The following is a 109,464-nucleotide window of genomic DNA, read 5'->3' on the forward strand; positions in this document are numbered from 1 at the left end:
CGATCACGGGGTTCAATTGCACAGCCTTTGCACATGGTGGGACGTTCTGGCCGAGGCCAAGGCGCAGAAAACCTTTGACCAAGAAACACTTGACGGTGTCGAGGCCTTCCTGAATGACCCGCGCGGATGGCAGGAAGCCCATAAGTCGTGACCTCAAGCCTGTGGGCGAATTGGGGATAGTTGATATTCGAATCGTCCGAAATCGTGCCTATCTAGGCGAAAATTTCAGTTACGACACCAAATGTTGCGATAACCTCACTGCCGTGCAAAACTAGGCGGAAGTTATCCCCATTAAGGTGGGCAGTTATCCCGAGGCCGGGGGTGGTTATCCCAACTTACCCCCATTCATTTGCAGATAGCCTGAACCGGGGCTTCGCGTGTAGAACCTCGGAACGGGCAGCGGGGACAAAAATGAACGAGATTAGCAGCATCGAGCAGGCAGCGGCACAGATTCAGAACGCCGAAACCATGCCGCATTCAATTGAAGCCGAACAACAGCTTCTGGGTGCGATCCTGACCAATAACGACCTGTATGACCGGGTCGCCTCGATCATCGGGGCTGAACATTTCTACGATCCGGTCCATGCCCGGATTTACGAAGTGGCCGCGGCCCGTATCGCAAAGAATGCGCTCGCCTCGCCCGTAACGCTCAAATCGTTCATGGCCGAGGATGAGGGCCTGAAAGAACTGGGCGGTCCCGCCTACCTGGTCAAGCTGGCCGGTGCCTCGATCAGCGCATTCGCGGTGCACGACTATGCCCAGATGATCTATGACCTCGCCATCCGGCGCGAATTGATCCGGCTGGGCCGCGATATCTCGGACAAGGCGGCGCGGGTCGATATCGCCAGCGAGCCGAAAGAACAGATCGTCGAGGCCGAGCAGCTGCTTTATCAGCTGTCCGAGCAGGGCCAGACCGAGCAAGGCTTTCAATCCTTCCTCAAGGCTGTCACCGAAGCCGTCAACGTCACCAACGAGGCCTACCAGCGCGGTGGCGGCATGGCTGGGATTTCCACCGGTCTGGCCGATCTGGACAAGCAATTGGGCGGGTTGCACCCGTCCGACCTGATCATTCTGGCCGGGCGCCCATCCATGGGTAAAACCTCGCTGGCGACAAACATCGCCTTCAACGTTGCCAAGGCCTTCAAGCGCGGGACTAAGCCCGACGGCACCGAGGGTGCGATAGATGGCGGCGTGGTTGGCTTCTTCTCATTGGAGATGAGCGCGGAACAGCTTGCAGGCCGGGTTCTGGCCGAAGCCTCGGAGATCTCGAGCCACAAAATCCGTCAGGGTGACATGACCGAGGCCGAATTCCGCCGTTTCGTGGATGCGGCCAAGGAACTGGAAGCCTGCCCTTTGTTTATTGACGACACCCCGGCCCTGCCGATCTCGCAACTCGCCGCCCGTGCGCGACGGTTGAAGCGGACGCATGGGCTTGATCTGCTTGTCATCGACTACCTCCAGCTTTGCCGGGGCATGGCCGACAACCGCGTCAACGAAATCGCCGAGATTTCGATGGGCATGAAAGCCATCGCCAAGGAACTGAACATCCCGGTGGTCGCCCTGTCCCAGCTCTCCCGTCAGGTCGAAAATCGCGACGACAAGCGCCCGCAACTCAGCGACTTGCGGGAATCAGGATCGATCGAACAGGACGCTGATGTGGTTATGTTCGTGTTCCGCGAGGAATATTACAAGGAACGGGAAAAGCCCGGCGATCACGAACTGGAAAAGATGGAAGAATGGAAGCAGGCGATGGAACGTCTGCACGGCAAGGCCGAAGTCATCGTCGGCAAGCAGCGCCACGGCCCCATCGGTACGGTCGAGTTGTCGTTCGAGGCACAATTCACCCGCTTTGGCAATCTGGTCAAACCCTGGCAACAGGGCGGTGAGATCGAGGGCTATTGATCGCGGACTGAACGCCCGCCCAAGATGCTACACGCCAAGCACTTTTGTGTTTTCCCCGCCCGGTGTTAAAGTGACGGTGACGTTCAGCCAGAATGCACCGTTCCCGCCCGGAGACCAGCAGAATTGCCCGCGATTATTTCGGAAATAAGATATCGCAACGGCCCGAACTTTGCTCCGGACGGAGATTTCATTGAAATCCGTGTCCCCACCGGAACCGATGTCACCGGATTGCAGGTTGATGTTTACAACGCCAACGGCTCGGTACGCAGTTCGACAGATGTCGACACCGGAACGATGACCAGCGTGGGCGGGTTCGATTATTACGTGATCTCCGCCCGGATCAATCGATTGGGGGCAATTTCATTGTCAGACAATAGTTCGGTTCTCAGCTTTGTGTCCTTTGACGCTCAGGTTACTGCGACCCAGGGGCCAGCCAATGGCCAGACCTCGACCCAGATAGGCAGCAACGGGACTGACGATACCGCGTCCTTGTCGTCGAAGGATGGGGTTAACTTTGTAGAAGACCCCAATCCCAGCCCCGGAGCCCCCTGTTTCACCTCTGGCACCCTTATCCTGACGGATCGTGGGCAAATATCCGTTCAGGACATAAGGTCAGGCGACCGGGTCATGACAACCGGTGGCAATTCGGAAGTCGTTCGTCTGGTTCTATCCCGGTCCCTTCGCCAGTCGGACCTTTTGAAAACGCCCGAACTGCGCCCGGTCTGCATCATGGCCGGGGCTTTGGGACACGGATTGCCCCGTCGAGACCTGATGGTATCGCGACAACACAGAATACTGGTCCGATCAGACATAGCGCAGCGCATGTTCGACACGCGGGACGTTTTGGTCTCGGCCATCCGGCTGACTGATTTACCGGGCATTCATGTGAAATGTGACGCGACGCAGGTGACTTACCACCACCTTGTCTTTGACCGCCACGTGGTACTCTTTGCCGAAGGTGCGCCAAGCGAAAGCCTGTTCACCGGCCCCGAGACCCTCAAATCCCTTCCACCCGAAGCGTTGCACGAGCTCTTGCAGCTTTTTCCGGGGCTGAACCGCAATCGGCATATGGACCCTGCCTTCTATATCCCAAGTGGCAGACGTCAGAAAAAGCTGGTGGCCCGGCACATCCGGAACAGTAAGGCAATCCTGGATCAGGCCCAGTTCTAAGCGATGCCAAGATCGTCTTGGGTCCAAACCAGACAGCCTACCTCGTTTACCAGAGCGACGGATTATTTAGTGCGGAAACGCATCGCGACGGGCCTTTCAAAGGCTTCATTTCGTGACCATCCAACGCCTGACCCAACCAACCATGCGGTTGGCTGAGTTTCAGCGGCGGTTGGGCGGTGTCTTCCGAGATCTGCGCAAAACCTGTTTTGCAATAGTAGGCCGGATCGCCATAGGTCAGTGCCACATCCACACCTGACGCCCGCAAGCGATCCAGACCATAAGAAATCAGCGCCTGTCCAATACCTGTTTTTTGCAAGCCCGTTTGAACGGCCATCGGCGAGAGGATGAACACATTGCGCGTATCCTGCGAAAACGTCATCCTTGAAAAGATGGCACAGCCAAGCAGCTCGTGATCCTGATGCGCCGTGCACACCAGGATATCTTCGGGAGGCGTGCTGTTGATCAATTCACGCACGAATACACCAATTACCGCCCCCTCTTCCGACCCTTCCGACGCAGCAAAGACATCCGCAAAAAGACTTATGATATGTGATGGGTCTACGGCCAATCCGTTAGAAAAATCCATGGCTTCCTCATTGGTTGACTGTGCGCCCTCGCCTTCGCCGGGGCGGAACGATCCTGTTCCCAAGATCGCTTTAACTTTGATGTGAAAACAATCCCCGAACCGGGCAATTACAACGGAAGGTTGGCGAATCTTCTGATTTTTTGGTGTTTTCCGCCACAACAGACGAAACACCGTCAAAAACCGCCAGGTAAATGCGCCATTCCCTCTTGACCTTGGACGGCGCAATGTCATGAACAGTGCCATGAGTACTGCACGTTTGACGATCAATCTTCAGGCGCTCGCCAGCAATTGGCGGGCGCTCGACGCGAAAACCGGGGTCGAAACCGGTGCCGTGGTCAAGGCCGATGCCTACGGGCTGGGTGCCGGGCCTGTCAGCGACACGCTGGCCGAAGAAGGCGTTCGCAAGTTTTTTGTGGCTGCCGCAGAAGAAGGCGCTGTTGTCCGCCAGGCGGTTGGCCCCGGCCCGATGATCTGTGCCTTTTCAGGGCATATGGAAGGCGACACCCAATTGCTGCTCGCCAACGATCTGATGCCGTTGATCAATTCGCCAGAGCAGTTCCAACTCCACCAACAAGCCCTGCCCAACCATCCGTTCGGCATTCAACTGGACAGTGGCATGAACCGGCTGGGTCTGGAGCCCGCCGACTGGGCCGAATTGCGCCCAAAGGCTGAGGCGCTGTCACCTGTTGTCATCATGTCCCATCTGGCCTGCGCGGACGAGCCGGACCATCCGATGAACCAGCAGCAGCTTAGAACCTTCCGAGAGATGACCGAAGGTGTCACTGCGCCGCGTTCTCTGGCTGCAACCGGCGGCATGCTTTTGGGGCCAGAGTTCCATTTCGATTTCTGCCGCCCGGGCATTGGTCTGTACGGCGGCCTGCCCTTTGCGGATGCCAAACCCGTTGTCACGGTCGATCTGCCTGTCATTCAGGTGCGCAAGGTGGCCGTGGGCGAAACTGTTGGTTACGGCAACAGCTGGGTTGCGCGTCGACCGTCTCGTATCGCCACAGTCGCGGCGGGGTATGCAGACGGCCTGCATCGCGCCATCGGCGGCGGGATCGACACCTTCGCCGGCAACCAGCCCTGCCCGGTTGTCGGCCGCATCTCGATGGACCTGATCACGGTGGATGTCACCGACCTGCCCAAAGACCCGGAACGCCTGCGTATCCTGAATGGCCATCAAACCGTCGATGATCTGGCTGAAGCTGCCGGTACAATTGGCTATGAAATCCTCACATCAATGGGCAATCGCTATTCGCGGGGCTATGTGGAATGAACCCGATCACCGCGCTCGGAGGACTGGGCCGCACAGTTCTAAGCCTGCTTGCGGCCTTTGGCCGGGTGGCTCTGTTCGCGCTTGATGCGATCTCGCATATCCTGCGCCCCCCTTTCTATCCGCGCGAATTTGGTATGGCCCTGCTGAACATCGGCTGGCTGTCCCTGCCCGTCGTCGGCCTGACGGCGATTTTCACCGGCGGTGCGCTGGCGTTGCAGATCTACGCCGGCGGCGCGCGTTTCAACGCCGAAGCCGTGGTGCCCCAGATCGTCGCCATCGGCATGGTGCGAGAGCTTGGCCCGGTTCTGGTCGGGCTGATGATCGCAGCCCGCGTGACATCCTCGATCGCGGCCGAGATCGCCACGATGAAAGTGACCGAACAGATCGACGCGCTGGTCACACTGTCCACGCATCCGATGAAATACCTCACCGTCCCGCGGGTTCTGGCCGCGCTGATTACAGTGCCTGCTTTGGTAGCAGTGGGTGACATCATCGGAATTGCCGGCGGCTACACCGTGGCCACGCAAAACCTGGGCTTCAACCCGGCGACCTATCTGAAAAACACCGTGGATTTCCTGGAAACCCGCGACATCGTCTCGTCGCTGGTCAAAGGCGCGGCCTTTGGCCTGATCGCAGCCATCATGGGCTGTTACTACGGCATGAATTCCGGCCGTGGCGCACAGGGCGTGGGCCGCGCCACCAAGGGCTCGGTCGAAGCCGCCGCCGTGCTGATTCTGGCTGCAAACTTCGTTCTTACGGGGGTTTTCTTCTCGCTATGATCCGGATGGAGAACGTACATAAAGCCTTTGGCGACAACCACGTGCTGCAAGGCATGACCCTTGAAATCCCCAAGGGCACCTCGATGGTCATCATCGGCGGGTCAGGCACCGGCAAATCGGTCGCCCTGAAGTGCATTTTGGGCCTGATCAAGCCCGACAGCGGCATGATCTATGTCGACGGAAAAGACGCAAGTAAAGGTGACCGGGATGCGTTTCTGGCCCGGTTTGGCATGCTGTTTCAGGGCGCGGCCCTGTTTGACTCTCTGACCGTATGGCAAAACGTTGCCTTCCGCCTGCTGCGCGGTTCATTGAAGCGTCCAACCGAGGAAGCCCGCGAGATCGCCATAGAGAAACTGCGCCGCGTGGGACTTAAATCCGACGTGGCCGACCGCTTTCCGGCCGAGCTGTCAGGTGGCATGCAAAAACGCGTGGGCCTCGCCCGCGCCATCGCCGCCGAGCCCGAGATCATCTTTTTTGATGAGCCCACCACGGGGTTGGACCCCATCATGTCCGGCGTCATCAACGACCTGATCCGCGAAATCGTGACCGAGATGGGCGCCACCGCGATGACCATCACTCACGACATGAGCTCGGTCCGCGCGATTGCCGACAACGTGGCCATGCTGCACGGAGGCGTGATCCAGTGGACCGGGCCGGTCAGCCAGATGGACGCCTCGGGTGATCCGTATGTGGAGCAGTTCATCAGCGGCAGTGCCGAGGGGCCGATTGAGGCGGTGCGGTGAAACCTCCTGCGCTCGACGAAAAAACTCAAAACTCATCGACGGAACTCCCGAAGTCATACGTTACACCAATGTAACTCTTGTATTTTTTGGAGCTTCCCCATGCCCACTTCTTATTCGCGCACCCAAATCGCCCTTCATTGGGCCATTTTCTTTCTGATCGCGGTTCAGTTCCTCTTTCACGAGCCGATTTCTGAGGCATGGGATCAAATCGAACGCGGATTACCCGTCTATTTTCAAGCTCCAGTTGCTCTCCATGTATTCGGAGGCCTGCTTATCCTTGCACTTGCGATTTGGCGGATCGCATTGCGCCTGACCCGCGGCGCACCATCACTTCCGGAACAGGAAACCGCCGCGATGAAACTCGCTGCTCATGCAACCCATTTCTCGCTGTATGCCTTGATGTTGCTTTTACCGGCCTCTGGCGCCCTTGCATGGTTCGGAGGGATAGAAGCATCCGCTGAAGTGCATGAAGTCATGAAAACGCTGATGCTTGTTCTGGTTCTTCTGCATATTTTGGCCGCCCTGTTCCATCAGTTCGTCCTGAAAACCAATTTGATGGCCCGTATGAGGCGGGCAGAATAACCTTCTAAACAAGCATCCTTGCACAGACGATCCAACGACGTACTGTTAGGCGGTCAAACGAAACAGAACTGGCCGCCATGACCCTCCGCCTCGCCACCCTCTCGCTGCTGATCCTCTACCCCATCGCGTGGTTCGCTCCACTGATGCGCGCAGGGTTCTTGCCGATCTTCGGCCTCTCAGAGATCAGCGTCATCACCGGCCTCCAGTCCCTGTGGAAGTCCGACGTCTTCCTCGCGCTGATCGTAACGATCTTCGCCCTCTTTGCGCCTTACATCAAAACCATCGGCACCGCCCTGATCCAATGGAACCTGCTGGACCCACGCGTTCAGCCCGCGCTCAACATTCTCGGCAAGCTGGCCATGGCCGACATCTTCCTCATCGCGCTCTACATCACTTTGGCTAAGGGCATCTCTTATGCGACCATCGAAACTGCATGGGGTCTTTACCTGTTCACCGCCTGCATTCTGGCTTCGATCGCTTTGGGCCATATTACAGAGATGACATCCACTTCACGAAAAGCTCAGACCTAATTGATTGAAAACACAAATCTGAGTATCATCTTTGTATTTCGAGCAGCAGTGTTTTGTAGTTTTCGGGTCCGCAGCGGATCGCACTAAGTCGTTAGATTACCTTCCGCTTTGACCCGGTGTGTTCCGGTTTGAGAAGGAGTTCGACGATCATGGCCGCCCTCCACAGTATTACATTACAGTTTCAGAATGCCTTTTTAAGATTGACCTTTTTCCTTATCTGTATGGCTGCTTTACTGGCCGTTTCAGCCACGCTTTTGTCCGCTTTGGGTGTATTGCCGTGGCTCTCGATGCAGGCCGGATTTGGCGAGGCACCGGCAAAGGATGCCGGCATGTTCATCCAGATTGTCCTGACAGCGCTGATTCTCATGCTGGCGTTTTACCTGCCAGCCAATGCCCGAATGATGGCGCTGGAAAACAACCACCGCAAATTCGCGCTCAACATGCATGACATCGCAGAAGCGTATCACATGGCCCATACCGCTGACCGTGGCGGGCTGTTCATGATGTCCTCCGAGTTTGACGCCGTCAAAGAACGCATGGGTTTTCTGCGCCAGCACCCTGACCTGCAATCGCTTGAGCCAGAGATTCTGGAGCTGGCCGCTCAGATGAGCCAGATCAGTCAGGAACTGGCCCAGACCTATGGCGATGTCCGGGTCGAACGCGCGCGGATGTTCCTGCAACAGCGGCAGGAAGAGATCGAGCTGTTTCAGCGGCGTCTGGAAGAAGCGCAGATCATCCAGAACGAATTGCGCCAGTGGACGCGGGATGTGGAAATGGAAGAGACAATCGCCAAGTCGCAACTTACGCGCCTGCGGGATGAGCTGTTCGAGCTTCTCCCCGAACTGTCCACCCAACTACAGGCTCCACGCAATGAGAGTTCTTCCAAGGCGGCCAGCGTGATTGCAATGTCGCCCCTTCGACCGGCGGAATAGGCGCGACTGCGCCCGCTGCGGACGATGGCCCATCGGGGCCTGAGGCCGCAGCGCGCCATCGGCGGTGAGGAAAGCCTACAAGGGCTTGAAGAACCGTCCAACCTCGGGCACGAAGAGCGTCATGGTAAAGACGACATCCTTCTCCTGCTCGGCCTGCGGCGCGACGCATACACGATGGTCCGGGCGCTGCGATGGGTGTGGCGAATGGAACACCATAGTTCAGGACGCGCCCCTATCGGCTGGCCCGGCCAAAAAATCACTCGGTGGAAAACGCGGCCAGTCCATTGCACTCACGGACCTGTCGACCGAGGAAACGCCGCCGCCCCGTACACTCTGCGGGGTTGAGGAGCTGGACCGCGTTCTGGGCGGCGGGCTGGTCCCGGCTTCGGCCCTTTTGGTGGGCGGAGACCCCGGCATTGGGAAGTCCACCCTGCTGCTGCAAGCCGCGGCGCGATTCGCGCGTGCGGGCGTGAAAACCATCTATGTCTCGGGCGAAGAAGCCAGCGCGCAAGTTCGCATGCGGGCCCGCCGTCTGGGGCTTGAGGACGCCCCCGTTCAACTCGCCGCCGAAACCAATCTGCGCGACATCCTCACAACGCTTGAAGCGGAAAAGCCCGGTCTGGCCGTCATCGACTCGATTCAGACCATGTGGGCAGACAATGTCGACAGCGCACCCGGCTCGGTGTCACAAGTCCGGGCTGCGGCACATGAATTGACCACGTTTGCGAAACGGCACGGTGTTTCGATCATCATGGTTGGCCACGTCACCAAGGATGGCCAGATCGCCGGCCCTCGCGTGGTCGAGCATATGGTCGACACGGTGCTTTATTTCGAAGGCGAGCGCGGCCACCAGTTCCGCATACTGCGCGCAGTCAAGAACCGCTTTGGCCCGGCGGACGAAATCGGTGTATTCGAAATGACCGGCAAGGGGTTGGCACAAGTCACCAACCCATCGGCCCTGTTCCTGTCCGAACGTGGCAAACCAAGCCCCGGCTCTGCTGTTTTCGCCGGAATTGAAGGTACCCGCCCCGTGTTGGTCGAATTGCAGGCGCTCGTCGCACCCTCACCTCATTCGCAAGCGCGCCGAACCGTCGTAGGATGGGACAGCGGAAGGCTGGCAATGATCCTCGCAGTGCTCGAAGCGCGCTGCGGCATCCCCTTCGCGGGCCTTGATGTCTATCTGAACGTCGCCGGTGGATTAAAAATCAGCGAACCCGCTGCCGATCTGGCCGTTGCCGCTGCGTTACTGAGCGCACGCGAAGACACGGCCCTTCCCACGGATACGGTCGTTTTCGGAGAAATCTCGCTGTCTGGGGCACTTAGACCTGCCCCACAGACCGAAAACAGGTTGAAAGAAGCGCAAAAACTTGGTTTCACAGCGGCAATTGCTCCGGCAGGTGGCAAAACCGGCACTGTGGCAGGTCTGACACTCACCCGACCCTCTGATTTGGTGGGGTTTGTTGGCGAAACCTTCGGAGCAGGTTAAAGTCGCGCCTCGAGGGGCAGAAAAAGAACAGGCGAGGGCCATGGAAGGTTTTACAATAATTGACGGGGTGGTCGCGCTGATCATCGTGCTGTCGGGCTTGCTGGCCTACTCACGCGGTTTCATGCGCGAGGTTCTGGCCATTGCAGGCTGGGTCGCAGCGGCTGTTCTGGCATTCATCTTTGCCCCACAGGCCGTGCCGCTGGTCAAGGAAATACCGGTGGTCGGAGATTTCCTGCGCGACAGCTGTGAACTGTCGGTGATCACCGGTTTTGCAGCAGTCTTCGCCGTGGCGCTGATTGTGGTCAGCATCTTTACACCGCTGTTTTCATCGCTGGTCCAGCGCTCGGCTTTGGGCGGGCTGGATCAGGCGCTGGGGCTGTTCTTCGGCATCGCGCGCGGCATTCTGCTGGTTGCAATCGCCTTCTTTGTCTATGACACGGTCATGACCGGCCAGTCCTATACAATCGTGGACGAAAGCCGCTCGGCCAAAGTGTTCGAGCAGTTCAGCAGCCAGATTGAAGAACAAAACCCCGAAGCGGCTCTGGGGTGGGTGACTGCACAATATGAAGAGTTGGTCGCCAGCTGCACCGCAGGAAACGAACAACCCGCAACCACCGCGCCCGCTGACGGGTAATCTCAGGTTGCATTGAATGATGAAAGCCCGGCACTGTCCGGGCTTTCTCGATTCAAATATACCCTTCCCCTCCACAGACCGTGCAGCGGATCGTTTTCAGCCCGAAACACCCGTCACATCGGCTGGAGATCGGTTTGCCAAGAATATCCCGGCTTTTGACAACTTCGCCCGCGCCGTTACAGATCTGACAGGGCGCCCGACCCATTCCCCGGCACCTGTGGCACCGTTGCTTGATCCGCTCCTGCTTTTTCTGTTGAGGTTTATGTTGCCACATTCCGGCCCTTTGCGTGCTGCACCCATCCTGACTTGCACATATTAAATGGCATGACAGCACATATGATTGCACATGTCATCTTCTTCCTGACCCTGCCGCGATCCCTGAAATCCCGACCTGCGGCAATAGGTGAGAGTGATCCTTTGATGACAGCCACGCCATTAGGCATTATGTGGAGGCCAACCCGCCACGGAATCGGAGCCACCGATCTTGTTCTTTCTGTACGAATGCGCGCTGGTCGTAACAATGGTCGCCCAATTGGCGTCGTTTTCGCCTGCTACCAAATTGCCCGCACGCACCTTACAGAGGATCCAGCGCCGACCAGCGGTCAATCCTCAGATCATATCGTTATAGAAGTTGGAGCCCGTAAATGTGTGGGATTTTGGGAATCGCAAGTCGGACACATGATGTGTTTGCCGAAATCTATGACGGGTTGCTGATGCTGCAGCACCGGGGTCAGGATGCCTCAGGGATCGTGACCTACAACGGCGAGTTCTTCCGCGAAAAGAAGGCGAACGGCCTGGTCAAGGACGTGTTCAATGCCCAGGATGCGGAAACCCTTTTGGGCCATGTAGGCATGGGGCATGTGCGCTATCCGACGGCGGGATCTCTCAGCGCGGCCGAGGCGCAGCCCTTTTTTGTAAACGCCCCCTACGGCATCTATCTGGTTCACAACGGCAACATCACCAACACTGCTGAACAGCGCGAGAAGGTCACTGGCAAATACAGCCGCCACCTGCGCACCACGTCAGACTCTGAAATCCTGCTGAACGTGCTGGCCGACAAAGTGGCCGACGCGATCAAGGTGAATGGCAATCGCGAGCCCATCCGCAACCTCTTTGCCGGTGTGAAGATGACGATGGAACGCGTTCAGGGCGCCTATTCCGTGATCTGTCTGGTCGCCGGTGTCGGCATGCTGGCTTTCCGCGATCCGTTTGGCATTCGCCCGCTGTCAGTCGCCAAACGCGAAGTGGACGGAGACGGCGATGATTATGCCTTTGCCTCGGAAGACGTGGCCTTTGGCATCAACGGCTTTGAAAAGCTGCGTGATCTTCGCCCGGGTGAGGCAATTCTGATCGATCTGGACGGCAACATGCACGAGTTTCAGGCGGTCGAAGGCAAGCTGACGCCCTGTATATTCGAGTATGTCTACCTGGCCCGCCCGGACTCTTTGCTGGACGGTGTTTCGGTTTACAAAACTCAGATGCGCATGGGTCAGACGCTGGCCAAACAGATTCAGGACTCGGGCCTGGAAATCGACCGGATCATCCCGGTGCCTGACAGTGCCCGCCCTGTGGCTCTGGAAGCCGCGAAGATCACCGGTATCCCTTACCGTGAAGGCCTGGTCAAAAACCGCTATGTCGGGCGAACTTTCATCATGCCCGGTCAGGCAGAGCGGCAGAAATCCGTCCGCCGCAAACTGAATGCCGTCCCGTTGGAATTCGACGGCCACAGTGTCTTGCTGATCGACGATTCCATCGTGCGTGGCAACACCATCAAGAAGATTGTGCAAATGTGCCGCGACGCCGGGGCCAAGAAAGTCTATGTCGCCAGCGCCTCGCCGCCGGTGAAGTACCCCAATGTCTACGGCATAGACATGCCAACCAAGACCGAGCTGATTGCAAACGGCAAAGAGATCGAAGAGATCCGCGAAGAACTGGGCGCGGACGCACTGTTCTATCAGCATCTGGATGACCTGATCTGGGCCGCCAAGGAAGGCAATCCCGAGATCGAAGCCTTCGACTGTTCGTGCTTTGATGGCAACTACATCACAGGCAGCGTCAGCGAAGGTTATCTGGACAATCTGGAAAACAGCAGCCGTGTCAGCCAGAAACGCGCTGACATGCAGGTCCCGGGCGGGTCCTGGAATGCGGCAAAACTAGCCTCGGGTTGAGCGGACGATACGGAACTGACGCAATCGGTTTCCCATTCTGAACGGCGAATCAAAACGGTGGGTCATTCGGGCCCGACGAGGGCTGCCGGGCAGCCTGATTGCGGTCTTGTGTCGTGGATGAGTGGAAATTTGCCACAACCAATCGGCGAATTCCGCGCATTCACAAGGGCTTTTTTCAAGGGCACCAAATCGTGATGACACCTGTCCGCGCAGCGCTTTTGTTCACCTGAGCGTTTTGTTATCCGGCGGCGACCACTCACTCAACAAGGGGTTCCGGGCCATGCCCCGGACCACGGATCATGTCAAACGCCACAGTCAAAAGCGCGGCCACGCAGCGAGGTGCGCTGAAGAAGAATTCCGTCTCGGTTCTGGGAGTATTCGGGCCGAAAGCAGACATGCGCGCCCTGATGCGCCTGTCATCGGGCCGTGTAAAAGAGGTTAAACCCGGAAGCCGCGTTGCCTCCGGTACAGTGATCGCGATTGATGAGCATGGCATCATGCTGCGACAAAGCGGCCAGACCAAGCGTATCGCCATTCCCGGAGGCTGATCGCATCTTGACGCCCCGCGCCCGGGGGTTCAAACCGCAGGCATGACCGACAAGACCAAAATTGCCCTGATAACCGGGGCCTCTCGCGGGCTGGGCGCTGCCCTGGCCGAAGCACTGGCACCCGAATACCACATCGTCGCCGTCGCCCGGACCACCGGCGGGCTGGAAGAACTTGACGATCGCATCAAAGCCAAGGGTGGCTCGGCCACGCTGGCACCGATGGACATCACCGATCCGAACGCGATGGCAACCCTGTGCCGCGGAATCCATGACCGTTGGGGCAAGGTGGATCTGTGGCTGCACACGGCCATTCACACCTCGGCGCTGACACCGGTACATTTCGTCGACCCCAAGGAATGGACCAAGGCAGTCAACACGAACGCAAACGCAACCTCGGTTCTGATTCCGTACGTCACGCCCCTGCTGGGTGAAAACGGCCACGCGGTGTTTTTCGATGACCCGAAAGCCGGTGAGAAGTTCTATGGCATCTACGGTGCCACCAAAGCCGCGCAAATGGCTCTGGCCCGCAGTTGGGAGGCCGAAACCAAACGCACTGGTCCGAGGGTTTCGATTGTGGAACCAGCACCGATGCCGACCGCCGTGCGTGCACGATTCCATCCGGGTGAAAACCGCGATACGTTGACGAGCACGGCTGATGAGGCCGCCCGGATTCTGGCGCTGCTTTAGGAAATGGCCCTGACGGGCCATGCCTCCGGCGGGGATATTTTTAGCCAGATGAAGATGGCATCAGGCGATATGAACGCCGTTGCGCCCGGCGAGATCGACGAAGAACTGCCACGCGACACGACCCGAACGCGATCCGCGAGTGGCCTGCCATTCAATTGCCTCGGCGCGCAGGGTTTCGGCATCGACCGAAACGCCGTAGGCCGCGCAATAGCGGTCGATCATGGCAAGATATTCGTCCTGATCGCAGGGATGGAATCCCAGCCACAATCCGAAGCGGTCGGACAATGATACCTTTTCTTCGACCGCCTCTGACGGGTTGATGGCGCTGGAACGTTCGTTTTCAATCATGTCCCGCGGCATCAGGTGGCGGCGGTTCGAGGTCGCGTAGAATACCACGTTTTCCGGGCGACCTTCTATGCCGCCATCCAGAACGGCCTTGAGCGATTTGTAATGCTGGTCATCGTGACTGAACGAGAGGTCGTCGCAAAACAGGATGAACCGATAAGGTGCCGTGCGCAGGTGGTTCAGCAGGCGGGCGACCGAACCCATGTCTTCGCGCTGAAGTTCCACTAGTTTCAGTGCGGGGTGGTCCGCGCTCAGCGCGCCGTGAACGGCTTTCACGAGGCTGGATTTGCCCATCCCCCGCGCCCCCCATAGCAACGCATTGTTTGCCTTGTAACCAGCCGCGAACCGGCGCGTATTATCAAGCAACGTGTCACGCGACCGATTGATGCCGACCAACAGATCCAGATCGACGCGATTGACCTGTTCAACCGGTTCTAGCCGTTCCGGTTCCACATGCCAGACAAAGGCCGGGGCTGCGTTGAAATCCGGTGTGGCCAAAGGCACCGGCGCCATGCGCTCCAACGCGGCAGCAATACGGTTCAGGGCTTGGTCGTCCATCGGCTCCTCCGGTCAGGTCTGGATCGGTTCAAAGCATGTTCTGATTGGCGCAACAAGGCCAGCCAACGAAAAGGGCGCGCCCGTCGGGGCGCGCCTCAGTTGCTGTGTCAGCAGATTACTTGTCGTCTTCGAATTCCCGCATCAGGTCTTCGTCTGCTTCGGTTTCTTCATCATCGTAGTAACCTTCAGCCCGCAATTGCTCTTCCCGTTTCCTTTCGACCCGAGCCACCAGGAAGATCGAGATCTCGTAGAGGCCGTAGACCACAACAAAGAGAATGATCTGGGTGATCACGTCAGGGGGCGTCACGATCGCCGCCAGCACCAGAATGCCAACAACCGCGTATTTGCGCATTGCACCCAGACCCTCTGCGCTCACCAGTCCTGCCTTGCCCATGAGGGTTAGAAGAACCGGCAATTGGAAGCACAGCCCAAAGGCCACGATGAACTTGATCGTCAGGTTCAGGTATTCCTGCGCCGAGCCCTGAAACACCACGCTTAGCGGCGCTGTAGTTACTCCATCGGCCACGGCTTCACCTTCAGCCCCGAACTGCTGGAACCCAAGGAAGAAGTCATAGGCCAACGGCGTCACAACGTAGAAAGCAAAGCTTGCGCCCAGAAGGAACATGAAGGGCGAGGCCAGCATGAAAGGCAGAAACGCGTTCTTTTCCGACTTGTAGAGGCCCGGAGCCACAAAGCGCCACATCTGCATCCCGATATAGGGAAAGGCCAGAATGAACCCGCCGAGCAGCGAGACCTTGATCGCGACAAAGAACCCTTCCTGCGGCGATATGAAGATCAGGCCGCAATCCTGTCCACGCTCATTCAGAACCTCACATAGGGGATTGGTCAGAAAGTTGAAGAGCGGCGTGGCCACTGTAAAGCAGATGATCATCCCGACCAGAAAGGCCACGACGCAGTGGATCAACCGCGTACGCAGCTCGGCCAGATGCTCGATCAATGGGGCCGAGGTATCTTCGATCTCGTCGGTCTTGGTCATGTTTCGCCTTCAGTCTTCAGCGCCGCTTCGGCTTCTTCGGCCTTGGCCAGTGCCTCGGCAGCTTCCTTGGCTTTGCGCTCGGCGGCGGCGCGGGCAGTTGAGGCCTGAATTTTCTTGGCCTGCTCGGCCCGCTCTGCTGCCAGTTTACCGGTTTCGCTGTCAGGATCGAACTTAGTGGGATCGATGCTTTTCGCCATATCCTGCGCGGCTTGCTTTACGCCGTCCATGGCCGAGCCCACAGGGTTCGCGGCAGCGTTGAGGCCTTTCTTGATCTCGTTCACTCCGGCCTGATCGGCAGCCTCGTTCATGGCGCTGCTGAATTCACGCGCCATGCCACGGGCCTTGCCGACAAAACGCCCCACATTGCGAAACAACACCGGCAGGTCCTTCGGCCCGACAACGATCAGGGCGACAATGCCGATGACCAGAAGCTCGGTCCAGCCCAGATCAAACATCTGTGGTTACACCTTGTCTTTCTCGGTCTCGGGTGTGACATCCTTGGCCAGTTCCGACGCGTCCTGTTCCAGTTCTTCCGAACCGTCTTTGACGCCCTTCTTGAACGCAGTGATGCCTTTGCCGACTTCGCCCATCAGCGAGCTGATCTTGCCACGGCCAAACAGAACCAGAACCACAACGGCGATCAGCAGAAGACCGGGAAGGCCAATATTGTTGAGCATGTCTCTTCTCCTTTTTCATCGACGCATGTGCGCCGGGAATATGAACTGGGACCGTGTTTACGCCCGTATGCCCTGCCTCAAAAGGGATTAGGCGAAAATTGAGCACGAAAATTGAAGCAATCTGCAAAAAACTATGGGCTCGCATTTTCCAACTGACAGGTTTATGTCAGTTGGTATTGGCTAGAACGATGGTATCGAAACCTGGTCAACGGAGACTCACATGACCCAAGTTGCAGAATTTGTCACTTTCACCCTGGCCGAAGGCACAACGACCGAAGAGTTCTTAAAGCTCAGCCAGGCCACCGAAGCGTTTGTTCGCGCCGCTCCCGGCTTTGTTCATCGCAACCTCAGCATGGGCGATGACGGGGGGTGGACGGATTGTGTGGTCTGGCAGAACATGAATGCCGCGCAGGATGCCGCGGCCAAGTTTCCCCAGCAGGATTTTGCGCCCGCCCTGATGGCCGCCATCAAACCCGGCAGCGAAAAGATGCGCCATGAAAATGTGCTATGGAACATGACCGTTTAAAGGTGGTCTGGACGGCGTGTCATGCGCCGAACTGACCGCCTGTTCGATATCATCCAGATCCTGCGCGATGGCAAACTGCACCGCGCGCAGGACATCGCGGACCGGCTGGAAGTGTCGGTCCGCACCATCTATCGCGACATGGATACTCTGGTCGCATCGGGCGTCCCGGTCGAAGGTGAGCGCGGCGTGGGTTACATGGTGCGCGAGCAGATCACCCTGCCGCCGCTGAATCTGACCCCGGCCGAGCTTGAGGCACTGAACCTCGGTATGGCCATCGTTGCCGAGGCCGCGGATCCAGAGCTGAAAGCCGCTGCGAACTCTCTGGCCGACAAGATCGATGCCGTTCTGCCCACACAGGTTGTGGCCGAGGCCGATACCTGGAAATTCGCGGTCTATCCTTTCGCCGATGCAGCCCGTGGGCTTGCGCATATGGCACCGATCCGCGCGGCCATCAAATCGCGCCAGAAGCTTCGACTGTCCTACCGCCGCATTGACGGTGTTTTGACCGAGCGCACCATCCGTCCTTTACACATGGAATACTGGGGCCGCGTCTGGACCCTGACTGCTTGGTGCGAATTGCGAAACGGTTTCCGCGTCTTCCGCATCGACCTGATCGAATCCGTCTCGCCGCTGCCAGAGATCTTCGCAGACGAACCCGGAAAACGCCTGAGCGACTACGACCCCCACGCCTGACAGGCAGCCGTGTTCAGGATTGTCCCGGACAGAGTGCACAGCCCAAAACGGGCCATGTATCCTCACTTCAGGTAGGGATCCGGATCAACGGATTCAAAACCTTTGCGCACTTCGAAATGCACATAGGCATCGTCTCCGCCCCGCAACTGCGCCAGCTTTTGCCCACGGCGTATCCGATCACCTTTCTTGACGGTGATATCATCAACGTTGGCATAGACCGTCAGCAGATCGTTATTGTGTTTGACCACGATGATCGGCACCTGATCCGCGTCCGCCGTAATCGCCGCAACGGTTCCGGCCTCAGCCGCGGTGACTGCTGTGCCAGGGGCCGCAGCGATGTCGATACCTTCGTTCTTGCCCTTTTTATATCCACGGATGATTGTGCCGCTGACCGGCAGGGACAAGGCGGTAGACCGCGTGTTTGTAGGGGCTTCGGCAGTCACATCAGGGGCTTCGGCGAGCGGTTCAACCTTTTCATCGGGCAAGGGTTGCGTGGCACTTGGAGGCGTTGGCGTCGGCGATCCCTGCCCCGGTTCCGTTACCTCGGTGGCCGCAACAGGCGCCGCCGCAGCGGCGCTTTGACGTGGGGCGGGCTGGTTTTTGACAGGGATCAACAGAAACTGACCTTCACGTACGGTGAAGTCGGACCCAAGACCGTTCCATTCCGCAAGCGATTCGACCGGCACCTGATAGAGGCGCGAGATCGTGTACGCCGTTTCGCCGCGCTTGACCTTGTGGCGGACAGGTTCCGGCCCGCTTGCGACCAGCGCCGGGGCTGGTTTGGCAGGTTCCAGCGTTGTTGTCCGGACGCCCCCCGTTTCAGGGGCCTGATCAATTGCCGCCCCGGCAACCGACGCGATGTCCACGCCACTGCCCGCGCCCACTGAACGTGGCAGGGCCAGGACTTCGCCCTCTCGCAGGGTGTCGGTTGTCTGAAGGCCATTGAAACGCGACAGCTCACCCTCGGGCAGGCCAACGCGCGCGGCCACATCGCGCACCGTGTCGCCCCGTCTGGCCACGACAACCTGGTAGTTCGGATAGGTTATCACCCCCCGGCTATCGGGGGACGGGCGGGACGTTGTTGCCGACTGCACTGCATCAGTGGTCGAAAACCCGCCGATCTGCCCGCGCAGGTCATAATCCAGTGGCCCCTCACACCCGGCCAGAAAGGCCAGAGCGGCCACTCCGGTCGCGCAGCGACGCATAGCTGATTTGGATACTGCACTCATAATTCTGTCCTCAACGCCTGCCCCTGTTGTCCGGGGTTCCGGCGACCAATTTATAAAGCCTGCTACGCCTCGTCCTTGCCAAGCCCTTCAAGCAGGGGCACGAAACGGACCGACGTCAATTCGTCATAGTCCAGACCGTCCTCGGTGCGCGTCACTTTGATCAACTGCTGCACCGTGTCCGACTGACCCACGGGTAAAACCATAATACCCCCGATTTTCAGCTGCGCCAAGAGTGGTCCCGGAGGGTCTTCGGCCGCCGCCGTCACAATGATCCGATCAAACGGAGCCTGTTCCGGTAAACCAAAGGATCCATCCGACAACATGGACGTGATATTCGTAAGCCCCAGATCGGCAAAAAGCTTTCCTGTCTCGCTGACCAGCCGCCGGTGGCGTTCGACCGTATAGACGCGGCGCGCCAGTTTAGACAGGATCGCTGCCTGGTAACCCGACCCGGTTCCAATCTCAAGCACGGTATCGCGCGGCCGAACGTCCAGCGCCTGCGTCATGAGGCCGACGACCGATGGCTGACTGATCGTCTGACCGCAGGAAATCGGCAATGGCATGTCCTCGTAGGCACGGTCCGCGAACAGGCCGGTGACAAAGCGTCCCCGGTCAACCTGTTCCATCGCCGCCAGAACGCGCGCATCCGTAACCCCCCGTTTGCGCAGGGCAAACAGGAACTGCATCACGGTTTCTGGGTCCAATCCGCTCATTCGACCGCCTTCAATGCCTCCAGCATGTCATATGCGGTCAAGTCGGCGCGCATCGGTGTGACCGAGATATAGCCTTCCAGATTGACCGCAGCATCCGTTCCCGGCGCAGTCGGGTTATGCTGATAGCCACCCTTGATCCACAGGAAGCGCCGCCCCGAGGGCGAGCTGTGCGGCTCGACCGAAAAATGCGTGTCGCGCCGGAATCCCTGCGCTGCAACGCGCGTACCCAGTACCTCATCTGCCGGAACAGGTGGAAAATTCACGTTGTAAAACAAACGGTAATCACCCTGCTCCTCCGGATTTGCATCCAGAATGCGCCGGACCAGATCGGCCCCGTACCGAGCGGCAGCTTCGAACGGGTCGTCCAGCCCCAGATTTCGTGGGCCGAAATACTGTGACAAGGCAATAGCAGGAATACCTTGCAGGGCCGCTTCCATCGCGCCGCCAATAGTGCCCGAATAAAGCGTGTTTTCGGCTGAGTTGTTGCCCCGGTTCACGCCGGACAGGACCAGATCCGGTGCGCAGTCCGTCATCACATCATGCAGCCCCGCCAATACACAATCCGCAGGCGACCCTTCCGCCGCATAACGCCGTTCGCTCAGCTTGGCGATCATTGTGGGGTGGGTGTAACTGATACAATGCCCGACCCCGGATTGCTCAAAGGCAGGTGCAACAACCCAAACCTCGCCATCCGGCCCTGCCAGTTCAGCAGCGATCGCTTCCAGCGTGATCAAGCCCGGAGCGTTGATCCCGTCATCATTGGTCAGAAGAATACGCATGTGCCCGATCTACCCCCACGTTTGGCCCTTGATAGACCCGGCACTGCGCTGCGGCAAGCGACGTGGACCTGCAACCTGAGGCTTTCGCGCACCACTCGTACGGAAATCGAGAGGTCAACTCTGCATCTTGGGAAAAATGAAACACTTGTCACGACGAATGGTCAGCCACATGACACGGCCCGGATTGGGCACAAAGACATTCGGAACCGTCGCCCTGAGGACCGAGCCGTCGTAGTCCATGCGAAACTCGACCAGGCTTTCGTTTCCCAGAAAACGCGCACGTTCGACCACGCCCCGCGCTGCTACTCCATCAGTCGCGGTCGGCAATGGGCCTTTGCCGTTGCGATCAAAATCCAGTTTGACGTGCTGGGGGCGGAAGACGATCTCGACATCCGTTCCATCCGGGATACCCGGCGCCAGGAATTGACCAAAAGGCGTGTCGGCCAGCGCTCCGTTCACTTGCGCTTGCAGCACGTTAATATCACTGAAAAACGCCACGGCTGCCTTGTCTGCGGGTCGGGTGTAGACGTTGTACGGCGCGCCCTGCTGGACGATCTTTCCGCGCCGCATCAGCGCGATCTCATCCGCCATCCGCATTGCCTCTTCCGGCTCGTGTGTGACCAGCAGGACAGCCGCATCCTCTTCCTTGAGAATGGACAACGTCTCGTCGCGAATACCGTCGCGCAGACGGTTGTCGAGACCCGAGAACGGCTCGTCCATCAGCATGATCCTGGGGCGTGGCGCCAAAGCGCGGGCCAGGGCCACGCGTTGTTGCTCTCCGCCCGATAACTGATGTGGGAAACCGTCGATGAACCGCATCAGGTCCACTTTGCGCAGCAGTTCCTCGACCCGGGCACGTTTCTCGTCCTTGCTGCCCCTCAGGCCAAAGGCCACGTTGTTGGCCACGCTCAGATGAGGAAACAGCGCAAAGTCCTGAAACATCAACCCGATCTCGCGCCGCTCTGGCGGCACCCGAAACACGGTGTCACAGATCAGCTTGCCATCGACGTAGATCTCGCCCGAGTCCTGCATCTCAACCCCGGCAATCATGCGCAAGGTTGTGGATTTCCCGCAGCCAGACGGCCCCAACAAACACGTCACCTTGCCGGCCTGCACGGTCAACGACACGTCATCCACAACGACACGCCCTTCGAACCGGCAAATAATGTTGCGAATTTCCAGACGCGGAGGAGTTGCGTTACCTGTCACCGATGGACCCCATTGCCTGTCCCGATCAAATCCATCGGGCTTGGGCGGGGATAGCAACCCCGCCCCTCAGGTGCAAGCGATCAGCAACAACCACCGGGTGAAGCTGCTTCGCCTGTGGCCTCAAACGGGCTTTCGCCGCCGCAGCCCTCGAAAATACCGAAGTGGGTAGAAAAATCGCCGATAAAGTCGAAATGGCGGGCAAACCGCGTGTCCCGAAGCATCATCCAGGTATTGCCGCAGACCGGAAAGACCTTACCGGTTTCAATAACGTGGTGATCGTCCAGAACAAACGCATGCGGTGCGTTGGGAACAGTGCCTTTATAGACCACCGCCTGACCGTAATCCTCACAGGCCGGTTCCAGCGCAGGCAGCTTGAACAGACGATAGGTCGCCGAAAGGAATTTGAGCGGGGCAACACGTTCTTCCAACACCGGGTTCTCGATGGTCAGCGGGCGATGCGTCACCCGGCGCGGATCGCCGAAACCCGCCTTGCGCGCCATCGACAGGAAGTCGTTCCAGTACAATGCACCCGACAGGCACTCGCCATACAAAACCTCATCCTCGGTCATCGCCTGTGGGATACGGCGGTCGGCATAGACGTCCGAGAAGTACATTTCGCCGCCCTCTTTCAGCAACCGGTGCGCGCCCTTCAGAACAGCATCCTTGTCGGTCGCCAGGTTGATGACACAGTTCGAGACGATGATGTCAAACGATCCGGGCTCCAGATTCAGCTCATCCAGCTTTTCGATGTAACCGTGATGGAATTCCACATTGCTCTGGGCGTGGCCAAACGCGCTGGCATGATATTCCTGATGCGCACGGGCGACATCCAATTGCTCAGGCGTCATGTCGATCCCGACAACCCGGCCCTTTTCACCGACCATGGCGGACAAGGCATAGACGTCGCGTCCGGCCCCGCAGCCGAGATCGAGGATCGACATGCCTTCAAGATCCAGCGGCGCGATAAGACCGCAGCCATAGTAGCGCGTCAGCACATCGTCGTGAATCCTTGAGAGGATACGCTTGAGGTGTTCTGGCATGTCGTCAGGCGTGCAGCAGGCGTTGGTCTGCAAATCCGCACTGCTTTGCAGGACTTCACCATAATAATTCTGCACCGATTCATGCTTCATCGCGGTCTTCCCCTTGCAAGTGGCTGCATCGCAGCTAATGCACAGGTCCGCGGTTCGCAATCCGGGTAAGGCGCTTCTGACAAAAGTGTGAGCCTTCTGGTGGGGCTTTACGCCAGCAGCTCGAAATCCACATCGGCGCGGATATTGCCATTCACCTGAACTTCAAGCCGATGCGCTCCGGGGACCAGCTTGAAAGTCGTGGCATCGCCCTTCAGTTTGTGACGCTTGTCAAGATTAAGCTTGCCGCCTTTCAGGGTTGCCTGTTTCAGCTTATGCACCTTCGCTGAGGTTTTCCCTCCAGGGCGTTGAAAGTGAATGATATAATCCACCAGGACGAGCTGTTCACCTTCTCCGCTCAAACCGACTGAAAACTCCAATGCGCCGCCGATGCGGGCTTTGGACTTCAGGTCAATCGTTACTGCAACATCGGTATCCGGGTTAAATCCCAGCATTTTCATCGCCTCTGGGTGCCCCGCCTTGACCAGTCCGCGCAGCGCATGAGAAGTCATCCACTCCAGCTCTGCCGTGGTCTGTCGCCCCTCGGCGCGCCACTTGTCCAGACGGCCCAGCACCAGGCCAGGGTCCTTTTTGGTGATGTCATTCAGATGGTTGGCAACGGACCGCGTGACATACCGGGTCGGATCACCGTGCAATCGGTCCAACAGCGGCAACGGGTCCGTCAGACCCAGACCGATGCCCTGCCCCCATGGCAGACGGGGCCGCGTGCCTTCACTGACCAATCGGCGCACGTGATAGCTGTCATGGGTACACCAGTCCTGCATCCGCTCGAGCACCCTGTCCGGGGCATGATTCAGGAAAGGCCGAATGGCCCATTCCATCGAAAACCGCTGCGTCAGCTCTTCCAGCATGTCCAGTGATACACCAACGTGACCCATCCCGATACCAGCGACCCATTCACCCAGAGGCGCGAAAATGAAATCGCCGAAATCATCATCAGATCTGGAAGGGTCCAGCGCAGGCGGCAATGCCCGCAAAATCACCGGGGCGACTGTTGGCAAGTCACCCGGCAGGGCCTGTTGCAGACACTCAGCGATCCAGGCCATACGCTCTTTCAGTTCCAGTTCGGGCAGGCGCGACATGACCTGTGTCCGAAACGCAGGAGCATTGAACGCCGGTTCAGCTTCCACAAATAACTTACTGAGAAAGCTTACCTTATCAGCGTTGAACAGCTGATCCTTTAACGAAAACCCCTGCGCCATGGTCACATCGTCAGGTTGGTCGCACCGCCGTCCAGCAGGATGTTCTGGCCGACAATAAAGCCCGCATGTTGCGAACAGAGAAACGCACAGGTGGCACCAAATTCCTGCCGCGAACCATAGCGTCTGACCGGGATTGTCGCCGCACGGTTGGCGCGTGCTTCGTCGATCGAAATACCCTGTTGTTCCGCCACACCGCTGTCCAGAGAATCCGCCCGGTCCGTGGCATGAATACCCGGCAGCAGGTTGTTGATGGTCACCCCGTGTGGCGCTACCTGACGCGAAGTTCCGGCAACATAGCCAGTCAGACCGGTACGCGCCGCATTTGACAGGCCCAGAACCGCAATCGGCGCACGCACGGATTGCGAGGTTATGTTGACCACCCGGCCCCATCCCTTGTCCATCATTTCGGGAAGCAACGCTTTCATGAATGCAATCGGTGTCAGCATGTTGCTATCCAGCGCCTTGATGAAATCATCCCGCTCCCAGTCCGACCACGATCCGGGCGGCGGTCCACCGGCATTTGTCACAAGAATATCAACGCCCTGTGCAGCTTTGATCACCTGCGCTTGCCCGTCGGGCGTGGTCACGTCGCAGGCCACGGTCTGCACCTCAACGCCGTGCTCTGACCGCAGGCGCGCGGCCACAGCCTCCAACGCCTTGGAACCACGTGCGTTCATCACGAGGTTTACGCCAGCCGCAGCAAGCGCCTCGGCGCACCCAAGACCCAATCCCTTGCTGCTGGCACAGACCAGCGCGCGCTTTGCTTGAATTCCCAGATCCATCGGATCCTCCCTGTCAGTCATTGCCGCATGTCTAGCACCGGCCAGACAGGGAAGGCCAGAACGGCAGCGCCACCTCAGTAAAAGAACTCTTCCCGGACGATCTTGCCGTCAGCGACGTGATAGACACCCACTTCGCGCATATCGAACGCTTCGCCGGTTTCCTTCACCTTGCCCTGCACTTCGAAAATCACGGCAAAACGGTCTTCGCCATGGGGAAATGGGTCACTGACAGACGCACCAGAAACCTCATGGGCATTCTCCCACCACTCGTGTTTGCCACGGATGGCGTCGAGCCCTTTGGTCTCCCGACCCATTCCCTGAAAGTCCTGCCCTTCGACCGATACGGCGTCGGGGGCGTAAAGCTTGGATAGGTTTTCCTTGGCCCGGTCTTCCCGGCAACCAGCCACCAGTTCGTCGGCAATCTCTTTCAAATTCATTGAGCCACTCCATCATTTGTTCACTATATGTTCTTATTGCCACAAACGTATGATTCGAACCAGCCCCTTTGTCTTGCTTCGGCAGGATTCCCCGCATATACGCGCGCTCATGCTTGATACCTCGAACCAACCCACATTGCCGCCCGAGATCGCCCGGCGCCGGACATTCGCCATCATCTCGCACCCGGATGCGGGCAAGACGACGCTGACGGAAAAGTTCCTGCTGTACGGGGGTGCGATTCAGATGGCCGGTCAGGTCCGTGCCAAAGGCGAAGCCCGGCGAACCCGGTCGGACTTTATGCAAATGGAGAAGGATCGCGGTATTTCGGTTTCCGCATCCGCAATGTCATTTGACTATGACACCTTCAGGTTCAATCTGGTGGATACGCCGGGTCACTCGGACTTTTCCGAGGATACCTATCGTACGCTGACCGCTGTGGATGCTGCCGTGATGGTGATCGACGGAGCGAAAGGTGTGGAAAGCCAGACGCAGAAACTGTTCGAGGTCTGCCGCCTGCGCGATCTGCCGATCCTGACCTTCTGCAACAAGATGGACCGCGAAAGCCGCGATACGTTCGAGATCATCGACGAAATTCAGGAAATGCTGGCCATCGACGTCACCCCTGCGGCATGGCCCATCGGCGTGGGCCGCGATTTTATCGGCTGCTACGACATGCTGCGTGACCGGCTTGAACTGATGGATCGCGCGGACCGCAACAAGGTGGCCGAAAGCATCGAGATCAATGGGCTGGACGACCCGAAACTGGCGGAACACGTGCCCGAGCATCTGCTGGACAAGCTGCTGGAAGAGGTCGAGATGGCCCGCGAATTGCTGCCCGCGCTTGACCCGCAGGCTGTGCTGGAAGGCCATATGACACCGATCTGGTTCGGTTCGGCCATCAACTCGTTTGGCGTCAAGGAACTGATGGAAGGCATCGGTGCCTATGGCCCGCAGCCACAGGTTCAGTCTGCCGAACCGCGCCAGATATCCCCCGACGAAAAGAAGGTCGCAGGGTTTGTCTTCAAAGTGCAGGCCAACATGGACCCCAAGCACCGCGACCGGGTGGCGTTTGTCCGCATGGCCAGCGGCCACTTCAAGCGCGGTATGAAACTGACCCATGTACGGTCGAAAAAACCGATGGCGATTTCGAACCCTGTGATGTTCCTCGCCTCAGACCGAGAATTGGCGGAAGAGGCCTGGGCCGGAGATATCATCGGCATTCCCAACCACGGGCAGCTGCGCATCGGCGACACCCTAACCGAAGGCGAAGCGCTGCGCGTGACCGGCATCCCCTCTTTCGCGCCGGAACTGTTGCAAACAGTGCGGCCCGGAGACCCGATGAAGGCCAAGCATCTGGAAAAAGCCCTGATGCAGTTCGCCGAAGAAGGCGCCGCCAAAGTGTTCAAACCCTCGATCGGCTCGGGTTTTATCGTGGGGGTCGTTGGTGCATTGCAGTTCGAAGTGCTCGCCAGCCGAATCGAGATGGAATACGGCCTGCCCGTGCGCTTTGAAGCATCGCAGTTCACCTCGGCCCGATGGGTCAGTGGTGAAAAGACCGAGGTCGAAAAGTTCGTGAATGCCAACAAACAGCACATCGCCCATGACCATGACGGCGACATTGTCTATCTGACCCGCCTGCAATGGGATATCGACCGGGTCGTCCGCGATTATCCCGCGCTGAAACTGACCGCGACAAAGGAGATGATGACCTGAGGCAACTGGCTGATTGCGCAGCCGAACCCGGCTGTGCAATCCTGCGCGCATGAGTGACGACGAACTGACCTATCCCGGTGGCCTGCCCGACATGCTGGACAGCTATGAGAACCGGCGCAGCCCGTTTCAGTTCGGCACCCTGACCCTGCCCGTGCTTGACGTCGATCTGGAAGATCTGGCCAAACGAACCGTGCCCGACACAGCCACCGAATTGCCGCCCGGACGCAGTAGCACGTGGGACCGTAAGCGCGTCCAGATCGCGCGGGAATTTGTCGGGAATTCGGAGCTTGCCTTCCTCAACGCCCAACTGATCTCGAACCTAAGAAAGCGGTCATTCCCGCGTCAGGCCCCTGCGCTGTTCTGTCGGGTGTGGCAAGAGCAATCAGATCACCTTCTTTCCGTCCTCGACCTGCGATGGCTGGTGTCTTCTGTTCAGACCTTTGCCGATCATGGTCAGACCCCGACACAGCGCGAGGTCGGACATGCCTTGCGCGTATTCTTCGGCATGATGAAACTGTATGAGTTCGAGAGGCTCTTCTCGGGGCTGGCCCCGGAAACGTCGTTTCAGTTCAAGGACAGGAAACACGTGCCGCTGCCCTATCAGATGAAAGGCTTTTCCTTCGAAAAGGGCGGCCTGGATGTCAATCTCATCGCCCCGATCTGGACCAAAGCGATGAACGATCCCACCATTGCGCCACTCGTGGATCACCTGATGACCGAACTGAACAAGGACCCCGGCGGTGTCTTTCGGCGTCTGAAACTCATGCGCGACACCCGCGCGCCGCGCAAATGACCACCTGGGGCATTGTCTCGATGGTCCGGGGGCCAACCGAAGACGTCCTTCGGTTCGTGGCCCATCACCTCGAACTGGGGGCGGATTTCATGTATATCTACATGGACGAGCCCAACCGCCGCACGTTCAGAGCACTCAGAATGCACCCCAAGGTCCGGGTTCGCGTCTGTGATGATGCCTTTTGGGAAAAACGCGGACGCGCACGACCGGAAAAACATCAGGTGCGCCAGTCGGTTCACGCCACTTTTGCCTACCGAAACACTCAACTGGATTGGTTGACCCATATCGACGTGGATGAATTTCTGTGGTCCACAACCCCCATCGCAGATGTGTTGCGCGATGTTCCGAACGCGGTTCACGCCGCCCGTGTCCGCCCGTTAGAGGCGCTGGCCGGGGGCAAAGACCTGTACAAAGCACATATCCCGCATGGCCCGAACCGCGAGGCGTTGGTCGAGACCATCTATCCGAATTACGGCGCGTTTGTCATGGGTGGTTTCCTAAGCCACGTGCAGGGAAAGTTGTTCGTGCGCACCGGATTGAAAAACTTAAGCTTCCGCATCCACAACCTGTTTCAGAACAAAGTGCTTCTGCCCTGCAAACACGAACTCCCTCAGATCGATCTGTGCCATCGCCATGCCCCAGGTTGGGACCACTGGATTGCGCATTATCAGTTTCGCATGAATCGCGGCTCGTATCAGGCAGGCATGGCACCGAATGTCCCGCGTGACCAGGGTGGCCTGAGCAAGAATGAATTACTCCACTGGATCGAGGCCGAACAAGGCATGGACGGCCTGCGCGCGTTCTACAAAGAAATGAGCGGCACAGACTCAGGGGTGCGCGCCAACCTGGAACGCCACGGCCTGCTGCGCCACCGACCACTGAACCTGGACGAAAAGCTAGAGAAACACTTCCCCGGAAGTTGCTGAATTGTTGCTGAAATTCACGGAAAGCCAAGGGCCGGAACAGGTGAAATTCTCTTCATTTGACCCCGACCAACGTTTTTGTTATGTCCGCGTACAAGCCGAAATGTCGCATCACGCGTATGGCCATCCGGGCCCGGCACATCTTTGACGCGCGGGCCAGGTCAAGTGTCCGCAAAAACCGGACTTACATGACAAAATTTAACGAACTGAACCTGAACCCGAAGGTCCTCAAAGCCATTGAGGAAGCCGGATACGAAACCCCAACCCCTATTCAGGAAGGCGCGATTCCTCCCGCTCTGGAAGGCCGCGATGTCTTGGGAATCGCCCAGACCGGCACCGGGAAAACCGCCAGCTTCACACTGCCGATGATCACTCTGCTGGCGCGTGGACGTGCCCGCGCGCGGATGCCACGCTCTCTGGTTCTGTGCCCGACGCGGGAACTGGCGGCTCAGGTGGCCGAGAATTTCGACACCTACAGCAAGCACCTGAAACTGACCAAAGCGCTGTTGATCGGCGGCGTCAGTTTCAAAGAGCAAGAGGCGCTGATCGACCGCGGCGTCGATGTTCTGATCGCCACTCCGGGTCGTCTTCTGGATCATTTCGAACGTGGCAAGCTGCTGCTGAACGGCGTGCAGATCATGGTGGTGGACGAAGCCGACCGGATGCTGGATATGGGTTTTATTCCTGACATCGAGCGCATCTTCTCGCTGACGCCTTTCACACGGCAAACGCTGTTCTTCTCGGCGACCATGGCATCCGAGATCGAACGAATCACAGATACATTCCTGTCGGCCCCTGCACGGGTTGAAGTTGCCCGGCAAGCAACCGCATCCGAGACGATCGAACAGGGCGTTGTCATGTTCAAAGGCGGCCGCCGGGATCGTGAAGCAAGCCAGAAGCGCAACGTGCTGCGTGCTTTGATCGACGCAGAGGGTGAAAAGTGCACCAACGCAATCATCTTCTGCAATCGCAAGACAGATGTCGATATCTGTGCGAAATCGCTGAAGAAATATGGCTATGATGCGGCCGCCATCCATGGCGATCTGGATCAGTCACAGCGGATGAAGACACTGGACGGGTTCCGCGACGGATCATTGCGCCTGCTGGTGGCATCGGACGTCGCTGCGCGCGGTCTGGACGTTCCGGCCGTCAGCCACGTGTTCAATTTCGACGTCCCCGGCCACCCCGAGGATTATGTACACCGCATCGGCCGCACCGGTCGTGCAGGGCGCGAAGGCAAGGCAATTACGATCTGTTCAGGCCGAGATGAAAAGGCCCTCGCCGCGATCGAAAAGCTGATCCAGAAAGACATTCCACGCCTCGACAATCCGATCAAGGAAGACCCCAAGCCCGAAAAGCCGACGCCCGAGAAGAAAACCCGGGAGCCAGATGGCAAAAAAGACGTCAGGAAAGAACGAGAGCCAAAGGGCCGTGGCCGGGGACGCAAGGAAGACACCGGTCGGGCCGTTGTGGGCATGGGTGATCACCTGCCCAGCTTCATAGCCCTCAGTTTTGACGAGCGTCGAGCGGGCTAAATCGCCAGCATCAACGCCAGTATCGAAACACCCAACAGCAGCATCCCGGCGATTTCTCGCCGGGTGATCGTCTCGCGGAAAAACAGGATCGAGGCCATCAGGCTGAAGATTAGTTCCACCTGACCCAGCGCTTTGACATAAGCTGCGTTTTGCAAGGTGAAGGCCCAGAACCAACAAAACGACCCACCCAGACTGGTCAGGCCGACAAACACGCCGGTGGATCGCGTCTGCCAAACCGCACGCAGCTCGGCCCGGTCGCGCCACAACAGCCACAGCCCCATGCTGACAAACTGGAACGTCACGACAGCGGCCAGGGTGATCAGCGCCCGGAACCAAGCGTCGATATCGCCCAGTTGCAGCGACGCCCCGCGATAGCTGACGGCAGAAAAGGCAAATAAAACACCTGATCCAAGCCCCAATTGGGACGCACGGTTCGTAAGATGTCGCCACCAGGCACCGCCCCCACCGGGTGTTTTTGACAGCAAAAGCACCGCCATCAACCCCAACAGGATCGCAATCAACGCGCCGCCGGAAACGCTGTCACCCAAAACCAGAAAGCCGACAATCGCGGTCTGAATCACTTCGGTTTTCTTGAAGGTGATCCCAACCGCAAAATTTCGTTGCTTGAACAACGCGACCACGCAAATCGTTGCAAGGATTTGCGCGGTGCCCCCAATAACCGCATAAAGCCAGAATACTCCGCCAAGTGGTGGCAGGCTGGCCCCGGTTATATGCAACGCCACCCATAGCCCGGCAACGGCCAGCGGCATGGAGTAAGCAAACCGGGCAAAGGTCGCGCCTGCGGCAGACAGTTTCACGCTGCTCAGAGATTTTTGCAGCATGAATCGCACGGTCTGAAAACTGGCGGCGGCGATGGTGACAGGGATCCAGAGACTCATGTCACCCGTTGTGTCGGCAAATCAGCGCTTTGGCCAGAGCGGATGCGGAACCGGGTCCTTGGCACGTAGTAGATACTGCCGGAAAATCTGTGCATAGGAGCGGTATAAATAAGCCTCATTGCAGGCCAGGTATCTGTCTTTGCCATCACGATACAACGACGGCAGCCGATACCAAGGCGCGGCTGGGTTCATGTGATGCACAACATGCAAGTTGTTGTTCAAAAACAGAAATGACAACGGCCCGCTGTCTTCGATAATCACAGTCCGTGCGCGGGATTTCTCGTGCGCGCGGTGTTCCAAAAACGTGCGGATTTTCAGCAACGCCAGCCCGATATAAGCCGAAATCAGATAAACCCAGATCGGCATGGCTGACTGTGCAACGATCCACAGAACCGCCGCCGCGCCGGGTATGTGCAAAGCCCAGGCCAACAGGACAGCCTTGTCACCGCGCCACAGCCCCCGCCACTCGTCCCGCATAAACAGAACCTGCCCTATAGCCGGACCCAGCACCATCCGCCCCAGAAGCGTGTTGTTCAGCGCCAGCACCGTCTGCACGCCACGCGGCAGCGCCGACCAGATTTCGGGATCCAGGTAGTTGGATTCCGGATCGTCATATGGGTCAGTCAAAGTGGCATCCTGATGATGCGCCAAATGCAGATCACGAAAGCGGTTATACGGAATGGCCAGGGTCAGTGGCAGTGCCATCAGCGCCTCATTCAGCCACTTAGCGCGAAATGGGTGGCCATGCAGGACTTCGTGCGTCAAAGACGAATGCAGGGCTGCAACAAAGCCCAGAGCCGGAGCCGCCAACCACAGTGACGTGTTTGCCACCCAGAACAGCCCGGCAAGCCAGGCGGCATAGCACCCTACGATCAGGATAAACGTGCCCCATTCGGGTGATTTCGGTGTGGAAGGCTCAGCCATTACGCCCCCACGAGATTCCCGCCCATAGTCTTTCGTAGATCACGTACAGTGTCAGGCCGATAGCGGTGTTGATCAACGCCAAGGCCCCACCAACCGCGGTCGACCCGGTGGCGACCAGGCCCACCAGCGTCATGGTGGCCAACCCCATGGCATTCCACACGATTGCTTTCACGACAGATCTTCGCCGCGTTTCCATTCCGACCCCCATTCTTCTTGCTTTTACAAAGGGGTTACACTTCATTTCTCACGCTGAAAATTCTGAATATGATTAACAAAACTAATCATCTGTGATATTTTTCATCGCATGCAGGAAAACATCGACAAACGCGACCGCGCCGCTCAATTCCGCCTACGCCTTGCCCGCGCGATGGAGGACCGTCACGTCAGCCAAAGCGCGCTTGCGCGCCACATCGGCGTGGACCGTTCGACCGTTTCTCAGTTGTTGACCGGTCATGGCGCGCGTCTTCCCAACGCGCATGTTGTGGGTGGCTGTGCCGCGGCACTGGGTGTCTCGGCTGACTGGTTGCTGAGCCTGTCCGACAGACCGGAAAGCGCGGCAGAGATTTTGGCCAGTTCCCTCTCCTTTACGGAAGCCCCCCGCGCCCTTGTCGATGAGCGAATTTTCGAGTGGCACAAGGAAGCCGCCGGATACAAGATCCGCTATGTCCCGGCCACCCTGCCAGACATGCTCAAGACGCGCGCGGTACTGGAATGGGAATATGCGCCACATCTGGGTCGCACGGCAGATCAGGCCATCGGAGCGTCCGAGGATAGGCTGACCTGGATGCGCAGCGCTCAGTCGGATTACGAAATTGCCATGCCGTTGTACGAGATCGAGAGCTTTGCCAGCGCCACAGGGTATTACCATGGTCTCTGCCCGGATATTCGGCTGGAACAGATCGATCACCTGCTGGCCCTGTGTGAACAACTATATCCCCGGATGCGGATCTATCTGTTTGATGCCAAAAGGTTGTATTCCGCCCCGGTTACGATTTTCGGACCGCTTCTTTGCGTTTTTTATGCCGGAAGTCACTATTTGGCGTTTCGCGACCGGGATCGGATCGAGACATTTTCACGCCATTTCGACACGTTGGTGCGCGAGGCCGATGTCGCCGCCCGCGATTTCCCGAACCATTTGCGACGGCTCAGAACGGCGGCTTCCCGCAACAGTTGATGCAGCCAGGCGCAACCTGTGCTATCGTCCCTTGGCGCGAACCATCGGGCATTCCGACCACAAACGGAGGACCACAGGAATGGACGCAATTCAAACCGCTCAATACGCACGTGCCCTGTACGCTGCGCACGGAGACCGGGCCGAAGCAGAGGCCGCACAAAAGATGCGCGAATGCGAAGCTGCCGGAAACCAGAAAGAGGCACAGGATTGGCAGGCGGTCCGCCAGACCATCCGCCAGATCCGTGGCCCAAATCAGGGCTGAGTTACAGTTTCGGGTCGGGATTGACGGTGTGCCCATCCACCGCGATCACCTGCCCCGACACCAGCCGCGCCGCGTCTGAAGCAAGAAAAACGGCCATATTGGCGATATCCTGCGCTTCCACAAAGCGCCCCATTGAAGTGCCAGAGGCATAGCCCTGGTAAACCTCATCGCGGGTCATGCCCTTTGCGGCTGCCTCCCGGGCCAATACGCCTTCCATGCGCGGGCCTTCCACCGCACCCGGACAAATGGCGTTTGCGCGAATACCCAGCGGCCCCAGTTCCATCGCCAGCGTTTTCATCAACCCAATGATCGCCCATTTGGCCGACGCATAAGGCGCACGATACGGATAGCCGTACTGACCGGCGGTGGAGGAGGTCAGAATGATGCTGCCCGCCCGCGCCGACTTCATCATCGGCGCGGCGTACTTGGCGGCCAGAAAGGCCCCGTCCAGATTGACCGCGACACAGGCGCGCCATCCATCCAGATCGATATCCTCGATAGCGTTTGTCGGCCCGGCGATCCCGGCATTTGCGCACAGAACGTCCAACCCACCGGCCGCCCCGACAGCCTGAAACACAGCGCTCATGTCGGTCTCATTTGTTACATCAGCCCTGTGCGCCACCCAATGGTCGGGCAAGGCATCCAGAGCTGACGGGTCAATATCCGTCACCCAGACATCATAACCGGCGGCGTCAAACGCCGCGGCCATGGCCCGACCGACACCCGATGCCCCGGCTGTTACCAATACGCGCCGGGTCACGAGGGCTTCCGAATGGCGGCCCCCGCCCCTTCAGGGTAAGGCAAACCGGCCTGTGCCTTGGCAATCCGCGCCATCGCTGCTTCGATCTTGGGCGACGGCGGACTGGGGCGGCGGGTTTCAAGACTGACATGCAGCAGGAAACTCTCGCCCGTGGCCAACAGCTTGTTGCCTTCATACATGCTGTGAAAGACATGCAGCTTCTTGCCCTGCCCCAGCAGCATCTGCGTGCGCACGTCGATCTTTGCCCCTGCATGGACCTCGTCGATGTAACGGATGTGGTTTTCAGCGGTGAAATAACTGCCACCCGACGCGATATACTCCATATCGCAACCAATGATCTCCATGAAACGGTCCGTGGCGGCGGCAAAAGCTTCCAGATACTTGGCCTCGTTCATGTGGCCGTTGTAATCCGTCCAGTCCAGCGGAACGGCACGGGACAGGGTCAGGATCGGCTGGCTCAGATCCGCCTGATCCAGTGTAGGCAAGGCACCCGGCTTCAACAGCGCATCATGCTGGTTCAGCACCGCCCCCGCACCATAGTTCTGCGCCTTGAGGGCCCGCATCATGCCCACAAGGTTGTTGTCGCGAATGCGTTCCAGTTCTCGGATCGAATGCATCCCCGATTGCGCGTCTGACTGATCGGCGATCAGGTCGACCAGTTCATCGGTGAATTCCGGCACGTCCATCAGCTTGGTCCAGGGCCATTTCAAGGCTGGCCCGAACTGAGCCATGAAATGCCGCATCCCCGCTTCACCTCCGGCCACACGGTACGTTTCGAACAATCCCATCTGCGCCCAGCGGATGCCAAAGCCCATTCGGATCGCTTCGTCGATCTCTTCGGTGGTGGCGATGCCGTCCTTGACCAGCCACAACGCCTCGCGCCAGACGGCTTCCAGAAAGCGGTCGGCGATATGCGCGTCGATCTCTTTCTTGACATGCAGCGGGAAGAAACCAACCGAGGTCAGCAGTTTCCTGGCCTGTTCAACCATCTCCGGTGGGTTTCTGTCGGTCGGCACCAGCTCGATCAGCGGCAGCAGATAGACTGGGTTGAATGGGTGCGTCACGACGATCTGTTCCGGGCGCAAGGCACCGTGCTGAAGCTCGGATGGTTTGAACCCGCTGGTCGAGGATCCGATAATCGCAGCCGGGTCACAAGCCTCCTGCAAGCCCTTGTAAACCTTCAGCTTCAAGTCCAACCGCTCTGGCACGCTTTCTTGGATCCACGTCGCGCCCTGTACGGCGTCGGCCATGTCGTCATGAAAGCTCAGCGCGCCTTCGGGTGGCAACGGAACATCGCTCAACCCCGGTAAGGATCGGCGCGCATTGTCCAGCACTTCGCCTATTTTGCGTTTCGCTTCGGGGTCCGGGTCGAACACCCGAACGTTCCAGCCATTGAGCAGGAACCGCGCGGCCCATCCGCCGCCAATGACACCGCCCCCGATAATTGCTGCCGTCTTTGTCATGCTGTCCTCTAATCGATACAGATTACCCGCGCGCGCCCAGCCTCATCCAGATGCGGAATGCATCCGAATTGCGGTGTCACTGCGCTGCATTGTTTGGTTTCTGACAGGCAGAATCCTGCGCAGTCAGAGGCTTTTTCGCAAGAGCTTCCAGCGTCGGACAACGGTTCAAAGCAGATAAACTGCCGTATCCGACCGCCCATCTCATAGCTTCCCCCCTTGGCTTCGCATTCCTTGCGGGCCAATGGGTCTTCCGCAGTCTGTCCCACCCCAACCCGGGGCAGACATACGGCCAGAACCGTCGCGCAGATTACAACCGCCGATCGCATTGCTCTCTTCCTTTTGCTGGCACGCCTGCGCTTTCCGGTCATGGGCAACGGACGCAGGCAGTCAACCCTTTGGGGCCCGCTTCACCAGCCCTAGCTTCTCGCGGACTTCTTGCGGCCCGATCACCCGCGCGCCCATGTTTTCGATAATGGTTCCGGCACGTTCAACCAGTTGCCAGTTCTCGGCCAGAACGCCCTTCTCCAACCACAGGTTATCTTCCAGACCAACGCGCACGTTGCCGCCCGCCAGAACCGAAGCCGCAACAAACGGCATCTCATTCCGCCCCAGCGAAAACGCACTGAAGGTCCAGTCATCCGGCACATTGTTCACCATCGCCATAAAGGTGTTCAGATCATCCGGAGCGCCCCACGGGACCCCCATGCACAGCTGCACCAGGGCGTTGGGGTCCAGAATCCCTTCCTTAACCAGTTGCTTGGCAAACCACAGATGGCCGGTGTCAAACGCCTCGATCTCGGGCTTAACGCCGAGGTCTGTCATCATCTGTCCCATCGCGCGCAACGCGCCGGGCGTGTTGGTCATGACATAATCGGCCTCGGCAAAGTTCATAGTGCCGCAGTCCAGAGTGCAGATCTCGGGCAGGCACTCGGCGATATGGGCCACACGTTCGGTCGCACCAACCAGATCGGTTCCAGCCTCTGCCAATGGCAGCGGGTTTTCGATACCGCCGAACACCATATCTCCACCCATGCCAGCTGTCAGGTTCAGCACTGCATCCACCTCGGCATCCCGAATGCGATCGGTCACTTCACGATACAGCGCCAGATCGCGCGACGGCGCACCTGTTTCGGGGTCGCGCACATGGCAGTGCACAACAGCCGCGCCCGCCTTTGCGGCGGCAATCGCACTGTCGGCAATTTGCTTCGGCGAACGTGGCACATGAGGGCTGCGATCCTGCGTCCCGCCCGAGCCGGTCACGGCGCAGGTGATGAAGACTTCGCGGTTCATTTCCAGAGGCATGGCGTTTTCCCCAAGTTATACCCGGTTTTGCCTTGAGTTTTCCCCAGACTTCTCCCCGGATTCCGATTTGCGTTCTAACCCAACTCTGGCGCAGCTTTGGGAAAACCACTTGGCAAAATGCGAATCGAACTTGATGCAATCCGCAAAAAACATATTACAACCCGAACATCGGGCCCTGAAAACGGCTGTGCTGGTGCTGGATGAATGCAACACGCTCAGCTTCGCCTCGGCGGTCGATCCAATGCGCGCTGCCAACCGTCTGGCAGACAGGCCCGCCTTTGACTGGGACTATGTGACTTCGACATCGGAACCCGCGATGCTGACCAGCGCCCTGCAAGTACCCGGCATCCCGCTCGCCCGTCTGCAAGGCTGCGACCTTATGATCGTGGTCGCAGGTTTCCAACTGGCCCGTCACGCCACCCCAAGCCTGCTGGCCGGCCTGCGCCGCATTGCCGGTACCGGCGCGACCATGGCCGGGATTGACGGCGGCCCCTGGCTGCTGGCTGAGGCCGGGCTGCTGGACGGTCACTCTGCGACGACCCACTGGGAAGACCTGGAAAACTTCGCCACTCGTTTCCCCGACGTCGATGTGCGCCCCGACCGCTTTACTGTCTCGGACGGTCGCCTGACCTCGGGCGGCGCGATTCCCGCTGTCGAGATGATGCTGCACATCATCGCCGCCCGCCATGGCGCGGGTTTCGCATCCCGTGTTTCGGGCCTGTTCCTCTATGATGGCGCGCCGGACCCCGGCACACCGCAAAGCCGCACCGGCGTACCACACCGCCACACGGCGCTGACGGCCAAGGCAAACTCGCTGATGCAGGCGTCGCTGGATGACCCCCTGCCACTGGCCCATATCGCAGACCAGCTGGGCACCAGTCCACGCACTCTGCAACAACAGTTCCGCCTGCGCCTGAACACCACGCCCCAGGACCATTATCTGCAACTGCGTCTGGCCGAGGCCCGCCGTCTGGTCACCGACACCGACCTTCCACTGATGGATGTCGCGCTGGCTACCGGTTTTGCTTCACAATCCAGTTTCGCCCGCGCTTTCCGCACAGCGCACGGTCAATCTGCCCGCGACCTGAGGCAAGAGCGCGCGCACCCCACGCATCACTGACCGGATCCAACTTCATTTGGCCAGAAATATCCCGGGGGAGGCGCGCGCAGCGTGCCCGGGGCAGAGCCCCTGTCCCTCAGTACGGCATTGGATGCGCCCTATGGACTTGGTCCAGTTCGGCCAGAACCTCGTTTGACAAAGACAAATCCGCACCCGCCAGAACATGCGCCAACTGTTCCACCGTAGTTGCGCCAAAGATGGCCGACATCATGAACGGCCGCGAGCGGCACCAGGCCAGCGCCATATGGGTCGGATCTAGGCCATTTCGCGCGGCCACATCCAGATAAGCCGCTACCGCATCAAACACCCGATCAGACTTGCGCCCGCCCAATTCAGGCGAAAGCGACATACGCGAGCCGCCCGGTACAGCCCCGCCTTGGTATTTTCCGGTCAACAGTCCGGTACCCAGGGGTGAGAACGCCATCAGGCCGACATCCTCATGTACGCTCAGCTCGGCCATGTCGGTATCGAACAGGCGGCACAGTAACGAATATTCGTTTTGCACGGACGCCACACGCGGTGTGCCCGTCTGTTCGGCCAATCTCAACCACTGCGCCGTACCCCACGCGCTTTCATTCGACAGACCAAAGGCGCAGATATTGCCTTTGTCGACCTGAACCTGCAATGCCTCCAGACAGTCCTGCATATTGTCCAAAACGTCTGCAGTATCGTGTCCCGAAGGCGCATAATCCCAGTTTTGGCGGAACATATAGCTGCCGCGATTGGGCCAATGGAACTGGTAGAGATCGATGTAATCCGTCTGCAACCGCCGCAAAGATCCTTCGATGGCCTCGGGAATGGTCTTGGCTGTGATCGGCGCACCGTCACGAACATATGACAACCCCTCACCCGAATGCTTGGTCGCCAGTACGAAATCCGCCCGGCGCGACGAATTTGCAGCGTTCCAGTTTCCAAGAATTTCTTCGGTACGACCAATTGTCTCTTTGGCAACAGGATTCACCGGATACATCTCTGCGGCATCCACAAAGTTGATCCCCGCGTCCAGCGCCATGTCCATCTGCCGGTGCGCATCCGGTTCCGAGGTCTGCGACCCGAACGTCATCGTCCCGAGGCAAAGATCGCTCACGAAAATTCCGGTACGGCCCAAAGGCTTCATCTGCATCCTCAAATCTCCTGATAAATGGCACAGCCCGTCAGGCCTCGGCCTTCTTTTCCCACCGCCCGGATTCTTCCGACCAGTATTGCGCGGCGCATCCGGCGCCGGTCAGCGTCTTCCACTGCCCGCGTGCGTGCTGCACAGCCATGTCGTCATTGCCGTCGAACAGAATGCAGACCCGCTCCAGAGCCGACACCTCTTCGGGTTCAACCGGCGCGCCGTCCACGGCCATAACGCAATCCGCGTCGTTTTTGGCCTCGGCGCTGGTGGTCAGCAGAATCGGCTGCTCGGCGTCATGTGGGCCACCTTCGCGACCATGCGGCAGGAACCCGTCCTCGGGGCCCAACCACAGCTTTTCATCCAGCCAGTCCATCCGCGCGGGATCGGTGCCCCGCACGGCAATCTTCCACCCGGCCTGCCTTGCCTTATCCAGCAGCACAGGCAAGGTGTGCTCCAGTGGCTGGCGGGTCAGATGGTAGAAATAGACAGCACCCATTTGATTACTCGAAATTGTCCTGAACGAAGCGGCTCAGCGCGCGAACGCCCCAGCCCGTGGCACCTTTGGGTGCATAAGTCGTCTCGGACGCCACCGAGGCCACACCCGCAATATCCAGGTGAATCCAGGGTGTTTCCTCTTTCACGAAACGTTGCAGAAACTGTGCCGCCGTGATCGAGCCCGCCGGACGTCCACCGATGTTCTTCATGTCGGCGATGCGCGATTTGAGCAGCTTGTCATAGCCATCGCCCAACGGCAGCCGCCACGCGCCTTCGTCCTCGGCCTTCGCCGATTTCAAAAATGCATCGCAGAAGGTGTCATTGTTCGAGAACACACCAGCATTCTCATGCCCCAGCCCGATGATCACCGCACCGGTCAGCGTTGCCAGATCGATCATACCCACAGGTTTGAACCGCTCCTGCGCGTACCACATCACGTCACACAGAACCAAACGGCCTTCGGCATCGGTGTTTATGATCTCGACCGTATCGCCCTTCATCGACTTGACCACATCGCCCGGCCGGGTGGCATTGCCCGAAGGCATGTTTTCGACCAGACCGACAAGGCCCACCACATTGGCTTTGGCTTTACTCTTGGCCAGCGCGCGCATGGTGCCCGCGACAACGCCCGCGCCGCCCATATCCATGGTCATCTCTTCCATGCCACCCGAAGGCTTGAGCGAAATGCCACCTGTATCGAAAACCACGCCCTTACCGACCAAGGCCAAGGGCGCATCGTCCTTTTCGCCGCCCTTCCAGTGCATCACAACGACTTTGGAAGGGCTGACAGAGCCTTGCCCCACGCTCAGCAATGTACGCATGCCCAGCTCTGCCAGCTCGTCCTCTTCCAGAACTTCGACCTCAAGGCCCAGCTCCTGCATCTCGACAAGACGATCGGCAAATTCCGTGGTCGTCAGAACGTTTGCAGGTTCGTTGGTCAGATCGCGCGTCATCCGCACACCGTCGGCAATCGCATATAGCGGTGCAAACTCTGCTTCGGCTTCCGTGGGTTTCGCATGGCTGATCGTGATCGAACCGCTGCCTTCGCTGTCTTTGGTTTTATGCGCGTCGAAATCATAGCTGCGCAGCGCCATGCCTAGGGCCAGGTTTTCGCTCTGCGCCTGATTGCCGACCATCACCAGCATACCCGTGCGACCCGCGGACTTGGCCAAAGCCGCTCCGGCCTTGCGTGCCTCGTCGGCTTCAGGGCGCCGCGGCAATACGACAATGTCCAACGCCTCGGCCACCATCCCTGTGGGCCAGGCCAACGAGATCACATCGCCAGTCTTGGATTTCCCGAATTTTTCACTTTCAACAAGTCGCCCTACGGCGCCTTTCGTCAGGCGATTGGCCCGGCGGGCCGCGGGGTTCATTTTTCCGTCGGACGGAATGATGATGGCCACCCGCCCCTCGGCCTCCGCCATCGCATCCAGATCAAACTCCTGAAAGCGTATCGGTATCAGACTGCTCATTGCAAACTCCTCAAATTCTGTTCCCCAAGACCTAGCCCGCGCTGCTCGACTTGACCAGATAGCAGTTTTCCCCGGGTTTCAATTGCAGTAAGGTCCCGAAAAAATAACCGGCAGGCTCGGGGGAGAAAAACGTGACACGAGAGGGCAGGCATACGCCGTCGCGCAGGAGGACATGCATGCGCGATTTCGGCCCGAATCCCGGCGCAACAGGCCTGGCGGGGGCGCGCTTGTGATCCTCGACCGCTATTTCGCGCGCCGTTTTCTACAGAGCTTTCTGGTCATCGGCGGCATTTTTCTGACCTTGATGATTCTCATCGATCTGATCGAACAGATCCGCCGATTTGACGAAGTCGACCTGTCGTTCGGCCAATTGCTGCACCTGACGCTGCTGAACACTCCTGCTGCCATCAGTGAAATGCTGCCTCTGCTGGTCATTCTGTCCACCATTGCCTTGTTCGTCGGGCTGGCACGTACGTCTGAGCTTGTTGTGACCCGCGCCACTGGTCGCTCGGGTATCCGCGCGCTGGTTGCGCCAGCGACGCTGGCGCTGATCATTGGCGCGCTGGCGGTCGCATTGTTGAACCCCATCGCTGCGGCCACATCCGAAAAATTCCAACGCCTGTCTGATTCTTATCGCAACAACGGCAGTTCAGCCCTTTCGATCAGCAGCGAAGGCCTTTGGCTGCGTCAATCGGCGGAAAACGGTCAGGCCGTTATCCACGCCCGGGGTACCTCGAATGGGGAAACACTTGGTCTCGACGACGTGACCATCATCACCTTCGCGCGAGACGGCAAACCCACCCAGCAGATCGTCGCCGACAGGGCCGTGCTGGAAGACGGAAACTGGGTCCTGTCCCAGGCCAAAATCTGGAATTTGCGGGATGGGCAGAACCCCGAAACCAATTCGGTGGAGCATGAACGGCTGGAGTTGCCAACCTCACTGACCCGGCAGCGAATTCTGGACACGCTGGGGCAACAGGATTCGGTATCTGTTTATGACTTGCCGCAATTGATCAAGGACCTGCGCGAAGCCGGGTTTTCGACCAAGCAGTATGAAGTCTGGTTGCAGGTGCAACTGGCCCGGCCCTTCTTTCTGGTCTCGATGGTCCTGATCGGGGCCGCTTTCACCATGCGCCACGTTCGGTTTGGCGGCACCGGAATTGCCGTGCTGACTGCCGTTCTGCTTGGCTTTGCCATCTACTTCGTCCGCAACTTTGCACAAATCCTTGGGGAAAACGGACAATTGCCCACCTATATCGCTGCCTGGGCGCCGCCCTTTGCAGCCATCTTGTTGTCTCTTGGCCTGCTTCTTCACGCGGAGGACGGCTGATGCGGAGTATGATTTCCCTGCTGCTGACCAGCGCAATCGCGTTAACGGTTCCTTCCGGACTGGCGGCACAAACCAACCCAACTGAGCCTGACCCGCAAGCTGCACAATCACAGGCCGAGCCCGCCCTTCTGGTTGCCGACAAGGTTTTCATAACACCTGAGCGGAAACTGGTGGCCGAAGGCAATGTCGAAGCCTTTCAGGGCGATACAAAACTGTCGGCCCAACGCATCACCTATGACCGGGAAACGGGCGAGCTGACACTGGAAGGCCCCATTCGTATTGATCAGGGTGGCCAATCGACCCTTCTGGCCGATTCCGGCCAGCTGGACAGCGGTATCCAGAACGGCCTGCTGATCGGTGCTCGGATGGTTTTCGATCAACAAACCCAGATCGCCTCGGTACAGGCGAAACGGGCCGCGGGCCGCTATACACAGTTCAGCAAGGTCACGGCCACCTCTTGCCATGTGTGCACCAACGGTAAACCTCCGCTTTGGCAGATCCGGGCCCGCAAGGTCACCCATGATCAGTTGGAACGGCAATTGTACTTCGAAGGCGCGCAGCTTCGGGTACTTGATTATCCTGTATTCTATTTCCCCTATCTGCGCTTGCCGGACCCGACTTTGGATCGCGCGACCGGCTTTCTGGTGCCGTCGATCCGCAGCACCTCGCAACTGGGAACGGGGGTCCAGGTTCCCTATTTCTTCAAGCTGGGGGACCACAAGGATCTGACCTTGACGCCGTACTTGTCGGCCAAGACCACGACGCTGGGATATCGGTATCGTCAGGCGTTCGTGAATGGGCGCATTCAGATTGAAGGTGCCTATACCCGTGATGACGTCCAGCCCGACCAGGATCGCGGCTATCTGTTCGCCGGAGGTTGGTTCAACCTGAAGAACGATTTCCGGCTGACCTTCGATCTGCAAACCACCTCGGACGACGCCTATCTGGCTGACTATGGACTGCCGGACCTGGACCGCTTGCGCAGTGAAGTCGCGCTGGAACGGATCAAACGCGATACCGCGTTCAAAACAAGCCTTATTCATTACAAAACACTGCGCGACAGCGAAAATCAGGACGAAATCCCATCACGCGTCTTCGACCTGAACTATGAAAAGCGATTCTTCCCCGGCGCACTTGGCGGCGAGGTGCGGCTGGCCTTTATCGGCCACGCCCATGAGCGCACCAGCGACGCTGATATCGTCGGCCGCGACATAGCACGGGCAACTTTTGACGCCGAATGGCTTCGAAGCTGGACGTTTGCATCGGGCCTGCGTGCCGACGCGACGCTGGGCGCATCGGTGGATACGTTCAACATCCGTCATGACAGCAACTTTCCCAGCAATGTGACCCGCTCGACCCCGCGCGCGGCGTTGACGCTTCGCTATCCGATGACCCGTCGCGAAAAAACCGGCGCTGTTCAGCTTCTGGAACCGATCGCGCAGATCGGATGGACCCATGTCTCGGACACCGATGTGCCAGATGATGAAAGCACGTTTCAGGAATTCGATCAGGGTAACCTGCTGGCCCTGTCTCGCTTCCCTGCCGAAGATCAGCGCGAAGACGGTGCCACCGGGGTCATCGGCCTGAACTGGGCACGCTATGGCGCGGGCGGACAGCAAGCCCTGGCAACAGTGGGTCAGGTGTTTCGGGCGGATGCCGACCCGAATTTCACCCTGACATCCGGGTTGCAGGGCACCACTTCCGACCTGCTGGTGGCGGGACAAATCACCACGGCCAATGGCTGGTCGCTTGGTGGGCGCGGTCTGATCGACAACGATTTCAGTTTCGTCAAAGCTGAATTACGAGGTGCCTGGGCCTCCGAATTTGCCGGCCTGTCCGGAAGCTATATCTGGCAAGAACCGGACCCGGCGGAAAACATAGCGGATGAAATCTCGGAAATCTGGCTTCTGGGCCGCTACCAGGTCGACCAGAACTGGCTTACGAATGCCGAGGCACGTTATGATCTGAACCAATCAGAACCAATCCGGCTGGGTCTTGGCGTAACCTACCAGAATGAATGTGTTCAGGTTAACATGTCCGTAAGCAGACGCTTTACTTCAACATCCACTATTGAGCCTTCGACAGAATTCGGCTTTACCCTATCGCTGACAGGATACGCCCTTGAAGGCGGTGGTAACACATACAAGAGAAAATGCAGTTGATATCAGGTTTCTCCAGGTTTCTTCGTTCCGGTTGGCACAAACCGGTCGCGCCGGCGCTGGCCGCCGTTTTCCTCGCTTTTTCAGCGCCGCAGGTCAGCGCCCAGAGTTTGTTCTCGCCAGCGATCCGCGTGAATCAGGACATCGTCACCTGGTACGAGCTGGAACAACGCCTGCAATTCCTGAATGTTCTGGGTCTGCCCGGCGGCAGTGAAGCTGACGTTAGGGAAGCCCTGATCGAAGAAAAACTGCGCAAACAGGCCATGCGCGAAGCAGGCGTCGAAGCAGCACCGGAAGCTGTTCAACTGGGTATCGACGAGTTCGCCTCGCGCGGGCAATTGTCCACCGAACAGTTCCTGCAACTTTTGGGTGAGGCGGGCGTCGACCCGGAAACTGTCCGTGATTATGTTGCGGATCAGCTGGCCTGGCGCGACTATATCAGCTCGCGCTACCTGTCACAGGCCCGCCCGACCGAAGACGAGATTGATCGCGCGCTGGGACAGACCGGTGGCGGAGGCCTTCAGGTCTTGCTGTCCGAGATCATCATCCCGGTGAACCCGCAGACCGTGGCACAGACCGAATTGCTGGCGGAAGAAATCTCGCGACTTGAGAGTATCGAAGCGTTTTCAGCCGCTGCGGCGCAATATTCCGGAGCGGCAACCCGCAACGACGGGGGACGTCTGGACTGGCTGAATATCTCCAACCTGCCTCCTGCTCTGCAGCCGGTTATTCTTGGGCTCCAGAACGGTGAGATCACCGATCCCATCAGTTTGCCAAACGCCGTTGCCTTGTTTCAGTTGCGGGGATTGCGAGAGGTTGCGACGGCTGCCCCCGCTATCTCCAAACTTGATTATGCGGCCTATTACCTGCCAGGCGGTCGCGGTTCCGAGACCCTGTCGCGGGCTGCCGCCCTGCGGGAAGAGATCGACACCTGCGATGACTTGTATGGGATCGCCAAGGATCAACCCGTCGAAGTACTGGACCGTATCGAAGCCAGCCCGTCTGAAGTACCGCGCGACATCGCCGTGGAGCTGGCAAAGCTGGATCGCAACGAGGTGTCAACAAACCTGACCCGCAACAACGGACAGACGCTGGTGTTCTTGATGCTGTGCAACCGCACCCGCGATCTGGGCGAAAACACCTCGCGGGCAGATGTAGCGAATGCACTGGCACAACAGCGGCTACAGGCCTTTGCGGCCAGCCTGGTAGAGCAGCTGCGGGCTGACGCCACCATTGTTCAGGAATGACTCGCCCGATTGCGCTCAGCTGCGGTGAACCGGCCGGGATCGGCCCTGAAATCGCAGCCAAGGCGTGGGCCGAGCTACGCCAAACCTGCCCGCTTTTCTTTATTGGCGACGCCAGCCACCTGCCCGCTGGCATACCGGTTGCGAAAATCGAAACCCCTTCAGAAGCTCTTGAAGTCTGCGATCAGGCCTTACCAGTCCTGCACCTCAACTTTCCTGCCGCAAACGTGCCTGGTCAGCCGGACCCCGCCAATGCACCATCGGTGATCGATGCCATCGAAACCGGCGTCGACCTGGTAAAAGCCGGAGCAGCAGCGGCACTGTGCACCGCACCTATTCACAAAAAGGCACTGATCGACGGTGCCGGGTTTACCTATCCCGGCCACACCGAGTTTCTGGCTGCGCTGACGGGCACCCGCCGGGTTGTCATGATGCTGGCCAGCGACCAGTTGCGGGTTGTCCCGACAACAATCCACATTCCCCTGTCACAGGTTCCTGCTGCGCTGACGCCGGACCTGCTGCGCGAGACGATCGAAATCACCGCGCGCGGCCTGCGCGACCAGTTTGGTATACCGCACCCCCGCATCGCCATAGCAGGGCTGAACCCCCATGCCGGCGAAGGCGGTAAAATGGGCAGCGAGGAGCTTGATTGGATCGCTCCAATGTTGGCGGATCTGAATCCGAAAGGTGCAACCCTGACTGGCCCGCACCCTGCGGATACGTTGTTCCATGCTGCTGCACGTGCCCACTATGACGCGGCAATCGCAATGTATCATGATCAGGCCCTGATCCCGATCAAGACCCTGGATTTCGACCGGGGCGTGAACGTCACCTTGGGGCTGCCGTTCATCCGCACGTCGCCGGACCACGGCACCGCATTGGATATCGCCGGGAAAGGCATCGCCACCCCGACCAGCATGATCGAAGCCCTGAAACTCGCCCAACGCATGGCACAAGGCTCTTGATCCTTCACCTTGCTGAAAATATCCCCGCCGGAGGCAATAAATTTCTGGCGCTGCCCCTGCGGCCTGCGTCACGGTAATCGGATCATGAGTGCAATCGACAATCTCCCCCCTCTGCGCGAGGTCATCGCCACACATCAACTCTCGGCGCGCAAATCGTTGGGTCAGAACTTCCTGCTGGACCTCAACCTGACCGCCAAAATCGCCCGTCAGGCTGGCGATCTTGCGGACTGCGATGTACTGGAAATCGGCCCCGGTCCTGGTGGCCTCACCCGAGGGCTTCTGTCCGAAGGCGCGCGCAAGGTCGTCGCGGTTGAAAAAGATACCCGCTGCATCGCCGCCCTGAACGATATCGCCGCCGCCTATCCCGGAAGACTGGATGTCATCAACGGCGACGCGCTCGAGATCAACCCGCTCGAACACCTGACCCCGCCAATCCGCATCGCGGCCAACCTTCCATACAACGTCGGTACCGAACTGCTGGTGCGCTGGCTGACGCCCCCGGAATGGCCGCCGTTCTGGCAGAGCCTGACGCTGATGTTCCAACGCGAAGTGGCCGAACGTATCGTGGCCCAACCCGGCAGCAAGGCGTATGGCCGCCTCGCCATCCTTGCCCAATGGCGGGCCGAGGCGCGCATCGCCATGTCCCTGCCCCCCGGAGCCTTCACCCCGCCGCCCAAGGTCTCAAGCGCTGTGGTTCATCTGACCGCCCTGCCCGAGCCCCGCTATCCCGCCGATGCTGCGACCTTGTCGCGTGTAGTGGCTTCTGCCTTCAACCAACGCCGCAAGATGCTGCGTGCGTCCCTGAAAGGCGTCGCCCCTGATATCGAAGACCGCCTGCTGGCGGCAGGTATCCAACCCACTGAACGCGCCGAGCAGGTTCCGCTTGAAGCGTTCTGTGCCCTGGCGCGCGAAATCAAGAAACCCTGACCACAAGAAAAAACCCCGAGGTTTGACCTCGGGGCTTTGCAATTTCTGATGCCGATTTTATTCAGCCGCTTCCGGTGCGTCGCCATCCGTTTTGGGCGCATCTTCGGTCGCTGGCGCCGGCTTGGGCTTGCGCGCCCGCGGTTTGCGAGCAGGCTTTTCCTTCTTCTCCGGTGCCGGCGCTTCGGCCCCTTTGCTTTCCGGTGTCTCGACCAAACCGCTTTCCGGAGCAGTCTCAGGCGCGGCGAAATCCATCACGTCGGGCTGCGGAGCCTCAGCAGGATCGGCCTGACGGGCCGCTTCGCGTTCCTGTCGTTCGGCGCGCTCACGATCACGCTCGGCCTGGCGTTCGCGATTCTGGCGCTCCTGCTCTTCGCGGCGCGCGTCAATCTCGCGCTGCGCCTCACTCAGCATGCGCAGATAGTGTTCCGCATGCTGCTGGAAGTTTTCCGCAGCGACGCGGTCGTTTGACAACTGAGCGTCACGCGCCAGCTGATTATATTTATCAATGATCTGCTGTGGCGTGCCACGCACTTTGCCTTCAGGACCCGAGCTGTCAAAAACCCGGTTTACGACGTTACCGCCGGAAGGACGATTGCGGTTATTCTTGGCCCGCGAGCGGGATTTGGAAGATCTCATCTTACTTTACGTCAGCCTTATCAATGCGCTGTCGCTCAACCCGCTTTTTGCACTGCTCTAAGGCGTTTGCTGTGACGGGACGTCGACTTTTTGGGCTTGGCGTCAGGGGTGCGCTGCAACAGCGTCAACCTCGCCGACTATTCCTGAGTAAACATGTCCTGACCGTCCAGACAAGAGGAATTTCGAATTTTCTCAAGCTTTTTTATTCAGGGTAGCATTTTTTTGGCCTCAAATAGCCGTTTCAACCCGGCATCTTTGCGCCGACAACCCGATCACGGCCGTCCAGATCGGGGATCACGCGGATATCCGCCAAACCCGCCGCATCAAACAAAGCAGACACCAGATTTGCCTGTGTCGGGCCAATTTCCACAAGTATTCGCCCGCCTGGCAACAGAAAATCCGGGGCCGAAGCTGCTATCTGTCGATACGCGCCCAGCCCGTCTCCTTCATCGGTCAGCGCCATGCGCGGCTCATGTTCCCGTACTTCGGGCGACAGCTCCTCCATCTCCGACATGGAAATATACGGCGGGTTGGAGACAATCAGGTCAAACTTGCCCTCAATGTTTTCAAACCAATTTGACTGCACGATCTCGATCCGCCCCTGTACCTTGTGGTGTACTGCATTGGCGCTGGCCTGAAGGCAGGCGGCTTCGCTCAGGTCGGTCCCAAGGCCTGAAGCGCTGGTGCGTTCCGCAAGCAGTGTAACCAGAATACAGCCCGACCCGACCCCCAGGTCCAAAACATGGTCAAAGGGTTCGCTCAGTGCGGCCTCGATCAGGGTTTCAGTCTCGGGGCGCGGATCCAGAACATCCGAACTGACGCGAAACCCGCGCCCATAGAACTCACGCTCGCCCAGCAGATGAGACACCGGCACCCGAACGGCGCGCAGGGAAACCAACTGGTCATAGCGTTCCGCGATTTCGGGCTGCAATTCTTCCGGGGCGATCAGCGTCACCCGGCTGGCTTCAATCCGTGCGGCATGGGCCAACAACAGGCGCGCATCCCGCGCCGGGTCATCCACGCCAGCGGCCCTTAAGCGCGCTGTGGCAGCCACCATGGCCTGCGCAGCTGTCTGCAACCCCGTCATTGCGCCATCTCGGCCAGCAACCGGGCCTGATCGTCCGCCGTCAGGGCGTCAATCACTTCGTCCAGGTCACCCTGCATCACCTGATCCAGTTTGTAGAGCGTCAGGTTGATCCGGTGATCCGTCATCCGACCCTGCGGAAAGTTATAGGTGCGAATGCGTTCCGAACGATCCCCCGACCCCACCTGGCTGGCGCGATCCGCTGAGCGTTCGCTGTCGATCCGCTGACGTTCGAGGTCATAAAGCCGCGTCTTCAGCACCTGCATGGCGATCTCGCGGTTGCGATGCTGGGACTTCTCGGAACTTGTTACCACCAAGCCCGTCGGAATATGCGTGATCCGCACCGCCGAGTCGGTGGTGTTCACGTGCTGCCCGCCTGCGCCGGAACTGCGCATCGTGTCGATACGGATGTCATTGGCGTCTATCTGGATGTCGACATCCTCGGCCTCGGGCAAAACCGCCACGGTCGCCGCCGAGGTATGAATCCGCCCGCCGCTTTCGGTTTCGGGCACGCGCTGCACACGGTGCACGCCGGACTCGTATTTCAGCCGGGCAAAGACGTTGTCGCCCTTGATATGAGCCACCACCTCTTTGATCCCGCCCAGATCAGAAGCCTGTTCTTCGATGATCTCGAACTGCCACCCGTGGGCCTCGGCATAGCGTTGATACATACGCAACAGATCGCCCGCGAACAAAGCGGCCTCGTCCCCGCCGGTACCGGGGCGAATTTCCAGCATCGCCGGCCGCGCATCCGCCGCATCCTTCGGCAGCAGCGCCAGTTGCAGCGCGTGTTCCGCCTCGGGGATGCGCGATTGAAGGTCCGGTATTTCCTCTTCGGCCAGTTCCTTCATGTCGGGGTCGGCCAGCATCGCCTTGGCCTCAGCCAGATCTGCCACCAGCAGTCGCCAGGCCATGATCTGATCGACCACGGGTTTGAGGTCGGAATATTCCTTGGCCAGCGCCGCAATATCGCCGCCCGATGCGCCATCCGCCATGGCAGCTTCGAGGTATTGGAAACGCTGGGTGATCTGTTCAAGTCGTTCTTCGGGGATCATCCCGGCGGTGTCTATCATCCGGGGGCTTTGGTCAAGGGCCACGTCGTGCTAAGCTTGCTGCCATGAAACGGATTTTGCTTGCTTTACTGCTCATATCCACGCCGGTTCTCGCCGATTACGTAGGCCCCGACGGCAAGACCCGCGATTGCTATTGCACCGATACGTCCGGGTCCCGCATCGAACTAGGTGAGATGATCTGCCTGCAAGTCGACGGCCGTATGTTCACCGCGCAATGTCAGATGTCTTTGAATGTACCGATGTGGCGCGAGGTGCAGGAGGGATGTTTGTCGTCCGGGTTGCAGAGCGCACCGAGTGATCACACAGAACCGGATGAGGCGTCCTGAACGCCGGAAAAACGGTTACATCTTCCGCAACCACCCATCAACCCGTGCCTTGTTCACCCCGAAATCCCTGCGACCGAACCGCAAACGGCCATGGATGCGCTGCGTGTCGCCGTCCTGCTGAACAGTGGTATAGTCGGGAAAACCGATCCATTTCGTGCGGGTGACATAGGTGATCATCCCCTCATCGACCGAACCTGCCAATACCGAGGTTCGCGGCGTGGCGCGGGCGATCAGGTCAAGGCGATGCAACCCGTCCGGTCCGGTTTCAACAACGCGCAGAACGCCACTTGGCAAATCCTGATCAACCTCTGCAACAGGTGCCACATGCCATCGGGCGGGATTTGACGGGGCCAGCCGAATGTAAGCCCCCAGCCCAAGCACCAGCGCGATCACCGCCCACAGAACCATTCTTTTCATCCCGCTTTACCCTCTTGCAGAAAACCTATGCGGATCAAGCGCCGAGGCAAGCCGTTCCGGGCCGGTTTACCGTGACGTCACACCCGGCAGGATGCACAGCATCTCATAGATCAGGTTAGCTGCCGTCAGGGCCGTATTGCCGGAAGGGTCATACGGAGGTGAGACCTCGACCAGGTCACACCCCACCACATTCACGCCCTGCAAACCGTGGATCAGTTGCAACGCCTGCGGCGTGGTCAGCCCTGCAATCTCTGGCGTACCCGTGCCTGGTGCAAAGGCCGGATCCAGGCTGTCGATGTCATAGGTGACATAGACCGGATGATCCCCGATGATCTTGCGGATCTGAGAGCCGATCTGAGTCAGGTTCTGCTGCCACAACTCCCAGGCCGGGAACTGGCGGAAGCCCCAATCCCTGGCCTCGGTGAAATCCGAAGCCGCGTAGCCCGATCCGCGAATGCCGATCTGAAAGGTCTTGTCGGGGACAATCAGCCCCTCTTCAAAGGCGCGGCGGAAGACGGTTCCGTGGGTCTCTTTCTCGCCGAACATCTCGTCATTCACATCCGCATGGGCATCCACATGCACCAAGGCCACGGGCCCATGCTTTGCCGCAATGGCCCGCAGGATCGGGAGGGTGATCGAATGATCGCCCCCCATCGCCACGGGGATCACATTCTTAGCCAGAATTGCATCATAGCTTTCCCTGATGATCCTCAGGCTGTCTGCCAGCGAGAAGGTGTTGATCGCCAGATCCCCGATGTCAGCGATATGCAAGCTGTCGAACGGAGCCGCCGAGGTAGCCATGTTGTAGGGCCTTATCATCGCGCTTTCGCTGCGGATCTGTTTGGGTCCGAACCGGGTGCCCGATCGCCACGAGGTGCCGATATCCATCGGAATTCCCAGAACCGCCACATCCAGCCCCGCCAGCGAGGCTGCCTGGGGCAGGCGCATAAACGTATTCGGCCCCGAAAATCGCGCCAGATCATTGCCGCTGACCGGTTGATTGAATTCAGTCATGCGCGTTTTCCCATCCCTTCAACTCACGTTACCCAGCACATACCGGAAGTATGGCTAACCAATGGTTAACACCTGTCCAAAAGGGTTTGTTCCTTGGTCTTTACCAGCTTGTTCCACCCCAACAGGCAGACTATCTGCGTTGCCACATGAGCACCCGCAATCGCGGTCGCGCCCGAGGTGTCATAGGGCGGAGAAACCTCGACCACATCGCCACCCTTGATGTTGATCCCGGCGATGTCGCGCAGGATGATCTGTGCTTGAATCGAGCTGAGCCCGCCCCAGACCGGCGTCCCCGTACCCGGTGCAAAGGCCGGGTCCAGCCCGTCGATATCAAAGCTGAGGTAAACGGGGCTGTCGCCCAGAATACCCTTGATCTTCTGCGCTACGGCGGCAGGGCCGGATTCATAAACCTCGCGCGCATCGATAATGTTGACGCCCAGCGTGTCCTCGTTTGTGGTGCGGATGCCCACCTGGACCGAGCGTTTCGGGTCCACGATCCCCGACTTCACCGCCTTGTAGAACATGGTGCCATGGTCCACCCGGCTCATGTCGTCATCGGCCCAGGTATCGGTATGCGCATCGAACTGCAACAGCGACATCGGCCCGTATTTCTCGGCATAGGCCTTGAGGATCGGAAAGCTGATATAGTGATCGCCTCCCAACGTAACCGAGGCCACATCCGCCGCCAGAATGGTGCGGATATGGTCGGTCAGCGTGTCGGGAAAGGCGGGGATGTTGGCATAGTCATAGGCCATGTCGCCGTAATCGATGATCGCCAGCTCGCTGAGCGCATCGAACGGCCAGCCATAGGGCGCATCGGGCGACTGCAGCGCGCTGGCCTCGCGGATCGCGCGTGGGCCAAGGCGGGTGCCCGGGCGGTTGGTCACCGCCTGATCGAACGGCACGCCGGTCACGGCGATGTCCGCGCCGGTCAGATCCTTGGTATACAGCCGCCGCAGAAACGAGGTCGCCCCGCCAAAGGTGTTTTCGTAAGACAGCCCTTTGAGGTCCGGGTTGGTGAATGCCTCATCCACCTGATTTTTTGCGTCTTCCAGTGCCATTTCATTACCTCATCAGCCCAAGGGCTGCGCTTTTTCCGCGATCCGCGCGAAGAACGAAGCACCTACCGGCGCGATATCATCGTTAAAGTTGTATTTCGGGTGATGCAGCCCGGCACCATCACCCTGACCCAGGAACAGATAGGCCCCTGGTCGCGACTGCAGCATGTACGAAAAATCCTCGGCCCCCATTTCGCGCCCCATTGTGTCGACCACCCGCTCAGGCCCCGACACTTCGCGCGCGACGTCTGCGGCAAAGGCTGCCTTTTCAGCATCGTTGATCGTGGCCGGGTATCCCTCCTGATACTCCAGCCGTGCCTCGACACCGTATGAAGCCGCCTGCCCCTGCACGATTTGCTTCATCCGCTCCATCACCATCTTCTGTACAGATGGATCAAAGGTCCGCACGGTTCCGTTCAAATAGGCAGTATCAGGGATCACGTTGTTAACCGTTCCTGCATGGATCTGAGTGACCGAAACTACCAGATCTTCCACCGCATGGTGATTGCGGCTGACAATGGTCTGGATCGCTTGTGCAATGCCGCAGGCCGCCATGACCGGGTCGCAGGTCTGATGCGGCATGGCGCCATGGCCGCCGACGCCTTGGATATGAATCTCGAACGTATCCACCGCCGCCATGATCGGCCCCGGCGTGGTATAGAAGGCACCTTCCGGGTTCCCCGGGTCATTGTGGATTCCATAGACCTGAGAAATGTCAAACCGTTCCATGATGCCTTCTTCGACCATCACGCCAGCGCCACCGCCTTCTTCCTCGGCAGGCTGAAAGATCAACGCGACACGGCCACTGAAATTGCGTGTCTCGGCCAGATACCGCGCCGCGCCCAATAGCATTGTGGTATGCCCGTCATGTCCGCAGGCGTGCATCTTGCCGGGGTTCTTTGATGCATATTCGACGCCTGTTTCTTCGGTAATCGGCAACGCATCCATGTCGGCGCGCAGACCGATCGTCGGCCCATCACCCTGCCCGTTGATGATCGCGACCATCCCGGTCTTTGCGATCCCTTCATGCAATTCATCGACCCCGAACTCACGTAGACGCTCGGCCACAAACGCGGCAGTCTCAAAGCACTCGAATTCCAATTCGGGTATCGTATGCAGATATTGGCGCCATCTGGTCATATCGGCAGTGAAATCGGCAATTCGGTTGACGACGGGCATCTGGGGTGGACTCCTGATCGGGACTGCGGGATGGATGCATCTGACACCGGAATGAAAGGGTTCGCAATGGCCGAAAATCCTCTGATCCATGACAGTGACGCCGGTATCGAGCGTCTGCTGGAAATCATGCGCCGATTGCGTGATCCCCAAACCGGCTGCCCCTGGGATATCGAACAGGATTTCGCCACCATCGCGCCCTATACGATCGAAGAGGCCTATGAGGTCGCCGACGCTATCGAGCGCGAGGCTTGGGACGAGTTGAAGGGAGAGCTGGGCGACCTGCTGTTCCAGTCGGTCTTTCACGCACAAATGGCTGAAGAGGCTGGGCATTTCACCTTTCAGGACGTGGTGTGCACCATGTCGGACAAGATGGTCAACCGCCACCCGCATGTCTTTGGCGACGAATCCCGCGACAAGACCGCCGATCAGCAAACCTTGGATTGGGAAACGATCAAGGCGGCTGAACGTTCTGGCAAAGAACAGAAAGGTGCGCTGGACGGTGTAGCCGCCAACCTGCCTGCCCTGCTGCGTGCCCATAAGCTGCAAAAACGTGCCGCGCGCGTGGGGTTCGACTGGCCCGATGCAAGCCATGTGCTGGCCAAGATCACCGAAGAAGCCGCCGAACTGGAAGAAGCGCGTGACAAGATGGATGCCGACGCGCTTGAGGATGAATTCGGTGATCTGCTCTTTGTCATGGTCAATCTGGGTCGCCATCTGGGCATCGAACCCGAAGCCGCCCTGCGTCGCACCAATGCCAAGTTCACCCGTCGCTTTGAAAAAGTCGAGGCCCGGCTGGCCAAACGGGGCAAGACCCCATCGCAAAGCGATCTGGCCGAGATGGACGCGCTCTGGGACGAGGTCAAAATCGAAGAGCATCGTGCCAACGGCAAACTCCCGCCGGTGGACGCCATGGCAGCCCCCAGAAACGGGTAGACAAGCCAACCGACACTTGCGAGTGTCCCACCTTCACGACCCCCGGAGACGCCTATGCCCCCTCGCAAGATCATCATCGACACCGATCCCGGACAGGATGATGCCGTCGCCATCCTGCTGGCGCTGGCCAGCCCGGAAGAGATCGAGATTCTGGGCATTACAGCAGTTGCGGGCAACGTGCCCTTGGACCTGACAGCCAAGAACGCTCGAATCGTGTGCGAACTGGCGGGCCGGACCGATGTGCCGGTCTATGCGGGCTGCGACAGACCGTTGAACCGCCCCCTGGTCACGGCCGAGCATGTGCATGGCAAGACAGGACTGGATGGCCCGGACCTGCCTGATCCGCAGATGCCTTTGGCCGAGGGTCACGCGGTGGACTTCATCATCGACACTCTGCGTGCACATGAGCCGGGCACCGTGACCCTTTGCCCGCTGGGGCCACTGACGAATATCGCGACCGCATTCAGCAAAGCCCCTGATATTGTTGATCGGGTGCAGGAAATCGTTCTGATGGGCGGGGCGTATTTCGAGGTTGGGAACATCACTCCAACAGCGGAGTTCAACATCCATGTCGACCCGGAAGCCGCTGATATCGTTTTTAAATCCGGAAGGCCGATTGTGGTTATGTCACTGGATGTCACGCATAAGGCGCTGGTCACCAGACCCCGCAACGATGCATTCCGTACTCTGGGAAACAAAGTCGGACTCGCCGTGGCAGAGATGACTGATTTCTTTGAGAGGTTCGACAAGGAAAAATACGGCAGTCAGGGCGCACCCCTGCATGACCCCTGCGTGACCGCCTATCTGATCCGACCCGAGCTGTTTTCGGGTCGTCATGTGAATGTCGAGATTGAAACCCAGTCCGAACTGACCATGGGCATGACCGTCGCAGATTGGTGGGGCGTGACCGACCGCGCCCCTAATGCACTGTTCATGGGGGAGATCGACGCTGACGGCTTCTTTGACCTGCTGACAGAAAGGCTGGCCAGATTATGAGCGCCGCCCTGCGCCTTGCGCGCCCCGAAGACCTGGACCGCCTGATGGCGCTGGTCACCGCCTTTCATACCGAGGCCGGTCTGGCGCAAGACCCGGACCAGATCCGAAACGCTCTTGCACCCCTGCTCGAGGGTATTCCCCATGGTTGTGTCTATCTGATCGGCCCAGGACGCGCGCCGTTGGGCTACATCATCCTGTCGTTCGGCTGGTCCGTCGAATTCGGCGGCATGGACGGTTTCGTTGACGAAATCTATATCCGACCCGCTGTTCGCGGTCGCGGTATTGCGACCGAAGTTTTGTTGGCCTTGCCAAAAGCATTATCCGAAGCGGGGCTGACAGCCCTTCACCTGGAAGTCGATCGAAACAACGAAGCCGCTCAGAATATCTATCTGCGTACCGGGTTCAAACCACGCGACAGATATATGCTGATGAGCAAGTTGCTTTAACGAGACTCGCCACGGAAGATATTGGCCGGGTTCATGTCCTGTACCGGGTCACTCGCCGAGACCGGGTCTCCGGTTATTGGGTAGGTTCCCGGACCCGCGCAGGCGGAAAGAACTGTGATGGACGCTGCTGCGGTTACCAGAAGGAATTTGGATACAGACATCGTAGTCTCCTTGCTGTGATGCAGTCAGGTTAGATCACGTGGCTGTGATTTACTTAGTAACAAGTTCACACATAATGTGATTTTTGCATTCTTTTCAGAAGCAAAAAGGCTAATCCAATACGCCTGCAAAACAGAGACCACTGAAATGATTGCGTAATCCGGATCTCGCCTCTCTTGCGAAAAGTGCGAAGATTTTTCAAAAGTTTTCAACTTCAAATGCGAGCAGGCACCGCAATCGTAAACCCAGAGAAAGACCGAACCAGAAAGGTTCAACCAAAGGTGGATATCACCTGAAGCAGTGTTTCCTGCCGCACCATTCACCGTGATCGTCCGGAAGACCCCGGTTCAGGGCCCATGAAACGCTTGGATCCAAGAGTTCCGAATGTTCAAAAAGACCAAGTGATCGATCACGTGGATTGCGGCACGGGCAGCGGAACGAACGCTTGATGGATCAGAGGCCGGCACCTTGAAAATGGGGGCTGTTGGCCCCCATTCTTCGCTTATTTCAGGATCGACGCGCCGGCGTATTCGGCCACTTCTCCCAACGACTCTTCGATGCGGATCAGTTGGTTGTACTTGGCCAACCTGTCAGACCGCGCCAACGAGCCGGTTTTGATCTGACCACAATTGGTCGCCACGGCCAGATCGGCAATGGTGGCGTCCTCGGTCTCACCCGAACGGTGCGACATCACGTTGGTATAGCGCGCGCGGTGGGCCATATCGACAGCGCGCAGGGTTTCAGTCAGCGAGCCGATCTGGTTCACCTTGACCAGCATCGAGTTCGCACAGCCGCGCTCGATCCCTTCGGCCAGACGCACCGGATTGGTCACGAACAGGTCGTCACCCACCAACTGCACCTTGTCACCGATGGCATCGGTCAGGGCCTTCCAGCCATCCCAGTCATCTTCGGACATACCGTCTTCGATCGAGATGATCGGGTAGTCATTGACCAGAGCTGCCAGATAGGCCGCATTCTCTTCCGAGGTCAGGGTCGTGCCTTCGCCAGCCAGAACGTATTTGCCGTCTTTGAAATACTCGGTCGCGGCGCAATCCAGCGCCAGGTGAATTTCCTCACCCGGCTTGTAACCTGCTTTTTCGATGGACTTCAGGATGAAATCCAATGCTTCACGGGTCGAGGCGATGTTGGGGGCAAAACCGCCCTCGTCGCCCACACCGGTCGCCAGACCCGCGCCTGACAGTTCCTTTTTCAGCGTGTGGAACACCTCGGACCCCATGCGCACCGCTTCGCGAATGTTCGCGGCGGCGGTCGGCATGATCATGAATTCCTGAATGTCGATCGGGTTATCGGCATGTTCGCCACCATTGATGATGTTCATCATCGGAACCGGCAGAACCCGGGCCGAAGTACCGCCCACATACCGATAGAGAGGCTGCGTGGTGAAATCCGCCGCTGCCTTCGCCGTGGCCAGCGAAACACCCAGGATCGCGTTTGCGCCCAGACGGCCCTTGTTTTCGGTTCCGTCCAACTCGATCATGGCCTGGTCAATGGCCACCTGTTCGGTCGCGTCAAAACCTACCAGTTCTTCCGCGATCTCACCGTTCACAGCAGCAACGGCTTCCAGAACGCCCTTACCCATATAGCGCGCCTTGTCGCCATCACGTTTTTCTACCGCCTCATAGGCGCCGGTGGACGCACCCGAGGGCACGGCAGCGCGGCCCATGGTGCCGTCTTCCAGAATCACGTCAACTTCGACTGTCGGGTTGCCCCGGCTGTCCAGAATTTCGCGTGCGTGGATGTCGATGATGGTGCTCATGAGGCCTGTCCCTATGACTGCAGTCGGTTGCACGCGTCATAGCAGCAACCGGCCAAAAGTAAACCGGTTCCGTTACCGCTAACACACATATTCCCGGACATTTAGGGCTAACAGCCCTCTGTTTGCGCCAACAGGCTCAGGCAGGCACCAGTTCGCGCGCCAAACGCCGTTCGCGGACAAAGGTATAAAGACCCGAGCCAATGATCAGGGTTGCCCCTGCCATTGTCAGCGCATCAGGGCGTTCACCAAACATCAGCATTCCCGCGAGGATCGAAAACACCAGACGCGTGTACCGGAATGGCATCAGGGCCGAGGCTTCGCCCACCCTCATCGCAGTGACAATGCCGTAGTACCCCAGCACGCCAAATCCGATCGCCCCCGCATAGGGACCCGTTTGACCAGCTTGAACAGGCACGAAGGATGCCCCGGACATGACCATCAGAACCAGGCCGGCGACGGCAACCGCAATGTAAGCCTGCATCGCAACAACGGACGAAGCCACTCGCGGGTCCAGCTTGCGGGTGATCAGATCACGCGCGGCAATTGCGACAACGGACAAAACTACAAACAGGGATTCCGGCCGAAAGCCCTCCATCCCGGGGCGGATGATCATCAGGACACCGACAAAGCCGACACCAATGGCGCTCCAGCGGCGCCACCCTACCTGTTCGCCAAGAAACAGGGCCGCGCCCATGGTGACGACCAGCGGCATGGCCTGAAACACAGCTGCAACGGTGGACAGGTCAATCAGCGACAGTGCTGTCACAAAAGCAACGGCGCCAAAACCTTCTGTCGCGGCCCGAACCAACGGCAGGGTTTTCCAAGCCACGGGATCAAAGATCCGTTTGCGCGTGACCACTGACATCGTGGCAAACACGAGACCGCAGAACACGCCCAGAAACACCATGATCTGCCCTGTCGGCACAGAGCCGGACAGGAGCTTGATGAACATGTCCTCAAGAGCAAAGGCCGCCATCGACCCGATGAGCAGCAGGATGCCGTTTACGTTGTTCATTTGCGCGTCCGTTGGAAAGTGCATGTCGGGTGCCGATACACGCACAACAACCTCAACCAACAGCATCTGGCAAGACAATTCCCGTCACGCCTGATGAATTAACGTGAGGGGATCAATCGCGTTTTGTGATGGGTCAGTCCTTTTCCAGCGGGACGCCGTACAGCTCCAACCGGTGCCCTTTCAGCTTGTACCCAAGCTTTGCCGCGATTCTTTCCTGTAGGGCTTCGATCTCGGGGTCGACGAATTCGATAACCTCTCCTGACTGCATGTCTATCAGATGGTCATGATGATCGCGCTCGGCATCCTCGTACCGGGCCCGTCCGTCGCCGAACTCGAGGCGTTCCAGAATACCAGCCTCTTCGAACAGTTTGACCGTGCGATAGACCGTTGCAATGGAAATGCCTTTGTCTACAGCAGACGCCCGTGCATAGAGTTCCTCGACATCCGGATGGTCGTCGCTCTGTTCCAGTACCTGCGCGATGATCCTTCTTTGACCGGTCATGCGCAGCCCCTTGGCTTCACAACGCCCAATAATCGTTTCCGACATGATGCCCCTCAGACTTGCTCGGGTGTCTGTCTTAATATGTCTACGCGCGTTTCGCTACAGGGATTTCACCTTTTGCGACCTTCTGATGTAGCACGCGTCAGATCGGCCCAGACCGGCAGGTGATCGGATGCGATATGCGCGGGACGCGTGTCGTGAACACCGTGCGCCACAGCCTGGACTCCGATGCCCAGCGCGATCCGATCCAGCGCACCCAAAGGCTGTGCGGCAGGAAAACTGGGCCTGGGGGGCAGGAACCGCATTTCTGGGGCCAGATGATCCAGAACAGGCTGGCGTGACCATTCGTTGAAGTCACCGGCCCAAACTGTCGGCATCTGGTCCATATCCCAATCATTCCGCCGAATATGCAATATCTGCTGCCGCCGTGACGCTGGCAAAAGCCCCAGATGCATCCCCATCACGCGCAGTGGCCCGATATGCGTGTCGAACTCGACCCGAACCGCCCCGCGCGGTTCCAGCCCCGGCAGCTCGTGATGCCCTTTGCGGCGTACCGAGATGCTCTCTCCGCGCCAGATCACCGCGTTGCCATGCCAGCCCAGACTGCCTGCACCGCCCAGATCGACGATCTTCCACCCCGCCTCGTCCAACATGAAATGCGGCAGCGCCGCCGGGCGGGGCGGCAGGCGTTTGTCGGCCTCCTGCAACACCACGATATCCGCTTTCGTGTTTTCGATGACTTGCAAAACGCGTTGCGGCTGACGCCGGAAATCCAGCCCGACGCATTTCTGAATGTTGTAGCTTGCGATACGCAGCGTGGACGAAGTTTGCATGAGGCCATGACCAAGTGGAATGCCCCTAAAGTGCCATGCCTGACGTGGGGCGCAACCCCTCAGCTCAGTTTCCTGCTGCGGCAAATCAGAGACGCCACCAGACTCCGATAATCTGCCCGTTATTTCGTCGAATGAACCCTGCTTCATATCAAAGCAAAGGTTCCGCTTGATCCCCGGCCCCACAACCCTCTATCCCGATCCGGTGACGACATCGAAGCGCAGCGAAAGCAAGGCCAAGATGAGCCTGAGCCAACCCGACAACAGCACCCGGCCCAGTATCATACTGGTGATGGGTGGCGCGCTGTGGGGCCTTTACTGGATTCCGGTGCGGTTTTTCTATGATCACGGTCTGACAGGCCCCTGGTCCGGGATCGTCATGTACTGCGCGGCCCTGATTGCTTTGTTCCCCTTTATCTGGGCCGACAGGCACATGCTGGCCCGGCAATGGCGTGATCTGATGCTCAGCGGTATGTTCACAGGGGCTGCATTCAGCCTGTATTCGATCAGCCTTGTCTACACCGACGTCGTCCGCTCGATCCTGCTGTTCTATCTCACTCCGATATGGGGCACGCTTCTGGGCGTCGTATTTCTGAAAGAACGCCTGAGCCTGATGCGCCTTGCGGGCCTGATCTGCGGGCTTGGCGGGCTGTTTGTCGTGCTTGGGGGTGCCGGGTTCGTGCCATGGCCGCAAAACCTGGGCGACTGGCTGGCGCTGGCGTCGGGCATATGCTGGGCATTGGGCACTCTGGGTTTGTACAAAACCGGAAGCATTACCATTACGGGTCAGGTTTTTGCCTTTGTACTTGGCGCGCTGTTGCTGTCGCTTGTCAGCCTGTTGGCGCTTCGGGGCCAGGCGCTGCCAAACGTCACTCAGGAAGGAGCGGTTCGCATAGCGGGATATGCGATGCTGTCGGCTGTCTACATTCTGCCCATGATATACATGACCATCTGGCCAGCTACAAAACTGTCTCCCGCAAAGGTCGGCTTGCTGCTGATGAGCGAGGTCGTCGTCGGTATCGCCTCTGCCGCGGCCCTGTCCGGCGAACCATTTGGCCTGCGGGAGTTTCTGGGCGCCACCCTGATCGTCAGCGCCGCGGTGTTGGAAATCCTGCGGAAATAGACGTGGTCTGCGCGTCACGTCCCGCAAAACGTCGCATGGACCACCTCATTTTCGGCCGGAGGACGCCTCAGGTCTTCCGCATCACCCTGATCCTCGTAAGGCCGCGCCAAGACGGCGTTCAACCGGTCGAACGGCGCGTAATCTCCCTGTACGGCTGCCTGGATCATCTGTTCGACCCGGTGATTGCGCGGAATGAATGCAGGGTTTGCAGCGGTCATCACATCCAGCGGCGCTGCTTCGCGCTCTAACCGCATGCGCCAACCCGCTTCCCAATTGTCAAACGCTTCCGGGGCAAGGAACTGACCCCGCGCCTTGCCACCGCCCAGCGCCCGGAAGGTATTGGTGAAATCCGCCTGCCCCTCGGCCATAAGCTTCAGAAGGTCGGTGATCAGTTCCTGATCGCACTCGTCCGCGGATGCCAGTCCGATCTTCGCCCGGAATCGGGACAACCAATTCTGTTGCAGAAGATCCGGCATCGCGTGGACGATCTCGGTCGCCTCTTCCACGGCGGCCTCTTTGTCGTCCATCTGCTGGATCAATGACGTTGCCAGCTGCGCGAGGTTCCACACCGCGATATCGGGCTGGTTCGAATAGGCATAACGCCCCATCCGGTCAATCGAGCTGTAGACGGTGTTGGGGTGATACGTATCCATGAACGCACATGGGCCATAATCAATTGTCTCGCCCGCGATCGAGCAGTTGTCGGTATTCATCACCCCATGGATGAACCCCACGCTCATCCATTTCGGAATCAAACTGGCCTGAGCATCCCGCACCGAACGCAACAGGCCCATGGGACCTTCTGCCTTGGGATAATGCCGGGCAATGGCGTAGTCCGTCAGGCGCTTCAGGCTGTCCATTTGCCCACGCGCTGCAAAAACCTGGAAGGTCCCCACCCGCAGATGGCTGGATGCAACCCGGGTCAGGACCGCTCCGGGCATCGGACCTTCGCGAAAGACGGTCTCACCGGTTTCCACAGCTGCCAGAGCGCGTGTGGTCGAAACGCCCAGCGCATGCATTGCCTCGGATACCACATATTCCCGCAGAACAGGCCCCAGCCAGGCCCGGCCATCGCCCCGGCGGGAAAACGGTGTAGGACCCGAACCTTTCAGTTGAATATCCCGGCGCACCCCGTCCGTTCCGACAGTCTCGCCCAGCAGCACCGCACGCCCGTCGCCCAGTTGCGGGTTGTACTGCCCGAACTGATGCCCGGAATAAAGCTGAGCGATGGGCTCGGCACCTTCGGGAATACTGTTTCCCGCAAAGGATTCGGTCATGTCCTCAACGTCTCCGGGCGAAATCCGCAGCAACTTGGCCAGATCATCGTTGAACGCAATCATCCTTGGCGCGCGCACGGGAATCGGTGACTGCCGCGCAAAGAACGCATCCGGCAGTCGGGCATAGGAGTTATCGAAGGGGATTTTCAGGGTCATGTCGTAAACATATCCCTCGAGCGCATGAATACCATAGCGGATCACGCCTGCCCGTGCATAATCGCACCCAAACACGAGGGACCACATGACTGCACAAGAGGTTATCGACCGCCTGAACCTGCAACGCCATCCTGAAGGTGGCTGGTACGCCGAGACATGGCGCGCTGAAAACGAAGGCCGCCCCACCGGCACCTGCATCTACTTCCTGTTGCAGGCTGGCGAAAGCAGCCACTGGCACCGTGTCGATGCGACCGAGATCTGGCTGTACCATGCCGGCGCGCCGCTTGTCCTGTCGCTCAGCGCAACCGACCAAGGCCCCACCACCGAACATGTGCTGACACCCGATCTTTCCGCTGGCGCGCCACAACTGATCGTCCCGGAAGGTCATTGGCAAGCCGCCCGCAGCACGGGTGATTACACGCTGGTCAGTTGCACGGTCTCGCCCGGTTTCCAGTTCGAGGGGTTCGAACTGGCCGCGCCGGGCTTCGATATCCCCAAGGCGTAACTGTTCACAATAGGATCTCTGAAAAGGTGAGTTTACAGACAGTTGCCCATTGATCATTCTGTACACGTGGCCACAAGCGACGGAGTAACGAGTGAGAATGAAGCAGGTCCTGCTGTCTGTCTTGTTCTTTTGTCAAAGCGCAGCCTTCGCAGGCGCGGAGCCCGCTTGCGCCAAGGCCCGTCTTTCATCCGATCTGACTGTGCCAGAGCCGACCTGGGAAGAAACGGCTGAGGATGCTGGCCCGGCCGTGACAGTGGAACCTGCGGTGCTGGTTTCAAAGCGTCCTGCCCTGCGGCCCTGCAAGTTCCGGCAATTCGAAGTGGGTCGTGAACGAATGTTGGAACGGGGCGCCGTGTGTGGTGACTGGACCATTCTGGGCGAAACACGCAAGCCCGTCGCCGGAAAGGCCCGCGGATGCGGGATCACGAACCCGGTTCGGGTTTACAGGATCTCTGACATCGCACTCAGCCAATTCTCTTTGATGGATTGCCAGACGGCGGTCACGCTGAAAACATGGATCGAAAACACGGCCAAGCCAGCCTTTGCCAATTTGGGCGGCGGGCTGAAGGGGATGCGGATCGTCGGCCATTATGCCTGCAAGACCCAGAACAACCAGCCGCGTGCACGCATCTCGGAACATGCGCGCGGAAAGGCGATCGACATATCAACCTTCGTTCTACGGGACGGAACCCAGATCACAGTTCGGGACGGATGGAACAACGACCAGGGCGCTGTTTTGCGAGAGTTGCACAGTGGCGCCTGCGGCGTGTTCGGAACCGTGCTCGGCCCGGATGCCGATCGCTATCATAAAGGGCATTTCCATCTGGACACCGCGCGCCGCAGCAGCGGCCCGGTTTGCCGATGAACCTTTGACTTGGTTAAGTTTTTCCGCATCGCGGATACCCCGACCCTTGGCGCGCTCACCAAGGGTCGGCATCATTCAGTACAAACCCGCCAAGCCCACAAACTCCTCGTTTCAACTGGCCATATCTCAGGGATCAGCATCAGCGCGTCAGGACGGACGCCCCTATTTGTCGCTTCGGCTTTTGATCAATACATTGATCAGAGGCACCAACAGCGTCGCTGCGGACCCCAAAGGATTTGATCCAATGCTTTTGACCGCCTGAACAACCTCTCGTGCCTCTGCGGTCATCTCTTCCAATTCGTCTTCAATGTCCGCTATGGCCATATCGCGCACCTCGACGGCCGGGGCGACTTCGTCCTCGACGTTGCTGCGTTTTGCAATCAGCACCAGAAGCCCAGCGAAAATAAGGTTTCCAAAGGCCAACAACGCCGCCGCCGAGGCTGGTGGCATCGAACTCTGGAGCGCCAAGAACAAGGAAACATTCAAAAGCACCACCGCCGACAATGCCGCGATGCCCGCAATGCCCATCAATATCGTCTGTTGCTGAACCACTCCAAGGCGGCGGCGTGCAATCAAACGTTCGGTCCGATAGATCGTAACCAGATTTTTGCTCAGTCTGCTCATAACCGGTCTCCTAACCCTGCGCACGCCCGACGACGTAACCCAGTGAAAACGCAATCAGCAACGCCGTGATCGGATAGTCTTTCTGCAACCGACCAAACTCCTCGACAACGTCATTGCCCAAGGATTGAACCTGGCTCAGATCGATTCCGTGGTCTTCCAGAAGTTTCCGGATTTCATCCGATGATTTGACCCGCTCTGGCGGCTCTTTGGGTTCCGGATCCTTTTCGAACTGCGCCTCCAACGACGCGTTTCGTTCCCGTAGCTTCTCCAACTCGGATTCAAGCTCTGCTTTGGTCGCCATAGTGCCTTACCCTCACTGCATGGGTTCGAGGTAACGGTTGCACAAAGATTTGATTTTTTGAACTGTTTTCCGGAACACGTTATCCAACCGGGTCCATAGACACCGAACTTACGACCCCGCCACCAACAAGCGCCTTAACGCCAGTGGTTCCGGGGCAAGAGGTCGGCAACCCCCGAGCAACGCGCACCGCCAGATAGGCAAACGCCTGCGCCTCAAGCATGTCGCCGTCCAGCCCCACCGCCTCAACCGTTTCGACCGGGCAATCCAGCGACACGCGCAACATCTCCATCAACACCGGGTTGCGCCTGCCGCCCCCGGTGACCAACACACAGGACGGAGGTTTCGGACAGTGCTCCATCCCCTGCACCACAGCTGCGGCGCACATACCGGTCAGAGTCGCCACCGCGTCAGCGTCATTGAGTTCCTTGACCAAACCGATCATTTCCGAAAAATCGTTCCGATCCAAGGATTTCGGCGGCATACGGGAAAAATACGGCTCGGCCAGAAACAGCTCAAGCGCGCCCATCTCGACTGTGCCATCGCGGGCTAATGCCCCGTCCCGGTCCATGGGAAGCCCCAGACGGGCCTGCATCAGATCATCGACCGGTGCATTGGCCGGTCCTGTATCAAATGCCAGCAGCGCACCGGGCGCTTCGGGGCCTTCGAACGTCGGGTCCACATAGGTCAGGTTGCCGACCCCGCCCAGGTTCAGGAAGCACAACGACCGGTCCGCGCCGAACCATTTGGCACAGGCAAAGTGAAAGAAAGGCGCAAGCGGAGCCCCCTCGCCCCCCATCGCCACATCATCGCTGCGGAAATCCCAGACCACCGGACGCCCAAGCGCCTGCGCCAACCCCAGCCCGTCGCCGACCTGAAACGTTCCGCGCCCGCGCGGCTCATGCGCCAGCGTCTGTCCGTGAAAGCCGATCAGATCCACGTCCTCGAACTCGGACAGTGCTTCGGCATGGGCGATTGTCACCATCTCGGCCGCCGCATCGACCTGAGGTCCGTGCCACTGCCCCAGGGCCGCCCGCAAAACATCGCGTTCCGCATCCGAATATGCGCGATATCCGCTTTCCCCAAACCCGTAAATCGAATGTCCATCGGTTTCCACCACCGCCGCGTCAACCCCGTCCATCGACGTGCCGGACATCGCGCCCAAAGCTCGGACCGTTCCGTGTTTCCTGATGGTCTGGCCCAAGCCTGCCTCCTGAATTGGCTGTGTCATTCGCCGCGTCCAGGTCCGGAATTTCACCTTTGGGTTGCAGCCCGGCCAACGTGCCTTCTGTTGGGTCGCAAAGGCAAGCTTTCTGCACCGGCCCGGCAATTTTTTTCTCAGGGCGCGTGTCTGGATCGACACCCTCGACCACACCCCGCACCTGAGGTGAAAAGGTGGCTTTTCCTCTCCTGCGCTGCCGCCTATACAGTGCCCCGCAACATTAACCCAAAGGGCACGATATGACCTACCACCCCAAATCGGATTTCATCGCCACGATGATCGAGCGCGGCTTTCTCGCCGACTGCACCGATTATCAGGGCCTTGACGACGCGCTGATCAGTGGGTGCAAACCGGCCTATATCGGCTTTGATGCAACGGCCAAATCGTTGCATGTGGGCAGCCTGATCCAGATCATGATGCTGCGCTGGTTCCAGAAAACCGGCCACCAGCCGATCACTTTGATGGGCGGCGGCACCACCAAGGTGGGCGACCCTTCGTTCCGCGCGGATGAACGCCCGCTGCTGGGCCCCGAACAGATCAATGAGAATATCGCGGGCATCAAAAAGGTGTTCTCGGCCTATATCGACTATGACTCTGAGGCCGAGAATAAGGCTCTGATGCTGAACAATGAGGAATGGCTGGACAACCTGAATTACCTCGATTTCCTGCGAGACATCGGGCGGCATTTTTCGGTCAACCGGATGCTAAGCTTTGAATCGGTGAAATCTAGGTTGGATCGCGAGCAATCGCTCAGCTTCCTTGAATTCAACTACATGATCCTGCAGGCCTATGACTTCCTTGAGCTGAACCGCCGCTATGGCTGCGTTCTGCAGATGGGCGGCAGCGACCAGTGGGGTAACATCGTCAACGGTATCGACCTGACCCGTCGCGTGCTGGATCACGAGATCTACGGCCTGACCTCGCCCCTGCTGACCACCAGCGACGGCAAGAAAATGGGTAAATCTCAGGACGGCGCGGTTTGGCTGAACGCAGACATGCGTTCGCCTTATGAGTTCTGGCAATTCTGGCGCAATACCACCGACGCTGATGTCGGGCGGTTCCTGAAGCTCTACACCGAAATGCCGGTGGACGAGTGCGATCGCCTGGGCGCGCTGAAAGGGTCCGAGATCAACGAGGCCAAGATCCGTCTTGCCAACGAGGTGACGACTCTGGCCCACGGTGCGCAGGCTGCGGCGAACGCCGAAGCCACTGCCCGCGAAGTGTTCGAAAAAGGCGGATTCGGAGATGATCTGCCGACCCTGACGCTATCGGAAGCAGACTTACCGATCTCTATCGTCCAGTTAATCGTGAAAACGGGTCTGGCCAAGTCCGGCAAGGAGGCCAAGCGCCTGATCGCCGAGAACGGCGCCAAGCTGGATGACGCGCCGCTGACCGATGCCGGGCTGATGATCGACGCAGGTGCATTGTCCTCGCCCATCAAGCTGAGCGCGGGGAAAAAGCGCCACGCGCTGGCTCAACTGGGCTAACTCGGCAAGTCTGAAAAGCACAAAATTCAAACGGCCACCCAAACGGGTGGCCGTTTTTCATTCGGTAATCTGTGCTTATCTGCGGTCTTTTCCTCCGCCGCGACCGGGCCGGTCGCCGCCTTCATCATCGTTGGCGTTATTGCCGCGACCCGGGCTGCTGCCCTCGCCGCCATTGCCGTGGCCGTTATTGCCCTTGCCACCGCCTTTGCCGCCGTTGCCTTTCCCACCTTTGCCTTCACCGCCGCCGGACTCACCACCGCCACCGCCGGATTCACCTCCGCCACCGCCGGATTCACCTCCGCCGCCACCGGACTCACCACCGCCACCGCCGGATTCACCTCCGCCGCCACCGGATTCACCTCCGCCGCCGCCGGACTGACCACCGCCACCGCCGGAGTTACCTCCACCGCCACCGGATTCACCGCTGGGTGCACTACCAGCGTCGGCAAATTCAGACCCACCTGGTTCAGAGCCGCGGCTTTCACCCCGGTTTTCCGCCGAACCAGACAAGCTTGCCGTCGGCAAATCCGTCAGCAACGCGGCCAGCCCCGGGCATTGCGCCCCGGTTACACTCAAAGTTGTCTCAAAGTCGGACCGCTTTTGAAGCCTGTCCAGAAAACTCGGGGTCACCTGCACACAATCGCACAAATTGGCATAGTCGCCCGCGTTGGCGAGATTTCGGGCCGTTTTCCAGTTGCAAGTTTCCGATGCGGCAACAGCACTGCCGATCATCACCATTCCAAAAACAGGAACAGCGACAGCTGCGCCCAATATTTGCTTCGTACTCTTAACCATAATAGATCCTCCTGGTGAAAAAACACACAACGGCGCTGAGTTCTTCGTTCACGAACAGGCGCGTTTTCGTGAAGTTGGGATTAAGTTGTCTTGAGGATCTGCCAGGGCATCGGGGCGAATGATCTGGCCCGCCACCCAATATCCCTCTTTCTCAAATATGTGGACACTGGTCCCAAAATGCAGTTATTGAACAAGTGTTCATATCCATGGGAGGAGTTCACCATGCACCTGTCCACCACTGCCGCCCTCATCACCGGCGGCGCGTCCGGTCTCGGCGAAGCCACGGCCCGCCACTTCACCTCGAAAGGCGCGCAGGTCACCATTTTGGATCGTGATGCGGACCGCGGCGCAAAGGTTGCCACCGAGATCGGCGGGCATTTCGTGCAGACGGATGTGACTGACGAGCAGTCGGTGGCCGCCGCCATACGCCATGGCACGGAAAAGATGGGCAAGATCACTGCGACGGTGAATTGTGCAGGTATCGCCTATGGCATCAAGACTGTTGGCAAGGATGGCCCCCACCCCTTGGATGCGTTCCAGCGTACGATCGACATCAATCTGGTTGGCACATTCAACGTATCCCGGCTGGCCGCTGCCGAGATGGCAAAGAATGACCCCGAACAAGATGGAGCACGCGGGGTGATCATCAACACCGCCTCGATCGCCGCGTTTGACGGGCAAAAGGGCCAGGCGGCCTACGCGGCCTCCAAAGGCGGCGTCGTGGGCATGACGCTTCCGATGGCCCGCGATCTGGCCTCGACCGGCATTCGAGTCATGACCATCGCGCCGGGCATTTTCATGACCCCGATGCTGGCGGGTCTGCCCGAAGAGGTGCAACAACAGCTTGCCGCCGACGTCCCGAACCCTGCCCGCCTGGGCGACCCGCATGAATACGGACGACTGGCCGGGTTCATCGTTGAGATGGGGTATCTGAATGGTGAGGTCATCCGCATCGACGGCGCCTTGCGTATGCGCTAAACCGGGGCTCATGACCGAGCGACAAAAAATGGAAGCGGGCGAGTGGTATTGCTGCCTCGACCCGGAACTGGATGCGCTTCGTGCCGAAGCGCGTCGTGCCGTTCATGCCCATAACACGTGTCCGCCGGATGACCGTGGGGCCATCGCGCTGGAACTGGCAGCACTTTTTGCTGGTGTTGGTGAGGATTGCTTTCTTGAGGCCCCATTTCACTGTGCCTACGGAAAAAACCTGTCTTTGGGGGATCGAGTGTTTTTCAACGCAGGCTGCGTCGTGCTCGATACCGCGCCGGTGACGATTGGGAACGACACGATGCTTGGGCCTGCGGTGCAGATCTATTGCGCCGAACACGCGAAAGACCCTGCCTCACGCGCTCGGGGCCTTGAAGTCGCCCACCCTGTCATGATCGGCGAAAACGTCTGGATTGGTGGCGGCGCGATCATCATGCCGGGCGTTACGATCGGCGACAACGCCATCATCGGAGCCGGTAGTGTGGTGACAAAAGACGTTCCGGTCGGCGAGACCGTCGTCGGAAACCCTGCCCGGCCAATACGGCCCCTCCGATAACCCTGTTCTTTCCCCTATCCGCCGGGGCCTTGATCCCGGGGCGCGGCGCCTGCCACTTTTTCGGTCAGGCAGCGCCGGGTCACTGCGCCCCCACGGGGAGTCGCCCAACCGGACAAGGAAGTTCTTGACCGCGCTGAAATCGAAAGAGTCAGCCCCATCGCCTGTCCAGAAGAAGGATGCATCCAACACGACCTGCATGTGGATACAACCAATCCAGGTGTTTTTATGCTCTATGAAAACTGGCAGATTCGCGAACCGTGACAGACGCATATGACCGCGATTCATTTCGCCTCTTGCATGGAAGCAATCGAAGGGGCCGTAGCCGGTTTTACGCTGAACGAGATAACGCGGATAGGTTAATCGATTCCGCTGCAAAACCAGAGCAATTGCGTGGTTCCGGTTTTGTACAACTTTTTAAACGTTGCCCCTTAAGGCAAACACAGATTGCGTTCACTTCGCCTCAGATTTCTCTTCCAGCGTCAGCCATTCCTCTTCAGACGCCGAAAGCTTTTCCTGCCGCTCAACCAGCGCCTCGGTCGCTTTCTGGAACTTGACAGGTTCGCGGGTGAACAATTCGGGGTCGGACATCAGTTCTTCGAGCTTTGCAATCTCGGCCTCCAGCCGTTCAATCTCGGCAGGCAGCTTTTCCAGCCGGTGCTTTTCCGAGAACGACAGGCCGGGCTTCTGCTTCGTTTCCTGCTTGATTTTTGGCTTCGAAGCTTTTGCTTTTTCTTCCTTTTTCTCTGCCACATCACCACGTTGCGCGATATAATCCGACCACCCTCCGGCATAGACCGTGGCGCGACCATTCCCCTCCATCGCAATTGTCGTTGTGGCCACCCGGTCGAGGAAATCGCGGTCGTGGCTGACCAGCAGAACCGTGCCGTCGTAGTCGTCCAGCAGCTCCTGCAACAGGTCCAGCGTTTCGACATCCAAATCGTTGGTCGGTTCGTCCAGCACCAGAAGGTTGGACGACTTCGCCATCAACTTGGCCAGCAGCAATCGCGCCTTTTCTCCACCTGACAAGGACTTGACAGCCGCTCTTGCCTGCTGCTCATCAAACAAGAATTCCTTGAGATATCCCACGACATGTTTGGGCTGCCCGCCAACCATCACCTGATCGGCCTTGCCTGAGACCCGCATATCGGGGTCGCCGGTCAGGCTGTCCCACAAGCTCATCTCGGGGTCCAGTTGCGCACGGGTCTGATCGAACACCGCGATCTCAAGATTGGTGCCCAGCGACACCGAGCCTTCGTCCGGCTGCACCTGCCCAAGAAGCATCTTCAGCAGCGTCGTCTTGCCAACCCCGTTCGGTCCGACAAAAGCCACACGATCACCGCGCTGCACCAGCAGATCAAAATTCCGAACGATCTGCTGGTCGCCGAACCCTTTGGCCAATCCTTTGGCCTCGATCACCTTGCGGCCCGATTTTGGCCCGGCCTCCAGCGCCATCGCAGCGGAACCCTGACGCTTGATCTGTGCCGCCTTTTCGGCACGCAGCGCCTGAAGGGCCCGCACCCTGCCCTGATTGCGTTTGCGCCGTGCGCTGATACCCTCAACCGCCCATTTGGCCTCGGACTTGATAAGACGGTTCAGCTTGTGACGCTGCTGGTCTTCTTCTTCCCAGATCTTGTCCCGCCAGGTTTCAAACGCATCAAAACCTTGCTCCTGCCGTCGGACAGCGCCCCGATCAATCCAGAGAGTCGCCCGTGTCAGTGCGCGCAAAAAGGCCCGGTCGTGCGAGATCAGCACAAAAGCCGCACGTGTTGACTCAAGCTCGCGCTCCACCCACGCGATGGCTTCGATATCCAGATGGTTGGTGGGTTCGTCCAGCAGCATCAGATCCGGCGCCTCGGCCATCAGTTTGGCCAATGCCGCGCGCCGCCGCTCTCCACCCGAGGCCGTCTCAATTGCGCGTGATGGGTCGAATTTCAGCCCCTCGCCTGCCCGTTCAACCTTGTAGAGTTCGCCTGGCTCCAACCCGCTGGACGCATAATCGCCCAATGTGGCAAAGCCCTCCATCGTCGGGTCTTGTTCCATGTAACCCACGGATTTTCCGGGCGGCACAACGATTTCGCCGCGATCAGCCTCGACCAGACCGGCCATCACTTTCATCAACGTAGACTTGCCCGACCCGTTGCGCCCAACCAGCGCCACGCGGTCACCTGGCTGAACCACCAGATCAAGCTCGGAGAACACCGGATCGCCCCCGAAGGTCAGGGAAATGCCGGACATCTGCAACAAAGGAATTCTCGCCATGCCTGCCAGCTAAACCGGCAGTCGCACTGCGTCAACGCCCCGTCTTCACCTTTTCAGAAATACTCGAGCTAGTCGGCCACCGTTCGCAACAGGCGTTTACGCGCCGGCGGAATTGCCCCGATTTCCACCCCTGTGAAAACGTGCAGCGTGTTCATTTGGCGGTCCACCACTGCATGGTCACTGACCCAGCCGCCCATCATCAGATAGGTCCGCAACAGCGGTGGCATCCGCAGCATGGCCTTTTTCGTATCCGGCCTGCGCCGCAGACGCGTAGCAAAGCGAAACACATCCGGAGCCTTTACCCGCGGCAGCCACCGTTTCGGGGCAAGATGGCGGTGTTTGAGCATCGCAAAGGCATCCAGATACTGTTCTGTCTCGGTTCCGGCAAATGAGGAACATCCAAACAGCATCTCGACGTTATTGTGGTCGACGTAGGATGTCATTGCCCCCCACGCGACACGCAGAATGTCGGGATCGATTAGGTTCGGGTGAACGCAGAACCTGCCCATCTCGACCATACGGCCACTGAACCCTTCCAGCGAACTCAGGTCGTAGAACTGTGCTGAATAGCTGCGTCCGATTTCGCGGCCATGATCCATTGTCAGCATCCGAAAGCAACAGACCAACCGCCCGGCAGACCGCATATCCTCAACCAGGATATGACTGCATCGCGTGTCGAATGCGTCACTGTCCAGTTGCCGGGTGTCGAACGCCAGTGTTCGCAGGTTTTGTGCGGCCCTGATATCCTCAGATGATTGCGCCAGACGGGCGCGATAGCGCCCTTTGCTCAACAAAACTGCCGTCGCCACGGTCGCGTCCTCCACGGGTGCCGACCCACAGGTGCCAGCACGACACCGTTAGCACAAGACATGTGACTGCCTTGTGACCATCGCAAGGCTCTGGCGCAGATTAGTTGGCGCCGGGAATATTGGCCGGGTTGAAGTTGCCGATATTGCCCAACAGCTGACGCAGGAAGCCTTTGTCCTGAACGTTGGAATCGGTCACACGGCGTTCCAGCGGAATCACGATGCCGTCTTCCAGACCAAAGCGTTCGATATTGCTGACGACACCGCGCTGATCAAAGCTGATGGCGACCAGTTCGCGTGCCACCACTTCGGGCCGTTTCGGGCCGAAATGACGCACCCGCGAGCGGACATAGTAATAACCCGAATCCCGCACCACACCTGACGCACCCGGTGCCCCGATGGCTTCTTCCACACTGTCACGCGTATCCACGCCCACTTTGATTTCGGCCAACTCTTCGGCTGGCGGCACGTATCCGTGATTCTTGAAGATGGGCGTACAAGCCCCGGCCGCGGCCAGACAGGCAACAAACACAAGCGATTTCGTCGCTGGTTTCAACCGGTTCACTACCTTCAACATGCGCACCCTCTTGCCTTGGCCTCTTGCGGCTTCTATCCGATTACAGAAACCGCTGCCACGGTTCAACACATAGAAAGGCTCTCGAATGAGCAACGTTACATCACTTCGGGTGGCTGACCTGCCCCAGAACGCCCCGACATCCTTTGATCTGCGCCCTGCGGCCGCTGCTTTGGATGAGATCAGACAGGACCTGGGACTGCTGGGACTGCGCAAGCTCAGTTTCTCTGGCGACGTGCAGGCCCGGGGCAAGCGCGACTGGGTTCTGAACGGCAAACTCGGTGCAACCGTGATCCAACCCTGTATCGTGACGCTCGAGCCGGTAACAACCCGGATCGACATTCCTGTGCATCGCACATTTCTGGCCGATTGGAACGATCCGGACGAACCGGAGTTCGAAATTCCCGAAGATGACGAATCCGAGCCTCTGGGTGCCGAGATCGACCCGGCCCGGGTAATGGTCGAGGCGCTGTCACTGGCCCTGCCACAATACCCGCGCAAGGACGGGGCTGAACTGGGACAGGCAGACTTTACCGAACCCGGAAAACAGGCGATGACCGACGAAGACGTCAAACCCTTTGCCGGATTGGCGGAATTGCGCGACGCACTCAAAAAAGACGAGTGACAGATGACAGATTTCCTGTCATAGCAGGCGGTCAGAAAAATCGCTTGAACATACCGAGAATCGCAGTATTTTCGCGCGCTCATCGGATTTTGGGTTGGACATTGCGGGGCTCGTCGCCTAAACGCGCGTCAAACCACGATAAACGAACTACGAAACCCGGGTCGGCAGCGATTCTGCGACCCCTAGTCAGACAAAGGTTGAGACCATGGCCGTCCAACAGAACAAAGTTTCCAAGTCGCGTCGCAACAACCGCCGCGCACACGACGCTCTGGTTGCTGCAAACCCGAACGAATGCCCGAACTGCGGCGAGCTGAAGCGCCCGCACCACGTTTGCGCATCCTGCGGCCACTATGATGATCGCGAAGTCGTCGCACAGGCCGACGAAATCGATCTGGACGAAGACGCAGCCTAAGCCTGATCGAGTGCAGACCAAGGCATGACTGAACAGCCCACGCACGCCGGACGGATCACCATCTCGGTCGACGCTATGGGTGGGGACGCGGGTCCATCGGTCGTTGTTGCCGGTCTTGCGAAATCGGCCGACAAGAACCCGGATATCAGGTTCTTGTTACACGGGCCCGAACAGGTATTGCGCAAGCTTGTCGCCAAACGGCGTGTCCTTGAGGGGCGCGTCGTTTTTCGTGATTGCCCCGGCGTGGTCACGATGGAAGACAAACCCAGTCAGGTTGTGCGCAACGGCAAAGAGACCTCGATGTGGTCCACGCTGGAAGCGGTACGCCAAGGCGAAGCCCATGGCGCGGTTTCCTGCGGCAATACCGGTGCGTTGATGGCCCTGTCGATGATGCGCCTGCGCAAACTGCCGGGCGTGAATCGACCGGCCATCGCGATACTGTGGCCCTCGCGCAACCCTCAAGGGTTCAACGTGATGCTGGACGTCGGCGCTGATGTGCGCGCCGACGCCAAGGATTTGCTGCAATTCGCGCTGATGGGCGCGTCCTATGCACGTAACGGTATGGCCTTGGGCCGCCCCCGGATCGGACTGCTGAATGTCGGCACCGAAGAGCACAAAGGGCGTGCCGAACTGAAAGAAGCGCATTCGATGATTGCGGAATTCGCGGAGCAGGCGAATTTCGACTTTGTAGGGTTCGTCGAAGGTAGCGACATCCCTGGTGACAAAGCAGATGTCATTGTAACCGATGGGTTTACCGGCAACGTTGCGATCAAAACAGGCGAAGGAACGGCAAGCCTGATCGGGGACCTGTTGCGTCAGGCCTTCAAGTACTCTCCCCTATCCCGATTGGCCTCGATTCTGGCTATCACGTCGCTGAACCGTTTGAAGAAACGGATCGACCCGCGGCGCGTGAATGGTGGCGTCTTTCTGGGGCTGAACGGAACCGTGGTGAAATCCCACGGTGGCGCTGACGCGACAGGCGTGTCAGCTGCAATCAAACTGGCCTTCACTCTGGCGCAGTCCGGCTTTTCCGAAAAATTGGCTGCGCGGGTTGCATCCACTGCCCAGCTTGCACAAGATGCCGCGCAATCAGCGCCGCAAACAGATAAATAACAAAAAAGGCAGTACCCTAAAATGGCAGGCCGTTCAGTTGTAGCAGGTGTCGGGCATTATTTGCCCGAACGCGTTGTTCCCAATTCCGAGTTTGAGAAAACCCTGGACACGACCGACGAATGGATCAAGACCCGCTCGGGGATCGAACGCCGCCACTTTGCTGCCGAAGACGAAACGACATCCGATCTGGCCACCAAGGCCGCAGAAGCCGCGCTGGCTGACGCAGGTCTGACGGCGGATGATATTGATGCAATCGTTCTGGCGACTTCAACAGCGGATCTGACCTTTCCTTCGGCTGCCACCATGGTTCAGGCACGGTTGGGCATGACCAAGGGCTTTGCTTTTGATGTTCAGGCTGTTTGTGCAGGATTCGTTTTTGCCCTTTCCAACGCAAATGCGCTGATTGTTTCCGGTCAGGCCAATCGCGTGCTGGTAATCGGAGCGGAAACATTCTCGCGGATCATGGACTGGACCGACCGGTCCACCTGTGTGCTGTTCGGTGATGGCGCCGGTGCTCTGGTGCTGGAAGCGCAGGACGGCACAGGCACTGCGGATGATCGCGGTATTCTGGCAACCGACCTGAATTCAGACGGGCGTTTCAAAGACCTCCTTTATGTCGACGGGGGCGTTTCGACCCAATCCACCGGGCACCTGCGCATGCAGGGCAATCAGGTTTTCCGTCATGCCGTTGAAAAGCTTACGAAAACAGCGGAAACAGCGTTGGAACGAGCGGGGCTGAGCAGCTCGGACGTGGATTGGATCGTGCCGCATCAGGCCAACATCCGCATCATTCAGGGCACGGCCAAGAAAATGAACCTGCCGATGGAAAACGTGGTTGTGACCGTTCAGGATCACGGAAACACGTCGGCCGCATCCATCCCATTGGCCCTGTCCGTAGGCAAGCAACGCGGACAGATCAAAACCGGCGATCTGATCGTGACCGAAGCCATTGGCGGCGGTCTGGCCTGGGGCGCGGTAGTTCTGCGCTGGTAACCGGCGCAAACCAGCTTACACAGCCGCCCGCAATTCATTGATATTGACAGCGAATTTGCCATACCCATATGCTTCTACAGCAACAGGGGAAATGGCATGGGCGACAAAACACTGACTCGAATGGATCTGAGCGAAGCTGTCTTTCGTGAGGTAGGTCTGTCACGAAACGAAAGTGCGCAGCTGGTTGAAAGCGTTCTGAACCATATGTCCGATGCATTGGTAAGCGGCGAGCAGGTGAAGATTTCGTCTTTCGGCACCTTCAGTGTTCGGGACAAGACGGCACGTGTCGGTCGCAATCCTAAAACCGGCGAGGAAGTGCCAATTCAGCCGCGCCGTGTACTGACCTTCCGTCCGTCGCATCTGATGAAAGATCGCGTCGCCGCCGGGAACCGTAAGTAAGTTCAGGACGTCCAGGTTATGAGTAAGTCCCCCGATGCCTTTCGCACCATAAGTGAAGTTGCGGACTGGCTCGGTGTTCAGGCTCATGTTCTGCGATTCTGGGAAAGCCGATTCACTCAGGTAAAACCAGTCAAACGCGCAGGCGGACGCAGGTATTATCGCCCCAACGACATGCGTCTGTTGGGAGGAATCAAGAAACTGCTCCACGAAGACGGTATTACGATAAAAGGCGTCCAGCGTATCCTGCGCGAACAGGGCGTCGCACATGTCGCGGCGCTGTCCCCGTCTCTGGACGACCCCGTCCCCGCCCCGATTGAGCCCGTCCAGGACACCGTGGTACCGTTTGAACCTAAGCCTGCAACCGCCAAGAAGCAGATTCGTATGGATCTGGGTGAACCGTCCGAGCATTCGGAGAAAGAAGGCCCGCAGGCCAACGCGCGTACATCTTCTGCGGCACAGCCGGAACCAGAGCCCGAACTGGATGCCGCGCCTTTGATGGGTGGAATCGCGTCGCTTGCGTGGAAACAGACAGATTTTGATGATGACCTGTTGCGGCGCATTGCTCCGATTGCGAAAGACCTGCGCCGCTGGCTGGACCGTGTCGAAACACAGGCGACGGGTTAGGACAAAAGGCATTGTTTTCCTCTTGCCCCTGCCGGGAAAATCTTTATGAACACCCCAACGTCGGGCTATGGCGCAGCCTGGTAGCGCGTCCGTCTGGGGGACGGAAGGTCGCAGGTTCGAGTCCTGCTAGCCCGACCAAATTACACCGACGTTTATGGCATACAGGCCAGATCCCGCTCTGGCACCAGGGGGGATCGAGATGACAGGTGTTTGCCCGAACCAACAGCTAGAGGCGATGATCTCGCGCGGTGAGATCACAGCCGACCCAGAGGTTCTGTCTGCGCAGATTCAACCCGCCAGCCTTGATTTGCGTCTGGGAACAGTGGCTTACCGAGTACGTGCCTCGTTCCTTGCGGGCGAAGGCCGGACTGTCACGGACCGGTTGGCAGAGTTTGAGATGCACCGCATCGACATCTCGGCCGGTGCGGTTCTGGAAAAAGGCTGCGTCTATCTGGTGCCCCTGATGGAAACGCTTGCCCTGCCCGACAACATGAGCGCTGTGGCCAACGCCAAAAGCTCGACCGGGCGGCTCGATCTTCTGACACGGACCATCACCGATGGCGGCACCGAGTTTGACCGGGTGCCCGCAGGGTACACAGGCCCGCTTTATGCCGAAATCTGCCCGCGCTCCTTCTCGGTTCTGGTTCGTCCCGGGATGCGCCTAAACCAAATTCGTTTCCGACAGGGCCAGGCCGTGTTGTCAGATGCCGAACTGAGATCCTTACATGCCGAATCTCCGCTGGTGGACGGACCTGCGGTCATTCAGGACGGTCTGGGCTTTTCGGTCGACCTGCAACTGCCTGATACCGATCTCGTCGGCTATCGCGCCAAACCGCACACCGGGGTGATCGATCTGGATCGAATCGGTGAATACGACCCGCAGGACTATTGGGAAGAGGTCCGGACCAAGGATGGTTGCATTATCCTGGACCCCGGCGCGTTTTATATCCTTGTCAGTCGCGAGGCGGTGCATATTCCACCAATGTACGCGGCTGAAATGGCGCCTTATCTGGCGATGGTTGGTGAGTTCAGAGTGCACTATGCAGGCTTCTTTGATCCTGGTTTTGGCCATGCCGCTGCCGGGGGTGCCGGTTCCCGTGGCGTGCTTGAGGTGCGCTGCCACGAAGCGCCATTCGTGTTGGAGCACGGGCAGGTCGTCGGACGTCTGGTCTATGAGAAAATGGCGGAGATGCCGACGCAACTATATGGTGCGGGCATTGCCTCGAACTATCAGGGTCAGGGCCTGAAACTGTCGAAGCACTTCAAAGCTGTTGGCTAATCCCTAGAATTTCATGAACCGGCGCATTTGCCGGGTCACGCGCTGTGCCTGCCGCAGGCTCTGCGCATGGCGTGGTGCGCTGGCTTTACTGGTCTCATTCGATGCGCCCGATCCGTTGCCCTTGCGGCTGGCCAAATCGATGCCTTTGTTCACACCCTTGTTGACAAGACGGCGCATGACCTGACGCACAATCATGTCAATGATCCGGTTTGCATTCATGGCTCAACTCCGTGTCCTTACGCATATAGATACGCGCTTTATGCGGCAACAAAAGGGCTGCGCGATCACTCTTCCTCGAACAGTTCGGTCTGGTCTTCGTCGCTCTCGTCCTCGCGGCCTTCGCCCAGTGGGATGGCCCCCGGAGGAGGACGATTCTCCAGCAATCCCGCTGCCCGCAACTCTTTTAGCCCGGGCAAGTCACGGGCGTTCTCAAGCCCAAAATGATCCAGAAACTCAGGTGTTACCACAAACGTCACCGGACGACCGGGAGTCATGCGGCGGCGGCCCAGTTTGATCCACTCCATCTCCAGCAACTGATCGATTGTTCCGCGCGAAACCGAGACACCCCGGATTTCCTCGATCTCGGCCCGCGTGCAGGGCTGATGATAAGCCACGATGGCCAGAGTTTCGATCGCAGCGCGGCTGAGCTTGCGGGTCTCGACCGTTTCCTTCTGCATCAGAAAGCCCAGATCAGGGGCCGTGCGGATGGCCCAGGCGTCTCCTACGCGCACCACGCGTACACCACGGCCCTCATACCGTTTCTGAAGCGCTTCAACTGCTTGTGCCGCGTCGCTGCCATGGGGCATCCGCGCTTCAAGATCCGCAATTGTCACCGGATCGGCGCTGGCGAAAAGAACAGCTTCGACCATGCGTTCCTGTTCAGCCAGTGGAGGGGCCTCGAACAGCGTACCGGTCTCTTCGGGGGCATCAGTCACGTGTCTCGGTCCTCTTGCGCAAATGGATCGGAGCGAATGTCTCGCTCTGCTTGATTTCCATATGTCCTTCTTTCACCAACTCCAGCGAGGCCGCAAAGGTCGCCGCCGTTGCCGACCTGCGCCGTACCGGGTCGGAATCCCAGCCATCGGGCAGGTAAGTTTCCATATCGGTCCATGTCCCGGCAAACCCGATCAGCGGGCGCATTCTTTCCAGCGCCTGTTCCATGGTGAATACCGAATCGCGATCCATCACAAACGGGCGGAATTCATCACGCGTGCGGATCCGGGCATAGCCCTGCATCAGATCCAGCAGCGTGGCGGAATAGGTCACGGTTCGGATGCGGGTGATATCTTCGCCCTGCCCGCGTTCGAAGAAATCGCGCCCCAGCTGATCACGCGCCATTAGCCGTGCGGCAGCATCGCGCATCGCCTGCAAGCGTTCCAACTGAAACGCAAGATGTGCGGCCAGTTCCTCGCCCGAGGGTCCCTCGTCATCCGGGTCTGGCGGCAGCAGCAAGCGGGACTTGAGAAACGCCAGCCAGGCCGCCATCACCAGATAATCGGCGGCCAGTTCAATACGCAGCGCCCGCGCCTTTTCGACAAAGGCCAGGTATTGCTGCGCCAGCGCAAGGACAGAGATTTTCCTCAGGTCAACTTTTTGCGTGCGCGACAGGGTCAGCAGAACATCCAGCGGGCCTTCGAACCCATCGACGTCAACGATCAGCGCTTCGGCCGCAAGACGATCCGCGACCGAGACAGGGTCTTCGCTAAAAAGGTTATCGTTCATATACCTGCCCGCCCATTAGGGCAGATAGTTCCGCTTCGACGGCAGGGATGTCAAGTTCCAGCGGGCGTTTGCGCATCGCCAGCGCCCGTTCTGCGCGGGCCTGTGCTACATCAGACATTTCTCCGGCAGCTTCCATCACCTGGGCGCGCTCGGCAAAGCTTCCGTTGCAGTGCAGAACGACGTCACAGCCCGCGCTTATGGCTTGCCGCGACACGTCAGCGGGCGTCCCGCTAAGCGCTTTCATCCCGATGTCATCGGTCATGATCAGCCCCTCAAAGCCAATCCTGTTGCGGATCACATCCATCATGGTTGCCGAGATGGTGGCAGGCTGCGGGTCAATCCGATCATAGACCAAATGCGCGGTCATCCCCATCGGCAGGTCGTTCAAGGCCAGGAACGGCACAAAATCGCTGCGCTCAAGCTCCTCCAAGGGCAGATCCACATGCGGCAAGTCATGATGGCTGTCCAACGTGGCACGTCCATGGCCCGGGATGTGTTTGAGCACCGGCAGCACACCGCCGTCCAAATGGGCCTGCGCCACGGCTTTCGCGATTCTGGAAACTCGTTCAGGATCAGTGTCATAGCATCTGTTTTTCAGGAACTTATGCGTCTCCTGTCGCGCGACGTCCACCATGGGCGCACAGTTGCTGTCAATTCCCAGGCCAAACAGTTCATCGGCAATCAGGCGGTACCTCAGATACATGGCGCGCTCGGCCTGTTCTCCGGCATTGGTCACATGGTCCAGCGGCGGCAGCCATTCGCGGGCCAACGGCGCCCGCAGGCGCTGCACGCGCCCACCTTCCTGATCGATGGTGATCGGGCAATTGCGCCCGACCGCCTCGCGGAAATCATCACACAAGGCGCTTACCTGTTTGGCGTTTTCGATGTTGCGGGCAAACAGAATGAACCCGAACGGGTTCATCTGGCGAAACAGATCTCTTTCCTTTTGCGTCAGGCGCAAGCCCTGAGCATCGGTGATCGTGGCACCGAATTTCACCGAACGGCCACCGGGATACAATCAGCCCCCTGCGCGACAAGCGCAGCGCAGAACTGACGCGAGTCGCTCAGGTCTTCAAAGCCCAGCACGCGCAGGCGGTAAAAGGTGCGTCCACCGCTTGAAGTTTTTTGAATAACACGCTGTTTTCCCGCCATATATTCTCCGAACTTTCCATTCAGGCGATCCCATTCCGATTGCGCCACCTGGGTGCTGTCATAGGCCCCAAGCTGTGCCAGACGCGTGCCCTTCTCCAGCGTATCAGGATCGACATCCAACCCAACCGCAGCTTTTACCGCCGCATTGATCGCCTCTTCGGAATTCTCGCTCGGCGACACCTGGCTGCGAGAGGCACGCGCCGGACGGGTCAACGGGCGCACGGATCGGCGCACGCCCGGCAATTCGGCAATGGCCGGATCCGGCAAGGCCGCTGCGAAATCGGCCGGATCAATTGCGGGTTCTTCCTCGGGGGTGGTCAACGATGCCACCTGCACGCCATCTTCAAATTCTTGCTGCGTTTTGGCCGCCTCACCCGCCAGTTCCGCAACCAGCGCATCCACTGCGTTCTGGCGCAATCGAGCGGCTTCCTGGGTCGAGATCGGCTTTTCCACCACATGCAGCGCTGGTGTCGGCTTCAGATCAGCGGCGGGTACGTCTTCATCCGTCAACGAGACCGGCCGCGGCGCAAGGATCAGGCGATCCGCTGGAGCGGCAGCACTGCCTTTGGCGGCCACCGCATTGACGGCCAAGCCCTGATGATCGGCGGGTGTTCCGCCTGGGTTTTCGGGCTGCACCCTCATCGGCCCTTCGGCCGCGCGCACGACCGGCACGCCGCTGACATCCCGCATGACAAGCTGGTATCCCCAGATACCGACACCGGCGACCAGTGCCAGCGATGCGACGGCACCCAGGAAATTGACGGCCCGCCCCAGTCCGAACGCGCCAAGTGGCGCATCATAATCCTCCATGTCTTCAGGATAGTCATACGCATCCTCGGAATGCGTTTGATTCGGGTAATGAATCCGCTCGGGGCTTTGGTGCCCCGAGTAATCGTAACTCGCCATGTCCGCCTCACTGCCCGTTTCGCGCCAGAAAAAAGGCGCGCGGGTCATTTCTTGCCTACCTCGTACCGGCGGTTCGGGCGGTATTGGTTACCGCATCTCCTGCGCCGGGGTAACGCCAAGAATACCCAAGCCCGCTGAAATCACAACAGAAACGGCACGGGCCAATGCAATTTTCGACTGGCTTGTGGCAACATCGCCATCCTGAATGAAACGCAATTGGGTTTCGTCATTGCCCTTATTCCAGAGCGCGTGAAAATCCCCTGCAAGTTCATACAGATAGAAGGCGACGCGGTGCGGTTCGTTGGTCCGCGCAGCGATTTCGACCAAGCGTGGCCATTCGGCCAGCTTCTTGGCGACAGTCAGTTCCGAGACGTGATCGTTCTTGCTCAGATCCGCGCCGGCAAGCGTCACATCATCTGTTGGGATCCCTGCCTCGGCGGCACGGCGCAGCACGCTCATCACCCGGGCATGGGCGTATTGCACGTAGAACACCGGGTTCTCGCGGCTCTGCTCCAGCACCTTGTCAAAATCGAAATCCAGCGGTGCGTCGTTCTTGCGGGTCAGCATCACGAAACGGGTCACATCCGGACCAACCTGATCGACCACATCGCGCAGGGTGACAAAGTTCCCGGCCCGTTTGGACATCTTGAACGGCTCGCCGTTTTTCCACAGCTTCACCAGCTGCGTCAGCTTGATATCCAGCGGCACCTTGCCATCGGACAGAGCCGAAACGGCAGCCTTCATCCGTTTGACGTAGCCGCCGTGGTCCGCGCCGAACACGTCGATCAGCGCGTCAAAACCACGTGTCACCTTGTCATAGTGATAGGCGATATCCGGGGCGAAATACGTCCAGCTGCCATCAGATTTCTTGACCGGGCGGTCGACGTCATCGCCGTGCTCGGTGGATTTGAACAAGGTCTGCTCGCGCGGCTCCCAATCCTCGGGCTTCTTGCCTTTGGGTGGTTCCAGCACGCCTTCGTAGATCAAGCCCTTATCGGTCAGGGACTTAAGCGCAGCCTCGATCTTTCCGGTGCCATAAAGCGATTTTTCGGAATAGAGCACGTCCATCTCGACACCCAGCGCCTTCAGGTCGGCGCGGATCAGATCCATCATAGCGTCGGTCGAAAACTCGCGCAGGTCTTTCAGCCAGTCGCTTTCCGGCTTGTCGATCAGGCTGTCGCCGTACTTCTCTTTCAGCGCTTCTCCGATCGGGATCAGATAGTCGCCGGGATACAGCCCTTCGGCAATCTCGGGGCTGAGGCCGTTGGCCTCGCGATAGCGCTCATAGGCCGACCGCGCCAGCACGTCCACCTGTGCGCCGCCATCGTTGATGTAGTATTCGCGGGTCACGTCATGGCCCGAATAGGCCAGCAGGCTCGCCAACGCATCCCCGAACACCGCGCCGCGAGTGTGCCCGACATGCAGCGGGCCGGTCGGGTTGGCCGAGACATATTCGACATTCACCTTCTGCCCCTGCCCCATGGTCGAACGCCCGTAATCGGTGCCTTTTTCAAGCACCGCCGCCAACACGCCTTGCCAGACGGACGGCGCAAGACGCAGGTTCAGGAAACCGGGGCCCGCCACTTCAGCGCTTGTGATCCGATCATCCGCCGCCAGTTTCCCTGCCAGCACATCCGCAATGTCGCGCGGCTTCATCTTGGCTGGTTTCGCCAGCACCATCGCGGCGTTGGTCGCCATGTCCCCATGCGCGGCATCACGCGGAGGTTCGACCGCCACGTTGTCAAAGCTCAGCCCTTCGGGCAGTACGCCTTCGGACTGCATCTGCGCCAGCGCGTCCAGTACAAGGCCGCGGATCTCGGAAAACAGGTTCATTTCGGATGTCCTTTTGCTTGTCGCGGGGTTTACCACGCAATGCGGCAAGGTCAATGGACGCCTAACGTTTCAGCTTGGTTTGACGGAACAACTCGCTAATCTCGGGCATGTTCGAAGCTACCGGAGACCGTTGATGCACCGCCCCTTGTCTATTGCCTTGCTTTTGTCCGCCGCCCTGCCTGCACTGGCCGACCTACCACAACCGCAAGGCCATGTGCTGCTGACGCTGGGCGGCGCGGTCAGCGAAACAAACCTGCCCGCGCGGGGGGAGAATGACGGCGGTCTGCTGGGCTATCTGGAGGTCACGCATGACGGCGCGGCAGGGTTTGATGCTGCCATGCTGGACGGGCTGGAGCAGCTCGAGATCACAATCTCGTATGGTCCTCCGGGCAATGAGCGTGATTACAGGTTCTCAGGCCCGCTGTTGTCAGACGTCATGACGATGGCAGGGGCCGAGGGGAAAACCGCTCTTCCCATGGCGCTGGATGGGTATCAGGCTGCAATCGACTGGAACAGCATCACCACGCATAAACCGATCATAGCAACGCATTCTGATGGCGCACCGATGGGGATCGGTGGTTATGGCCCGACGATGATCGTCTTCCCTCCGACAGAGAACGTCGATCAGTCCGCCAAACAAGCAGCTCAGCAAGTCTGGGCCATCGCCTATATCGCTGTGGAGTGATCAGCCGGTCAGCCGGGCATGGTCCTGCAAGGCAAATCGGTCGGTCATGCCCGCAATGTAATCGGAAACGATACGGGCCAAACCTGTCTCGTCCCCGGCAGCTTCAATATCATCATGCCAGCGCGCAGGCATTTGCTTGGGATCATTCAAATAAATCGGAAACAGATCTTCCACGATCTTTGCCACCTCCTCCCGCACTGACATCACACTGGGAGCGCGATACATCCGGGTGAACAGAAACGCCCGGATTTCGCGCAGTTGCGCCCGAACCTCATCCGAGAACTGGATGACAGGATACCCAAGATGACGAACTTCTTCGACGGACTGCGCGCCAGACACGGCAATGAGATCGTGAGAGGTGTTGATGACATCGGCCACCATGACCCCGAAAACCCGCCTTAGCGCTTCGTGACGCCGGCGATAGGAATCCAGCCTGGGGTATCTGGCATCCACCTCGGCGTAACAGACACCGACGATCGGCAGGTCTTGCAGATCGTCGTCCGAGAACAACCCCGCGCGCAACCCGTCCAGTAGATCGTGGTTGTTGTAGGCAATGTCATCGGAAAGGGCCGCAACCTGGGCTTCCGCGCTGGCATGGGTGTGCAGTTCAAGATCGAAACCCTGATTGCATTCGGCCAATGCCCATGGCAGATCGCCCGTAACCGGCCCATTGTGCTTGGCTATACCTTCCAGGCATTCCCAAGTCAGGTTGCACCCGTCGAATTCTGCATAGTGGCGCTCCAGCTTTGTGACGATCCGAATGGCCTGAGCGTTGTGATCAAAACCTCCGTAGGGTTTCATCAACGCGTGCAACGCGTCCTCGCCGGTATGTCCAAAAGGCGTATGTCCCAGATCATGCGCCAAGGCCACGGCTTCGGTCAGCTCTGGGTTCAACCCCAGAGCACCGGCAATGGTCCGCGCCACCTGCGCCACCTCAATGGAGTGGGTCAGGCGGGTGCGGTAGCTGTCACCTTCGTGTTCAACAAACACCTGCGTCTTGTGCTTGAGGCGCCGAAAGGCACTGGCATGAATGATCCGGTCCCGGTCGCGCTGAAAGCATGATCGGAAACTGCTTTCCTCCTCGGGCACAAACCGCCCCCTGGTGCGGTCCGGATCCGAGGCAAAACTAGCTCTGTCCAAATGGCCTGTCCTTGTCGCCTGTCCTTGCGCTTTCTATATTGTATGGCGTAATGGAAGGAAACCATTGGAGACCGGCATGAATCTGCCCCCATCAGTCACGGAACGCGCCTTCGAACGCCTCGCCGAAATCGGCGCGGCGGATCAGGGTCAGGCATTGCGCGTCGCAGTGGAAGGCGGCGGTTGCTCGGGTTTTCAATACGAAATCGCTTTGGATACGCCCAAAAAAGATGATCTGGTCCTTGAAGGTAAAGGGCAAAAAGTCATTGTTGACGCCATTTCGCTGCCCTTCCTGGAAAACGCGGTCATCGACTTCACCCAGGAACTGATCGGTGCGCGATTTGTGATCGACAACCCCAACGCCACCTCTTCCTGCGGTTGCGGCACATCTTTTTCGATGTAACCGTGGGGGCTTTGCCCCCACACCCCCAGGATATTTTCAGCCAGATGAAGCAGTGGTCCGCCCTCTGACCGAAAGACCAGGGGGCTTCACCTGGCGCGGTCATCGGCGTCCCCGCCTGTACCGCCACTTCAATTTGAAGATATTCAGTTAAAAATCCGTTTCTTCATCTGCCCAAAAATATCCCGGAGCGCGAGGCAGAGCCTCGCAAATCCGATCTCCGGCTTGCCGTTGGACCCTTTCTGAGCGATAGGTTGCACCAAGTCTTCGGAGGATCGCGCATGAAAATCGCCACGTTCAACATCAATGGCGTCAAGGCGCGGGTCGAGGCCCTGCCCCGTTGGCTGGACGAAGCGCAGCCGGACGTTGTGCTGTTGCAAGAGATCAAGTCGGTCGACGAAAACTTCCCGCGCGAGATATTCGAAGAGCGTGGATTCAATGTGGAAACTCACGGGCAAAAAAGCTTCAACGGCGTTGCAATATTGTCGAAACTTCCACTCGAGGACGTGTCGCGCGGCCTTCCAGGCGATGACGCGGATGAACAGGCCCGCTGGATCGAAGCCACTGTCGTTGGCAAAAAGGCTCTTCGGCTCTGTGGATTGTATCTGCCCAATGGCAATCCGGCACCCGGCCCGAAATACGACTACAAACTGGCTTGGATGGAACGGCTTTACGACCGTGCCCGCACTTTGCTGGCAACCGAAGAGCCTGCGTTGATGGCGGGGGATTACAACATCATCCCGCAGGCGGAGGACGCCAAACGCCCCGAAGCATGGCTCGAAGACGCATTGTTTCGCCCTGAAAGCCGCGCCGCATTTCGCAAAATCCTGAATCTGGGCTTCACCGAAGCGTTCCGGGCCACCACCCAAAGCGCGGGACACTATTCATTTTGGGATTATCAGGCCGGGGCCTGGAACCGAAACGACGGAATTCGGATCGATCACTTTCTGCTGACCCCACAAGCGGCGGATCTTATGCGGGATTGCCAGATTGATGCAGCCGTACGCGGGCATGAAAAACCCTCGGATCATGTGCCAGTCTGGGTCGATCTGGACATATAGTGTTTCAGGCCGTGACGTCGTAGCTGTATATCCATTCGTAACGGCGCGACAATTTCCTCCCGATTGCCATAAGCGCACATTGGGCCGCCAAACGGGCGGGGCCTGAAAGGTGGAAATTGCGTGCGTTCGACCCGGCAGCGGCAACCACGCTTTCTGCCCTTGGTCGGCGCGTTTTCTCGTAGGCTGCAAGCGCGCTGGTGACACCCGGGTGCTCGTCGAATGATCGCGCAAGCGTCCAGGCATCTTCCAGCGCCAGACAAGCGCCTTGCGCCATGAACGGCAAGGTCGGATGCGCCGCGTCCCCCAGCAATGCCAGACGACCGTTCTGCCATTTTTCTGCGACCGGGCGCAGGAACAAAGCCCACAGATTCACATCGGAGACCTTTGACAGAATCTCACGTACCGGATCGCCGAATCCTGAAAAACGTGCGCGCAATTCGTCCGGATCACCCCTCAGCTTCCATCCCTCTTCGCGCCAATCCGAGCGCTCCTCGACCGCAACGATGTTCATCATGCTTTGATCGCGCAAAGGATAGGTCACGACATGCCGACCCGGCCCCATGGTCAGGGATGCCGCCACCACGTCTGAATCTGGTCGCCAGGGAATGGTTGCGCGCCAGGCGACCTGGTGCGTAAACGCGGGAGTTTCGGGCCCGTTCAGGGCCGGGCGAATCGCGCTTCGACCACCGTCGGCGGCAATGACACATTCGGCGCGCAGCCGCTCGCCGCTCGCCAACAGGATTTCAGCTTCGTTGGAGTGTTTTTGCACGTTGGAAACTTTGGCCCCCAGGCGGACATCCACACCGGCCTTGCGGGCCGCAGAATGCAGCAGATTCAACAAGTCGGCACGGTGAAAATAAATGGTCGGACCAGCCGACGGCCCAGGCAGTCGGCTGACAACGCGCCCTTTGCGGTAATCACGGACGATCGTACCATGGGATTTCTGACCGACAGACAGATCCGCCACCCCAAGCGCGCGCAACACACACATCCCGTTTTCACTGATCTGCAGACCTGCGCCGACCTCGGTCAGTGCCGGGGCTTGCTCCAGCAGGGTGACCTGCGCCCCGTGTTGCCGCAGCGCCAACGCAGACGCCAAGCCACCGATGCCACCGCCAATAACGCAGAAATTCAACCGATTGATCTTCATGCCCTACCGCTTAACGCAAAAACGCCAGAGCCACAGGCCCCAGCGTTCGAAATTCTCAAGTTGCACCCGGCGATCAATCGTCGCGGTGGACTTTTTCGCGGCGCTCGTGGCGCTCTTGCGCCTCAAGCGTCATGGTTGCAATCGGACGTGCATCAAGACGTTTCAGCGAAATCGGATCGCCGGTCTTTTCGCAATACCCGTATTCACTTTCTTCGATCCGACGCAGGGCTGCGTCGATTTTGGCGACCAGCTTGCGTTGACGATCGCGTGTCCGCAGTTCCAAAGCGCGATCTGTTTCCTCGCTCGCTCGGTCTGCGACATCCGGGATGTTTCGGGTGTTGTCCTGCAGCCCTTCGATCGTGTCGCGGCTGCCCGCCAAAAGTTCATTCTTCCAATCCAACAGCTTGCGGCGGAAATACTCAAGCTGACGGTCATTCATGAAAGGTTCATCTTCGGCCGGGCGGTAATCCTCCGGCAGAAAAACTTCCTGTTTCATATTTGCTCCCTCGGTATGGCCAGAAACGTCGGTCGCGGTTGTTTCACCTGACATTTGGCACCCCCTTCTGCGCAGCATTTAGCCGACGAGCGTGGGATTGTCACTACACAAACTTTGCTTCAGCACGCCCAAGCGCTGTTTTGTCTAAATATGAGACAAACAACAACAAAACCCTATTTTTCTATGAAATTTAGCGGGCCTTTTTGAGGCAGGCGTTAATCAGCAGGACACATTCCCGCACGCGAATCAACCAAAAGGGCTTGGAGTTCTTACTAAAATCGCCTCAACCGACGCATGGACGCGGGTTGTCAAAATCGTTGGCCGTCTGTAACCCGGAAAACACAACCAGCCCACGGATCACGAAAAACCATACGAGAGGCCCATGACAGCACGCTTTCAAGGTACAGCCGAATATGTCGCCACTGACGATCTGACAATTGCCGTGAACGCCGCCGTCACACTCGAGCGTCCATTGCTGGTCAAGGGCGAACCCGGCACTGGCAAGACAGAGCTTGCCAAACAGGTGGCGGGCGCGCTGGGGCTGAGGATGATTGAGTGGAACGTGAAATCCACCACCCGCGCGCAGCAGGGCCTGTATGAATATGATGCGGTCAGCCGTTTGCGGGACAGCCAGCTGGGTGAGGAACGTGTTCATGACGTGTCGAACTACATCCGCAAAGGCAAGCTGTGGCAGGCCTTCGAGGCCGACGAAAAGGTTGTTCTGCTGATCGATGAGATCGACAAGGCGGATATCGAGTTTCCCAACGACCTTCTGCAGGAACTCGACAAGATGGAGTTCCATGTTTACGAGACAGGGGCAACGATCCGGGCCAAGAACCGCCCTATCGTTATCATCACCTCGAACAATGAAAAAGAATTGCCGGACGCGTTCCTGCGCCGCTGTTTCTTTCACTACATCCGCTTTCCGGATGAGGCTACGATGCGTCGAATCGTCGAAGTACATCATCCTGGCATCAAGGAGGCGCTGCTGACCACAGCCCTGACCCAGTTCTATGAAATCCGCGACACGCAGGGGCTGAAGAAAAAGCCATCGACATCCGAGGTGCTGGACTGGCTGAAACTGCTGCTGGCCGAAGACCTGAGTGCCGAAGACCTCAAGCGTGGCGGTACCGACGCGCTGCCGAAACTGCACGGTGCGTTGCTGAAGAATGAACAGGATGTGCATTTGTTCGAACGTCTGGCCTTCTTGGCACGCGGCAAGCGATAGCCGGCAGGTAAAGGGACGGTGATCATGGCTTGCCTTGGGACGACCCGAATGTCAGCATCGGCCTATCTGGCGAGACAAAGCTTCGCCCCCACAGAACTGGATGTATCGCTTGGCTAACGCACTGACAATCCGCACCCTGCGTGCCGAGGACAAAAGCCAATGGGCCGACATGTGGAGGGATTATCTGGCATTTTACGAAACGGCCCTGCCCGATGACATATACGAAACAACCTTTTGCAGACTGCTGGGCGACGACCCGCAGGATTTTTCCTGTTTCGTTGCCGAGCAGAATGGCGCTCTGGTCGGACTGACACATTACCTGTTTCATCGTCATGCCTGGAAGGTGGAAAAAGTCTGCTACTTGCAGGACCTATTCGCACGACCCGAGGCAAGGGGTTCCGGCGTTGGGCGGGCCTTGATCCAAGCAGTCTATGATGAGGCCGATCGTCAGGGCGCGCCATCGGTTTATTGGCTGACCCAGGAGTTCAACCATACTGCGCGGCAATTGTATGATCGCATCGGAACACTGACACCGTTCATCAAGTACGCCCGCTCATGAAGCGATTGAGTGCCCTTTTTCTGGCACTGGTTGTTTCTGGCTGCGCGACGGTTGAAACAATCGAGCTTCCCGGTCAGGTCCAGTCCATCGAAGCGACTTTGCCGCCTGCCAAATCTTTTTCGACTGCGCATCCCTCGCCGCCCGCTCGGTCCAACAAAAACATCGCCTCTGACTTCTTGTCCTTGCATTTCGAGCTGGAAAGCGGGGCCGCCCTGCCCGTTTTCACGCGATTTGAGACCCCGGTCACAGTCCGTCTGACCGGATCACCGACCGCAAGCATGCAGCAGGACCTGACCCGGTTGCTCAATCGCCTACGGCGCGAGGCCGGGATCAATATCCGGCAGGTCAACGAGGGTCAGGCCAATATCACCATCGAAGCCGTCAGCCAGAAAGACATTCTGCGCATTCTGCCCAACGCGGCGTGTTTTGTGGTCCCCAACTCGTCCAGCCTTGAAGAGTATCGACGTGACCGTCGAAAGATCAAAAGCAGTTGGACCGAGCTTCGAAAACGCGAACGGCTTGGGATTTTCATCCCATACGACGTCAGTCCGCAGGAAATACGTGATTGTCTGCATGAAGAACTGGCACAGGCCCTTGGTCCGCTGAACGACCTCTACCATCTGCCGGATTCGGTGTTCAACGACGACAACATTCATACTGTTCTGACCGGATTCGATATGCTGATCCTGCGGGCTGCTTATGCGCCAGAACTGCGCACCGGCATGACCCGAGATCAGGTCGCCGCTGTCATTCCAGGAGTTCTTGGCAGGCTGAACCCGCGAGGGGACAGAGTGGCCGTTCAACCCTTCACGGATACGCCGCGCGAGTGGATTGACGCGATTCAGAAATCACTGGGGCCCGGGTCGGGTTCGCCCAGACAGATGCGCGCAGCGCGAAAAGCGGCACGGATCGGTCAGCAACAGGGTTGGACAGATCACCGCCGCGCCTATCCCCATTATCTGATGGGCAGGATGGAACAATTCCGAGACCCCAACGAAGCCCAGCGCCAGTTTCAGATTGCGCAACAGTTCCTGAAGGCCACGCCCGGAACAGACGTGCATCAGGCCTATGTAACGACTCAAACCGCAGCGTTTGCGCTGGCACAGGATAAGGGGCCCAGTGTTCTGCCTGAACTGGACAGGGCCATCGATGTCATGACCCGAGCTGAAAATGCCTCTTTGCTGGCCACATTGTTGTTGCTGAAATCAGAGGCACTGAGACAGGCGGGACAGATCCAGAAGGCACGCGCCGTCAGGCTGGACAGCCTGGGATGGGCGCGGTACGGGTTTGGTTCGGATCTGGTGGCCCAGTCGTTGTCGCAGGATGGTGGCCGAAGAAACGCCGATAGCACGAAAGACGGATGACACACATATGTTGGTAGTTCTGGGAATGGCGGCACTGGGTGCAACCTTGGGCGCCCTGACCGCGAAAAAGCGCAGCGGCAATCGGGCCGATATGGCGCAATATGCAGCCGGGTACGGCATTGCCTTTGCGCTGGTGGGTCTGGCGATCTCGTTGGTTCTGGTGCGTTTGGTGGCCTGACGCGATGTTCCTGCCCTTTTTCGAAAACCTTCGCAAAGCTGGCATCCCGGTATCGCTTCGGGAGTATCTGACTTTTCTGGAAGGCATGAAAAAGGGTCTCGCCACCTATGATGTCGAGGCGTTCTACTATCTCGCCCGCGTTTCGATGGTGAAGGACGAACGCAACATCGACAAGTTCGACCGCGCCTTTGCCGCCAGTTTCGAAGGGCTGAACGAAATCAGTTTCGATCAAGTTCTGGAGGCCGTCGATATCCCCGGTGATTGGTTGGCCAAACTGGCCGAAAAACACCTGTCGGATGAAGAAAAAGCCGAGATCGAAGCGCTTGGCGGGTTCGACAAGCTGATGGAAACACTGCGCGAACGCCTCAAGGAACAACAAGGCCGTCATCAGGGCGGAAACAAGTGGATCGGCACAGCCGGAACTTCTCCATTCGGGGCCTATGGATACAACCCCGAAGGGGTCCGCATCGGTCAGAAGGAAAGCCGCCACCAGCGCGCGGTCAAAGTCTGGGACAAACGGGAATTCAGGAATCTGGACGACACGGTTGAACTGGGCACGCGCAACATCAAAGTTGCTTTGAAACGCCTGCGCCGCTGGGCGCGCGAAGGCGCTGCCGAGGAACTGGATCTGGATGGCACCATACGCGCCACCGCCGAACATGGCTATCTGGATGTCAAAACCCGCCCCGAACGCCACAACGCAGTCAAGGTACTGCTGTTTCTGGATGTCGGCGGATCAATGGACCCGCATATCAAGGTGGTCGAGGAATTGTTCTCAGCCGCGCGAACCGAGTTCAAGCATCTCGAATACTACTATTTCCACAATTGCCTCTATGAAGGTGTCTGGCGCGACAACCGCCGCCGGTGGGATCAGCAGACCCCGACCCACGAGGTTCTTCGCACCTATGGCAGTGACTATAAGTGCATCTTCGTCGGCGACGCCTCGATGAGCCCCTATGAGATCGCCTATCCCGGCGGCGCAAACGAGCATTGGAACGCAGAGACCGGTCAGGTCTGGCTGCAACGCGCGCGGGATCAATGGGCATCGAACCTGTGGATCAACCCTGTGCCCGAGAAGTACTGGGAATACACCCATTCCATCGGCATGATCCGTGAAATCTTTGAAGATCGCATGGTGCCAATGACTCTGGCCGGACTGGAACAGGGCATGAGGGAACTGACTCGGTAGCCAAGTTAAGGCTTCAAGCTGCGCCCGGTTGTGTCCAAAACAAAAACAAACACCTCAAATACCCCCCACACAATGTTTACAAATAGCACACAAAAGGCTTCATAAGACTCGTCGAATTCCCATCTCGTGATAAGGTGCAAGCGCGTTAAAGCTGGGGGGAGAGATGGCCAGCCACAATTTGCGAAATCTTCTTGCGTCTGTGGCAACCGCCACATCACTGAGTGTTGCTGTCGCAGCGGCAGCGACTTTTGCGCTCGCGCCGGATGCAGCTTTCGCAAAGAACGAAAATGGAAATGGCAAAGGGAATTCCGGAAAAGCCGACAATGGCAAGAGCAATGGATCCAATGGATCCAATGGAAAAGGGAATTCCTCAAAGGGCTCCCAGGCCAACGGTGGTGGAAAAAACAACTCCAAGGGCAAAGCGTCAGCTTCGCAGAAAAGCGCCGGATCCAAAAAGCAACACGCTGCAAAAGCAAAAAAGTCTAATACTGGCACCGGCGGAAACCAAAAAGTCCGGCGTGTCTCGGTTGGTGAATTTGGACGAGAGTTCAAGAAGGATGTCCAACAGCTTTTCGGGAAACAGCCAGCGAAGAAGTCCGCCAATAAACCTGCAAAGAAAACTCGTACATACAAGACTGTTTCGGTCAAACCGATCGAACGCTCGTTACGCCCGGTAGCCCGGCATGACGACACTCCTGGTTTGGATGGCCGCAAGAAACACCGCTACCGTGACCAGCTGGCAGCAGCGATCACCGATCCTAATGGCTCGGATAAACTGCGCAATCTGAACGCGTCGAAAGCGGCCTCCCCGGCATTTCGGAACGCTGCGGCCAACAGCAATGTTGGAAAGATCGCCGCTTATCAGGCCGCTGCAGCGGAGTATTACGACCTGCGCGGTCAGCTCTATGATACACGACGCGACTTGCGGGGTCTGAACGAAAGGTACGACGGGCGAAGCAGTGAACAGATTGCCGATGACATTGCAGCGCTTGATCCGTCGGATCCGGAATACGACAGAAAACGTGAAGCATTGGAATCCGAACTACGGGACGCTGAAACATATGAAGAAACCCGCGACGGTTTGCGCGCCGATCTGAAAGATCTTGGGCACCAGACAAAGGATGCCCTGGAAGAAGCAGAAGACGCTTTCTTTGACGCCTCTAAGGGGCGCTCTCTGACAAAGGACGTGTTGGGCGATTATCATGACAATCTTGGGCTTCCGCAACCAAAGAGCCACCCGAAAGACGAAGTGACTGTACAACCAGTGCCTTACGATCCGACCTATCACCGGTATTCCGAGACTCTTCAATACCGCTCCAAGGATACCAATTTCCGCCTTCGCTACGACGCGTTGCACCATGACGGCAAGAAGCACCGATACAAGGACCCGCTGGCAGCCGCGATCACCGATCCCAATGGTTCGAACAAGCTGCGCAATCTGAACGCGTCGAAAGCGGCCACCCCGGCCTTCCTGAACGCTGCCGCAAATAGCAATGTCGGAAAGATCGCCGCTTATCAGGCTGCCGCAGCGGAGTATTACGACCTGCGTGATCAGTTACACGATGCACGGAGGGGCTTAAGGGATCTGAACGAAAGCTATGACGGCCGGAGCAGTGACCAGATCGCCGATGATATTGCTGCGCTTGATCCCGGAGACCCAGGCTACAATGACAAACTCGATGCCTTGGAAAGCGAACTGCAAGACGCACAGACCTTTGAGGAGGCACAAGGCGAACTCCGTGCCGATGTCAGAGATTTGAGAACGGACAGCCTGGTGGCGCAAAAAGAAGCTGAGCACGCGTTTTTTGATGCGTCCAAAGGGTCCACACTTACGGCTGGAACTTTGGCTGACCTACATGAAAATCTGGAGCTTCCTGCGCCCGGAAAACAATAGCAGCATCAGCGGTTTCTGGTGCTTTTTAAAGTGGCCAACAAAACCCGACACATGAAGCCTTGCGAACCTGCAGCCCGGACTACATGTGCATCTTCGTCGGCGACGTCTCAATAAGCTGCTATGAGACCACCTACCCCGGCGGCGCAAATGAGCATTGGAATGCAGAGGCCGGGCTGGTCTGGAACAGGGTATGAAGGAGCTGACCTGTTGAGGTCTGCCCCTGAATTTATCCGGAAACTGCCTGAATCCCAAGAAACAGTACCGCCGCCAGCATCGCTGCGGCGGGAACCGTGATAACCCACGCAGCAATGATGGTCAGGAAATGGGACCGGCGAACCAGTTTACGGCGACGGCGCTCCTCCGGTGCGAGACGGGGGCGCTCGGGAACAGTCAGGCTGGCCCGTTTCAGCCTTCGCTCTGCATCCCATTCACGAAAGAACCCGACCCCGAACACTGCACCAACCGCGATATGTGTCGAGCTGACAGGCAGACCTAGCCAGCTTGCGACGATCACCGTGATTGCAGCCGAAAGCGCGACGCAATAGGCCCGCATCGGGTTGAGCTTGGTGATTTGGCTGCCAACCATCCGGATCAGTTTCGGGCCGAACAGGAACAGGCCGAACGAAATGCCGAATGCACCAATGATCATAACCCAAAACGGGATGCTGACCGCCTGAGTAAAATCGCCAGAGGCAGAAGCCTGCACAATCGCGGCCAACGGCCCCACCGCGTTGGCAACGTCATTTGCGCCATGCGCAAAGCTCAGCAACGCGGCTGAAACGATCAGTGGAATTCCAAACAGAATTTTCAGCGATTTGTTGCGGTTCTCAAGTCCCTCAGACTGGCGGCGGATAATCGGGATCATCACGGCCCAGATCAACCCGCCACAGACCGCACCGATCAGTAACGCCGACGCGAGATCAATTTTGATGATTTTCTTGAGGCCCTTGAGTGCCAGGTAAGATGCAAACGCGCCCCCCATGATCCCAACCAGCATCGGCACCCACTTGCGGGCCGCGGCGATCTTGTCTTCCTGATAGATGATCCTGGCCTTGATGAACCACAAGAAGCCAGCTGCGACCAGGCCCCCCAGAACTGGCGAGATTACCCAACTGGCTGCGATTTTGCTCATGGTGCCCCAGCTTACGGCCCCGAACCCGGCAGCGGCGATCCCTGCCCCCATGACACCGCCCACAACCGAATGCGTGGTGGAAACCGGAGCGCCGATCCATGTCGCCAGATTGACCCAAAGCGCAGAGGAAAGCAGCGCCGCCATCATCGCCCATATGAATACATCCGCCGTTCCCATGCTTTCCGGCGCGATGATCCCTTTGGCAATGGTCGATACGACATCGCCCCCGGCGATGAGCGCTCCGGCACTTTCAAAAATAACGGCAATCACGATGGCTCCGCCCATGGTAAGCGCATTCGCCCCCACGGCAGGTCCCATATTGTTGGCGACGTCGTTGGCGCCGATATTCAGCGCCATATAGGCCCCGAACATCGCCGCGATCACGACGACAAGCGTGTTGCTGCCCTGACCGAACAGGAAAGCAGCCAAGAGACCCGCGATGACAATGAATGCAATGGCGATACCTGATCCCACAAAAGGTCGCCCAGCCTGAGCGGTCGCCAATTCTAGGCGTGAAAAGCGACGCAGGTCCCGGTCGAGCGTTTCCAGGTGACGCGCTTCATGGTTCTTGTCGGTCATGGGTCCCCCATCGATAGCGCCCCGTGGGTTAAGTGGGATCGATGCATTAATCAATAGTTCATATCAGGAAATCACAACTTATCGAAAGTTGCGCCGGTTTCGTCGCCCGAACATGCGGGTCGCGACAAACATCCCGCAGGTGTGACTTGCGCAATGCCAATGTTCGGACCATATCTTTAACATGCTCCGATTGACCCCGATCCTTTTGGCAATTGGCTACGCCATCGTGATGTACCGGATTTCCGTCTGGCGCACGCATCGTGAGTTGGACGCAAAGTCGACCGAACTGGCCGATCCGGCGCTTAAACGGATGACGGACCGGCTGGCGGCAGCTTTGGGCATCGATCGGGTGCCGGTTTACATCTATGAGATCGATCCGGTGAATGGGCTGGCTGCTCCGGATGGTCGAATTTTCATCACGCGCGGGTTTTACCGAAAATTCCGCAACGGAGAAGTTTCTGCCGAGGAGATGGCCAGCGTGATCGCACATGAGCTGGGTCACGTCGCCCTGGGTCATGCGCGGCGGCGAATGATTGATTTCTCGGGCCAGAACGCAATGCGGACGGCTTTGATACTGGTGTTGAACCGTTTCATTCCTTTCATCGGCGCGATGATCGCCAATGCGTTGACTGCCCTTTTGGCCTCGCGCCTGTCGCGAGGGGATGAGTATGAGGCGGATGAATATGCCGCGGCTTTGCTGACCAAGGCCGGCATCGGGATCGGACCTCAGAAGTCACTTTTTCACAAGCTGGAAGACCTGACGCAGCAAAGGGCGGGTGTTGTGCCGGCCTGGTTGATGAGCCATCCGAAAACAGACGAACGAATTGCAGCGCTTGAGAAACTTGAGCAGCGTTGGGCGCGTGGCTGAGGCCGCGCAGCAAGAGGCCAGCCTCTCGCGCTCTCCGGGATATTTTCAGCCAGATGAAGCTGGGTCCCGCTCAGGCGCTCAGGGCTTTGCCCAGACGTGGCAGCCGGGCTTTTTTCATCAGTGCCCGCAGGGTCCATTGATCACCTGAGAGGCGGCTGGCCTCGGCAAGGACCTGAGCCGCGAGCGTGTTCATACCCTTTGGATCAGCTTGCCAGAAACCATGCAGCAGGCTGTCGGGATCTCTGCGGACCAGGCCTTCTTCCGCCAATATGTCTTTGGGAAAATCCTTGGCGTTCACCGTGACGATCATATCGGCGGACGCGGCGATCGCCGTCGCCAGCACGTGGATATCGGCGGCATCCGGCAGCCAAAGACGGTCGTGCAGGCCTTCATTCGCAGTCCGCTCGGCCTTGGGCCAGCCGGCTTGTGTCAGCGCGATTTCGGCGCGGGCTTGCACCTCGCCCGTTGGGCCAAGCTTGCGCGCGGCGCGCGCCCATTCTTCGAGGATGCGCGCGGACCAGATCGGAGTGAAATGGCCCAGGCGGGCAGCGCCCAAGAGCATCTCGCGCATCACGGTGGGATAGATGACGCAGGTGTCGAGCACGGCTTTCATAGGCGATAGAACACCGCTTTGAGATAGCCGCTTTCCGCCAGTTGCGGCAATTGCGGGTGATCGGGGCCTGCAAAGCCGGTGTGGATCAGTTGGGCTTGGCGCCCGGCGCGGCCAATCCCACGGGAGGACGCATCACGAAAACGGCCTAGATCAGCGGCGTGCGAACACGAACACAGGCCCAGGTAACCACCGGGTTTGACCAGAGGTGCCGCCAGTCTTGCGATACGTTCATACGCGCGCAGACCCGCATCCAGCGCCTGCTTGGAAGGCGCAAAGGCGGGTGGATCGCAGACCACCACGTCAAATTGCGCACCTTCTTCGCCCAACTGGGCCAGCACGTCGAACGCGTCGCCTTGTCGGGTCTGTAACTTATCAGCAAGGTTCGACGCTTTGGCCCCTTTTTTCGCTAGGTCGAGCGCGGCGGCTGAGCCATCAACGGACAATGCCTGCACCGCACCGCCTGCAAGCATCGCCAGACCGAAGCCGCCCACATGGCTGAACACGTCCAATACCTGCGCATCGGGATGAACCAGGCGCGCGGCAAAGGCGTGGTTGGGGCGCTGGTCATAAAACAGCCCGGTTTTCTGACCGCCTGTCAGATCCGCCATGTAGGTGGCGCCATTCATCGGCACCGGCAGGGGCGCATCAGGCGCGGTTCCGCGCAAAGTTTGATTGACGTCGTCCAGCCCCTCCAGCCCGCGCGTGCGGCCAGAGGCGTTCTTCAGCACCGTAGTCACGCCTGTGACTTTGACCAGAGCTTCTGTCAGCAGGTCCAGGTGCGCCTCGGCCCAGGCCGCGTTCGGCTGAATGACACAGGCCTCGCCAAAGCGGTCGATGATAACGCCGGGCAAGCCATCCGCTTCTGCATGGATCAAGCGGTAATATGGGGCAGCAAACAGGCGCTCGCGCAGATCAACGGCATGCCGCAAACGGCTCTCGAACCACGCCGCGTCAAGCTGCGCTTCAATGTCACGATCCAGCACCCGGCACATGATCTTAGACTCGGGGTTGACTGCCACCAGCGCGATGGGCGCGCGTTTGTCGTCTTCGAGTACGGCCAAGGCGCCCGCTGGAATCTTGCGGGTGCGGCGGTCGGTGACAATGTCATTGGCGTAGACCCACGGGAAGCCATGGCGCAGGCCGCGCGCATTGGCTTTGGGTTTCAGGCGGATACGGGGGCGGTCGGCAGATTGGGTCATGGCGCCCTCATAGTCCTGAACGCGCCGGTGGGAAAGCCCTAGCGGTTACGGGATCGCCACCCGCCGCGGCGTTTCGGTGCCTGAGCCGTCTGAAGGCCTTCGGTCAGAACCTGCGTCATCGGGTGATCGGGGTTCTGCTCGGCATAGCCCGCGTGCAGTTCTGCCAGCGCTGTGTTCTGGTCGCAATCCGCAGGAACACTGAGTGCCCAATCCAGAAAGATGCTGCGGCATTCCGGCAAGGTTATGCCTTCGATTCGATAGGCTTCGCGGATCAGACCCTTATGGTCGTTGGGATCAGTGCTGCGCGCCATCTTCGTCTCCCTTGATCACACCCCCGATCAGATCGGCTGCGGTCGTATAACTCTCCAGCAAAGCCGCCTGTAGCGCCTCGACCTGTTCGAACCCGGTGGCCCGGCACAAAAAAGCAGTTCCGCCTTCGCCGATCTTGTCGGCTTCGATAGCCTTGCCCGAAAGCAGCCGCGCCGCGCATTGCACGGACCAGCATAAGTCATAGCAAGCTTTCAGAGATTGCGCCTGTGCGACATCCAGCAACCCGGCTGCGACGGCGCCATCCAGACCAGAGGACACATCACGCTGTGCGGACCCAGCCAGCAAGGCGCCGGTTTCGGCCATCAACTCGATATCCATCAATCGGCCGGGGCCGTTCTTGGCGTCCCATATGCCGGTGGGCGCCTTGGCCGCGGCCAGGCGCGACCGCATTTCGGCCACGTCGCGCAGCACTTTGCCCCGCTCTCGCGGGTGCGACAGAAACTCGGTGCGGAAGGCTTCGATTTCCTCGGCCAGCCCGGCATCCCCGGCAACAACATGCGCGCGGGTCAGGGCCAGATGCTCCCACACCCAGGCTTCGTTCTGCTGATAATTGACAAAGCTGGCCCAACTGGTCGCAACCGGCCCCTGATTGCCCGAAGGGCGCAGCCGCATATCGACCTCATACAAGCGTCCCTGCGACATCGGCGCGGACAGCGCTGTGATCAGGGCCTGCGTGAACCGCGCGTAGTAGGTGCGCGTGGCCAGAGGGCGCGGACCCTCAGACATGTCCTGATCCAAGGGATCGTAGATCACGATCATGTCCAGATCGGATTGCGAGTTGATCCGGCCCGCCCCCAGCGATCCCATCCCTAGCACGGCAGCGCCGCGCCCCGGTGCAGGGCCGTGTTTGCGGGCGAAATTCTCGGTAACATGCGGCAGGATGGCCGCGATGACCGATTGTGCCAGCTCGGCATATTGCTGACCCGCCTGCGCCCCGTCGATCAGGCCGCGCAGGTGATGCACACCAACCCGGAAATGCCATTCCTTGCACCAGCGCCGTGCAAGATCAAGCTGGGTTTCATAGTCTGTTTCTTCCGACAGAGCCTGCGTCAATTCCGCTTGCAACGCCTCTTGTCCCGGCCAATCCGCAAAGAAACTGCCCCCGATCACCGCGTCAAACACAGACGCGTTGCGCGACAGATGCGAGGCCAGAGCATGCGACGTGCCAACGATATCGGTTAACAGCTCGATCAGTTGCGGATTCGCCTCAAACAGCGAAAACAGCTGCACCCCGGCTGGCAGGCCTGCCAGAAACCCGTCCAAAGCCATCAGTGCTTCATCGGGCTTTGCGGTTTTGGCAAGACGCGACAGCAGATCGGGCCGCAGACGTTCAAAAATCCGCGCGCCGCGCTGGGACCTCAGCGCCGGGTATGTCGTCCAGCGGGCCAAAACGCTTTTGTCGAACTCCACATCCTGCACTTGGACCGGTGCCGCACCCGGTCCTGGGGCAAAGAATCCTTCGGTCAACTCATGCACTTCGGTCAGGCGATTTATCAGGTCTTGCGTCAACTCGGCACTGCTGATCCCCATCAGACAGGCAACCCGCTCGATCCCATCAGACGAACTCGGCACCTTGTGGGTCTGCGCGTCATGAATCATCTGGATGCGGTGTTCGACTTCGCGGTGCGCGCGGTAATGATCGGTCAGCTTATTGGCAACATCCTGCGGCACCCACCCTTTGGAGGCCAGCGCCGCCAGACCGGGAACGGTACCACGCACCCGCAGGTCAGCATCCCGGCCGCCCGCAATCAACTGACGGGTTTGTGTAAAGAACTCAATCTCGCGGATGCCGCCCTGTCCCAGTTTCATGTCGTGCCCGGGGATCGACAAGGACCCTCCGGTGCCTTTGTTTTCGCGGATGCGCAGACGCATGTCATGGGCGTCCTGAATGGCGGCAAAATCCAGATGGCGGCGCCAGACAAAGGGTCGCAGGCCGTCAAGGAAACGCTGCCCTGCGGACAGATCACCGGCACAGGGCCGTGCCTTGATATAAGCGGCACGCTCCCAGGTTCGGCCCAGGCTTTCATAATACCGTTCGGCGGCCTCCATCGCCATGCAAACCGGTGTCACGGCGGGATCGGGGCGCAGCCTCAGATCCGTGCGGAAAACATAGCCGTCCGCCGTCTTATCACTCAACGTCGCACAGAAGTTGCGCGTGGCCCGAACCATGCCCTGCCGGGCCTCGTAAAAGTCATCCGGATCAAAGCGCGTCTCGTCAAACAAAACGATCAGATCAATGTCCGAGCTGTAGTTCAGCTCATGCGCGCCCATCTTTCCCATCGCCAGGATGACCAACCCGGCTGCGGTTTCGACATCATCCTCGGTCATACCCGACAGCTTCTTGCGCCGGATCAGCGTTGCGATCTCGGCCTTGGCGGCAACATCGGCGGCCAGAGCGCCGAAATCGGTCAGGGCCGCAGTAACCTTCTCTAGTGGCCACGCACCTGCAATATCGGCCAACGCCGTAAGCAGGGCCATACGCCGCTTGGCCTGCCGCAATCCGGGCTTCAACTGATCCGGCAGCAGATCGCGCGCGGCGGTCATCACGTTATCCAGCGCCTGATCCGGGTGCATCAGAGCCTCGGGCAGCCAGCCCTTCTCTTGTTCGATCAAACTTTTCAGATAGGGGCTCGAACCGGCGGTGCCCGCCACCAATTCCCCCATCTCAGCCGGCAAATCTGGCATCAAGGCCCGCGCTTCATCCCCGAGGGATGGATCGAAAGCACGCGGAAGTCGTAAAATGTCAAGAGCGTCAGTCATACGCGCAAACTGCGCATCGCAGCGCGTAATCGTCAATGGGGCATTCTGATCAGGTTTTCTGAACCGGGGTGTCCTGACTGAAACTGTTGACCCAAACGTCGTTTCTGCGTTCCCACAACGACGAAATCAGCATCGCTTCGCGCGTTGTCGCACCCGGGCGCAGATAATCGGCACGATACGACAGCAATACGATATCCCGTGTCAGAACGCGCAATCTCGCGTCGCTCAGATCAAACGCGGCCATTGTCGGCGCATCCGCGAATTGCCCAACGTGGTCGTCACGATTGGCAAATCCCGTGGGATACACACCAAGAAAATCTGCGCTCAGCAAAGCCCGATCCGCGCTTGCATTACCGTCCACCAGCGCCATCCAGACCTGCTTTTCCAGGTCGAGTATTTCATTAAGCGCAGGTGCCGTCCTGTGTTCTGTCACTTCCATTCCCGCAACCTGCGACTGAAGATGTCCATCGTCAACCGAATTGTAAAATGTAAATCTTTTTCACATTGCCCCCTTGCAACCCCCATCAACGACCCCATCTAGACAATGTGAAAAGAATTTACATCAACCCTGGAGAGCTCAAATGACCGCACTGTCCGACCCCGCCGTCCCCGCGAATCCGGGATGGCTTTATCGAATTGAGGCCTGGCTGGATGACAAAGGCAAGGGGGCGTGGATCGCCGCCATGGTCCTTGGTTTCATCTTCTTCTGGCCAGTTGGCCTGGCCCTTCTGGCTTACATGATCTGGAGCAAACGCATGTTCAGCAAATCCTGCAGCCGCCGCAAATCCTGGCACAGCCACATGAGCGCGATGAAGCCGTCCGGCAACAGCGCATTTGACGCCTACAAATCAGATACTCTGGCCCGCCTTGAACGCGAACAACAGGACTTCGAGGCGTTCCTGCGCCGCCTGCGCGATGCCAAGGACAAGGCCGAATTCGACGAGTTCATGGACGAACGCGCCCGCGAGAACCATGAAGACGACGGTAAGGCCACGCCTGCCTGATTGACCTTGCCCTGTCCCGGCATTCCGGGTCAGGGTACCCTGACCCACTTTTTCGGACCTGACGAATGAACCACCTGCCTGACCCGGATACCCAACCCGATTTCTACCGCTCGGTGACGAGCAAACGCTTTGTCGCGTGGTTGTTTGATGTCGCCTTCATCTCGCTGCTCTGCACGGTGGCGATTCTATTGAGCGCAGGCCTCGGTCTGTTTTTTCTGGCGGCGATCTATGCCGTGATCAGCTTTGTCTATCGCGTTGTAACCATAACCAACGGCTCGGCCACACTGGGCATGCGGTTCATGGGAATCGAATTGCGCGACGCATTCGGAGAGCGGATGGATATGGGCAAGGCCATCGCCCACACTGCCGGTTATTTCGTCAGCATGGCGGTCGCAGTGATTCAGATCATCTCGGTGATCATGATGCTGACCAGCGCCCGCGGCCAGGGACTAACCGACAGTTTTCTGGGCACGGTCATGATCAATCGACGGGCCTGAGGCCCGGTTGCGTGAAACACTTGGCGGCCTCGGGAACGGTTGCTATCATCCCACCCGAGGCTACCTGGGAACTTCATGCGACACACGCTGCCAATTGCGCCACAATTCTATGTCACGGCCCCGCAACCCTGCCCTTATCTCGACGGCAGGATGGAGCGTAAGCTGTTCACCGCACTACAGGGCGAAGGCGCGGAACAGTTGAACAATTCCCTGTCGCAGCAGGGATTTCGCCGGTCACAAAATGTACTCTATCGCCCCTCTTGCACCGATTGCGCGGCCTGTCTGTCAGCCCGGATCGACGTTTCGGCGTTCCGCGCAACAAAGAGCCAGAAACGCGCGATAAAACGCAACGGATACCTAGAACGTCGCGCGACTTCGCCCTGGGCAACGGACGAGCAATACGAACTGTTCCGCCGCTATCTTGACACCCGGCACGCCGATGGCGGCATGGCTGATATGGACGTGTTCGAATTTGCGGCGATGATCGAAGAAACTCCGATCCGAAGCCGCGTGGTGGAATATGCAGATCCGGAGACCGGAGACCTGATCGCTGTCAGCCTGACCGATGTGCTCGATGATGGGCTGAGCATGGTTTATTCCTTCTACGATCCGAACCAGCCTCAGAATTCTCTGGGCACCTATATGATCCTGGATCACATTGACATCGCGTGCGAAGCTGGCCTGCCCTATATCTACCTGGGCTACTGGGTCCCCGGCAGCCCCAAGATGGGCTACAAGGCAAAATTCTCTGGGCTGGAGGCTTATATTCAGGGCGAATGGCAAAAGATCAAAGATCCGAACGCCTTCTGCGGTTCATCCCCGCATCCCCTTTCCACCGCTCCGATTGCCGAGCAAGTGGCCAATATTCAGCTTCCGGACCGCCACCCGACCAAGGGTTGACCATCCCATGAAACAGAACCTGCATGCCGTCACACTCGTGGTGCCGGATTACGATGACGCAATAGCGTTTTATACGGAGCGACTTGGTTTCCAGCTTTTGAAAGACATCGATCTGGGAGACGGAAAACGCTGGGTCTTGATCACGCCACCGGGCTCAGACGGCAGTGCCCTTCTTCTGGCCAAAGCCGACGGACCCGAACAGCGCGCCGCCATCGGCAACCAGACAGGAGGCCGCGTGGGTTTCTTCCTGCAAACCGAAGATTTCCAACGCGACTACACACAAATGCGTGCCAACGGGGTCCAATTCGAAGAAGCCCCCCGCATTGAGCCCTACGGCAGTGTCGTCGTCTGGCGCGATCCCTTTGGCAACCGTTGGGACCTGATCCAATTCGCCTGATCCGCCTCTTCATCTGGCAACACATACATCGGGAATGAATTGGCCGCAGGCCAGAAGGGGCTGGCCCCTTCCCTGATGCCAAAAAAGAAAAGGGGGCTCTCAAGCCCCCTTTGCATTTGATTTAGTCTGATCAGTTCGGGATCAGATCAGGCACGATTGTGACAATTGTCGGGAAGAACCACAGAATCGCGATTCCGACGACCTGGATCAGGACAAACGGTATGATGCCGCGATAGATATGTCCCGTCGTCACCTCTTTTGGCGCCACGCCTCGCAAGTAGAACAAAGCGAACCCGAACGGTGGCGTCAGGAATGACGTTTGCAGGTTCACCGCCACCATGATCGTCACCCATTTCGGATCGAATGACCCGCCATAGATCACCGGGCCCACGATTGGGATCACGATGTAGATGATCTCGAGGAAATCCAGCACGAAGCCCAAAATGAACAGCACCAGCATCACGATCAGGAAGACCGTGAACTCATTGTCAAAACTCTTCAGGAATTGCTGGATATAGTGTTCCCCTCCGAATGAAATCACCACGAGGTTCAGCAATTGCGATCCGATCAGGATGGTAAACACCATCGAGGTCACTTTGGCCGTCTCGCGTACCACCGGTGTCAAAACGCCACTGGAATACAGCACCCAGCACCCGAACAGCAGCCCGAACAGGGCATACAGGTATGACGCATAGGCAATGATGAACGCGATCCAGGTTTCAACCGTCACATTACCCTGATTGATGCGCAGATCGAAGTTGACCCCCATCAGCAACGCGATCATCACGGCAAAAGTCGACCAGATGATCACTTTGCCTGACCGGCCCTGATCCTGCAGCTTGCGATAAGCCGCCAGCATAATCGCGCCACCCGCACCCAGCGCAGCCGCCGGTGTCGGGTTGGTCACGCCACCCAGGATCGAACCCAGCACGGCAATGATCAGAACCAGCGGCGGGAAGACCACGCGGATCAGATCATTGGTGGCACAGCGCGCCGCAGCTTCCTTGCAGCCATACATGGTCAGCGCAAATGGCAAGGCGAGCAGCAGGAACGTCGCACCCGAAGATGTAATGGGCGAGATCAGCAGTATATCGACCAGCACCATCAGAAGCAAACCAATCGCACCCAGGATCAACGGCTGCGGCGCGCGCGACGGTGCGATCCCACGGCCCAGAACCAGGGTCAGACCCAACAGTAGGACGACAACGGCCACACCTGTTCCAATCGGTGCTGCTTCTGCGATCCTTTCCTGCTGGGCTGCTGCCAGTTCTTCCTCGGTCAAGCGCTGCGATTCCGCTGCACCACCTGCCGCGTCAATGGCTTCCTGCTCGGCCACGGCCTGATCCCATGCGGACTGACCGTGCAAATCGATCATTGCTACCTTGCATTCTTCCGACACGTTGGTGCGCAAGGACGCCCCCTGCCCGATATCCGAGAAGGCCGAGACCGAGATGTTCTGGCTGCCGATCACGCCGACATTGCCTAGCAATACAGCCCCGACAATCAACGCAACAGGTGCGCCCAGAAGCCAGGTCAGACCTTCAGACCGGGTGATCGGCTCACCGGAGCCACCCGACATTGCAACTGCAGGTGCCTTGTGTGGATTCAGCAGCGCATAACCAAACGCATACAGAGCATAGAGCAGCGCCAATAGGATCCCCGGCAAAAGCGCCGCCTGGAACAACGTCCCGACCGACACAACCGCAGGCTCCCCCAGATAGGTCAGCGCGTCGGTACACCCTGCCTCAACAGCCCGCGTCTCCTGCGCTGTCGAGTACAGATCGCCCGCCAGTGTACCCAGCAGAACGATCACGATCGACGGTGGAATGATCTGTCCCAGCGTGCCCGAAGCCGCGATCACGCCAGTTGCGAGTTCTGGCGAATAATTGTTCCGCAACATGGTTGGCAGAG

Annotated in this window: 121 protein-coding genes, 1 tRNA gene and 1 pseudogene (2 of these 123 running past the window's edge); 62 read left to right on the top strand and 61 right to left on the bottom strand. The window is 58.7% G+C overall.

Annotation, left to right across the window (positions count from 1 at the left end):
- The 3 genes from AC2FJB_RS00255 to AC2FJB_RS00265 form a co-directional block, all read left to right on the top strand.
- Nucleotides 1–151 carry the 3' portion of an orotate phosphoribosyltransferase gene (locus AC2FJB_RS00255; protein WP_117868774.1) on the top strand. Its footprint begins 527 nt before the window's first position, so the window shows 151 of its 678 coding nt (coding positions 528–678); its start codon lies off the left edge, out of view; its stop codon occupies nucleotides 149–151.
- Nucleotides 152–411: 260 nt separating this feature from the next.
- Nucleotides 412–1,902, top strand: coding sequence for a replicative DNA helicase (locus tag AC2FJB_RS00260; RefSeq protein WP_496671013.1), 1,491 nt, complete (start codon nucleotides 412–414; stop codon nucleotides 1,900–1,902).
- Nucleotides 1,903–2,025: 123 nt separating this feature from the next.
- Nucleotides 2,026–3,072, top strand: a complete 1,047-nt coding sequence (locus AC2FJB_RS00265; RefSeq protein WP_496719302.1) for a Hint domain-containing protein — start codon at nucleotides 2,026–2,028, stop codon at nucleotides 3,070–3,072.
- A 46-nt stretch (nucleotides 3,073–3,118) separates the two neighbouring features.
- Here AC2FJB_RS00265 and AC2FJB_RS00270 read toward each other — a convergent pair whose 3' ends face one another.
- Entirely contained in the window at nucleotides 3,119–3,658 is a 540-nt protein-coding gene (locus AC2FJB_RS00270) for a GNAT family N-acetyltransferase (protein ID WP_496719301.1), read from the bottom strand.
- A 241-nt stretch (nucleotides 3,659–3,899) separates the two neighbouring features.
- Here AC2FJB_RS00270 and alr point away from each other — a divergent pair, with 241 nt between their 5' ends.
- From alr to AC2FJB_RS00295, 5 genes are all read left to right on the top strand, one after another.
- The gene (alr, locus tag AC2FJB_RS00275) at nucleotides 3,900–4,934 is read left to right on the top strand and encodes an alanine racemase (protein WP_496719300.1); all 1,035 of its coding nucleotides are present in this window, start codon (nucleotides 3,900–3,902) and stop codon (nucleotides 4,932–4,934) included.
- A complete protein-coding gene (locus tag AC2FJB_RS00280; protein ID WP_117868770.1) occupies nucleotides 4,931–5,713 on the top strand; it encodes an MlaE family ABC transporter permease in 783 nt (260 codons plus the stop codon). The genes alr and AC2FJB_RS00280 overlap by 4 nt, the downstream gene beginning before the upstream one ends.
- Complete coding sequence (locus AC2FJB_RS00285) at nucleotides 5,710–6,456, top strand: ABC transporter ATP-binding protein (protein WP_117868769.1); 747 nt, start codon at nucleotides 5,710–5,712, stop codon at nucleotides 6,454–6,456. The genes AC2FJB_RS00280 and AC2FJB_RS00285 overlap by 4 nt, the downstream gene beginning before the upstream one ends.
- 99 nt (nucleotides 6,457–6,555) lie before the next feature.
- Nucleotides 6,556–7,038 carry a cytochrome b gene (locus AC2FJB_RS00290; RefSeq protein ID WP_496719299.1) on the top strand — a complete coding sequence of 161 codons (483 nt, stop codon included), beginning with the start codon at nucleotides 6,556–6,558 and terminating at the stop codon, nucleotides 7,036–7,038.
- 77 nt (nucleotides 7,039–7,115) lie between these two features.
- On the top strand, nucleotides 7,116–7,568 hold the full coding sequence (locus AC2FJB_RS00295; protein WP_117868767.1) for a paraquat-inducible protein A: 453 nt from the start codon (nucleotides 7,116–7,118) through the stop codon (nucleotides 7,566–7,568).
- 181 nt (nucleotides 7,569–7,749) lie between these two features.
- Here AC2FJB_RS00295 and AC2FJB_RS00300 read toward each other — a convergent pair whose 3' ends face one another.
- The gene (locus AC2FJB_RS00300; RefSeq protein ID WP_254683795.1) at nucleotides 7,750–7,905 is read right to left on the bottom strand and encodes a hypothetical protein; all 156 of its coding nucleotides are present in this window, start codon (nucleotides 7,903–7,905) and stop codon (nucleotides 7,750–7,752) included.
- On the opposite strand from AC2FJB_RS00300, the gene AC2FJB_RS00305 reads away from it, so the two are divergent.
- From AC2FJB_RS00305 to AC2FJB_RS00330, 6 genes are all read left to right on the top strand, one after another.
- The gene (locus tag AC2FJB_RS00305) at nucleotides 7,898–8,500 is read left to right on the top strand and encodes a DNA repair protein (RefSeq protein WP_299893768.1); all 603 of its coding nucleotides are present in this window, start codon (nucleotides 7,898–7,900) and stop codon (nucleotides 8,498–8,500) included. The two genes, AC2FJB_RS00300 and AC2FJB_RS00305, sit on opposite strands and share 8 nt — an antisense overlap.
- A gap of 121 nt (nucleotides 8,501–8,621) precedes the next feature.
- Nucleotides 8,622–9,986 (top strand): DNA repair protein RadA, encoded by a 1,365-nt coding sequence (gene radA, locus AC2FJB_RS00310; protein ID WP_496719297.1) that lies wholly within the window; start codon nucleotides 8,622–8,624, stop codon nucleotides 9,984–9,986.
- A 40-nt stretch (nucleotides 9,987–10,026) separates the two neighbouring features.
- Nucleotides 10,027–10,620 (top strand): CvpA family protein, encoded by a 594-nt coding sequence (locus AC2FJB_RS00315; RefSeq protein WP_117868764.1) that lies wholly within the window; start codon nucleotides 10,027–10,029, stop codon nucleotides 10,618–10,620.
- Nucleotides 10,621–11,264: 644 nt separating this feature from the next.
- Nucleotides 11,265–12,788 carry an amidophosphoribosyltransferase gene (gene purF / locus AC2FJB_RS00320; protein ID WP_117868762.1) on the top strand — a complete coding sequence of 508 codons (1,524 nt, stop codon included), beginning with the start codon at nucleotides 11,265–11,267 and terminating at the stop codon, nucleotides 12,786–12,788.
- Nucleotides 12,789–13,087: 299 nt separating this feature from the next.
- Nucleotides 13,088–13,336, top strand: coding sequence for a hypothetical protein (locus AC2FJB_RS00325; protein ID WP_117868761.1), 249 nt, complete (start codon nucleotides 13,088–13,090; stop codon nucleotides 13,334–13,336).
- Between the two features lie 42 nt (nucleotides 13,337–13,378).
- Nucleotides 13,379–14,023: an SDR family NAD(P)-dependent oxidoreductase gene (locus AC2FJB_RS00330; protein ID WP_496719296.1), complete on the top strand. Its 645-nt coding sequence runs from the start codon at nucleotides 13,379–13,381 to the stop codon at nucleotides 14,021–14,023.
- Between the two features lie 60 nt (nucleotides 14,024–14,083).
- Here the strand turns inward: AC2FJB_RS00330 and AC2FJB_RS00335 are convergent, their stop codons facing one another.
- From AC2FJB_RS00335 to AC2FJB_RS00350, 4 genes are all read right to left on the bottom strand, one after another.
- A complete protein-coding gene (locus tag AC2FJB_RS00335; protein ID WP_496719295.1) occupies nucleotides 14,084–14,926 on the bottom strand; it encodes an ATP-binding protein in 843 nt (280 codons plus the stop codon).
- A gap of 115 nt (nucleotides 14,927–15,041) precedes the next feature.
- Nucleotides 15,042–15,923 carry a twin-arginine translocase subunit TatC gene (tatC, locus tag AC2FJB_RS00340; RefSeq protein WP_496719294.1) on the bottom strand — a complete coding sequence of 294 codons (882 nt, stop codon included), beginning with the start codon at nucleotides 15,921–15,923 and terminating at the stop codon, nucleotides 15,042–15,044.
- The gene (gene tatB / locus AC2FJB_RS00345; RefSeq protein WP_117868757.1) at nucleotides 15,920–16,378 is read right to left on the bottom strand and encodes a Sec-independent protein translocase protein TatB; all 459 of its coding nucleotides are present in this window, start codon (nucleotides 16,376–16,378) and stop codon (nucleotides 15,920–15,922) included. The genes tatC and tatB overlap by 4 nt, the downstream gene beginning before the upstream one ends.
- A 6-nt stretch (nucleotides 16,379–16,384) precedes the next feature.
- Complete coding sequence (locus AC2FJB_RS00350) at nucleotides 16,385–16,600, bottom strand: twin-arginine translocase TatA/TatE family subunit (protein WP_117868756.1); 216 nt, start codon at nucleotides 16,598–16,600, stop codon at nucleotides 16,385–16,387.
- Nucleotides 16,601–16,820: 220 nt separating this feature from the next.
- On the opposite strand from AC2FJB_RS00350, the gene AC2FJB_RS00355 reads away from it, so the two are divergent.
- Entirely contained in the window at nucleotides 16,821–17,126 is a 306-nt protein-coding gene (locus AC2FJB_RS00355; RefSeq protein ID WP_299893782.1) for a hypothetical protein, read from the top strand.
- Nucleotides 17,127–17,147: 21 nt separating this feature from the next.
- The gene (locus tag AC2FJB_RS00360) at nucleotides 17,148–17,819 is read left to right on the top strand and encodes a helix-turn-helix transcriptional regulator (RefSeq protein WP_299640990.1); all 672 of its coding nucleotides are present in this window, start codon (nucleotides 17,148–17,150) and stop codon (nucleotides 17,817–17,819) included.
- A gap of 62 nt (nucleotides 17,820–17,881) precedes the next feature.
- On the opposite strand, the gene AC2FJB_RS00365 is transcribed toward AC2FJB_RS00360, so the two are convergent.
- From AC2FJB_RS00365 to AC2FJB_RS00400, 8 genes are all read right to left on the bottom strand, one after another.
- Nucleotides 17,882–19,048: a LysM peptidoglycan-binding domain-containing protein gene (locus AC2FJB_RS00365; protein WP_496719293.1), complete on the bottom strand. Its 1,167-nt coding sequence runs from the start codon at nucleotides 19,046–19,048 to the stop codon at nucleotides 17,882–17,884.
- 62 nt (nucleotides 19,049–19,110) lie between these two features.
- Nucleotides 19,111–19,761, bottom strand: coding sequence for a protein-L-isoaspartate(D-aspartate) O-methyltransferase (locus AC2FJB_RS00370; protein ID WP_117868752.1), 651 nt, complete (start codon nucleotides 19,759–19,761; stop codon nucleotides 19,111–19,113).
- The gene (gene surE, locus AC2FJB_RS00375; RefSeq protein WP_496719292.1) at nucleotides 19,758–20,540 is read right to left on the bottom strand and encodes a 5'/3'-nucleotidase SurE; all 783 of its coding nucleotides are present in this window, start codon (nucleotides 20,538–20,540) and stop codon (nucleotides 19,758–19,760) included. Before surE ends, AC2FJB_RS00370 begins: the two co-directional genes overlap by 4 nt.
- A gap of 114 nt (nucleotides 20,541–20,654) precedes the next feature.
- The gene (locus AC2FJB_RS00380) at nucleotides 20,655–21,749 is read right to left on the bottom strand and encodes an ABC transporter ATP-binding protein (protein ID WP_496671056.1); all 1,095 of its coding nucleotides are present in this window, start codon (nucleotides 21,747–21,749) and stop codon (nucleotides 20,655–20,657) included.
- Nucleotides 21,750–21,829: 80 nt separating this feature from the next.
- A complete protein-coding gene (locus AC2FJB_RS00385; protein ID WP_496719291.1) occupies nucleotides 21,830–22,879 on the bottom strand; it encodes a methyltransferase domain-containing protein in 1,050 nt (349 codons plus the stop codon).
- Between the two features lie 107 nt (nucleotides 22,880–22,986).
- Nucleotides 22,987–24,099 carry a YhaZ family DNA alkylation repair protein gene (locus tag AC2FJB_RS00390; protein ID WP_496719290.1) on the bottom strand — a complete coding sequence of 371 codons (1,113 nt, stop codon included), beginning with the start codon at nucleotides 24,097–24,099 and terminating at the stop codon, nucleotides 22,987–22,989.
- Between the two features lie 2 nt (nucleotides 24,100–24,101).
- The gene (locus AC2FJB_RS00395; RefSeq protein WP_496719334.1) at nucleotides 24,102–24,881 is read right to left on the bottom strand and encodes an SDR family oxidoreductase; all 780 of its coding nucleotides are present in this window, start codon (nucleotides 24,879–24,881) and stop codon (nucleotides 24,102–24,104) included.
- Between the two features lie 74 nt (nucleotides 24,882–24,955).
- Complete coding sequence (locus AC2FJB_RS00400; protein ID WP_299893793.1) at nucleotides 24,956–25,318, bottom strand: nuclear transport factor 2 family protein; 363 nt, start codon at nucleotides 25,316–25,318, stop codon at nucleotides 24,956–24,958.
- A gap of 109 nt (nucleotides 25,319–25,427) precedes the next feature.
- Here AC2FJB_RS00400 and AC2FJB_RS00405 point away from each other — a divergent pair, with 109 nt between their 5' ends.
- The 4 genes from AC2FJB_RS00405 (at nucleotide 25,428) to AC2FJB_RS00420 (ending at nucleotide 30,283) form a co-directional block, all read left to right on the top strand.
- Nucleotides 25,428–27,032: a peptide chain release factor 3 gene (locus AC2FJB_RS00405; RefSeq protein WP_496719333.1), complete on the top strand. Its 1,605-nt coding sequence runs from the start codon at nucleotides 25,428–25,430 to the stop codon at nucleotides 27,030–27,032.
- Between the two features lie 49 nt (nucleotides 27,033–27,081).
- The gene (locus AC2FJB_RS00410) at nucleotides 27,082–27,825 is read left to right on the top strand and encodes a hypothetical protein (RefSeq protein WP_496719289.1); all 744 of its coding nucleotides are present in this window, start codon (nucleotides 27,082–27,084) and stop codon (nucleotides 27,823–27,825) included.
- Entirely contained in the window at nucleotides 27,822–28,751 is a 930-nt protein-coding gene (locus AC2FJB_RS00415) for a glycosyltransferase family 2 protein (protein WP_496719288.1), read from the top strand. Before AC2FJB_RS00410 ends, AC2FJB_RS00415 begins: the two co-directional genes overlap by 4 nt.
- Nucleotides 28,752–28,936: 185 nt before the next feature.
- Nucleotides 28,937–30,283, top strand: coding sequence for a DEAD/DEAH box helicase (locus tag AC2FJB_RS00420; RefSeq protein ID WP_117868744.1), 1,347 nt, complete (start codon nucleotides 28,937–28,939; stop codon nucleotides 30,281–30,283).
- Here the strand turns inward: AC2FJB_RS00420 and AC2FJB_RS00425 are convergent.
- Genes AC2FJB_RS00425 through AC2FJB_RS00435 form a run of 3 tightly spaced genes read right to left on the bottom strand, consistent with a single transcriptional unit; the run spans nucleotide 30,280 to nucleotide 32,302 of the window.
- Nucleotides 30,280–31,182, bottom strand: coding sequence for an EamA family transporter (locus AC2FJB_RS00425; protein ID WP_496719287.1), 903 nt, complete (start codon nucleotides 31,180–31,182; stop codon nucleotides 30,280–30,282). The genes AC2FJB_RS00420 and AC2FJB_RS00425 overlap by 4 nt on opposite strands.
- 21 nt (nucleotides 31,183–31,203) lie before the next feature.
- Nucleotides 31,204–32,106 (bottom strand): fatty acid desaturase, encoded by a 903-nt coding sequence (locus AC2FJB_RS00430; RefSeq protein WP_496719286.1) that lies wholly within the window; start codon nucleotides 32,104–32,106, stop codon nucleotides 31,204–31,206.
- Complete coding sequence (locus tag AC2FJB_RS00435; protein WP_496719285.1) at nucleotides 32,099–32,302, bottom strand: DUF2061 domain-containing protein; 204 nt, start codon at nucleotides 32,300–32,302, stop codon at nucleotides 32,099–32,101. The genes AC2FJB_RS00430 and AC2FJB_RS00435 overlap by 8 nt, the downstream gene beginning before the upstream one ends.
- Nucleotides 32,303–32,410: 108 nt before the next feature.
- Here AC2FJB_RS00435 and AC2FJB_RS00440 point away from each other — a divergent pair, with 108 nt between their 5' ends.
- Nucleotides 32,411–33,280, top strand: coding sequence for a helix-turn-helix domain-containing protein (locus tag AC2FJB_RS00440; protein ID WP_496719284.1), 870 nt, complete (start codon nucleotides 32,411–32,413; stop codon nucleotides 33,278–33,280).
- 79 nt (nucleotides 33,281–33,359) lie between these two features.
- Nucleotides 33,360–33,542 (top strand): hypothetical protein, encoded by a 183-nt coding sequence (locus tag AC2FJB_RS00445; protein ID WP_117868740.1) that lies wholly within the window; start codon nucleotides 33,360–33,362, stop codon nucleotides 33,540–33,542.
- A 1-nt stretch (nucleotide 33,543) separates the two neighbouring features.
- On the opposite strand, the gene AC2FJB_RS00450 is transcribed toward AC2FJB_RS00445, so the two are convergent.
- From AC2FJB_RS00450 to bcoG, 4 genes are all read right to left on the bottom strand, one after another.
- Nucleotides 33,544–34,302 carry an SDR family oxidoreductase gene (locus tag AC2FJB_RS00450; protein WP_496680837.1) on the bottom strand — a complete coding sequence of 253 codons (759 nt, stop codon included), beginning with the start codon at nucleotides 34,300–34,302 and terminating at the stop codon, nucleotides 33,544–33,546.
- Entirely contained in the window at nucleotides 34,299–35,765 is a 1,467-nt protein-coding gene (locus tag AC2FJB_RS00455) for a carnitine 3-dehydrogenase (protein WP_496719283.1), read from the bottom strand. The genes AC2FJB_RS00450 and AC2FJB_RS00455 overlap by 4 nt, the downstream gene beginning before the upstream one ends.
- Nucleotides 35,766–35,773: 8 nt before the next feature.
- Nucleotides 35,774–36,091, bottom strand: a complete 318-nt coding sequence (locus tag AC2FJB_RS00460; RefSeq protein ID WP_117868737.1) for a hypothetical protein — start codon at nucleotides 36,089–36,091, stop codon at nucleotides 35,774–35,776.
- A gap of 61 nt (nucleotides 36,092–36,152) precedes the next feature.
- Entirely contained in the window at nucleotides 36,153–37,067 is a 915-nt protein-coding gene (gene bcoG / locus AC2FJB_RS00465; protein WP_117868736.1) for a 3-dehydrocarnitine:acetyl-CoA trimethylamine transferase BcoG, read from the bottom strand.
- A 133-nt stretch (nucleotides 37,068–37,200) separates the two neighbouring features.
- Between bcoG and AC2FJB_RS00470 the strand changes: the two genes are divergently transcribed.
- A complete protein-coding gene (locus tag AC2FJB_RS00470) occupies nucleotides 37,201–38,187 on the top strand; it encodes a GlxA family transcriptional regulator (protein WP_496671091.1) in 987 nt (328 codons plus the stop codon).
- Nucleotides 38,188–38,263: 76 nt separating this feature from the next.
- Here the strand turns inward: AC2FJB_RS00470 and AC2FJB_RS00475 are convergent, their stop codons facing one another.
- From AC2FJB_RS00475 to AC2FJB_RS00485, 3 genes are read right to left on the bottom strand one after another with little or no spacing between them, the layout of a single operon-like run.
- Nucleotides 38,264–39,310, bottom strand: a complete 1,047-nt coding sequence (locus tag AC2FJB_RS00475; RefSeq protein ID WP_496719282.1) for an aldo/keto reductase — start codon at nucleotides 39,308–39,310, stop codon at nucleotides 38,264–38,266.
- Between the two features lie 31 nt (nucleotides 39,311–39,341).
- Nucleotides 39,342–39,800 (bottom strand): DNA polymerase III subunit chi, encoded by a 459-nt coding sequence (locus AC2FJB_RS00480; RefSeq protein WP_496671097.1) that lies wholly within the window; start codon nucleotides 39,798–39,800, stop codon nucleotides 39,342–39,344.
- A 4-nt stretch (nucleotides 39,801–39,804) separates the two neighbouring features.
- The gene (locus AC2FJB_RS00485) at nucleotides 39,805–41,271 is read right to left on the bottom strand and encodes a leucyl aminopeptidase (RefSeq protein ID WP_496719281.1); all 1,467 of its coding nucleotides are present in this window, start codon (nucleotides 41,269–41,271) and stop codon (nucleotides 39,805–39,807) included.
- A 229-nt stretch (nucleotides 41,272–41,500) separates the two neighbouring features.
- Here AC2FJB_RS00485 and lptG point away from each other — a divergent pair, with 229 nt between their 5' ends.
- From lptG to rsmA, 5 genes are all read left to right on the top strand, one after another.
- On the top strand, nucleotides 41,501–42,601 hold the full coding sequence (lptG, locus tag AC2FJB_RS00490; protein WP_117872719.1) for an LPS export ABC transporter permease LptG: 1,101 nt from the start codon (nucleotides 41,501–41,503) through the stop codon (nucleotides 42,599–42,601).
- Nucleotides 42,601–44,763, top strand: a complete 2,163-nt coding sequence (locus AC2FJB_RS00495) for an LPS-assembly protein LptD (protein ID WP_496719280.1) — start codon at nucleotides 42,601–42,603, stop codon at nucleotides 44,761–44,763. Before lptG ends, AC2FJB_RS00495 begins: the two co-directional genes overlap by 1 nt.
- On the top strand, nucleotides 44,754–46,007 hold the full coding sequence (locus AC2FJB_RS00500) for a peptidylprolyl isomerase (protein ID WP_496671102.1): 1,254 nt from the start codon (nucleotides 44,754–44,756) through the stop codon (nucleotides 46,005–46,007). The genes AC2FJB_RS00495 and AC2FJB_RS00500 overlap by 10 nt, the downstream gene beginning before the upstream one ends.
- Nucleotides 46,004–46,969 carry a 4-hydroxythreonine-4-phosphate dehydrogenase PdxA gene (gene pdxA / locus AC2FJB_RS00505; RefSeq protein ID WP_496719279.1) on the top strand — a complete coding sequence of 322 codons (966 nt, stop codon included), beginning with the start codon at nucleotides 46,004–46,006 and terminating at the stop codon, nucleotides 46,967–46,969. Before AC2FJB_RS00500 ends, pdxA begins: the two co-directional genes overlap by 4 nt.
- Nucleotides 46,970–47,053: 84 nt before the next feature.
- On the top strand, nucleotides 47,054–47,896 hold the full coding sequence (gene rsmA / locus AC2FJB_RS00510; protein WP_117868729.1) for a 16S rRNA (adenine(1518)-N(6)/adenine(1519)-N(6))-dimethyltransferase RsmA: 843 nt from the start codon (nucleotides 47,054–47,056) through the stop codon (nucleotides 47,894–47,896).
- Between the two features lie 57 nt (nucleotides 47,897–47,953).
- On the opposite strand, the gene AC2FJB_RS00515 is transcribed toward rsmA, so the two are convergent.
- From AC2FJB_RS00515 to prfA, 3 genes are all read right to left on the bottom strand, one after another.
- Entirely contained in the window at nucleotides 47,954–48,532 is a 579-nt protein-coding gene (locus AC2FJB_RS00515; protein WP_117868728.1) for a DUF4167 domain-containing protein, read from the bottom strand.
- 241 nt (nucleotides 48,533–48,773) lie between these two features.
- Nucleotides 48,774–49,619, bottom strand: coding sequence for a peptide chain release factor N(5)-glutamine methyltransferase (prmC, locus tag AC2FJB_RS00520; protein WP_496719278.1), 846 nt, complete (start codon nucleotides 49,617–49,619; stop codon nucleotides 48,774–48,776).
- On the bottom strand, nucleotides 49,616–50,671 hold the full coding sequence (gene prfA, locus AC2FJB_RS00525; RefSeq protein ID WP_496719332.1) for a peptide chain release factor 1: 1,056 nt from the start codon (nucleotides 50,669–50,671) through the stop codon (nucleotides 49,616–49,618). The genes prmC and prfA overlap by 4 nt, the downstream gene beginning before the upstream one ends.
- 62 nt (nucleotides 50,672–50,733) lie before the next feature.
- Between prfA and AC2FJB_RS00530 the strand changes: the two genes are divergently transcribed.
- A complete protein-coding gene (locus AC2FJB_RS00530; protein ID WP_496719277.1) occupies nucleotides 50,734–51,015 on the top strand; it encodes a hypothetical protein in 282 nt (93 codons plus the stop codon).
- A gap of 15 nt (nucleotides 51,016–51,030) precedes the next feature.
- Here AC2FJB_RS00530 and AC2FJB_RS00535 read toward each other — a convergent pair whose 3' ends face one another.
- The 4 genes from AC2FJB_RS00535 to AC2FJB_RS00550 all read right to left on the bottom strand — a co-directional run bounded on the left by AC2FJB_RS00535 (nucleotide 51,031) and on the right by AC2FJB_RS00550 (nucleotide 54,683).
- Nucleotides 51,031–51,432: a DUF1499 domain-containing protein gene (locus AC2FJB_RS00535; RefSeq protein WP_496719276.1), complete on the bottom strand. Its 402-nt coding sequence runs from the start codon at nucleotides 51,430–51,432 to the stop codon at nucleotides 51,031–51,033.
- Between the two features lie 66 nt (nucleotides 51,433–51,498).
- The gene (gene speB, locus AC2FJB_RS00540; RefSeq protein WP_496719275.1) at nucleotides 51,499–52,446 is read right to left on the bottom strand and encodes an agmatinase; all 948 of its coding nucleotides are present in this window, start codon (nucleotides 52,444–52,446) and stop codon (nucleotides 51,499–51,501) included.
- A 65-nt stretch (nucleotides 52,447–52,511) separates the two neighbouring features.
- Entirely contained in the window at nucleotides 52,512–53,507 is a 996-nt protein-coding gene (speB, locus tag AC2FJB_RS00545) for an agmatinase (protein ID WP_496671119.1), read from the bottom strand.
- A gap of 12 nt (nucleotides 53,508–53,519) precedes the next feature.
- Nucleotides 53,520–54,683: a M20 aminoacylase family protein gene (locus AC2FJB_RS00550; protein ID WP_496719274.1), complete on the bottom strand. Its 1,164-nt coding sequence runs from the start codon at nucleotides 54,681–54,683 to the stop codon at nucleotides 53,520–53,522.
- Between the two features lie 66 nt (nucleotides 54,684–54,749).
- Here AC2FJB_RS00550 and mazG point away from each other — a divergent pair, with 66 nt between their 5' ends.
- From mazG to AC2FJB_RS00565, 3 genes are read left to right on the top strand one after another with little or no spacing between them, the layout of a single operon-like run.
- On the top strand, nucleotides 54,750–55,616 hold the full coding sequence (mazG, locus tag AC2FJB_RS00555; protein ID WP_496671630.1) for a nucleoside triphosphate pyrophosphohydrolase: 867 nt from the start codon (nucleotides 54,750–54,752) through the stop codon (nucleotides 55,614–55,616).
- A gap of 54 nt (nucleotides 55,617–55,670) precedes the next feature.
- Complete coding sequence (locus AC2FJB_RS00560) at nucleotides 55,671–56,612, top strand: nucleoside hydrolase (protein ID WP_496719273.1); 942 nt, start codon at nucleotides 55,671–55,673, stop codon at nucleotides 56,610–56,612.
- Nucleotides 56,609–57,058, top strand: coding sequence for a GNAT family N-acetyltransferase (locus AC2FJB_RS00565; RefSeq protein WP_117868720.1), 450 nt, complete (start codon nucleotides 56,609–56,611; stop codon nucleotides 57,056–57,058). The genes AC2FJB_RS00560 and AC2FJB_RS00565 overlap by 4 nt, the downstream gene beginning before the upstream one ends.
- On the opposite strand, the gene AC2FJB_RS00570 is transcribed toward AC2FJB_RS00565, so the two are convergent.
- From AC2FJB_RS00570 to AC2FJB_RS00590, 5 genes are all read right to left on the bottom strand, one after another.
- Nucleotides 57,055–57,219, bottom strand: coding sequence for a hypothetical protein (locus tag AC2FJB_RS00570; RefSeq protein WP_162896760.1), 165 nt, complete (start codon nucleotides 57,217–57,219; stop codon nucleotides 57,055–57,057). The genes AC2FJB_RS00565 and AC2FJB_RS00570 overlap by 4 nt on opposite strands.
- A gap of 500 nt (nucleotides 57,220–57,719) precedes the next feature.
- Nucleotides 57,720–58,994 (bottom strand): phosphopyruvate hydratase, encoded by a 1,275-nt coding sequence (eno, locus tag AC2FJB_RS00575; RefSeq protein WP_117868719.1) that lies wholly within the window; start codon nucleotides 58,992–58,994, stop codon nucleotides 57,720–57,722.
- Nucleotides 58,995–59,130: 136 nt separating this feature from the next.
- Nucleotides 59,131–60,009, bottom strand: a complete 879-nt coding sequence (locus tag AC2FJB_RS00580) for a DMT family transporter (RefSeq protein ID WP_496719272.1) — start codon at nucleotides 60,007–60,009, stop codon at nucleotides 59,131–59,133.
- Between the two features lie 133 nt (nucleotides 60,010–60,142).
- Complete coding sequence (locus AC2FJB_RS00585; protein ID WP_117868718.1) at nucleotides 60,143–60,556, bottom strand: Fur family transcriptional regulator; 414 nt, start codon at nucleotides 60,554–60,556, stop codon at nucleotides 60,143–60,145.
- Between the two features lie 65 nt (nucleotides 60,557–60,621).
- Nucleotides 60,622–61,344, bottom strand: a complete 723-nt coding sequence (locus AC2FJB_RS00590; protein ID WP_496719271.1) for an endonuclease/exonuclease/phosphatase family protein — start codon at nucleotides 61,342–61,344, stop codon at nucleotides 60,622–60,624.
- Between the two features lie 166 nt (nucleotides 61,345–61,510).
- Here AC2FJB_RS00590 and AC2FJB_RS00595 point away from each other — a divergent pair, with 166 nt between their 5' ends.
- Nucleotides 61,511–62,464 carry a DMT family transporter gene (locus AC2FJB_RS00595; RefSeq protein WP_496817615.1) on the top strand — a complete coding sequence of 318 codons (954 nt, stop codon included), beginning with the start codon at nucleotides 61,511–61,513 and terminating at the stop codon, nucleotides 62,462–62,464.
- Nucleotides 62,465–62,478: 14 nt separating this feature from the next.
- On the opposite strand, the gene AC2FJB_RS00600 is transcribed toward AC2FJB_RS00595, so the two are convergent.
- Nucleotides 62,479–63,897 (bottom strand): protein adenylyltransferase SelO, encoded by a 1,419-nt coding sequence (locus AC2FJB_RS00600; RefSeq protein WP_496719331.1) that lies wholly within the window; start codon nucleotides 63,895–63,897, stop codon nucleotides 62,479–62,481.
- An 85-nt stretch (nucleotides 63,898–63,982) separates the two neighbouring features.
- On the opposite strand from AC2FJB_RS00600, the gene AC2FJB_RS00605 reads away from it, so the two are divergent.
- Both AC2FJB_RS00605 and AC2FJB_RS00610 read left to right on the top strand, forming a co-directional pair.
- A complete protein-coding gene (locus AC2FJB_RS00605; RefSeq protein WP_299893845.1) occupies nucleotides 63,983–64,402 on the top strand; it encodes a cupin domain-containing protein in 420 nt (139 codons plus the stop codon).
- Nucleotides 64,403–64,499: 97 nt separating this feature from the next.
- Nucleotides 64,500–65,267: an extensin-like domain-containing protein gene (locus tag AC2FJB_RS00610; protein WP_117868714.1), complete on the top strand. Its 768-nt coding sequence runs from the start codon at nucleotides 64,500–64,502 to the stop codon at nucleotides 65,265–65,267.
- Between the two features lie 162 nt (nucleotides 65,268–65,429).
- On the opposite strand, the gene AC2FJB_RS00615 is transcribed toward AC2FJB_RS00610, so the two are convergent.
- The 3 genes from AC2FJB_RS00615 to AC2FJB_RS00625 form a co-directional block, all read right to left on the bottom strand.
- Entirely contained in the window at nucleotides 65,430–65,891 is a 462-nt protein-coding gene (locus AC2FJB_RS00615) for a hypothetical protein (protein WP_496680876.1), read from the bottom strand.
- A gap of 10 nt (nucleotides 65,892–65,901) precedes the next feature.
- On the bottom strand, nucleotides 65,902–66,192 hold the full coding sequence (locus AC2FJB_RS00620; RefSeq protein ID WP_299893849.1) for a hypothetical protein: 291 nt from the start codon (nucleotides 66,190–66,192) through the stop codon (nucleotides 65,902–65,904).
- 79 nt (nucleotides 66,193–66,271) lie between these two features.
- Nucleotides 66,272–67,345, bottom strand: coding sequence for an anhydro-N-acetylmuramic acid kinase (locus AC2FJB_RS00625; protein WP_496719330.1), 1,074 nt, complete (start codon nucleotides 67,343–67,345; stop codon nucleotides 66,272–66,274).
- Nucleotides 67,346–67,650: 305 nt separating this feature from the next.
- Here AC2FJB_RS00625 and tyrS point away from each other — a divergent pair, with 305 nt between their 5' ends.
- Nucleotides 67,651–68,898: a tyrosine--tRNA ligase gene (gene tyrS / locus AC2FJB_RS00630; RefSeq protein ID WP_496719269.1), complete on the top strand. Its 1,248-nt coding sequence runs from the start codon at nucleotides 67,651–67,653 to the stop codon at nucleotides 68,896–68,898.
- A gap of 75 nt (nucleotides 68,899–68,973) precedes the next feature.
- On the opposite strand, the gene AC2FJB_RS00635 is transcribed toward tyrS, so the two are convergent.
- Nucleotides 68,974–69,693: a hypothetical protein gene (locus tag AC2FJB_RS00635; protein ID WP_496719268.1), complete on the bottom strand. Its 720-nt coding sequence runs from the start codon at nucleotides 69,691–69,693 to the stop codon at nucleotides 68,974–68,976.
- Between the two features lie 222 nt (nucleotides 69,694–69,915).
- On the opposite strand from AC2FJB_RS00635, the gene AC2FJB_RS00640 reads away from it, so the two are divergent.
- From AC2FJB_RS00640 to AC2FJB_RS00650, 3 genes are all read left to right on the top strand, one after another.
- Nucleotides 69,916–70,671: a 3-hydroxyacyl-CoA dehydrogenase gene (locus tag AC2FJB_RS00640; RefSeq protein WP_496719267.1), complete on the top strand. Its 756-nt coding sequence runs from the start codon at nucleotides 69,916–69,918 to the stop codon at nucleotides 70,669–70,671.
- Nucleotides 70,672–70,681: 10 nt separating this feature from the next.
- Nucleotides 70,682–71,236, top strand: a complete 555-nt coding sequence (locus AC2FJB_RS00645; protein ID WP_496719266.1) for a sugar O-acetyltransferase — start codon at nucleotides 70,682–70,684, stop codon at nucleotides 71,234–71,236.
- A 138-nt stretch (nucleotides 71,237–71,374) separates the two neighbouring features.
- Nucleotides 71,375–71,497, top strand: coding sequence for a putative quinol monooxygenase (locus AC2FJB_RS00650; protein ID WP_496719329.1), 123 nt, complete (start codon nucleotides 71,375–71,377; stop codon nucleotides 71,495–71,497).
- A gap of 189 nt (nucleotides 71,498–71,686) precedes the next feature.
- Here AC2FJB_RS00650 and AC2FJB_RS00655 read toward each other — a convergent pair whose 3' ends face one another.
- The 3 genes from AC2FJB_RS00655 to AC2FJB_RS00665 form a co-directional block, all read right to left on the bottom strand.
- Nucleotides 71,687–73,495: an ABC-F family ATP-binding cassette domain-containing protein gene (locus AC2FJB_RS00655; protein ID WP_496719265.1), complete on the bottom strand. Its 1,809-nt coding sequence runs from the start codon at nucleotides 73,493–73,495 to the stop codon at nucleotides 71,687–71,689.
- Between the two features lie 68 nt (nucleotides 73,496–73,563).
- On the bottom strand, nucleotides 73,564–74,304 hold the full coding sequence (locus AC2FJB_RS00660; protein ID WP_496719264.1) for a GNAT family N-acetyltransferase: 741 nt from the start codon (nucleotides 74,302–74,304) through the stop codon (nucleotides 73,564–73,566).
- 100 nt (nucleotides 74,305–74,404) lie between these two features.
- On the bottom strand, nucleotides 74,405–74,878 hold the full coding sequence (locus tag AC2FJB_RS00665; protein ID WP_496719263.1) for an outer membrane protein assembly factor BamE: 474 nt from the start codon (nucleotides 74,876–74,878) through the stop codon (nucleotides 74,405–74,407).
- An 85-nt stretch (nucleotides 74,879–74,963) separates the two neighbouring features.
- On the opposite strand from AC2FJB_RS00665, the gene AC2FJB_RS00670 reads away from it, so the two are divergent.
- The 8 genes from AC2FJB_RS00670 (at nucleotide 74,964) to AC2FJB_RS00705 (ending at nucleotide 80,320) form a co-directional block, all read left to right on the top strand.
- On the top strand, nucleotides 74,964–75,500 hold the full coding sequence (locus tag AC2FJB_RS00670; RefSeq protein WP_117868704.1) for a YceD family protein: 537 nt from the start codon (nucleotides 74,964–74,966) through the stop codon (nucleotides 75,498–75,500).
- A gap of 205 nt (nucleotides 75,501–75,705) precedes the next feature.
- On the top strand, nucleotides 75,706–75,912 hold the full coding sequence (gene rpmF / locus AC2FJB_RS00675) for a 50S ribosomal protein L32 (RefSeq protein WP_008756996.1): 207 nt from the start codon (nucleotides 75,706–75,708) through the stop codon (nucleotides 75,910–75,912).
- Between the two features lie 24 nt (nucleotides 75,913–75,936).
- Complete coding sequence (plsX, locus tag AC2FJB_RS00680; protein ID WP_299893868.1) at nucleotides 75,937–77,025, top strand: phosphate acyltransferase PlsX; 1,089 nt, start codon at nucleotides 75,937–75,939, stop codon at nucleotides 77,023–77,025.
- Nucleotides 77,026–77,046: 21 nt separating this feature from the next.
- Nucleotides 77,047–78,018, top strand: coding sequence for a beta-ketoacyl-ACP synthase III (locus tag AC2FJB_RS00685; RefSeq protein ID WP_117868702.1), 972 nt, complete (start codon nucleotides 77,047–77,049; stop codon nucleotides 78,016–78,018).
- Between the two features lie 96 nt (nucleotides 78,019–78,114).
- Nucleotides 78,115–78,417: an integration host factor subunit alpha gene (gene ihfA / locus AC2FJB_RS00690; protein ID WP_117868701.1), complete on the top strand. Its 303-nt coding sequence runs from the start codon at nucleotides 78,115–78,117 to the stop codon at nucleotides 78,415–78,417.
- 18 nt (nucleotides 78,418–78,435) lie between these two features.
- Complete coding sequence (locus tag AC2FJB_RS00695) at nucleotides 78,436–79,041, top strand: MerR family transcriptional regulator (protein ID WP_117868700.1); 606 nt, start codon at nucleotides 78,436–78,438, stop codon at nucleotides 79,039–79,041.
- A gap of 61 nt (nucleotides 79,042–79,102) precedes the next feature.
- Nucleotides 79,103–79,179: transfer RNA gene (locus tag AC2FJB_RS00700), tRNA-Pro, on the top strand.
- Nucleotides 79,180–79,240: 61 nt separating this feature from the next.
- Complete coding sequence (locus AC2FJB_RS00705; RefSeq protein WP_496719328.1) at nucleotides 79,241–80,320, top strand: 2'-deoxycytidine 5'-triphosphate deaminase; 1,080 nt, start codon at nucleotides 79,241–79,243, stop codon at nucleotides 80,318–80,320.
- Between the two features lie 3 nt (nucleotides 80,321–80,323).
- Here AC2FJB_RS00705 and AC2FJB_RS00710 read toward each other — a convergent pair whose 3' ends face one another.
- The 6 genes from AC2FJB_RS00710 to argS form a co-directional block, all read right to left on the bottom strand.
- A complete protein-coding gene (locus AC2FJB_RS00710) occupies nucleotides 80,324–80,539 on the bottom strand; it encodes a hypothetical protein (protein WP_496671173.1) in 216 nt (71 codons plus the stop codon).
- Nucleotides 80,540–80,604: 65 nt separating this feature from the next.
- A complete protein-coding gene (scpB, locus tag AC2FJB_RS00715; RefSeq protein ID WP_496719262.1) occupies nucleotides 80,605–81,255 on the bottom strand; it encodes an SMC-Scp complex subunit ScpB in 651 nt (216 codons plus the stop codon).
- Nucleotides 81,248–82,042 (bottom strand): segregation and condensation protein A, encoded by a 795-nt coding sequence (locus AC2FJB_RS00720; protein WP_496719261.1) that lies wholly within the window; start codon nucleotides 82,040–82,042, stop codon nucleotides 81,248–81,250. Before AC2FJB_RS00720 ends, scpB begins: the two co-directional genes overlap by 8 nt.
- Entirely contained in the window at nucleotides 82,032–83,039 is a 1,008-nt protein-coding gene (gene nagZ / locus AC2FJB_RS00725) for a beta-N-acetylhexosaminidase (protein WP_496719260.1), read from the bottom strand. The genes AC2FJB_RS00720 and nagZ overlap by 11 nt, the downstream gene beginning before the upstream one ends.
- Nucleotides 83,036–84,148 (bottom strand): SPOR domain-containing protein, encoded by a 1,113-nt coding sequence (locus AC2FJB_RS00730; protein ID WP_496719259.1) that lies wholly within the window; start codon nucleotides 84,146–84,148, stop codon nucleotides 83,036–83,038. The genes nagZ and AC2FJB_RS00730 overlap by 4 nt, the downstream gene beginning before the upstream one ends.
- Before the next feature lie 39 nt (nucleotides 84,149–84,187).
- Complete coding sequence (argS, locus tag AC2FJB_RS00735; RefSeq protein WP_496719258.1) at nucleotides 84,188–85,933, bottom strand: arginine--tRNA ligase; 1,746 nt, start codon at nucleotides 85,931–85,933, stop codon at nucleotides 84,188–84,190.
- A gap of 133 nt (nucleotides 85,934–86,066) precedes the next feature.
- Here argS and AC2FJB_RS00740 point away from each other — a divergent pair, with 133 nt between their 5' ends.
- Nucleotides 86,067–86,618, top strand: a complete 552-nt coding sequence (locus tag AC2FJB_RS00740; RefSeq protein WP_496680915.1) for a putative pterin-binding protein — start codon at nucleotides 86,067–86,069, stop codon at nucleotides 86,616–86,618.
- Here the strand turns inward: AC2FJB_RS00740 and AC2FJB_RS00745 are convergent, their stop codons facing one another.
- Entirely contained in the window at nucleotides 86,619–87,758 is a 1,140-nt protein-coding gene (locus AC2FJB_RS00745) for a deoxyguanosinetriphosphate triphosphohydrolase (RefSeq protein WP_496680917.1), read from the bottom strand. It lies immediately after the preceding gene.
- Between the two features lie 76 nt (nucleotides 87,759–87,834).
- Here AC2FJB_RS00745 and AC2FJB_RS00750 point away from each other — a divergent pair, with 76 nt between their 5' ends.
- A complete protein-coding gene (locus tag AC2FJB_RS00750; RefSeq protein WP_496817625.1) occupies nucleotides 87,835–88,158 on the top strand; it encodes a HesB/IscA family protein in 324 nt (107 codons plus the stop codon).
- A 278-nt stretch (nucleotides 88,159–88,436) separates the two neighbouring features.
- Nucleotides 88,437–89,216, top strand: a complete 780-nt coding sequence (xth, locus tag AC2FJB_RS00755) for an exodeoxyribonuclease III (protein WP_496718501.1) — start codon at nucleotides 88,437–88,439, stop codon at nucleotides 89,214–89,216.
- A 4-nt stretch (nucleotides 89,217–89,220) separates the two neighbouring features.
- On the opposite strand, the gene AC2FJB_RS00760 is transcribed toward xth, so the two are convergent.
- Together AC2FJB_RS00760 and dksA are read right to left on the bottom strand one after the other, a co-directional pair.
- A complete protein-coding gene (locus AC2FJB_RS00760) occupies nucleotides 89,221–90,366 on the bottom strand; it encodes an FAD-dependent monooxygenase (protein WP_496718502.1) in 1,146 nt (381 codons plus the stop codon).
- Nucleotides 90,367–90,439: 73 nt separating this feature from the next.
- Nucleotides 90,440–90,862: an RNA polymerase-binding protein DksA gene (gene dksA, locus AC2FJB_RS00765; protein WP_117872703.1), complete on the bottom strand. Its 423-nt coding sequence runs from the start codon at nucleotides 90,860–90,862 to the stop codon at nucleotides 90,440–90,442.
- Between the two features lie 382 nt (nucleotides 90,863–91,244).
- On the opposite strand from dksA, the gene AC2FJB_RS00770 reads away from it, so the two are divergent.
- The 5 genes from AC2FJB_RS00770 to AC2FJB_RS00790 all read left to right on the top strand — a co-directional run bounded on the left by AC2FJB_RS00770 (nucleotide 91,245) and on the right by AC2FJB_RS00790 (nucleotide 95,380).
- Nucleotides 91,245–92,090, top strand: a complete 846-nt coding sequence (locus AC2FJB_RS00770) for an AAA family ATPase (protein ID WP_117868689.1) — start codon at nucleotides 91,245–91,247, stop codon at nucleotides 92,088–92,090.
- 169 nt (nucleotides 92,091–92,259) lie between these two features.
- Nucleotides 92,260–92,649 carry a GNAT family N-acetyltransferase gene (locus AC2FJB_RS00775; RefSeq protein ID WP_371415303.1) on the top strand — a complete coding sequence of 130 codons (390 nt, stop codon included), beginning with the start codon at nucleotides 92,260–92,262 and terminating at the stop codon, nucleotides 92,647–92,649.
- Nucleotides 92,646–94,013: a DUF2927 domain-containing protein gene (locus AC2FJB_RS00780; RefSeq protein WP_496718503.1), complete on the top strand. Its 1,368-nt coding sequence runs from the start codon at nucleotides 92,646–92,648 to the stop codon at nucleotides 94,011–94,013. The genes AC2FJB_RS00775 and AC2FJB_RS00780 overlap by 4 nt, the downstream gene beginning before the upstream one ends.
- Before the next feature lie 7 nt (nucleotides 94,014–94,020).
- A complete protein-coding gene (locus AC2FJB_RS00785) occupies nucleotides 94,021–94,191 on the top strand; it encodes a hypothetical protein (RefSeq protein WP_496671201.1) in 171 nt (56 codons plus the stop codon).
- A 4-nt stretch (nucleotides 94,192–94,195) separates the two neighbouring features.
- Entirely contained in the window at nucleotides 94,196–95,380 is a 1,185-nt protein-coding gene (locus AC2FJB_RS00790; protein WP_496718504.1) for a vWA domain-containing protein, read from the top strand.
- Between the two features lie 99 nt (nucleotides 95,381–95,479).
- Here the strand turns inward: AC2FJB_RS00790 and AC2FJB_RS00795 are convergent, their stop codons facing one another.
- On the bottom strand, nucleotides 95,480–96,028 hold the full coding sequence (locus AC2FJB_RS00795) for a hypothetical protein (RefSeq protein ID WP_496718505.1): 549 nt from the start codon (nucleotides 96,026–96,028) through the stop codon (nucleotides 95,480–95,482).
- A gap of 52 nt (nucleotides 96,029–96,080) precedes the next feature.
- Here AC2FJB_RS00795 and AC2FJB_RS00800 point away from each other — a divergent pair, with 52 nt between their 5' ends.
- On the top strand, nucleotides 96,081–97,274 hold the full coding sequence (locus tag AC2FJB_RS00800; protein WP_496718506.1) for a hypothetical protein: 1,194 nt from the start codon (nucleotides 96,081–96,083) through the stop codon (nucleotides 97,272–97,274).
- 38 nt (nucleotides 97,275–97,312) lie between these two features.
- Nucleotides 97,313–97,456: pseudogene (locus tag AC2FJB_RS00805) on the top strand (VWA domain-containing protein); the annotation flags it as partial.
- 44 nt (nucleotides 97,457–97,500) lie between these two features.
- Here AC2FJB_RS00805 and AC2FJB_RS00810 read toward each other — a convergent pair.
- Complete coding sequence (locus tag AC2FJB_RS00810; protein WP_496718508.1) at nucleotides 97,501–98,985, bottom strand: inorganic phosphate transporter; 1,485 nt, start codon at nucleotides 98,983–98,985, stop codon at nucleotides 97,501–97,503.
- A 181-nt stretch (nucleotides 98,986–99,166) separates the two neighbouring features.
- Between AC2FJB_RS00810 and AC2FJB_RS00815 the strand changes: the two genes are divergently transcribed.
- On the top strand, nucleotides 99,167–99,853 hold the full coding sequence (locus AC2FJB_RS00815; RefSeq protein WP_496680931.1) for a M48 family metallopeptidase: 687 nt from the start codon (nucleotides 99,167–99,169) through the stop codon (nucleotides 99,851–99,853).
- Between the two features lie 70 nt (nucleotides 99,854–99,923).
- Here the strand turns inward: AC2FJB_RS00815 and AC2FJB_RS00820 are convergent, their stop codons facing one another.
- The 5 genes from AC2FJB_RS00820 to AC2FJB_RS00840 are packed head-to-tail and all read right to left on the bottom strand — an operon-like array spanning nucleotide 99,924 to nucleotide 105,194.
- Nucleotides 99,924–100,466 (bottom strand): RSP_2648 family PIN domain-containing protein, encoded by a 543-nt coding sequence (locus AC2FJB_RS00820; RefSeq protein WP_117868683.1) that lies wholly within the window; start codon nucleotides 100,464–100,466, stop codon nucleotides 99,924–99,926.
- A complete protein-coding gene (locus AC2FJB_RS00825; RefSeq protein ID WP_496718510.1) occupies nucleotides 100,463–101,665 on the bottom strand; it encodes an RSP_2647 family RNA methyltransferase in 1,203 nt (400 codons plus the stop codon). The genes AC2FJB_RS00820 and AC2FJB_RS00825 overlap by 4 nt, the downstream gene beginning before the upstream one ends.
- Before the next feature lie 38 nt (nucleotides 101,666–101,703).
- A complete protein-coding gene (locus tag AC2FJB_RS00830; protein WP_496671220.1) occupies nucleotides 101,704–101,976 on the bottom strand; it encodes a hypothetical protein in 273 nt (90 codons plus the stop codon).
- The gene (locus tag AC2FJB_RS00835) at nucleotides 101,960–104,755 is read right to left on the bottom strand and encodes a [protein-PII] uridylyltransferase family protein (RefSeq protein WP_496718512.1); all 2,796 of its coding nucleotides are present in this window, start codon (nucleotides 104,753–104,755) and stop codon (nucleotides 101,960–101,962) included. The genes AC2FJB_RS00830 and AC2FJB_RS00835 overlap by 17 nt, the downstream gene beginning before the upstream one ends.
- Before the next feature lie 49 nt (nucleotides 104,756–104,804).
- Entirely contained in the window at nucleotides 104,805–105,194 is a 390-nt protein-coding gene (locus tag AC2FJB_RS00840) for a DUF4440 domain-containing protein (RefSeq protein ID WP_496718514.1), read from the bottom strand.
- Between the two features lie 142 nt (nucleotides 105,195–105,336).
- Here AC2FJB_RS00840 and AC2FJB_RS00845 point away from each other — a divergent pair, with 142 nt between their 5' ends.
- From AC2FJB_RS00845 to AC2FJB_RS00860, 4 genes are all read left to right on the top strand, one after another.
- The gene (locus AC2FJB_RS00845) at nucleotides 105,337–105,759 is read left to right on the top strand and encodes a DUF2852 domain-containing protein (RefSeq protein WP_117868679.1); all 423 of its coding nucleotides are present in this window, start codon (nucleotides 105,337–105,339) and stop codon (nucleotides 105,757–105,759) included.
- A 65-nt stretch (nucleotides 105,760–105,824) separates the two neighbouring features.
- Nucleotides 105,825–106,256, top strand: a complete 432-nt coding sequence (locus AC2FJB_RS00850; protein WP_117868678.1) for an RDD family protein — start codon at nucleotides 105,825–105,827, stop codon at nucleotides 106,254–106,256.
- Nucleotides 106,257–106,331: 75 nt separating this feature from the next.
- Nucleotides 106,332–107,156, top strand: a complete 825-nt coding sequence (locus AC2FJB_RS00855; RefSeq protein ID WP_496718517.1) for an arginyltransferase — start codon at nucleotides 106,332–106,334, stop codon at nucleotides 107,154–107,156.
- A gap of 7 nt (nucleotides 107,157–107,163) precedes the next feature.
- Nucleotides 107,164–107,553 carry a VOC family protein gene (locus tag AC2FJB_RS00860; RefSeq protein ID WP_117868676.1) on the top strand — a complete coding sequence of 130 codons (390 nt, stop codon included), beginning with the start codon at nucleotides 107,164–107,166 and terminating at the stop codon, nucleotides 107,551–107,553.
- A 130-nt stretch (nucleotides 107,554–107,683) separates the two neighbouring features.
- Here the strand turns inward: AC2FJB_RS00860 and AC2FJB_RS00865 are convergent, their stop codons facing one another.
- Nucleotides 107,684–109,464 carry the 3' portion of a TRAP transporter large permease gene (locus AC2FJB_RS00865; RefSeq protein ID WP_496718519.1) on the bottom strand. It continues 574 nt past the right edge of the window, so the window shows 1,781 of its 2,355 coding nt (coding positions 575–2,355); the start codon falls outside the window, past its right edge; its stop codon occupies nucleotides 107,684–107,686.

Source organism: Ruegeria sp. CDSC085, from assembly GCF_059610465.1.

Bases quoted from the DNA above. Each gene is read 5' to 3' on its own strand.
- AC2FJB_RS00260 (WP_496671013.1), top strand. From the start codon at position 412: ATGAACGAGATTAGCAGCATCGAGCAGGCAGCGGCACAGATTCAGAAC.
- AC2FJB_RS00270 (WP_496719301.1), bottom strand. From the start codon at position 3,658: ATGGATTTTTCTAACGGATTGGCCGTAGACCCATCACATATCATAAGT.
- alr (WP_496719300.1), top strand. From the start codon at position 3,900: ATGAGTACTGCACGTTTGACGATCAATCTTCAGGCGCTCGCCAGCAAT.
- AC2FJB_RS00280 (WP_117868770.1), top strand. From the start codon at position 4,931: ATGAACCCGATCACCGCGCTCGGAGGACTGGGCCGCACAGTTCTAAGC.
- AC2FJB_RS00285 (WP_117868769.1), top strand. From the start codon at position 5,710: ATGATCCGGATGGAGAACGTACATAAAGCCTTTGGCGACAACCACGTG.
- AC2FJB_RS00290 (WP_496719299.1), top strand. From the start codon at position 6,556: ATGCCCACTTCTTATTCGCGCACCCAAATCGCCCTTCATTGGGCCATT.
- AC2FJB_RS00295 (WP_117868767.1), top strand. From the start codon at position 7,116: ATGACCCTCCGCCTCGCCACCCTCTCGCTGCTGATCCTCTACCCCATC.
- AC2FJB_RS00305 (WP_299893768.1), top strand. From the start codon at position 7,898: ATGTTCATCCAGATTGTCCTGACAGCGCTGATTCTCATGCTGGCGTTT.
- AC2FJB_RS00300 (WP_254683795.1), bottom strand. From the start codon at position 7,905: ATGAACATGCCGGCATCCTTTGCCGGTGCCTCGCCAAATCCGGCCTGC.
- radA (WP_496719297.1), top strand. From the start codon at position 8,622: ATGGTAAAGACGACATCCTTCTCCTGCTCGGCCTGCGGCGCGACGCAT.
- AC2FJB_RS00315 (WP_117868764.1), top strand. From the start codon at position 10,027: ATGGAAGGTTTTACAATAATTGACGGGGTGGTCGCGCTGATCATCGTG.
- purF (WP_117868762.1), top strand. From the start codon at position 11,265: ATGTGTGGGATTTTGGGAATCGCAAGTCGGACACATGATGTGTTTGCC.
- AC2FJB_RS00325 (WP_117868761.1), top strand. From the start codon at position 13,088: ATGTCAAACGCCACAGTCAAAAGCGCGGCCACGCAGCGAGGTGCGCTG.
- AC2FJB_RS00330 (WP_496719296.1), top strand. From the start codon at position 13,379: ATGACCGACAAGACCAAAATTGCCCTGATAACCGGGGCCTCTCGCGGG.
- AC2FJB_RS00335 (WP_496719295.1), bottom strand. From the start codon at position 14,926: ATGGACGACCAAGCCCTGAACCGTATTGCTGCCGCGTTGGAGCGCATG.
- tatC (WP_496719294.1), bottom strand. From the start codon at position 15,923: ATGACCAAGACCGACGAGATCGAAGATACCTCGGCCCCATTGATCGAG.
- tatB (WP_117868757.1), bottom strand. From the start codon at position 16,378: ATGTTTGATCTGGGCTGGACCGAGCTTCTGGTCATCGGCATTGTCGCC.
- AC2FJB_RS00350 (WP_117868756.1), bottom strand. From the start codon at position 16,600: ATGCTCAACAATATTGGCCTTCCCGGTCTTCTGCTGATCGCCGTTGTG.
- AC2FJB_RS00355 (WP_299893782.1), top strand. From the start codon at position 16,821: ATGACCCAAGTTGCAGAATTTGTCACTTTCACCCTGGCCGAAGGCACA.
- AC2FJB_RS00360 (WP_299640990.1), top strand. From the start codon at position 17,148: ATGCGCCGAACTGACCGCCTGTTCGATATCATCCAGATCCTGCGCGAT.
- AC2FJB_RS00365 (WP_496719293.1), bottom strand. From the start codon at position 19,048: ATGAGTGCAGTATCCAAATCAGCTATGCGTCGCTGCGCGACCGGAGTG.
- AC2FJB_RS00370 (WP_117868752.1), bottom strand. From the start codon at position 19,761: ATGAGCGGATTGGACCCAGAAACCGTGATGCAGTTCCTGTTTGCCCTG.
- surE (WP_496719292.1), bottom strand. From the start codon at position 20,540: ATGCGTATTCTTCTGACCAATGATGACGGGATCAACGCTCCGGGCTTG.
- AC2FJB_RS00385 (WP_496719291.1), bottom strand. From the start codon at position 22,879: ATGAAGCATGAATCGGTGCAGAATTATTATGGTGAAGTCCTGCAAAGC.
- AC2FJB_RS00390 (WP_496719290.1), bottom strand. From the start codon at position 24,099: ATGGCGCAGGGGTTTTCGTTAAAGGATCAGCTGTTCAACGCTGATAAG.
- AC2FJB_RS00395 (WP_496719334.1), bottom strand. From the start codon at position 24,881: ATGGATCTGGGAATTCAAGCAAAGCGCGCGCTGGTCTGTGCCAGCAGC.
- AC2FJB_RS00400 (WP_299893793.1), bottom strand. From the start codon at position 25,318: ATGAATTTGAAAGAGATTGCCGACGAACTGGTGGCTGGTTGCCGGGAA.
- AC2FJB_RS00405 (WP_496719333.1), top strand. From the start codon at position 25,428: ATGCTTGATACCTCGAACCAACCCACATTGCCGCCCGAGATCGCCCGG.
- AC2FJB_RS00410 (WP_496719289.1), top strand. From the start codon at position 27,082: ATGAGTGACGACGAACTGACCTATCCCGGTGGCCTGCCCGACATGCTG.
- AC2FJB_RS00415 (WP_496719288.1), top strand. From the start codon at position 27,822: ATGACCACCTGGGGCATTGTCTCGATGGTCCGGGGGCCAACCGAAGAC.
- AC2FJB_RS00420 (WP_117868744.1), top strand. From the start codon at position 28,937: ATGACAAAATTTAACGAACTGAACCTGAACCCGAAGGTCCTCAAAGCC.
- AC2FJB_RS00425 (WP_496719287.1), bottom strand. From the start codon at position 31,182: ATGAGTCTCTGGATCCCTGTCACCATCGCCGCCGCCAGTTTTCAGACC.
- AC2FJB_RS00430 (WP_496719286.1), bottom strand. From the start codon at position 32,106: ATGGCTGAGCCTTCCACACCGAAATCACCCGAATGGGGCACGTTTATC.
- AC2FJB_RS00435 (WP_496719285.1), bottom strand. From the start codon at position 32,302: ATGGAAACGCGGCGAAGATCTGTCGTGAAAGCAATCGTGTGGAATGCC.
- AC2FJB_RS00440 (WP_496719284.1), top strand. From the start codon at position 32,411: ATGCAGGAAAACATCGACAAACGCGACCGCGCCGCTCAATTCCGCCTA.
- AC2FJB_RS00445 (WP_117868740.1), top strand. From the start codon at position 33,360: ATGGACGCAATTCAAACCGCTCAATACGCACGTGCCCTGTACGCTGCG.
- AC2FJB_RS00455 (WP_496719283.1), bottom strand. From the start codon at position 35,765: ATGACAAAGACGGCAGCAATTATCGGGGGCGGTGTCATTGGCGGCGGA.
- AC2FJB_RS00460 (WP_117868737.1), bottom strand. From the start codon at position 36,091: ATGCGATCGGCGGTTGTAATCTGCGCGACGGTTCTGGCCGTATGTCTG.
- bcoG (WP_117868736.1), bottom strand. From the start codon at position 37,067: ATGCCTCTGGAAATGAACCGCGAAGTCTTCATCACCTGCGCCGTGACC.
- AC2FJB_RS00470 (WP_496671091.1), top strand. From the start codon at position 37,201: ATGCAATCCGCAAAAAACATATTACAACCCGAACATCGGGCCCTGAAA.
- AC2FJB_RS00475 (WP_496719282.1), bottom strand. From the start codon at position 39,310: ATGCAGATGAAGCCTTTGGGCCGTACCGGAATTTTCGTGAGCGATCTT.
- AC2FJB_RS00480 (WP_496671097.1), bottom strand. From the start codon at position 39,800: ATGGGTGCTGTCTATTTCTACCATCTGACCCGCCAGCCACTGGAGCAC.
- AC2FJB_RS00485 (WP_496719281.1), bottom strand. From the start codon at position 41,271: ATGAGCAGTCTGATACCGATACGCTTTCAGGAGTTTGATCTGGATGCG.
- AC2FJB_RS00495 (WP_496719280.1), top strand. From the start codon at position 42,601: ATGCGGAGTATGATTTCCCTGCTGCTGACCAGCGCAATCGCGTTAACG.
- AC2FJB_RS00500 (WP_496671102.1), top strand. From the start codon at position 44,754: ATGCAGTTGATATCAGGTTTCTCCAGGTTTCTTCGTTCCGGTTGGCAC.
- pdxA (WP_496719279.1), top strand. From the start codon at position 46,004: ATGACTCGCCCGATTGCGCTCAGCTGCGGTGAACCGGCCGGGATCGGC.
- rsmA (WP_117868729.1), top strand. From the start codon at position 47,054: ATGAGTGCAATCGACAATCTCCCCCCTCTGCGCGAGGTCATCGCCACA.
- AC2FJB_RS00515 (WP_117868728.1), bottom strand. From the start codon at position 48,532: ATGAGATCTTCCAAATCCCGCTCGCGGGCCAAGAATAACCGCAATCGT.
- prmC (WP_496719278.1), bottom strand. From the start codon at position 49,619: ATGACGGGGTTGCAGACAGCTGCGCAGGCCATGGTGGCTGCCACAGCG.
- prfA (WP_496719332.1), bottom strand. From the start codon at position 50,671: ATGATCCCCGAAGAACGACTTGAACAGATCACCCAGCGTTTCCAATAC.
- AC2FJB_RS00530 (WP_496719277.1), top strand. From the start codon at position 50,734: ATGAAACGGATTTTGCTTGCTTTACTGCTCATATCCACGCCGGTTCTC.
- AC2FJB_RS00535 (WP_496719276.1), bottom strand. From the start codon at position 51,432: ATGAAAAGAATGGTTCTGTGGGCGGTGATCGCGCTGGTGCTTGGGCTG.
- speB (WP_496719275.1), bottom strand. From the start codon at position 52,446: ATGACTGAATTCAATCAACCGGTCAGCGGCAATGATCTGGCGCGATTT.
- speB (WP_496671119.1), bottom strand. From the start codon at position 53,507: ATGGCACTGGAAGACGCAAAAAATCAGGTGGATGAGGCATTCACCAAC.
- AC2FJB_RS00550 (WP_496719274.1), bottom strand. From the start codon at position 54,683: ATGCCCGTCGTCAACCGAATTGCCGATTTCACTGCCGATATGACCAGA.
- mazG (WP_496671630.1), top strand. From the start codon at position 54,750: ATGGCCGAAAATCCTCTGATCCATGACAGTGACGCCGGTATCGAGCGT.
- AC2FJB_RS00560 (WP_496719273.1), top strand. From the start codon at position 55,671: ATGCCCCCTCGCAAGATCATCATCGACACCGATCCCGGACAGGATGAT.
- AC2FJB_RS00565 (WP_117868720.1), top strand. From the start codon at position 56,609: ATGAGCGCCGCCCTGCGCCTTGCGCGCCCCGAAGACCTGGACCGCCTG.
- AC2FJB_RS00570 (WP_162896760.1), bottom strand. From the start codon at position 57,219: ATGTCTGTATCCAAATTCCTTCTGGTAACCGCAGCAGCGTCCATCACA.
- eno (WP_117868719.1), bottom strand. From the start codon at position 58,994: ATGAGCACCATCATCGACATCCACGCACGCGAAATTCTGGACAGCCGG.
- AC2FJB_RS00580 (WP_496719272.1), bottom strand. From the start codon at position 60,009: ATGAACAACGTAAACGGCATCCTGCTGCTCATCGGGTCGATGGCGGCC.
- AC2FJB_RS00585 (WP_117868718.1), bottom strand. From the start codon at position 60,556: ATGTCGGAAACGATTATTGGGCGTTGTGAAGCCAAGGGGCTGCGCATG.
- AC2FJB_RS00590 (WP_496719271.1), bottom strand. From the start codon at position 61,344: ATGCAAACTTCGTCCACGCTGCGTATCGCAAGCTACAACATTCAGAAA.
- AC2FJB_RS00600 (WP_496719331.1), bottom strand. From the start codon at position 63,897: ATGACCCTGAAAATCCCCTTCGATAACTCCTATGCCCGACTGCCGGAT.
- AC2FJB_RS00605 (WP_299893845.1), top strand. From the start codon at position 63,983: ATGACTGCACAAGAGGTTATCGACCGCCTGAACCTGCAACGCCATCCT.
- AC2FJB_RS00610 (WP_117868714.1), top strand. From the start codon at position 64,500: ATGAAGCAGGTCCTGCTGTCTGTCTTGTTCTTTTGTCAAAGCGCAGCC.
- AC2FJB_RS00615 (WP_496680876.1), bottom strand. From the start codon at position 65,891: ATGAGCAGACTGAGCAAAAATCTGGTTACGATCTATCGGACCGAACGT.
- AC2FJB_RS00620 (WP_299893849.1), bottom strand. From the start codon at position 66,192: ATGGCGACCAAAGCAGAGCTTGAATCCGAGTTGGAGAAGCTACGGGAA.
- AC2FJB_RS00625 (WP_496719330.1), bottom strand. From the start codon at position 67,345: ATGTCCGGCACGTCGATGGACGGGGTTGACGCGGCGGTGGTGGAAACC.
- tyrS (WP_496719269.1), top strand. From the start codon at position 67,651: ATGACCTACCACCCCAAATCGGATTTCATCGCCACGATGATCGAGCGC.
- AC2FJB_RS00635 (WP_496719268.1), bottom strand. From the start codon at position 69,693: ATGGTTAAGAGTACGAAGCAAATATTGGGCGCAGCTGTCGCTGTTCCT.
- AC2FJB_RS00640 (WP_496719267.1), top strand. From the start codon at position 69,916: ATGCACCTGTCCACCACTGCCGCCCTCATCACCGGCGGCGCGTCCGGT.
- AC2FJB_RS00645 (WP_496719266.1), top strand. From the start codon at position 70,682: ATGACCGAGCGACAAAAAATGGAAGCGGGCGAGTGGTATTGCTGCCTC.
- AC2FJB_RS00655 (WP_496719265.1), bottom strand. From the start codon at position 73,495: ATGGCGAGAATTCCTTTGTTGCAGATGTCCGGCATTTCCCTGACCTTC.
- AC2FJB_RS00665 (WP_496719263.1), bottom strand. From the start codon at position 74,878: ATGTTGAAGGTAGTGAACCGGTTGAAACCAGCGACGAAATCGCTTGTG.
- AC2FJB_RS00670 (WP_117868704.1), top strand. From the start codon at position 74,964: ATGAGCAACGTTACATCACTTCGGGTGGCTGACCTGCCCCAGAACGCC.
- rpmF (WP_008756996.1), top strand. From the start codon at position 75,706: ATGGCCGTCCAACAGAACAAAGTTTCCAAGTCGCGTCGCAACAACCGC.
- plsX (WP_299893868.1), top strand. From the start codon at position 75,937: ATGACTGAACAGCCCACGCACGCCGGACGGATCACCATCTCGGTCGAC.
- AC2FJB_RS00685 (WP_117868702.1), top strand. From the start codon at position 77,047: ATGGCAGGCCGTTCAGTTGTAGCAGGTGTCGGGCATTATTTGCCCGAA.
- ihfA (WP_117868701.1), top strand. From the start codon at position 78,115: ATGGGCGACAAAACACTGACTCGAATGGATCTGAGCGAAGCTGTCTTT.
- AC2FJB_RS00695 (WP_117868700.1), top strand. From the start codon at position 78,436: ATGAGTAAGTCCCCCGATGCCTTTCGCACCATAAGTGAAGTTGCGGAC.
- AC2FJB_RS00705 (WP_496719328.1), top strand. From the start codon at position 79,241: ATGACAGGTGTTTGCCCGAACCAACAGCTAGAGGCGATGATCTCGCGC.
- AC2FJB_RS00710 (WP_496671173.1), bottom strand. From the start codon at position 80,539: ATGAATGCAAACCGGATCATTGACATGATTGTGCGTCAGGTCATGCGC.
- AC2FJB_RS00720 (WP_496719261.1), bottom strand. From the start codon at position 82,042: ATGAACGATAACCTTTTTAGCGAAGACCCTGTCTCGGTCGCGGATCGT.
- AC2FJB_RS00730 (WP_496719259.1), bottom strand. From the start codon at position 84,148: ATGACCCGCGCGCCTTTTTTCTGGCGCGAAACGGGCAGTGAGGCGGAC.
- argS (WP_496719258.1), bottom strand. From the start codon at position 85,933: ATGAACCTGTTTTCCGAGATCCGCGGCCTTGTACTGGACGCGCTGGCG.
- AC2FJB_RS00740 (WP_496680915.1), top strand. From the start codon at position 86,067: ATGCACCGCCCCTTGTCTATTGCCTTGCTTTTGTCCGCCGCCCTGCCT.
- AC2FJB_RS00750 (WP_496817625.1), top strand. From the start codon at position 87,835: ATGAATCTGCCCCCATCAGTCACGGAACGCGCCTTCGAACGCCTCGCC.
- xth (WP_496718501.1), top strand. From the start codon at position 88,437: ATGAAAATCGCCACGTTCAACATCAATGGCGTCAAGGCGCGGGTCGAG.
- AC2FJB_RS00760 (WP_496718502.1), bottom strand. From the start codon at position 90,366: ATGAAGATCAATCGGTTGAATTTCTGCGTTATTGGCGGTGGCATCGGT.
- dksA (WP_117872703.1), bottom strand. From the start codon at position 90,862: ATGAAACAGGAAGTTTTTCTGCCGGAGGATTACCGCCCGGCCGAAGAT.
- AC2FJB_RS00770 (WP_117868689.1), top strand. From the start codon at position 91,245: ATGACAGCACGCTTTCAAGGTACAGCCGAATATGTCGCCACTGACGAT.
- AC2FJB_RS00775 (WP_371415303.1), top strand. From the start codon at position 92,260: ATGTGGAGGGATTATCTGGCATTTTACGAAACGGCCCTGCCCGATGAC.
- AC2FJB_RS00780 (WP_496718503.1), top strand. From the start codon at position 92,646: ATGAAGCGATTGAGTGCCCTTTTTCTGGCACTGGTTGTTTCTGGCTGC.
- AC2FJB_RS00785 (WP_496671201.1), top strand. From the start codon at position 94,021: ATGTTGGTAGTTCTGGGAATGGCGGCACTGGGTGCAACCTTGGGCGCC.
- AC2FJB_RS00790 (WP_496718504.1), top strand. From the start codon at position 94,196: ATGTTCCTGCCCTTTTTCGAAAACCTTCGCAAAGCTGGCATCCCGGTA.
- AC2FJB_RS00810 (WP_496718508.1), bottom strand. From the start codon at position 98,985: ATGACCGACAAGAACCATGAAGCGCGTCACCTGGAAACGCTCGACCGG.
- AC2FJB_RS00815 (WP_496680931.1), top strand. From the start codon at position 99,167: ATGCTCCGATTGACCCCGATCCTTTTGGCAATTGGCTACGCCATCGTG.
- AC2FJB_RS00820 (WP_117868683.1), bottom strand. From the start codon at position 100,466: ATGAAAGCCGTGCTCGACACCTGCGTCATCTATCCCACCGTGATGCGC.
- AC2FJB_RS00825 (WP_496718510.1), bottom strand. From the start codon at position 101,665: ATGACCCAATCTGCCGACCGCCCCCGTATCCGCCTGAAACCCAAAGCC.
- AC2FJB_RS00830 (WP_496671220.1), bottom strand. From the start codon at position 101,976: ATGGCGCGCAGCACTGATCCCAACGACCATAAGGGTCTGATCCGCGAA.
- AC2FJB_RS00835 (WP_496718512.1), bottom strand. From the start codon at position 104,755: ATGACTGACGCTCTTGACATTTTACGACTTCCGCGTGCTTTCGATCCA.
- AC2FJB_RS00840 (WP_496718514.1), bottom strand. From the start codon at position 105,194: ATGGAAGTGACAGAACACAGGACGGCACCTGCGCTTAATGAAATACTC.
- AC2FJB_RS00845 (WP_117868679.1), top strand. From the start codon at position 105,337: ATGACCGCACTGTCCGACCCCGCCGTCCCCGCGAATCCGGGATGGCTT.
- AC2FJB_RS00850 (WP_117868678.1), top strand. From the start codon at position 105,825: ATGAACCACCTGCCTGACCCGGATACCCAACCCGATTTCTACCGCTCG.
- AC2FJB_RS00855 (WP_496718517.1), top strand. From the start codon at position 106,332: ATGCGACACACGCTGCCAATTGCGCCACAATTCTATGTCACGGCCCCG.
- AC2FJB_RS00860 (WP_117868676.1), top strand. From the start codon at position 107,164: ATGAAACAGAACCTGCATGCCGTCACACTCGTGGTGCCGGATTACGAT.